The organism is Kitasatospora sp. NPDC018058, from assembly GCF_044327205.1.
GTDB lineage: Bacteria > Actinomycetota > Actinomycetes > Streptomycetales > Streptomycetaceae > Kitasatospora.
In genome coordinates this window covers 55,322-168,606 of sequence record NZ_JBIRFA010000013.1, presented here as the reverse complement: position 1 = coordinate 168,606, position 113,285 = coordinate 55,322, and the positions used below count along the sequence as shown (strand labels likewise).

The window sequence follows — 113,285 nt, the reverse complement described above, 5'->3', positions numbered from 1 at the left end:
CCCACTCCGCAACGGTCGTGGGCGGCATGCCCAAGCGGCTACGGCACTCGCTTTTGAGTCATGCCTGGTAGCTCTCAGCTACCGTCGATGAGTGATGGATGGGCGGCGGCCGACTCGGACGGGCTCTCCAGCGATGGCTGGGCCATCTCTGGTTACGCCTCATCGGCGGGCCCGTAGACGTTGTGGAGCACGCCGGTGGTGAAGGCCTCGGAGCTGATCAGCTTCAGCGGGGTCGGTTCGGCGGCGTCGTCGAAAAGGCGCTGACCGCGGCCGACCGCGATCGGGTGGACGAACAGGTGGAGTTCGTCGATCAGCCTCGCGGCCAGCAGCCGACGGACGACGGAGACCGAGCCGGACATCCCGATGGGGCCGCCCGGCTGGGCCTTGAGCTTGGTGACGGCGTCGATCAGGTCGCCGTGGAGCTGCTCGGAGTTGCGCCAGGTGAACTCCAGGCGGGAACGGGAGACGACGATCTTGCGGGCGTCGCCGAGAGTCCTGGCCATGCGGGCCAGCTGGGCCATCTCGGCGACTGCGGCGGCGGAGTCGTTCTCGTTGGCCGCGCCGGTCTCCCGGGCGGGCCAGGCGGAGGCGAAGTTCTCGTAGGTGGCCCGGCCGAAGAGGAGGGTGTCGGCCGAGCCGAGCTGGGCGTTGACGGCCGCACCCATCTCGTCGTTGTAGTAGGGGAAGTGCCACTTGTCCGGGCTCTCCACGACGCCGTCGGCGGCGATGAACAGACCGGCGGTGATCTTCCTCATGGGGTGCTCCCTGCAGGCGCGGGTGGTTGGTTCACAAGGTCAGACCGAGAACTGCGCCGAAACTCATCGCCGTCCGACGGAGATTTCCGAGATTTTCATGCCTAGCAGCGTGTGGCCGGGACCGGCCTTGGCGAGCTGCCTCGGCCGGGAGGCGCGGCTGCGCCAACTGTCTTTCATAGAAAGTGACTTGGTCTGTATTGGCGAGATGCCGGACCTGAACCGCTGGCTGGAGCGGATCCGCGCCACCGGCGGCTGCGCCGAACCCGTCCACCTCACCGGGCGCATGTTCGAGCCCTCATCGCCACCGCATGGCGACTCGACGGTCCCACGAAGAGCTGTACGACTCCGCCGAGCGCTGATCGCCACAGCCCCCGCGACGATGAAGGGGGCTGTTCTCGTCGCAGCTTGCGAGCGTTCCGGGCGGGGCCGAGGGGGCGGAGGGGTGCTGCTGACCAGGGGCGGAGCGAGGGGTACGGCGGGGCGCGTACCCTTTGAGGTGACAGAGTCCGGGCAGTGGCGGGTTTGCGCCGCGCCGGACGAGGACAATTGACTAAAGGACTGAGCGACCCTGGCACGCCGTACGCCCGACGGTCCGCCGCCCGCGCCGACGGTGCAGCGGATTCGTCTCCGCTACACCAAGCGCGGCCGGCTCCGCTTCACCAGCCACCGCGACTTCCAGCGCGCCTTCGAGCGCGCCCTGCGCCGGTCCGCCGTTCCGATGGCCTACTCGGCCGGCTTCACCCCGCACCCGAAGGTGTCCTACGCCAACGCCGCCCCGACCGGGGTGGCGAGCGAGGCGGAGTACCTGGAGATCGGTCTGGCCGCCCTCCGGGACCCCGAGCAGCTGCGGGCGCAGCTGGACGAGTCGCTGCCGACGGGCCTGGACGTGATCGACGCGGTCGAGGTCCGGACGTCGAACTTCGTGGAGCGCCTGGAGGCCTCCGAGTGGCTGGTCAGCCTCGACGGCGTCGAGCCGGACGAGGCCGCCCAGGCGGTCGGGAAGTTCCTCGCCGAGGAACGCGTCGAGGTCGAGCGCCGGACCAAGAACGGCGTGCGGGTCTTTGACGCGCGCGGTGCGGTGGCCGCACTCGGACTCGTCGAGCCGCAGGTCGACGGCGGTACGGACACGGCCCCCGAAACCGACCGCGATGTTCGGACCGGCCGTCCCTGTGCGATACTGCGCCTGGTAGTACGACACGCCACACCCGCCGTACGACCCGACGACGTATTGTCCGGTCTCCGTGCGACGGCCGACCTGGCGCCGCCGGTCCCCGCAGAGGTGACCAGGCTGGCGCAGGGGCCGCTCGACGAGGAGTCCGGCACGGTGACCGACCCGCTGGCGCTCGACCGCGCCGCGGCCCCGGCTGGCTGAGAAACGGCCGCCGGGCCGCGCGCTACCGCGTCCGCCTAGTGGGCGGAGGCCGGGTTCAGTGCCTCACTGAGCCCGACGGTCCTCCAGGGTTCCCGCGGCTCCCCAGGGGAGCGAGCGTCGTCGCAGCACAGGCCGGCCACTCGGGGCTCGCCGACCAGGACGGTCGGTGGGCCCGGGGCCCCGTCCGGGAGCCACCCGGGGTTGGGGGACGGCTCAGCTTGGGAAAACCTCAGAAGACTGGTCAGACCAGAAGACTTTCGACACCCCGCCGAGCGTGGGGCGCCGAGCGAGACTACGAGCCCCTGTGCGGCCTCGCGTCCGCGCGGCGGCACCGTCAAAGGGTCCGGCCCGAGCATCGTCGCGATGCCGGCCGCCCACTGGTGCCGCGCCGTGCCCGGATGTGGAGCCCGGGGGCCTGACGGGAGATCCACCCGCATGCTCGATAACACCGATCCGCAGCAGGCTGCGGCCACGGAAAAGAACGAAACCGCCGCGACCGGCGGCGAGGGCGCGTCCGTCGCGCCGCCGCGCCGTCGTCGCCGGGCGGTGTCCCGCCCGGCGGGCACCCCGCAGGGTGCGGCCGTCGAGGTGGCCGAGACGGTCCTGCCGGCCGAGGCGCACGAGACGCCCGCCGCGGCGGTTCCGGCGGCCGAACCGGCCCCGGTAGCCGAGAAGCCGGTCCGGGCCCGCCGGACCCGCAAGCGTGCCGAGGCTCCGGCCGGTGCGCCGGAGGCGGCCGCGATCGTGGTCACCGCGCCGGACGCCGCTGCGGCTCCGGCCGCCGGGGCTCCCGTGGAGGAGCCCGCCGCCGCGAAGGCCGTCAAGGCCGAGAAGAAGGACGAGAAGGCGGAGAAGCCCGCTCGGGCCCGCCGCACCCGCAAGCGCGCCGAGGCCCCGGCCGGTGCGCCCGCCGCCGAGGCACCGGCCGTCGAAGCCCCCGCCGAGGAGCCCGTCCCCGCCGCCGAGCCGGTGGCCGAGGAGGCCCCCGCCGCCCCGGCCCGCCGTGCCCGTCGCCGTCGTGTGGTCGAGGCCGCGCCGGTGGTCGAGGCCCCGGTCGAGGAGCCGGTGGCCGAGGAGCCCGCCGTCGAGGAGGAGCCCGCCGAGGAGGAGGGCGTCGAGGCCGCCGCCGAGGCCCCCGCCGCCGCGGAGCCGGCCGTCGAGGCCGAGCCGCACCACCGGGTGCGCCGCCGCGCGGTCCGCCCGGCCACCGCGGTCTTCCAGGCCCCGGTCTTCCAGGAGCCGGCCCCCTACGTCGCGCCGGCCGCACCGCAGCAGCCCGCCGCCGCCCCGGCGCAGGTCGAGGCCCCGGCCGCCGCCGAGCGCGGCGAGGAGGACGAGTACGAGTACAGCGGCGTCGGCCGCCGTCGTCGGGTCCGTACCCGGGTGGAGCCGGGCCGCCGCAAGCCGGTCGTCCAGGCGCCGGTCCAGGCGCCGGTCGAGGCTCCGGCCGTCGAGGCGCCCGCCGCGGAGGCCCCCGCCGCCGGTCCGGAGACCGAGGGCGAGTGGGAGGAGGACGGTCGTCCGTCCCGCCGTCGACGTCGGGGTGGCCGCCGCCGTCGTCGTGGCGAGGCCGAGGAGTTCGAGGCCGCCGAGGCCGTCGAGACCGAGCAGCCCGCCGCCGAGGAGCCGGCCGAGGCCGTCGCCGAGGAGGAGGGCGACGAGGACGACGAGCTGGCCGCCGGCCTGTCCTCGTCCCGTCGCCGTCGTCGCCGTCGCCGCCGCAGCGGTGAGGCCGGCGCCGTCGAGACCGCCGAGACCACCGAGGACGGCGTCCGCACGGTGGTGAAGGTGCGCGAGCCGCGCCGCCGCTCCACTGAGCCGTCCTTCGACCCGGACGAGGTGCAGTCCATCAAGGGCTCGACCCGTCTGGAGGCGAAGAAGCAGCGCCGCCGCGAGGGCCGCGAGCTGGGTCGCCGCCGGGTGCCGATCATCACCGAGGCCGAGTTCCTGGCCCGCCGGGAGTCGGTCGAGCGCGTCATGGTGGTGCGCCAGAACGGCCAGCGGACCCAGATCGGCGTCCTCGAGGACGGCGTGCTGGTCGAGCACTACGTCAACAAGGAGCAGGCCACCTCGTACGTCGGCAACGTCTACCTGGGCAAGGTCCAGAACGTGCTGCCGTCGATGGAGGCCGCCTTCGTCGACATCGGCAAGGGCCGCAACGCGGTGCTGTATGCCGGTGAGGTCAACTTCGGCGCGCTGGGCGGCCACGGCGGCCCGCGCCGGATCGAGTCGGTGCTGAAGTCCGGCCAGTCGGTGCTGGTGCAGGTCTCCAAGGACCCGATCGGCCACAAGGGCGCCCGCCTGACCAGCCAGATCTCGCTGCCCGGCCGCTACCTGGTGTACGTGCCCGAGGGCTCGATGACCGGCATCTCGCGCAAGCTGCCCGAGAACGAGCGCGCCCGTCTGAAGCAGATCCTGAAGAAGATCGTTCCGGACGACGCGGGCGTCATCGTGCGCACCGCCGCCGAGGGCGCCTCCGAGGATGAGCTCACGCGTGACGTCCAGCGCCTCCAGCAGCAGTGGGAGGACATCCGGAAGAAGGCCGCGACCGGCAACGCCCCGGCGCTGCTGTACGGCGAGCCGGACATGACCGTCCGGGTCGTCCGCGACATCTTCAACGAGGACTTCACCAAGGTCATCGTCTCCGGCGACGAGGCGTGGAAGACCATCCACGAGTACGTCTCCAACGTGGCCCCGGACCTCGCCGAGCGGCTCCAGCGGTGGACCTCCGAGGTGGACGTGTTCGCCACCTACCGGATCGACGAGCAGCTGATGAAGGCGCTGGACCGCAAGGTCTGGCTGCCCAGCGGCGGTTCGCTGGTGATCGACCGCACCGAGGCGATGGTCGTCATCGACGTCAACACCGGGAAGTTCGTCGGCCAGGGCGGCAACCTGGAGGAGACGGTCACCCGGAACAACATCGAGGCGGCCGAGGAGATCGTGCGCCAGCTGCGGCTGCGCGACCTCGGCGGCATCATCGTGATCGACTTCATCGACATGGTCCTGGAGTCCAACCGCGACCTGGTGCTGCGCCGCCTGCTGGAGTGCCTGGGCCGGGACCGGACCAAGCACCAGGTGGCCGAGGTCACCTCGCTGGGCCTGGTCCAGATGACCCGCAAGCGGGTCGGCCAGGGCCTGCTGGAGTCCTTCTCCGAGGCCTGCGTGCACTGCAACGGCCGCGGTGTGATCGTGCACATGGAGCAGCCGAGCACCCACGTCCACGCCCCGGCCGCGGCCGCGGGCGAGCCCTCGGGCGGCGGCAAGCGCCGTCGCCGGGGCAAGGGCGGGGTCGGCCAGGAGGAGCCGCAGGCCGTCGAGGCCGCGGTGGCCGAGGCGGTCGTGGAGGCTGCCGAGGCCCTGGTGGAGGCCGCCGAGCCGGTGCGCGAGGAGATCGAGGGCCAGCTGGCCCTGGAGGTCCCGGGCGTCGAGCTCCCGGCTGCCGAGGCCCCGGCAACCGAGATCGCCGTGGTCGAGGCTCCGAAGGCCGAGGCTCCGGCCGCCGCTCCGGCGGGCCGTGCCCGCCGCCGCGCGGTGCGCAAGGCGACGGCTCCGGCCGGCTCGCCGCAGGCCGCCGAGATCGTGGTGCTGCAGGCGAAGGCCGACGCGGCGCTGGAGGCGGCCCTGGCCGCCGCCGCCCCGGGAGCCGGGGCCGCAGCGGAGGCCGCTGCCGAGACGGTCGCGGAGGCCGTCGCGGAGGCGAAGCCCGAGGCCGCCGAGGAGGCCGTCGTCGAGGCGGAGGCCGTGGTCGTCGAGACCCCGGCCGGCGAGCCCGCCGAGGCCCCGGCCGCGGAGGAGGCGCCCGCCGAGGAGGCCCCGGCGCCGAAGAAGCGGGCCGCCCGCAAGACCGCCGCGAAGAAGACCGCCGCCAAGAAGACCACCACGGCGGCCAAGAAGACCACCGCCCGCAAGACCGCGACCAAGCGGACGAGCGCGGCGGCCAAGAAGGCCGCGGCCGCCGAGGGTGATACGGCGGCCGAGTAGTGCCCACGCCCGGGGCGGGATTCTCTCCCGCCCCGGGCCGTACGGGCCGGTTTGCCCCTCGGGCGGCCGGTCCGTATTCTTGACCATCGGCGTGTCTACGCCACGCTCCCGAGCACATCACCTTCCCGAGGTCCCCGCGTCCGCGCGGGGCGAACGGGAGGAGGCCCCTGTGTCCGTACCCAGGCGGCTGGCGTCGGGAGGTCCGACCGAGTTAGGAAAGTAGGTACCGCATGTACGCGATCGTTCGCGCAGGCGGCCGCCAGCACAAGGTCGCCGTCGGCGACGTGCTGGAGATCGACCGTATCGAGGCCAAGCCGGGTGACTCGGTGGAGCTCTCGACCATCCTGGTCGTCGACGGTGACGCCGTCACCTCCGACCCGTGGGTCCTGGCCGGCGTGAAGGCTCACGCCGAGGTGGTCGACCAGACCAAGGGTGACAAGATCGTCATCCTGCGCTACAAGAACAAGACCGGCTACCGCCGTCGTCAGGGTCACCGTCAGAAGCACACCGCGGTGCGCATCACCAGCATCGACTCGGTCAGCAAGTAAGGGGATAGCGAGATATGGCACACAAGAAGGGCGCAAGCTCTACCCGTAACGGCCGTGACTCGAACGCCCAGCGCCTCGGCGTGAAGCGCTTCGGCGGCCAGGTCGTCTCCGCCGGCGAGATCCTCGTCCGCCAGCGCGGCACCCACTTCCACCCGGGTGCCGGCGTCGGCCGCGGTGGCGACGACACCCTGTTCGCGCTGACCGCCGGTGCGGTCCAGTTCGGCAACCGTCGCGGCCGCAAGGTCGTCAACATCGTGGCCGTCGAGGCCTGAGTCCCAGCGGACTCGCGAGTCGCACCAGACTCACACTGAAGGGTGGGCCGGAATTCCGGTCCACCCTTCGCGCTTTACGTAGAAGCAAGCAGACTCATCCGTACTGGAGGCACACCCATGACCACCTTCGTGGACCGCGTCGAACTTCACGTCGCCGCGGGTAACGGAGGCCACGGCTGCGCCTCCGTGCACCGCGAGAAGTTCAAGCCGCTCGGCGGGCCGGACGGCGGCAACGGCGGCGAGGGCGGCAGCGTCATCCTCACCGTGGACTCGCAGGTCACCACGCTGCTCGAGTACCACCACTCGCCCAAGCGCAAGGCCACCAACGGCAAGCCCGGCGCGGGCGGGAACCGCACCGGCGCGGACGGCGAGGACCTCGTCCTGCTGGTGCCGGACGGCACCGTGGTGCTGGACCGCCAGGGCAACGTGCTGGCCGACCTGGTCGGGCACGGCACCAGCTTCGTCGCCGCCCAGGGCGGCCGCGGCGGCCTCGGCAACGCCGCGCTCGCCTCGGCCCGCCGCAAGGCCCCGGGCTTCGCGCTGCTCGGCGAGCCCGGCGAGGCCCGCGACATCGTCATGGAGCTCAAGTCCGTCGCCGACGTGGCCCTGGTCGGCTACCCGAGCGCCGGCAAGTCCTCGCTGATCTCGGTGCTCTCCGCCGCCAAGCCGAAGATCGCGGACTACCCGTTCACCACCCTGATCCCCAACCTCGGCGTGGTCACCGCGGGTGACACCGTCTACACCATCGCCGACGTGCCCGGCCTGATTCCGGGCGCCAGCCAGGGCCGCGGCCTCGGCCTGGAGTTCCTGCGGCACGTCGAGCGCTGCTCGGTGCTGGTGCACGTGCTGGACTGCGCCACCCTGGAGCCCGGCCGCGACCCGCTGAGCGACCTGGAGACCATCGAGGCCGAGCTCGCCGAGTACGGCGGCCTGGACGACCGCCCGCGCCTGGTCGCGCTCAACAAGGTCGACGTGCCGGACGGCCAGGACATCGCCGACCTGACCCGCGCCTCCCTGGAGGAGCGCGGCTACCAGGTGTTCGAGGTCTCGGCGGCCTCCCGCAAGGGCCTGCGCGAGCTGAGCTTCGCGGTGGCGAAGATCGTCGCCGAGGCGCGCGCCGCCAAGCCGGCCGAGGAGTCCACCCGGATCGTGCTGCGGCCCAAGGCCGTCGACGACGCGGGCTTCACGATCACCGAGGAGGACGGCGCCTACCGCATCCGCGGCGTCAAGCCGGAGCGCTGGGTCCGCCAGACCGACTTCGCCAACGACGAGGCGGTCGGCTACCTCGCCGACCGGCTGGCCCGCCTCGGTGTCGAGGACCAGCTGTGGAAGGTCGGGGCGCACGAGGGCGACACCGTCATCATCGGCCCGGACGAGAACGCCGTCGTCTTCGACTGGGAGCCGACCATGGCCGCCGGCGCCGAGATGCTCGGCCGCCGCGGTGAGGACCACCGCCTCGAGAGCCCGCGCCCGGCGGTCGACCGCCGCCGCGAGAAGCAGAAGGGCCGGGACGCGGCCGAGGCCGAGTTCCTCGCTTTCGAGGCGCTCTCCAGCGGCCGCCAGGCCGCCATCGAGGGCGACGACGAGGACTACTGAGCCGGTTGACGTGAACGGCCCCCGCCACCTCGGAAGGTGGCGGGGGCCGTCCGCTTGTTCAGTGGTGACGGGACGTCACTTCGTCCAGGCGGCCTGGACCTTGGTGATGTCCGTCGAGTCGCCGTAGCCGACCATGACCGGGGTGGAGCCGGCCGGGAAGCTGACGATGTCGCAGCCCTTGAAGGCCACGCCCTTGGTGGCGCCCGAGAAGCTCGGGGCGGGGGGGCACTTGGCGATCGGGGTCGAGCTCACCGGGTTGGCGAACGAGGCGGTGTTGCCGTTGGCGTCGTAGACCTTGAGCTTGGAGTTCGGAGCGGTGAAGCTCAGCTTGGTGTCGCTCTGGTTGGTCATGGTCCAGCTGACGTAGAACAGCGCGCGGCCGTCCAGGCCGGCGGTGTTGGCCTTGGCGTCCTGGAAGTCCTTGATCGAGCCCGGCTCGATCCCGGTGACGGTCCACTGCAGCTTGGCGGCGACGTTCGACGTCTTGTCGGTGAAGTCGATGCTGGCCGGCTGGCCGAACTTCACCGAGGTGCCGGCCTGCGGGAGCTTCCCGCCGCCCGCGCCGCCGCCAGCCGCACCGGCCGTACCGGCACCGCCCGCGGCCGCACCGCCGCCCGCGGCACCGCCCGTGGCGGCACCACCGGTGGCCGCACCGCCCGCGGCGGCACCGCCCGTGGCCGCGCCTGACGGGGCGGCGGTCGAACCGCCGGCAGCCGCGCCGCCGGTGGCCGCGCCGGTCTGGGACGGGGCCGCGCCGGTGGCGCCGCCGTTGGCGGCCGGGTCGTTGTCCGGGCCGCAGGCCGCGAGCGACAGGGCGGTGGCCGCCGCCAGGGCGGCGACGGTGAGCTTCGTGGTGTACGAACGCATGGTGCGCTTTTCTCCTGGGCGCGCGGCCGCGAACCGTTGCCGGCATGCCCAGTGCGGCGCCGCCCGATGACAGGAAGGTCGAAGACGAGTGGGTCCAGCGGGCAAGAAGCCGTCCCCCGATCTGGCTTTCGGTCAGGGACCATACCAGCCATCCGGATTGACGGCCGGGCTGTGGCGAGGCCGTGACCAGGCCGGGTCCAGCCGGTGAAACACCTCGCGGGGGAGCTGCGCGGATCGCGTAGATTTCGGGGTTGACGGCCGGGCCCGGCCCGCCGTACCCGCACCACACCGGAAGGGCGTACAGCGAGATGAGCGAGGACTCACTGCGGGAGGAGGTGCTGACCGCACGACGGATCGTGGTCAAGGTCGGCTCCTCCTCACTCACCACGGCGGCCGGCGGCCTGGACGCCGACCGGGTCGACGCCCTGGTGGACGCGCTCGCCAAGGTGCGCGCCCGCCCGGACGCGCCCGAGGTCGTCCTCGTCTCCTCCGGCGCCATCGCCGCCGGCCTCGCCCCGCTCGGCCTGGACAAGCGCCCCAAGGACCTGGCCCGCCAGCAGGCCGCCGCCAGCGTCGGCCAAGGGCTGCTGGTCGCTCGCTACACCGCCTCCTTCGCCCGGTACGGCATCCGGGTCGGTCAGGTGCTGCTGACCGCCGAGGACGCCAGCCGGCGCGCTCACTACCGCAACGCCTACCGGACGCTGGACCAGCTGCTGGCGATGGGCGCGATGCCGATCGTCAACGAGAACGACACCGTCGCCACCGCCGAAATCAAGTTCGGTGACAACGACCGGCTGGCCGCCCTGGTCGCCCACCTGGTCCGGGCCGACCTGCTGGTCCTGCTCTCCGACGTGGACGGCCTCTACGACGGCGACCCGTCCAAGCCCGGCACCAGCCGGATCGCCGAGGTGCGCGGCCCGCACGACCTGGACGGCATCGAGATCGGCAGCGCGGGCAAGGCCGGCGTGGGCACCGGCGGCATGGTCACCAAGGTCGAGGCGGCCCGGATCGCCACCGGCGCGGGCATCCCCGTGGTGCTCACGGCGGCCAGCCAGGCCGCCGACGCGCTGGCCGGACGGTCCACCGGAACGCTCTTCCTGCGCACCGGCAGCCGCACCTCCGACCGGATGCTCTGGCTGGCCCACGCGAGCAGCCCGCGCGGCGCCCTGCACCTGGACGCGGGCGCGGTGGAGGCGGTGGTCTCCGGTGGCGCCTCGCTGCTGCCGGCCGGGGTCACCAAGGTCGACGGGGAGTTCGCCGCGGGTGATCCGGTGGACCTTCTTGCGGAAAACGGCCACATCGTGGCTCGCGGACTGGTCAACTTTGATGCGAGGGAGTTGCCCCGCCTGCTCGGCCGGTCCACCCGCGACCTGGCCCAGCAGTTCGGCGCCGCGTACGAGCGCGAGGTCGTCCACCGCGACGACCTGGTCGTTCTGCGCGGCTGACCGGCCGTTCGGCCGGCACCGGCCGATCGGCGGAGCGCGGCCGGCGGGCCGCTCCGTACCGGGAGCGGCCCGGCCGCGGCGAGGAGGGGCGCAGCCGTACCGGTCGGCCGAGGGCCGACGGGGCCGGTGGGGACGACACGACATCGCCGAACAGGAGGCCGCCGGTGGAACGCAGGCGCGAGGCAGCGCTGACCGGAGGGACGGCGGGCCGGCGGCTGACCAGTATCGACGGCGGACGCGGGGACGGCCCCGCCGAGCCGGCCGGTCCGCCGCCGCAGAGGCCCGGCGGGGTGCGCAGGCCGCGGCCGCAGCGCGCCGAGGAGGTGGACCCGCCCAGCGTGCCCGAGCAGGCGCGGCTGTGGCACGTGGTGCTGAGCGTGGCCGGGCAGGTCACCCCGCTGTCCTCGCTACGCGCCTCGCTGGAACGGCTGGCGCACGACCACTCGTTCTTCCTGACCGCCCGCTACGCGGCCGACCACGCCGAGATCCGGTACTGGGAGCAGGCCCGGGACCTGCACGACGCGGCGGCGATCGCGCTGCGGTTGTGGGGCGAGCACAAGGTGACCGCCAACCTGCCGCCCTGGGAGATCGTCGGCCTGGAGGTGGTCGACCGGGCGACGTACCACAAGCGGGTGGCGGAGGGCTTCGGTGATCCGTCGCCGCACCTGGGCGGAGTGCACCCCTACTGACCGGCCCTGTTCGCATGGCGAAACGGCGGCGGGCGGGGTCGGTGCAGTCGCTACCCTTGGCCGCATGACCAGCGACCTCGCCACCGCCGACAGCCCCGTCCTCGCCGTAGCGCGCCGAGCCCGGGAGGCGGCCGCCGCGCTCGCCCCGCTGCCGCGCAGCGCCAAGGACGCCGCACTGCTGTCGATCGCGGACGCGCTGGTCGCCCGCAGCGCCGAGATCGTCGCGGCCAACGCCGAGGACGTGGCCCGGGCCCGTGCGGCGGGCACCGCGGAGTCGGTGATCGACCGGCTGACGCTGACCGAGGAGCGGATCGCCGCGATCGCCTCCGACGTGCGCGACGTGGTCGGCCTGCCCGACCCGGTCGGTGAGGTGGTGCGGGGCTACACCCTGCCGAACGGCCTGGACGTGCGCCAGGTGCGGGTGCCGCTGGGCGTGGTCGGCATCATCTACGAGGCCCGGCCGAACGTCACGGCGGACGCCGCCGCGCTCTGCCTGAAGTCCGGCAACGCGGTGCTGCTGCGCGGCTCCGCCTCGGCCTACCGCTCCAACACCGCGCTGGTGGCCGTGCTGCGGGACGCCGTCGCCGCGGCCGGGCTGCCGGCCGACGTGATCCAGCTGGTGCCGGGGGAGAGCCGGGACTCCGTGCAGGAGCTGATGCGCGCCCGCGGCCTCGTCGACGTGCTGATCCCGCGCGGCGGTGCCTCGCTGATCCGCACCGTGGTCGAGGGCTCGACCGTCCCGGTGATCGAGACCGGTACCGGCAACTGCCACGTGTACGTGGACGCCCGGACCGACCTGGCGATGGCCGTCGGCATCCTGCTGAACTCCAAGGCGCAGCGGGTCAGCGTCTGCAACGCGGCCGAGACGCTGCTGGTGCACCAGGACGTCGCGGACGCCTTCCTGCCGTTGGCGCTGGCCGCGCTGGCCGAGGCCGGGGTGACCGTGCACGGCGACGAGGCGGTGCTCAAGGCCGCCGAGGGCAGCGCCGCCACCGTGGTGCCGGCCACCGACGAGGACTGGGGCGCCGAGTACCTCTCGTACGACCTGGCCGCGGCCGTGGTGCCGTCGCTGGACGCCGCCGTGGAGCACATCCGCCGCTGGTCCTCCGGCCACACCGAGGCGATCGTCACCACCTCGCAGGCCGCCGCCCGCCGGTTCACCCAGCTGGTGGACTCGACCACGGTGGCCGTCAACGCCTCCACCCGGTTCACCGACGGCGGTGAGTTCGGCTTCGGCGCGGAGATCGGCATCTCCACCCAGAAGCTGCACGCCCGCGGCCCGATGGGCCTGCCCGAGCTGACCAGCACCAAGTACATCGTCACTGGTGACGGGCACGTCCGCGGCGAGGCGACGCAGACCGTGGGTGGCGAGGCGGACGCCCGCTGAACGCGGTGTGAGGGGCGTCCGTCACACGTGTGACGGACCAACTGCCGGGAGCCACAGACAAATCGCCCGGCCGGTAATACGCTGAATCCGTGGCTGAGGATGTGGGGGGCTTGCCGTACCCCGACGGCGCCGACCACGGTGGTGCGGACGACGAGTTCGCCACCGTGGTCTTCGATGAGGCCTTCGTCCGGTCCGCCGCCGTGCACGAGCCGACGGCCAAGGAGCGGCGGCTCGCCGCGGCCGAGGCACGGTTCGAGCCGGACACCGCGGGACCGGGTTGGGGCTATGAGGTCTCGGTCGGGGACGGGCTGCCGCTGGAGCTGCGCCCGTACCCGAGCGGACTGGACGAGGACCACCTGTACCCCGACCCCTGGTCGGGCCCGGGCCGGGCGACCGGCCGCCAGGCCCGGCGGCGGTGGCGACGCTACGATCCGGTGCGCGCCCGCGGGCGGTACGTGGCCCAGCAGCGCTGGCACCGGCCGGTGGCCTGGGTGCTCGCCGTGATCATGGGCGTGAGCCTGGTGGCGGTGGCGGTCGCGGCGATCTACCAGGGCGTGGGCGGTTCCTCCGGTGCGCCCCGGCGCCCGGAGTCCGGCAGCAGCAGTGCCGGGGTGGACCCGAGGCCCGTACCGGTCGAGGCGTCGCCGGTGGTCACGGCCCCGGCGGGCTAGCCGCGGCCGGGGGCGTGCGCCCCCGGGCGGGTGGTCACGGAGCGTTCCCGGCAATCTGCGCAGGGGCCCTCGTAGCGGGGCGGGTGTACGCCTACCCTGGTGTCATGGGTGACCCGCGAGAGCCTCCTGAGGGTACGCCCGAGGGCGGTTCCGGAAACGAGGACGAGTTCCGGTCCGTCGTGTTCGACGAATCGTTCGTGCGGGCTGCCCGGATCCAGGAGCTGTCGGCCCGGGAGCGGCTCGCGGGCTCCTTCGGCAAGGCCACCCGGGCACGGGTGCGGCTCGGGCCGCTGGGCACCGTCCCGCGCCAGGCGCTCGCCCTGCTGCTGCTCATCCTGCTGGCCTTCGGGGCGGCGGTGTACTTCGGGCTGAACTCGCCGAAGGGCATCCCGGCGCGGCCCGAGGGCAGCCAACTGACCGTCAGCCTGGTCGCGTTGAGCCCGGCTTCGGCCGTCCACCCGGTGGCCGACCCGGCGCATCCGTTCGCCGCGCTGCCGACCGGGTACAGCGACGGGACGATCGGGCTGAACACCCCGACCGGGGTCGCCACCGAGCACTTCAGCCGGGTCGAGGTGACCAAGGCGCTGGACACCGTGCAGCGCTACCTGGTCGCCTCCTCGCTGGCCCCGGCGGCGCTGGTCCAGGGCGCCACGACGGACGTACGGGCCTTCGTCACACCCGGTGAGCAGGCCGGGTTCGACGCGAGCGTCGCCCAGCCGGTGGACGACCGGCACCACGCGCTGACCGGCTGGGTGGTCCGCTTCGACCCGGCGCAGGTCGCGTTGGCCTCCGACACCGTGAAGGTGGTCGGCGCGATGCGGATCGACGAGGCGGACAGCGGCACGCTGCAGATCACCACCGACCACACCTTCGTCTACGCGCTGAAGCCGGCCGGGGCGCCCGCCGGAGCGCCGGTCACCCTGGAGACGGTGCGGCGCGAGCTGACCTTCCAGTTCGACCGGGTGGACCTGGCCTCGGCGCAGCTGCGGCTGGTGGACTCGGTGGTGCAGGCCGGGCCGGCGCCGTGCACGGCCTCGATGGCGGGCTTCCTGCAGCCGGTGCTGGCCACCGCCCAGGGCACCGCGGTGGCGCCGCCGACGGCGGTCGACCCGGGCAACCACGCCCGCCCGGCCTGGCAGGTGTGCGGGGTGCTGGCGGGGAGCTGAGCGCCCCCGGAGCGAGCCGAGGCCCCTGCGACCGCGCGACGGCCGGTGACCCTGCCCGGGTCACCGGCCGCCGTGGTCCACCCGGTGGTTCAGCTGCCGTCGCGGTCGGAGGAGGAGCCGCGGTTGCCGCCGGCGAAGGTGTCGCGCAGCTTGCCGCCGACCGTGGCGGCGCCGCCGGCCACGTCCCGCAGCAGGCCCATCAGCGGGTCCTTGCTCTCCTTCACCGAGGTCGCGTAGTGGTCGGCGGCGGCCTTCCACTGCTCGCCGACCGAGGCGTCCCGGTCGTCCGAGCGGCGCGGGTAGGCGCCGGCCAGGATCGAGCGGTACTCGTCGCTCTCCGCCCACTTCTTCAGCTGGGCGACCCGGACCACCGCGAACGGGTGGGTCTGCGGCAGCAGCTGGAGCAGCTTGAGCACGCCGTCGCGCAGGTCGCCGGCCTTCTCGTACTCCTCGGCCTGCTCCAGGAAGGCGTCGACGTTCATCTCGGCCAGGTTGTGCCCGCCGGCCAGCTTCATCAGGGCCCGCATGGACGCCTGGAGGTCCTGCCCGGCCAGCAGGCCGGCCCGGTCGCTGGACAGCTCGGCCTTGCGGAACCACTCCTTGAGGGCGGTGACGAGGGCCATGATGGCCAGGTTGCCGAGCGGCACCCAGGCGATCCGGGTGGCGATGTTGGTGAGGATCATCAGCATCGTCCGGTAGACGGCGTGGCCGGACATCGCGTGGCCGACCTCGTGGCCGATGACCGAACGCAGCTCCTCCTCGTCCAGCAGCTCGACCAGGCCGCTGGTGATCACGATGATCGGGGTGTCGATGCCGATGGTGTACGCGTTGACCGTCGGGTCCTGGGTCACGTACAGGTCCGGCACCTGCTCCAGATCCAGCGCGTAGGCGGCGTCGCGCACCATGTCGTACAGCTCGGGGAACTGACGCTCGGAGGTCTTCACGGCGGTGGCCAGGAACATCAGCCGGATCGCGCGCTCGGAGACCAGCCCGGCGAGCTTCTTCAGGACGTCGTCGAAGCCGGAGAGCTTGCGCAGGGCGACCAGGGCCGAGCGGTCGGCGGGGTGCTCCCAGGCCCGGGTGGAGATCTCGGGGAAGCGCTGCCGGCGCCGGCTCGGGGTCTTCTCGAACGTGTCGGTCATGGTCTGAGTACCTCCTGGTCGACGGCGGTCCCGGCGCACGGCCGGCCCCCCGCTGGTCTTCGCCTGCAACGACTGTCTGTGCAACGTCCGTGGTTGCGTACTCGTCCCCGGGGTAGCGTACGCGCGGGCCCGGCCGCGCGGTCCCGCCCCGAGCCGAAGGGGCGCGCCGGTGTCGAAAGGGAGAAGCGACCAGCGGGATCGGGGTCCCCCCGGTCGAAGGCCGGGGGAGAGCGCCGGAGCATCGACCGTCGGCACCGGGTCGGAGCGCCCCGGGGGCGAGCGGGTGAGCCACAGGGGCCGGTGGGTGGTGCCGGTGTGAGGCGGGTTTACCCTGAATGCCCTGGAGAACCGAGACCGGACCCGGCCGCGGTACCGAGCAGTTCGAGGAGCCCCTCAGATGTCCACCGACACGCTGGTCAGCCTGGCCGCCCCCATCTCCGACGATCCCGGCCCGGGCCTGTTCCTGCGGATCATCGTGATCGCGTCCTTCGTCGGGATCGGCCTGCTGGTCTGGATCATGGCCCGCGCCTTCCGCGGCCAGTAGAGCGCCGCCTCCCGTCCACGGGCTCACGCGCCCCCTCCCGACGGTTCGTCCGGCCCGCTCGCTCACGCCCGGTCAGTGGCGGTGGGCCGCCGAGCGGTTGCCGTGTAACCCCCCGTACGATGACGGGTGGGCCCTCACCGGCCCGGAACAACCCCCAGGTCCGTTCACCGAGCCGAGAAGGTCCCGCCGACCATGAGCACTGCTGCCGCACTCCCCGTCCTGAACCTGCTCGCCGAGGGCGAGGGGGGCAACCACGACAGCCTGAACCCGGCCCTGACGGGTGGCGCCGCGCTGTTCATCCTGCTGCTCCTGCTCTTCATCACCACCCGCTTCAACCGGGACCGCTGAGCCGCGTCCACGGACCGCTCGGGGAGCGTCCGGCCAGCGGGCCGGCCGCTCCCTCACGCATCTGCGGGCAACCCCCACACGAGCGTTCCCGCACCGTGATGGGCGTCGCGTAAGGTGTGGCGGCATGGGAGAGCAGGCCGGGATTCCCGGCGGACCGGAACCGGTGAAGAAGCGCCTCGGCGTGATGGGCGGCACCTTCGACCCGATCCACCACGGACACCTGGTCGCCGCCAGTGAGGTGGCGAGCGCGTTCCACCTGGACGAGGTGATCTTCGTCCCGACCGGGCAGCCCTGGCAGAAGAGCGACCGGCAGGTCACCCCGGCCGAGGACCGCTACCTGATGACGGTCATCGCCACCGCCGAGAACCCGCAGTTCTCGGTCAGCCGGATCGACATCGACCGCGAGGGCCCGACCTACACCGTCGACACCCTGCGCGACCTGCACGCCCTGCACCCGGACGCCGACCTCTTCTTCATCACCGGCGCTGACGCGCTCGCCCAGATCCTGTCCTGGCGCGACTCCGACGAACTCTTCTCGCTGGCCCACTTCATCGGATGCACCCGGCCGGGCCACACTCTGTCGGACGCCGGACTTCCGGTGGGCGGGGTCTCCCTGGTGGAGGTCCCGGCGCTGGCCATCTCCTCCACGGACTGCCGCAACCGGGTCGCCAAGGGCGAGCCGGTCTGGTACCTCGTCCCGGACGGCGTGGTGCGGTACATCGACAAGCGGGCGCTGTACGCGCCGCACGGGACCTGAGCCAGGAGCGTCAGTGAGCGAGCGCAGCGAGCGAATCATCGAAGGGCGCGCGTTTCGCGAAGCGGCCGCCGAGCGCAGCGAGGTGGGGCGCATGAGCGAGCGCAGTGAGCGAATCATCAAGGGGCGCGCGTTTCGCGAAGCGGCCGCCGAGCGCAGCGAGGTGGGCGCATGAGCGAGCGCAATGGCAACGGGCAGCAGCCGGAGGAGTGGTCCACCGGGCAGTACCAGCAGCCGTACCAGGGGTACCAGCAGCAGGGGTACGAGCAGCCGCAGTACGACCAGTACGGGCAGCCGGTGTACGGCCAGGGCGCTTTCACCGGCCACCAGCAGCAGGGCTACCAGCAGCAGGGCTACCAGCAGGGGTACCAGGGGTACCAGCAGCAGGGGTACGAGCAGCCGCAGTACGACCAGTACGGGCAGCCCGTGTACACCCAGGACCCGTACGGCGGCTACCAGCAGCAGGCGTACCACCAGGGGTACCAGCAGCCGTACCAGGCCGCGCCGGTCGTCGCCGAGCCGCAGCCCGAGGCCGTCGCCCCCGCCGCGCCCGCTGAGCCCGCGGCTCCGGCCGCCGTGCCGCTGCCGCGTCCGCGCACGCCCCGGCCGGCCGCCGAGGCGGCCCCGGCCAAGCCCGGGGCGCCGTCCGAGCAGGTCGCCGGGGTCCGGTCCGGCAAGGCCGGCTCCCGCGCGCCCAAGGACAGCTACACCACGGGCGAGTTCACCTTCGTCGACGAGGAGGCGGAGGAGACCGAGGACGTCATCGACTGGCTGAAGTTCGCCGAGTCCCGCAGCGAGGTGCGCGCCGAGCGGCGCCGCAAGCTGCGCAGCCGGCTGGTCGGCCTCGGTGTGGTGGTGGCGCTGGTGGCGGGCGGCGTCGGCGGCTACCTGTGGTTCACCGGCGACAAGCCGACCGCGGCCGCCGCGGCTGGCGGGCGCCAGGTCAACGTCGTCCACCTGCGCGACCTGCAGGGAAAGGTGTCCAGCGCGCTGCTGGTCAACGACGCCTCCGGGCACAAGGGCACGGTGCTGCTGCTGCCCGACAACCTGCGGCTGCCCGGACCGGGCGAGCCGCCGGTGACCACCGTCGGCCAGTCGATGGACGCGATCGGCGCCTCGGCGACCCGCGACGGGCTGTCCACGGTGCTGGGCGCCCCGGTGGCGGGCACCTGGCGGCTGGACACCCCCTACCTGGAGTTGCTGGTCTCCCAGCTCGGCGGTGTCCGGGTGGACACCAACGCCGAGACCCACGAGGGCGGCAAGCCGGACGGCAAGCTGCTGTCCGCGGCGGGCAAGAACGTCCTGCTCAGCGGCAAGGCCGCGGTCGCGTACGCCACCCTGCAGGGGCCCGGCGAGAACCGGGACGCCCAGCTGGCCCGGTTCGGGCAGGTGATGGACGCGGTGGTGCGCACCATGCCGACCGAGTTCAAGGACGCCAAGGACGACGTGCACCGGATGAACGCGGTGCTCGACCCCTCGCTGCCCGAGGACGCCCTGGCCGGGGTGCTCGCCCAGCTCGCCCAGCAGGCGAAGGACGGCCATTTCGGCACCACCGCGCTGACCGTCAAGCCGGACGGCAGCCTGGACGAGGCGACCGCCGGCAAGCAGGTCAAGGATGTGCTCGGCGGCACCGTGAAGTCCGCGGCGGCCGGCGACGCTCCGGCCCGGGTCTCGCTGCAGGACGCCTCCGGCAACGACGCGGCCGCCGCCGCCGCCCAGGTGCAGATCGTCAACTCGGGCCTGACCTTCATCCCGGGCGGCGCCAAGACCGCCGCGCAGGCCACCAGTGAGATCCGCTACACCGACGACGCCCGGCAGGCCGCGGCGAAGTCGCTGGCGACCAGCCTGGGGCTGCCGGACTCGGCGGTGAAGAAGGTGGGCGACGCCCAGAACGCGGACCTGGTGGTCGTGCTGGGCAAGGACTACCAGCCGCCCAAGCAGTAGGCCGGCGGCCCGGTTCGGCCCCGATCGGCCTCGCCCGGCCCGAGCGGCCCCGGAAAACGGTTCCGGGGCCGCCGGGGCGGCGTGAGATCCTGGAAGGCGACCCCCGGCCGCTCGCCGGGGCCGCCCCAAGCCGCCGAGCCGGAAGAACACCGTGACCGTCACCGACCACAGCCAGCAGCTCATCACCGTCGCCGCGCAGGCGGCGGCCGACAAGCTCGCGCACAACATCATCGCCTTCGACGTCAGCGAGGTGCTGTCGATCACCGACGCCTTCCTGATCGCCTCCGCGAACAACGACCGCCAGGTCCGCTCGATCGCCGAGGAGATCGAGGACCAGCTGCGCGAGCAGCTGGACATCAAGCCGGTGCGCCGCGAGGGCGAGCGCGAGGGCCGCTGGATCCTGCTCGACTACCTGGACATCGTCGTGCACGTCCAGCACTCCGAGGAGCGCTCCTTCTACTCGCTGGACCGGCTCTGGAAGGACTGCCCCGAGCTGCCGCTGCCCGAGGACGCCATGGCCTCGCGCAACCGCCCCGACGCCATCACCGACGGGGCCGGCAACGCCGTCGCCCCGGCCGACGACTTCGGCAAGCCCGAGGACCTGCACTGAGCCGGGAGACGCGCGGTCCGCGCATCGTCTTCTGGCGGCACGGCCAGACCTCCTGGAACCTGGAATCGCGTTTCCAGGGCACGACGGACATCGAGCTGACCGGCCAGGGCGTCCTGCAGGCCCAGCGGGCGGCCCGGCTGCTCTCCGGCCTGCGCCCGGACCTGCTGATCTCCTCGGACCTCAAGCGCGCCCGGCGCACCGCCGAGGAGCTGGCCCGCATCACGGGGCTCGACGTGCAGCACCACGAGGGCCTGCGGGAGACCTACGCGGGCTCCTGGCAGGGGCTGACCAACGCCGAGATCCGTGAGCGCTACCCGGAGGAGTACGTGGCCTGGGCGGCCGGGGAACTGGTGCGACGCGGTGGCGGCGAGCTGTCCACCGAGGTCGCCGACCGCTCGGTGCCGGTGGTGCTGGAAGCCGCCGCCAAGCTGCCGGAGAGCGGCACACTGGTCGTGGTCAGCCACGGCGGCACCATCCGCACCATGCTGGGGCGGCTGCTGGGCCTGGAGCCGCCGCTGTGGGAGTGCTTCGGCGGGCTGTCCAACTGCTGCTGGTCGGTGCTCGGCAAGGGGGCGCGCGGCTGGCGGCTGCTGGAGCACAACGCGGGTACGCTCCCGCAGCCGGTCATCGGCGACGACACCTGACGGTTCCGGCCGGGGTCGGCACCCGGGCGACGAGGGCCCTCGGGGGCTTCGGGGACTCCCCGGAGGCTTCCGGGGGCCTTCTCCGTGCTGCTTCCCCGGGGCTTCCCCGGGGCTTCTCCGGGGGCCTCGGGGGGATCCCCCGGTTGGCCTCGGGGGAGCGGTCGCGGGGGCCCGGAAGACGCGGATTTCGCAGTTCCGGGCCTGACCGGCTAGAGTCTTCCTCGTTCGCACGGAGGGAACGCGGCCCGGAAGGGAAGCGGGAGATCCGGTGAGTGCGGGGCTATAGCTCAGTTGGTAGAGCGCTTGCATGGCATGCAAGAGGTCTGGGGTTCAATTCCCCATAGCTCCACTCCGCATCGGCGGTCGTGGCCAGTTGGAATTCAGGGGCCGGGGTCGTCCGTGTCGCGGGGCTATAGCTCAGTTGGTAGAGCGCTTGCATGGCATGCAAGAGGTCTGGGGTTCAATTCCCCATAGCTCCACAGTGGTTCGAGAGGCCGTCACCCACCGGGTGGCGGCCTCTCGCGTTCCGCCCGGAGGCGGTCAGGACACGCAGGTGTGCTGCCAGCCGCCCGGCGGCAGCGAGTTGAGCGCCTCGACCCGCTCCCGGTCCTGGTCGGCCACCGGGACGTAGACCACGATGTAGCACTCCGGCACGCCCGGCATCGTCAGATAGGTGGCGTCCAGCCGCATCACACCGAGCACCGGGTGGCGGAAGATCCGCAGCAGGGTCTTCGGCGGTGCCACCTCCTGGCGCTCCCACAGCTCCCGGAACAGCTCGCTGCGCGCCGACAGCCGTTGCACATGGGCCTCCCAGACCGGCTCGCCGACGTGCTTGCCGTACGCCGAGCGCAGCACCGCCACCATCCGCGGCAGGGTCTCCTCCGGGTTCTGGCACGGGTTGCAGCACGACGGCGCGGTCAGCATGCACCAGAGGCTGTTGAAGAAGACCCCCTGGGACGGGCGCATCCGCTCGGTGCCGAACAGCGAGCGGTACGGCTGGTTGAAGCTCAGCACGTCGAACCGGGTGTTGGAGACGGCAGCCGGCAGCGGGGCGAGCGAGTCCAGGATCACCCGGATCGACGGGCTCAGCTCCGGCGGGGCCGGCTGCGCGAGCGGCGAGGGGGCCGCCCCGGCCAGCCGGAACAGGTGCGCGCGCTCGGTGCCGTCCAGCCGCAGCGCCCGGGCCACCGCCAGCAGCACCTGCTCGCTGGCGTTGATCGGACGCCCCTGTTCGAGCCAGGTGTACCAGGTGACCCCGACCCCGGCGAGCTGTGCGACCTCCTCGCGGCGCAGCCCCGGCGTGCGGCGGCGCAGTCCCGGCGGCAGGCCGACGTCCTCGGGGGTGACCCGTGCCCGGCAGGCCTTCAGGAAACGGGCCAGCTCGGTTCGACGGCGGTCGCGGCCGCCCGCCGCGGTGGGCAGTTCCTCCAGCACGGTCATGCCGTCCATCGTGCCGCAGCGCGCCCGGGCGATACAGGTGCTGCCAGTACCAGGATCGGCAAGCTCTAACCACCAGTACCGGGACGGCCCCAAGATGGCCGCCATGACGGACCTTCAGATCCGACCCGGCGTGGTCGGAGGCACCGGCGAGGCCCCGGCCGTACGGCCCGGGCTCCTCCTCGCGCTCGTCCTGTGCGGGCAGTTCATGGCCGTGCTCGATGTTTCCATCGTCAATGTCGCGGTGCCCACCATCCGCACCGACCTCGGCGCCTCCGGCGCCGCGCTGCAACTGGTGATCGCCGGCTACACCATCGCCTACGCGGTCCTGCTGATCACCGGCGCCCGGCTCGGCGCCCGCTACGGCTACAGCCGGCTGTTCCAACTCGGCCTGGCCGCCTTCACCGCCACCTCGCTGGCCTGCGGCCTCGCCCCGGGCACCGGCTGGCTGATCGCCTTCCGGCTGCTCCAGGGCGCGGGCTCGGCGCTGATGGTGCCGCAGGCGATGAGCCTGCTGCAGCGCACCTTCACCGGCGCCGCCCGCGCCCGGGCGCTCGGCCTCTACTCGGCGGTGCTGGCCGGCGGCATGGCGCTCGGGCAGGTGCTCGGCGGGGTGCTGGTCAGCGCCGACCTGTTCGGCACCGGGTGGCGGCCGGTGTTCCTGGTCAACGTGCCGCTCGGGCTGGTGCTGCTGGCCGCCGGCGCCCGGCTGCTGCCGCGGCTGCCCGGCGACGCCTCGCGCGGCTTCGACCTCCCGGGCCTGGTGGTGCTGGGCGCGGCGCTCGGCCTGCTGGTGGTGCCGTTGGTGCTCGGCCACGAACTCGGCTGGCCGACCTGGGGCTGGGTGATGATCGCGGGCAGCGTGCTGCTGTTCGGCCTGTTCGTGGTGGTCGAACGCGGCATAGCCCGGCGCGGTGGGCAGCCGCTGATCTCCGGGCGGGTGCTGCGCGCCCCCGGGCTGCGCCCGGCGGCGGCCGGACTGTTCGCGATCATGGCGGCCTTCTCGGGCTTCATGTTCTCCTTCGCCCTGCACCAGCAGGCCGCGCTCGGTCACAGCGCGCTGCGGGCCGGGCTCTGCTCGGCGCCCGTCGCGGTCGGCTTCGGGCTGGCCAGCCTGCACTGGCACCGGTTGCCGGGCCGCCTGCACGGGCTGCTGCCGGTGCTCTCCGCGGTGCTGCTCGGGGGCGGCTACCTGCTGCTGGGGGTGCTGCTCGGCGGCGGCTCGGAGATCGGGGCGGTGCCGCTGGCGGAGATGGCCGCGCTCGGCCTGACCGCCGGCTGCGCGTACGCGCCGCTGTTCGCCCGGGCGCTCGCGGGGGTGGCGCCCGAGGACGCGGCCGATGCCAGCGGGGTGATGGTGACGGTCATCCAGCTCGGACAGGTGATCGGGGTCGCGGTGCTCGGTTCGGTGTTCCTCGGGCAGGTGGACCTGCCGGCGCCGGCCGCCGAGTCGGGGCACGCGCTGGAGGTCACCCTGGCGGTCAATGCCGTCGGGGTGCTGCTGGCCTCGGGCTTCGCCGCGCGCAGCCGGCGGGCGGTGCGCCGGGGGCCCTGATCCTCCCCGTGGCCCGCACCTCGGGAAACGGATTTCTGGAGCACGCCCCGGACCGTGTAAAGTAGTCGATGTCGCCGAGGGAAACGGACGGAAACGGCCGAGAAACCCGGTGACATCGCAGGTCAAGGGGCTATAGCTCAGTTGGTAGAGCGCTTGCATGGCATGCAAGAGGTCTGGGGTTCAATTCCCCATAGCTCCACAGTGATCAAGAGCCGCCTCCCGTCACGGGGGGCGGCTCTTCGCCGTTGTGTCCATGCCATCGGCGGACGGGCGGGAAAGACCGCTACCGTCGTGCCATGGCCGATCTGCAGCGAAGGCGGAACGAGGAGCTGGCCCGGATACTGCACCAGCTCGGCTGGAGTCCGGAACGGCTGGCCCGCGAGGTCAGCCTCGCCCTGCCGCCGGGCCTGGCCATCAGCTCCACCGCCCCCTACAAGTGGCGCGACCGCGGCATGGTGCCGCGCAGCCCGCACGACCAGACCGTCTGCGAGGTGCTCAGTCGCACCCTGGGCATCGCCGTCACCTACGAGCAGCTCTGGGGCCGGATGGGTGGCCACCGTGGCGCCAAGATCCTTTCGCCCCGGCTGCTCACCGACCCGTGGACCGCCGACACCGCCCAGACCGCCCTGCGCGAGGCCGCCACCGACGCCGGGCCCGTCCGCCTCACCGACCTCTTCCGCAGCGCCGACCTCGACCACGCCGCCGAACGGCTCGCCTCGCCGCCCCCGCCGGTCGGCGGCGGCGAGGGCGCGCTGCGCATCGACGCCGGACTGGTCGGCGAACTGGGCCTGTCCTTCCGTAGCAAGCAGCGACTCGAACGCTCCTGCGGCGGCGGCCTCGTCCTCGGCCCCACCCGGGCCGAACTCGCGATGCTCGCCAAGCTGTTGGAGCTCGGCGCGTACGACGAACGGCTGGGCCGTGAGCTGTACGGGACGGCCAGCAGGCTCGCCCGGCTGGCCGGCTGGGCCGCCTACGACCTCGGCCACGACGCGGCCGCCCAACGGGCCTTCGTCGCCGCGCTGCGGGCCGCCCATGTCAGCGGCGACCCCCGGCTCGGCGTCGCCGGGCTCGGCGCACTGGTGGTGCTCGCCACCCAGGGCGCCGGCGGGCGGGGCCTGGACGCCGTCTCCGCGCTGCGCACCGCCCTGGAGACCCACGGCCCCGCGCTCAGCCCCACCTCCCGGGCCCGTCAGCTCGGCCGGATCTCCCGCGCCCACGGCCGCCGCGGCGAGGCCGAGCAGGCCGAGGCGGCTGCCGTCCGGGCCTTCGCCGAACTGGACGGCGTGCCCGGCACCGAGGAGGCCCGGGCCGACCTCGCCGGGATGGTGGGGGAGGGGCGGTTGGCGCTCGGCCGGTGCCGGATGGCCAAGCCGCTGCTCGCCGAGGCCGTCGCCGGGCTCGGGCCGGGGCGGGCGCGGTCCAAGGCGCTGCTGATGGTCCGCCTCGCCGAGGCCCACCGGAGGCTCGGCGACCAGCGCGAGGCCGCCCGTACCGTGGCGCAGGCGCGCTCGCTGGCGGCGGGGATGCAGTCGGAGCGGCTGGCGAAGGCGTTGCGGGACTTCGACGCGGCGGGGCGGGCGGCGGCGCGGTGATCCCGGTCCGGCACGGCGCGGCGCGGTCCGGCGCGGGGATCCGGGCTCGGCACGGTGTGGTGGGCCGGGCCCGGCGCGGGGCGCCCGCCGTGCGGTACGGCCGGGAGTGCCCTGACCTGCTTGCGGTACCCTGAGCCCATGCGAACCGTGCGCCTGCTCCTTAGCCGGCCGCGCTGACCAGGACTGGCCGCGCCTTCGGGCGGTGCCGGAGTCGGCGTGGCATCCCCTCCTGCGAGGGGATTTTTTGTTTTCCGCCCCCGCCCGCGTCGTGGGACGGGTCCACGGGCCGGCCGCGTCGCGGTTCGCCAACTGACACCGATGGAGCTTGAAGGACCATGAGCGAGACGACCCCTGCGTCCGGCGCGGCCGAGACCGCGACCGAGACGTTCCGGTACAGCGCCGCGCTGGCGGCGGACATCGAGTCCCGCTGGCAGGACCTCTGGGAGAAGGAGGGCACCTTCCACGCCCCCAACCCCACCGGTGCGCTGGCCGACCCGGCCGCGGGGGACGTCGCCGCGAAGCCGCACAGCTTCATCATGGACATGTTCCCGTACCCCTCGGGCGCGGGCCTGCACGTCGGCCACCCGCTGGGCTACATCGCCACCGACGTGTTCGCCCGCTACCAGCGGATGACCGGCCACAACGTGCTGCACACGCTGGGCTACGACGCCTTCGGCCTGCCCGCCGAGCAGTACGCGGTGCAGACCGGCACCCACCCGCGGGTCTCCACCGAGGCCAACATCGCCAACATGCGCCAGCAGCTGCGCCGGCTGGGCCTGGGCCACGACCCGCGCCGCTCGATCTCCACGATCGACCCGGACTACTACCGCTGGACCCAGTGGATCTTCCTGCAGATCTTCAACTCCTGGTACGACGAGGACGCGCGCAAGGCCCGTCCGATCGCCGAGCTGGTCGGCCGGTTCGAGTCCGGCTCGCGTGAGGTGCCGGGCGGGCGCGCCTGGGCGGAGCTGTCGGCCGCGGAGCGCGACGAGGTCCTGGGCGAGTACCGGCTGGCCTACGCCAAGGAGGTGCCGGTCAACTGGTGCCCGGGCCTGGGCACCGTGCTGGCCAACGAGGAGGTCACCGCGGACGGCCGCTCCGAGCGCGGCAACTTCCCGGTGTTCAAGTCCAACCTGCGCCAGTGGATGATGCGCATCACCGCGTACTCCGACCGCCTGATCGCCGACCTGGACCTGCTGGACTGGCCCGAGGCCATCAAGCTGCAGCAGCGCAACTGGATCGGCCGCTCCGAGGGCGCCCGGGTCGACTTCGCCGTCGACGCCGGCAAGATCACCGTCTTCACCACCCGGCCCGACACCCTGTTCGGCGCCACCTACATGGTGCTGGCGCCCGAGCACGGCCTGGTCGACTCCATCGTCCCCGCCGCCTGGCCGGAGGGTGTGCCCGCCGAGTGGACCGGCGGCGCCGCCACCCCCGCCGAGGCCGTCGCCGCCTACCGCGCCGCGGCCGCCGCCAAGTCGGACGTCGAGCGGCAGGTCGAGGCCAAGGTCAAGACCGGCGTCTTCACCGGCGCCTACGCCGTCAACCCGGTCAGCGGCGAGTCCGTCCCGGTGTTCATCGCCGACTACGTGCTGATGGGCTACGGCACCGGCGCCATCATGGCCGTCCCCGCCCACGACCACCGCGACTTCGCGTTCGCCCGCGCCTTCGCCCTGCCGATGCGCTGCGTCGTCGAGCCGACCGACGGGCGCGGCCAGGACCCGGCCGCCTGGGACGACGCGTTCGACACCTACGACTCCGTCATCGTCAACTCCGCCCGCTCCGAAGGCGATCTGTCGCTGGACGGGCTGAGCGTGGTCGACGCCAAGGCCGCCGTCACCGCCTGGCTGGCCGAGCGCGGCATCGGCGAGGGCACCGTCAACTACCGCCTGCGCGACTGGCTGTTCAGCCGTCAGCGGTACTGGGGCGAGCCCTTCCCGATCGTCTACGACGAGGACGGCGTGATGCACGCGCTGCCCGAGTCGATGCTGCCGGTCGAGGTCCCCGAGGTCGACGACTACTCGCCGCGCACCTACGACCCGTACGACGCGGACTCCTCGCCGGAGACCCCGCTGTCGCGCAACGAGGCCTGGGTCGACGTCGAGCTGGACCTGGGCGACGGCGTCAAGAAGTACCGCCGCGAGACCAACACCATGCCCAACTGGGCGGGTTCGTGCTGGTACGACCTGCGCTACGTCGACCCGACCGACACCGAGGCCGTCGTCGACCCGGCCAACGAGCGGTACTGGCTGGGCCCCACCGCGGCCAAGCCGGCCGGCGGCGCCGACCTGTACGTCGGCGGCGCCGAGCACGCCGTGCTGCACCTGCTGTACGCGCGCTTCTGGCACAAGGTGCTGCACGACCTGGGCCACGTCTCCTCGGTCGAGCCGTTCCACAAGCTGTTCAACCAGGGCATGATCACCGCGGACGTCTACCGCGACGAGCGCGGTTTCCCGGTGCCCGCCGCCGAGGTCGAGGAGCGCGACGGCAAGTACTTCTGGCAGGGCGAGCCGGTCAAGCGCGAGGCCGGCAAGATGGGCAAGTCCCTGAAGAACGCCGTCGCCCCGGACGACATCGCCGACGAGTACGGCGCGGACACCCTGCGCCTGTACGAGATGTCCATGGGCCCGCTGGACGTCTCCCGCCCCTGGGACACCCGGGCCGTCGTCGGCTCGTACCGCTTCCTGCAGCGGCTGTGGCGCAACGTCGTCTCGGAGACCACCGGTGAACTGGTCGTCACCGAGGAGCAGCCGGACGAGGCGACCCTGCGCGCCCTGCACAAGGCGATCGACGGCATCCGCGGCGACATGGCCGGGCTGCGCTTCAACACGGCCGTCGCCAAGGCGATCGAGCTGAACAACTACCTGGTCAAGCGCGGCTCCACGCCGCGGGCGGTGGCCGAGCAGCTGGTCCTGATGGTCGCGCCGCTGGCCCCGCACATCGCCGAGGAGCTGTGGCGCCGCCTGGGCCACGGCGAGTCGCTGGCGCACGCCGACTACCCGGTCGCCGACCCGGCGTACGTGGTCGACGAGACGGTGACCTGCGTGGTGCAGATCAAGGGCAAGGTGAAGGCCCGGCTGGAGGTCGCGCCGAGCATCTCGGACGCCGAGCTGGAGGCGCTGGCGCTGGCCGACCCGGCGGTGGTCGCGGCGATCGGCGACGCGGCGGTGCGGAAGGTGATCGCGCGGGCGCCGAAGCTGGTGAACATCGTCACCGGCTGAGGGTCCGGGTGAGGCCGGCCGGGCCGGTGTGATCGGGCGGGTGTCCTTCGGGGCACCCGCCCGGTGCTTTTGCCGCGGGCTTCCCGGTGGCTCGCGGGGCCTTGGTCCCGGGCCCTCGGGGAGATCCCGGATCTGTCCCTGATCTCCGCCCGTCGGGCCTGTTCGGACCGGCCCCGGGCCGGGTGCGGGGGCTACGGTGGAACCCTCGGCAGTGCGGCCCGCGTTGGGCCCGGTGGGGGCCGACCCGGTGGCGGAAGGTGGCGCGCGATGGACGTGTTCGGCGTGATGATCGGCTTGGTCCTGCTCTTCGGGATCGCGGTGCTGGTCCTGGCCGTGGCCGGCACGGTCAAGGCGGCCAAGACGGTCGCCGAGAAGGTCGGGAGGCACGAGGCCAACGCCCGGCGCGCCGTCGAGACCGCCACCCTCAAGGCGAAGACGTACACCAAGGTCGGCCCGCCCGCGCAGATCGCCACCGTCCGGCTCAAGCTGCGGACCGCCCTGGACGGCACCCGGCAGGTGCTGGAGAGCGGGCTGGCGCAGGACGGCCAGCTCGGCGAGGCCCTCGCGCTGCTGACCCGGCTCGACGCCCACGCGGCGGAGCTGGACGGCGAGCTGCGGATGCTGGAGCGCGAGCCGGACACCGCGCGGATCGCGGCCAAGCTGCCGGAGCTGCGGGAGCGGGCGGAGCGGATCACCCACTCGGCGGAGACCATGCGGTGGGCGGCGCAGGACCGGATGCGCCGGTTCGCGGACGACGAGCTGGGCCGGCTGAGCCAGGAGTGCGAGAGCGAGGCGGGGGCGCTGCGGCACTGGGACACCGCCGGGGCGGGTTCTGCGGGGCCCTCGTCCGGTGCGGGGTCCTCGTCCGGCGTCGGTTCGTCGGCGGGTGCGCGTGCGGGTGCGGGTGCGGGTGCGGGTGCCGGCGTCGGTTCGTCGGCGGGTGCGGCTCGGGCCGGGCTGACGGACGGGAAGGGGCGGCCGAGCGCGGAGGAGTTGCTCGGGCTGGCCGAACCGCTGGCGAAGCTGGCGCAGCGGCTGCGCAAGCCGTCGACGGGGCCCTCGGCGGGCTGAGTCACCGCGTCCTCCCGGTGCGCCGGGAAGAGCGCTGTCCTCCCGGACGAACGGGGAGTAACCTCCGCCTCATGCCCTCCGACCTCGCACTTGTCACCGATTCGACGGCCTATCTGCCGCAGGCGGCTCTCGATCGGCACGGGATCACGGTGGTCCCGCTGAGCGTCGCGGTCGGGGACTCGGTCCTCTGCGAGGGCGTCGAGATCTCCCCGAAGGACGTCGCCGAGGCACTGCGCGCCAAGCAGCGGGTGACCACCTCCCGACCCAACCCGGAGACCTTCGCCGCCACCTACCGCGCGGCCGCCGAGGCCGGGGCGAAGGGGATCGTCTCGGTGCACATCTCCGGCGAACTGTCCGGCACGGTCGAGGCCGCCCGTCTGGCGGCCGCCGAGGCGCCCGTACCCGTGCGGGTGGTGGACAGCCGACTGGTCGGCATGGCCCTCGGATACGGGGTGCTGGCGGCGGCCGAGGCGATCGAGGCCGGTCAGGGCCTGGCCGGGGCGGCCGGGGCGGCGGAGCGACGGGCGGCCGGGACCAGCGGGTTCTTCTACGTGGACACCCTGGAGCACCTGCGCCGGGGCGGACGGATCGGGTCGGCGCGGGCGCTGCTCGGGTCGGCGCTGGCGGTCAAGCCGCTGCTGCACCTGGACGGCGGGCGGATCGAGCCGCTGGAGAAGGTGCGGACGGCCTCGCGGGCGATCGCGCGGCTGGAGGAGCTCGCGGTCGAGCGGTCGGGGGAGGGCGAGGTGGACATCACCGTTCACCACCTGGCGGCCGAGGACCGGGCCGAGCCGCTCGCGGAGCGGCTGCGGGCGCGGGTACCGGGGCTGCGGGAACTGTACGTGGGCGAGGTGGGGGCGGTGATCGGCGCGCACGTCGGGCCGGGCCTGCTCGCGGTGGTGGTCGCGCCGCGCTGAGGCGGCCGTCCGGTCAATTTCCGCGGGTGCCCCTCACGCGTGTGAGTGACGTTTTTTATCCACAACCCCCAAGTTATCCACAGGGTTCCGGTGATTTCCGCGGGCGGCCCTCCGGGCTCCTAGCGTCCTCGCCATGACGACTTTGGGCCTGGGCGCGGCGAAGCGCCAAGCGATCAACGAGACGGTGCGGCTGCGAATGGCGGCGCTGCTGCCGACGGCGGACGACGAGCCGGTGGGCGGCTCCTCCTCGGGGACTTCTCCGCCCTCGGGGACTTCTCCGCCGCCGCCCGTCGAGACGGCGCCGTCGGCGGCGGTGGACCTCGCCGATCCGCCCCCGGGTGGCGGGCGGCTGCGGTTCGCCACGGCACTGGCGCTCGACCGGCGGGCGGTGGCCGGGCTGGTGATCCTGCTGCTGTTCGCGGTGGGCTACGCCGTGCAGCACTTCTGGCTGGCCAGGCCGGAGTCGGTGGCGGTTCCGGCGTTGGCCTCGGCGCCGGCGGAGCCGGGCACGCCCTCGGGCGATGTCTCGGCCGGCTCCGGGACCGGTTCCGGAGCCGGTCCGCCCGAGGCCGCTGCGGGCCCGGGGGCCGATGCCGCCGTCGTGATCGACGTCGGCGGGCGGGTCCACCTGCCCGGCCTGCACACCCTGCCGGGCGGCTCCCGGGTGGCGGACGCCCTACGGGCGGCGGGCGGTCCGCTGCCGGAGACGGACACCAGGGGCCTCAACCTGGCCCGGGTCCTGACGGATGGTGAGCAGATCCTGGTCGGCGAGCAGGCCCCGGCTCCCGTCCAGGTCTCCGGTGGCGCCAACGGGCCTCCCGGGGGCGGCACGCCCCGACCACCCGTCAGCCTCAACCGCGCCACCCTCGAACAGCTCGACACCCTCCCGGGCGTCGGTCCGACTCTCGCCCAGCGCATCCTCGCCTACCGCACCTCGCACGGCTCCTTCCGTACGGTCGACCAGCTCCGACAGGTCAGCGGCATCGGTGCCCGGACCTTCGCGGAACTCCGTCCGCTGCTGACGCTCTGACGTTCTTCCCCGTCCCTCTTGCCGTTCTTCCCCGTCCCTCTTGCTTTTCCTCGCCGACCCTTGAAGGGAGGTACCGCCGTGTCCGCCGTCACCGCACCGCTCCCGCGCCCCCGGTCCTCGGGTGCCGACTTCCGGCTGCTACTCCCCGCGGTCTCGGCCTGGGTGGTCGCGGCGGCGCTGCTGACCCTGGAACCGGGGTCCGAGGTCCTGCTCCTCTCACTGGCGGGCGTCGCCGCCCTCGCGGCCGTCCTGCTGCTCGTCCGGCCGGGCCTCCTACGTCGGCGCGGGGCCGCGGTGTCGCTGGCCGCGGTCCTGCTCACCGGAGCGGCGGCCGCGCTCGCGACCCCGCTGCACACCGCCGACCTGCACCGGGGGCCGCTGCCGGAGCTCGCCCGCGCGGCCGAGCACGCCCCGCCGCGATCCCCGGGCGCGCCTGCGCCCGTGGTGGAGGTGGAGCTGACCGTCGCGGGGGACCCGAAGGTCCACGCCTCCCGGGGCGGCACCACGGGCGGGCAGAGCCTCCTCACCGTGGAGACGGTGGCCGACCGCGTCACCGTCCTTCCGGACGGGCGGGCCACCCGCACCCACACCCCCGTGACCGTCATGGTCCGAGGACCGGAGAGCAAGCCCTGGCTGGGGCTGCTCCCGTCCGAGCGGCTGGCCGTGGAGGCCGAGGTGCGGCCGGCGGGGGAGGGTTACGACACCGAGTCCGCGGCGCTGCTGGTCGTCCACGGCCCGCCCCGGCAGCTCGCCCCGCCGAGCCTGCCGCAGCGGATCGCCGGACGGTTGCGCGAAGGCCTGCGCACGGCATCCGCCGGGCTCCCCGCCGACGCGCGCGGGCTGCTCCCGGGGCTGGTGGTCGGCGACACCTCGCGGCTGCCCGACGACCTCGTGGACGCCTTCCGGGCCACCGACCTGGTGCACCTGGTGGCCGTCAGCGGGGCCAACCTGGCCATCGTCCTCGGCGTACTGCTCGGCGCACCCGGCCAGGCCGGTACGGCGGAACGGCGGGGACTGGCCCCGGTGTTGGGGCTGTCGCTGCGCACCACCGCCCTGCTCGGCACGGCGCTGACGCTGGCCTTCGTCACCGTCTGCCGGCCCGAGCCGAGCGTGCTGCGGGCGGCGGGAACAGGGCTGATCGGCATGCTGGCCCTGGCCACCGGCCGTCCCCGCCAGGCCGTACCCGCGCTCGCCGGAGCCGTGCTGGTCCTCGTCCTGCTGGACCCGTTCCTGGCCCGATCCTTCGGCTTCCTCCTCTCGGTGCTGGCCACCGTCGGGCTGCTCGTCCTCGGGCCGCACTGGGCCGAGGCCCTGCGGGCCCGGCGCTGGCCGCACCACCTGGCGGGCGCGCTGGCGGCGACGGCGGCGGCGCAGGCGCTGTGCGCGCCGGTGACGGTGGTGCTGTCCGGGCACATCAGCCTGGTCGCGATCCCCTGCAACCTGCTGGCCGAACTGGCGGTGGCCCCGGCGACGTTGCTCGGCTTCGGGGTGCTCGTCCTGCAACCCTTCTTCCCGGCCGTGGCCCGTCTGCTCGCCGAGCCGGCCGGAGTGCCGGCCAGCTGGCTCGCCTTCGTGGCGCGGCGCGGGGCCGAACTGCCGGGTGGCCAACTGGCCTGGCCGGGCGGTTGGTTCGGGACGGTGACGGTCGCCCTCGCCACCCTGGCCGCCTGCTGGGCGGCGCCCCTGCTGCTGCCCCGACGGACGGAGCCCGGCCGGCGGGCCTGTACCCGGCGCCGCAGGGCCCGGGCGCTGGTGACAGGGGCCCTGCTGGTGGTGCTGCTGGCCGTTCTGCTGCGCCCCCCACAGCTCGCCCGGATCGCCACCGGCTGGCCGCCGCCCGGGTGGCGGCTCGTGATGTGCGATGTCGGGCAGGGAGACATGTTGGCCCTTCGGACCGATGTGCCGGACAGCGCGGTGGTGATCGACACGGGGCCGGACCCGAACGCCGCCGACCGGTGTCTGCGCGACCTCGGCATCACGACGGTTCCGCTCCTGCTGTTGACGCACTTCCACGCCGACCATGTCGAGGGCGTGCCAGGGGTGCTGCGGGGCCGCGATGTCGGTGCGGTCGAGGGCACCGCACTGGACGATCCGCCGGGTGAGGCGGCCCGGGTGGTCGGCTGGGCGGCCGCGGCCGGTGTGCCGCTGCTGCGTGCGGGTCGTGGTGAACGACGGTCGGCGGGTGCGGAGTTGGCCTGGGATGTGGTGTGGCCGGATCCGCGGGCAGCCGTCGAGGCGCCCGGCGCGAACAACGCGAGTGTGGCGTTGCTGGTGTCCTTGGCCGGTGGGCTGCGGATGGCGCTGCTCGGTGATCTCGAACCACCCGCCCAGTCCGCCCTGTTGGGCCGACTGGGCCGGGTCGACGTCCTGAAGGTGGCGCACCACGGCTCGGCGCACCAGGACTGGGACTTGACCGCAGCCCTGCGGCCCCGGCTCGCCCTGATCTCCTGCGGTGAGGGCAACGCGTACGGTCACCCGTCCCCGCGTACGGTCGACCGGCTGCGCGCGCTCGGTGCCACCGTCCTGCGCACGGACCGTGCGGGCGACATCGCCGTCACCGGCGACTCCCCGGCCACCCTCGCCGTCTCCGCCCACCCCCAGCCCGACCACGGCACCCACGCCGCCCCCTCCGCCCGCCAGGGCCACTCGACCGCCGAGCCCCGAGCCCCACCCCTGTGACCCCGGCTCTCATTCTCCCTCCACAACGTGGGGCAGGGCAGGGGGCGGGTGGTGGAGGGAGGGGCGGGGGGCGGTGGCGGGGCCCGGGGAAAGCGATCGCGGCGCGCTCCAGACCTGCCCGGAGCGCGCCGCGAACCAGCGTGGCCCGCCCGGGCCGAGGCAACGGGCAGCGGACGATTGCGGGCCCGGAACGGTCAGCGGACCGGCAGCACCCGGGTGTGCTCCTTGCGGACGGCCTGCAGCGCGTTCGGCTTGAGGCCGAGCAGCTTCAGGATGGTCGGCGCGATCTGCTTGGTCTCGACCTTCTCGTCCTCGCGGACACCGTCCGGGGTGGCGGCGCCGGAGACGACCAGCGGCACGTCCAGGTCGTCGGCGTGGGCACCGCCGTGCTCGGCGATCTTGCTGCCGCCGGTGTAGACGACGCCGTACTGCGCGACGCCGAAGACGTCCGGCACGCGGGGGTCGCCCGGCGTGACGTGGAAGTACTCGGCGGCCTCCTCGCCGGCGTAGACCTTCTCGACGCCGCTCCGGGTGAACGGGCGGGCCTTGCCGTCGATGTCGACGCCGTTGCCGCTCTGCGCCAGCAGGTGGTTCTCGGCGAACTCGGTGGCGGCCGCGGAGCGGTCGTTCAGCCACAGCAGCACGCCGTCGTCGTCGACCGCGTGGGCGACCAGGTCGCCGGCGCCCGGGTGGGCTGCCTTCCAGGCGGCGTTGAGGCCGTCCAGCAGCGGGCCGTCGTCGATCCGGTTGAGCGCGGTCGGGTCGATCGGGGACTGGCCGTGCTTGGCCGAGAGGACGACGGTGGTGGAGCCGTCCAGGTGCTGCTTGCGCAGCTCCTCGGTCAGCGCGCCGATCTGCCGGTCGACGAATTCCAGGTTCTTCTCGACCAGCGGGCCGGGCACGCCCTTGGTGACGTAGCCGCCCTGGAGGCCGTCGGAGCTCTTCAGCTTCTGCGCGGTGGAGACCGACTGGAGGTTCAGGCCGAAGACCGCCGGGGTGCCGACCTTCTCCGAACGGCTGTGGTCGTAGCCGTCGATCTCGTTGAGGACGGCCTGCACCTTGTAGGAGTCGTACTGTTCGGTGGCCTGGTTGTCCTTGGTCCAGTCGCCGCTGTACCCGGCCGCCTTGCTGTTGATCTCCGGGGTGAAGAGGTCCTGGATGCCCTCGCCCGAGGGGCCGTTGAGGATGTCGTAGGCGGCGTGCTTGTCCGACCACGCGGTGCGCAGACCGGCCTCGCGGGCCACCTCGAAGACGGTGTTCACCTGGAGGTAGGAGTGCGGGTAGACCGGCTTGCAGGTCTGCGGGTCGACCGGCAGCTTGGCCGGGTCGAGCAGGGTCTGCGGCCGGCCGGTCATCCGCAGGATGGAGCCGGGCAGGCCGGCGAGGCCCTGGCCGGCGTCGAGCGCGTCCTGGTTCTTGTCGAGGTCCTCGGTGAGGTCCACCTCGACGCCGGGCTTGGCGCCCTTGCAGTCGGTGGTGCCGGCCGGGAGCAGCGCCGCGTTGTAGGTGTCGTCGTAGTAGACGCCGGTGGTGCCCGGGCCGCCGCCGGTCAGCTGGGCGACCATGCCGGGGAAGGAGTCCGAGGGGTTGGTGGTGCTCGCGTGGGTGTACTCGACACCGCCGCGGACCAGCCGGGCGAGCGCCGACTGCGGGTGCTCGGCCACGAACCGGGCCAGGTCCGACTGGTGCAGGCCGTCGACCGAGACCAGCAGCACGTGCTTGGCGTGGGCGCCGCGGCCCTCCTCGGCGGCGGCCGCCTGGGCGACGGTGGATCCGGCCAGCACACCGGCTGCGCCGAGGGTGGCGGCCAGCCGGACATAACGACGGGTCACGGAAGACTCCTGGAGGGGGAATTGGCTGCGGCGGTGCGCTCCTAGGGTCAGAGGCCTCGGTATATCGGCGGCAGCCAAGACATGAACAGTTCCGAACCCCTCTGCGGAGAAATCCGGGAATTCGCCGGATCTCGCCAACTGGACGCCCCGTCAAGGGAATTGGTGAACGTGCACCGTCAATGCGCCGGAATTCTCGGAAGGTCCTGGCCTTTTCCTCCGCCGGGCGGCGCCGGGGCCGGCACTGGCACCGGCGCTGAACACCGATCGGCCGGGCCGGCCTCGCGCAGCCCCCGAGGCGGTGGGAGGTCGTCGGTCGGGAGACGTCGAAGGGCCTGGTCGGGCCCGGTCGGGTCGGGTCGTGGACGCGGGCCTCGCCGACCTCGAAGGCTCGACCGCGTTCCACTCGCGACTCTTCGGCACCGAGCCCGCCGAGCGGTGGCCCGGCGACGCGGACTTCGTCGTCGCCGAGCCGCCGCTCAAGCCGGGTCCTGATCGCGGGCCGGGCCGACGCCGACCCCCTCTACGCGGGCGAGGGCGCCCCCCCTGGCGGCTGCTGTGTCGGTCAGGCCTCCTCGCGCCAGCCCTCGTAGGAGGTGGCGACGGTGTCGAGGGCGTGCAGGAGGGTGGGGGTCCAGCCGTCGGCAGGGGGGTCGAGGACGATCAGCCACTGGGCGTCCTCGGCGTCGTCCTCGCCGGCCAGGGCGTCGCGGACGATCTCCAGCTCGCCGAGGTCCGGGTGGCCGGCGCTGAGCTCCTCGGCGGCCTCGTCGGCGGCGTCGCGGTCGGGCAGGACGAGCAGCTGGCGGACGAAGGGGTCGTCGACGTCCGGCAGGTCGGTGGTGTGGTTCTCGGTCACCGGGCCATTCTCCAGGTCGGGCCGGGTGACCGGTCGGGCGGGAGTGTCCGCGGCGCGTGGGATGCTGGTAGGCGATGGCCAGGAAGAGTGCACCCGACGACCTGCTCGCCCCGCTGACCCTCGCGGTCGGCCAGGAGGAGCTGCTGCTGGACCGCGCGGTCGCCCAGGTGGTGGCCGCGGCGAAGGCGGCGGACCCGGACACCGACGTACGGGACCTGCCGCCCGGCGGGCTGCAGCCCGGCAGCCTGGCCGAGCTGACCACGCCCTCGCTGTTCGCCGAGCGCAAGGTGATCGTCGTCCGGGCCGCCCAGGACCTCTCCGCCGACTCGGTGAAGGAGGTCAAGGCGTACATCGAGGCCCCGGCCGAAGAAGTGATCATGGTGTTGGTGCACGCCGGCGGCGCCAAGGGCAAGGGCCTGCTGGACGCCGGGCGCAAGGCGGGCGGCCGCGAGGTGGCCTGCGCCAAGCTGACCAAGGCGAGCGAGCGGCTGGCCTTCGTCAAGGGCGAGTTCCGCACCCTGGGCCGCTCCGCGACCCCCGAGGCCTGCCAGGCGCTGCTGGACGCGCTCGGCAGCGACCTGCGCGAGCTGTCGGCCGCGTGCAGCCAGCTGACCTCGGACGTCGAGGGCACGATCGACGAGACGGTGGTGGCCCGCTACTACAGCGGCCGGGCCGAGGCGACCGGCTTCGAGGTGGCCGACCTGGCCGTCACCGGCCGGGCCGCGGAGGCGCTGGAGCGGCTGCGCTGGGCGCTGGCCGTCGGCCAGCCTCCGACCGGCATCACCTACGCGCTGGCCTCCGGCGTGCGCAGCATCGGGCGGCTGGCGACCGCCGGCCGGAACATGCGGCCGGCCGATCTGGCCCGCGAGTTGGGCATGCCGCCGTGGAAGGTCGACCGGGTCCGCCAGCAGATGCGCGGCTGGACCGGCGACGGGGTGGCCGCCGCGCTGACCGCGATCGCCCGGGCCGACGCCGCCGTCAAGGGCGGCTCGGACGATCCGGCCTTCGCCCTGGAGCGCGCGGTGGTCGCCGTCGCCCGGGCCGCCCGGGCCGGCTCCCGCCCCGCCTACTGACGGTCCGGGGCGGGGTGGGGCCGCTCACCCGCGCGTCACTTGCGCATCGAGCGGACGGCCTCCCAGGTGTCGGCCTGCAGCGCCGTGCGGAGGTCCTCCTTGGACGGCACCTTGCTCTTGCCGTCGGTGTAACTGCCGTTCCAGGAGATGTAGTACGTCATCCCGCCGTCGCGGACGTCCACCTCGGCGCTGACGGTGTGCCAGGTCTTGTCCGAGGTTCCCGGGTCGTCCTTGTAGATGAAGTACGCCTCTTCGCCGAGGCCCGGGATGTCGCTGATCTGGTAGCCCCGCGCGCGGTAGACCTCCTTGGCGGCCGAGAACTCCGGTGCCGGGTTCACCGCCTTGTGCAGGTCGCCGCGCATGTAGGCCGAGGCGTACTCGCCGCTGGAGGTGGTGTCGCCGATGCGCTTGAGCGACATCGAGCAGGTCATGCTGTCCAGGGCCGGGTTCTGGTCGGTGTGGTGGGTCGGCGAGCTGGTGTCCGAGGTGTTGTAGGTCTTGAGGAGGTTCTCCGGCTTCGCGGTGACGCAGAAGTTGTCCGAGGTGTGGTACGAACCGAGGCTGCGCGGTGCGGACTTGCCGCCGCCGCTGCTGACCAGGCCCGGGATGACCAGTACGGCGGTGGTCCAGCCGGCCGAGGCGAGCACCGCGCCGACGAAGGCCCAGACGGCGTTGCGGCGCAGGTTGCCCCCGGAGCGGCCCCCGGCCGCCCCGCCCGGGTGAACACCTGCGGGAACACCCGGCGGAACGGCCCCGGAGACAGCCGTGGGTGCGGCCCCGGGAACGGCCGCCCCCGGCGAGGCGGGCAGCCCGGGCGGCGGGCCGAACCCGGCCGGCCCCGGCGAACCCGGTACGGGCGTACCGGTGGGCACACCCCCCGGCGTCTGCTGCGGGAACCCGTACCCCGGCCTGTTCGGCCCATGTCCGGGTGTCGGCGGCGGTGGCGTCGTCATGGAAGTCCCCCTCGTGACTGGCGTCGCGGCGCTCCCCGCGCCTCGAACGCAGCTCGGTCGCGCGTGACCGACCGACCATAGCGGCCGGGGCGCGGAACGCGACAGGCGCCGCAGTCGGCCTCTGGGGAAGAGGCCGGCTGCGGCGCCTGTTCGTACGGCTGTGTGCACCGCACCCGCGTGGCGAACGCAGGCCGCGTGCGGTGCGAGTTCTCGCACGCCTCAGGGCTCCGGGTAGAGGGCCGGGTCGTCCCGAGGCGGTGGGGGTCGGAGCCCCCGGAGGCGTCAGGCCTGGGCGGCGGTGTTGACGCGCTTGGTGATGGCCGACTTCTTGTTGGCGGCCTGGTTGGCGTGGATGACGCCCTTGCTCACGGCCTTGTCCAGCGCCTTGGAGGCGGCGCGGGCCAGCACGACGGCCTTCTCGGTCTCGCCGGCGGCAGCGGCCTCGCGGGCCTTGCGCAGAGCGGTCTTCAGCGAGGACTTGACGGCCTTGTTGCGCAGGCGCGCCTTCTCGTTGGTCTTGTTGCGCTTGATCTGGGACTTGATGTTCGCCACGAAGGAGCCTCAGTCTTGTCTAAAAGGTATTGAACGGGCTGCACCCGACAACCGTCGGTCTAGCTGAGAGGGCATGCCGAGGCCAGGTGCAGCAGCCCACGCTACCAGGGGCCCGCCGCGCGCCCCAAACCGGACCGGCCGGGTCAGGCGCTCAGCACCGGCTCCCCGTAGTGCTCGACCTCCGGGAACGGCCGGTAGAACCGGTGCAGCAGCTCCCGCCACCGCTGGTACTCGGCCGAGCCGCGGAACCCCTCGGTGTGGTCGGCGAGCGTCTCCCACCGCACCTGGAGCAGGAAGCGTGAGCCGCGCCCCTCGTCGAGGCAGCGGCGCAGTTCCAGGGAGTGGAAGCCGCGCTGGACGGCGATCAACGGACGGGCCTCGGCGAAGGCGGCGAGGAACTCGTCCTCCCGGCCGGGCAGGACGTCGAGCAGTGCGCTTTCCAGGATCATGGCCGCCCATCCTGCCGTCGTACCGCAAGGGACGGAAGGCTCCGAGGTGCCCGAACGGCGTCCGGTGCCGCGGTCGTGGGAAGATGGAGGGGACTATTTCGATCGGACGAGACTGTCCGGTCCCCGGGATAGCCGGTCAGCGATGATCCGGACACCCCCGGCCCCGGACCAACGGAGAATCGGACCAAGGTGCCCGCGACCCCCAGCAATGTGCCAGAGCCCAGCCGTACCGACCCGGCGCTGATCCGCAACTTCTGCATCATCGCCCACATCGACCACGGCAAGTCGACGCTCGCAGACCGGATGCTGCAGATCACCGGCGTCGTCGACCCGCGGCAGATGCGTGCCCAGTACCTCGACCGCATGGACATCGAGCGAGAGCGCGGCATCACCATCAAGTCGCAGGCGGTCCGCCTTCCGTGGGCCCCCAAGACCGGGCCGGACGCCGGGACGACGCACATCCTCAACATGATCGACACCCCGGGCCACGTGGACTTCACGTACGAGGTGTCCCGCTCCCTGGCGGCCTGCGAGGGCACCATCCTGGTGGTCGACGCCGCCCAGGGCATCGAGGCGCAGACCCTCGCCAACCTGTACCTGGCGCTGGAGAACGACCTCACGATCGTCCCGGTGCTCAACAAGATCGACCTGCCGGCCGCCCAGCCGGAGAAGTACGCCGCCGAGATCGCCCACATCATCGGCTGCGACCCCTCCGACGTGCTCCAGGTCAGCGCCAAGACCGGCCTCGGCGTCGAGGGCCTGCTGGACCACATCGTCAACACCGTCCCGGCCCCGGTCGGCGTCAAGGACGCCCCGGCCCGCGCGATGATCTTCGACTCGGTGTACGACTCCTACCGCGGCGTGGTCACCTACGTCCGTGTCGTGGACGGCCAGCTGACCAAGCGCGAGCGCATCGCGATGATGTCGACCGGCGCGACCCACGAGCTGCTGGAGATCGGTGTCATCTCGCCCGAGCCGAAGGTCGCCGACGGCCTCGGCGTCGGCGAGGTGGGCTACATCATCACCGGGGTGAAGGACGTCCGGCAGTCCAAGGTCGGTGACACGATCACCTCGATGCACAAGGGGGCGACCGAGCCGCTCGGCGGCTACAAGGACCCGCGCCCGATGGTGTTCTCCGGCCTCTACCCGCTGGACGGTTCGGACTACCCGCTGCTGCGCGACGCGCTGGACAAGCTGCGCCTCAACGATGCCGCCCTGGTGTACGAGCCGGAGACCTCGGTCGCGCTCGGCTTCGGCTACCGCTGCGGCTTCCTCGGCCTGCTGCACCTGGAGATCATCCGGGAGCGCCTGGAGCGGGAGTTCAACCTCGACCTGATCTCCACCGCCCCGAACGTGATCTACCGGGTGGTGATGGAGGACGGCAGCGAGCACACCGTCACCAACCCGAGCGAGTTCCCGTCCGGCAAGATCGCCGACGTCTTCGAGCCGGTCGTGCGCGGCACCATCCTGGCGCCGAACGAGTTCGTCGGCGCGATCATGGAGCTGTGCCAGTCCCGCCGCGGCAGCCTGCAGGGCATGGACTACCTGTCCGAGGACCGGGTCGAGCTGCGCTACACCCTGCCGCTCGCGGAGATCGTCTTCGACTTCTTCGACCAGCTGAAGTCCAAGACCCGCGGCTACGCCTCGCTCGACTACGAGCCCATCGGCGAGCAGAGCGCCAACCTGGTGAAGGTCGACATCCTGCTGCACGGCGACGCGGTGGACGCGTTCTCCGCGATCGTGCACAAGGACAAGGCCTACGGCTACGGCGTGATGATGGCGGGCAAGCTGCAGAAGCTCATCCCCCGCCAGCAGTTCGAGGTGCCGATCCAGGCCGCCATCGGCTCCCGGGTGATCGCCCGTGAGACGGTCCGCGCGATCCGCAAGGACGTCCTCGCCAAGTGCTACGGCGGTGACATCTCCCGTAAGCGGAAGCTGCTGGAGAAGCAGAAGGAAGGCAAGAAGCGGATGAAGATGGTCGGCAGCGTGGAGGTCCCGCAGGAGGCCTTCATCGCCGCGCTGTCCACCGACGCCGAGACGCCGAAGGACAAGAAGTAGCACCGAGCGGTACCAGGAGGGCCCGGGCACCCGCCCGGGCCCTTCCGCGTTCCCCGTTCCCCGGGGACGCGCCGTTCCCGCAGGACGTCCCGCCGGCTACTTGAGCGCACCGAGGACGACGGTGACGATCCCGGCCTTGGCCAGCCGCCCAGCGGTGCCGGTGAGGACGGTGGGCTTCATCGAGTCGTCCGGGTGGACCAGCTGCAGCAGCCCGTCCCGCCGGCCGAGGCTCAGGCACTGCACGACGTACTGGAACGAGAACGGCTTCGAGGTGCGCCCGTCGAGCAGCTTGCCGACGTACTGGCCCTGCGGCAGGGCGGTGGCGCAGCCCATCCGCAGGGTGCCGACGCCGGGGACGGTGACCGCGGCGGCGTCGCCGACCACGTGGACGTCCGGGTGCGAGACCGACCGCAGGTGGTCGTCGACCAGGGCCCGGCCGTGCTCGTCCACGGCCAGTCCGGCCTCGGCGGCCAGCGGGTGCGGCTCCATCGAGGCGGCCCACACGGTGAGGTCGGCCTCGATCGGGCCGGCGGTGGTGCGCAGCCCGTCCGGGGTGACCTCGGTGACGGTGGCGTTCTCGTGGACGGCGACGCCGAGCCGGTCGAGGACGCGCCGGACGTGGGCGCGGCCCTTGGGCGAGTAGATGCCGCCGACCTGCCCGGCCGCGACGATCCGCACCCGCCAGCCGGGGTGGGCCTCGGCGAGTTCGGTGGCCAGTTCGATGCCGGTGGCGCCGCCGCCGACGACGGCCAGGGTGCCGGGGCGGTCGGCCTCGCGGATCAGGCGCCGCACCTCGGTGGCGCGCTCCACGGGGTGGGCGTGCTCGGCGGCGCCGGGGACACCGTGCCAGGCGGTGCGGCTGCCGAGAGCGTAGACCAGGGTGTCGTAGCCGAGGGTGGTGCCGTCGTCCAGGACGACCTTGTGCCCGGCCGGGTCGAGTTCGACGGCCCGGGCCCGGTGGTGCTGGATCCGGCGGCCGCGGGCCAGGTCGCCGATGGCGGGCCAGTCGCGGCCGCGGCCGGCCGCGGTCTCGTGCTGGCGGATGCGGTGCAGGAGCCGCTCCTCGGGGGCGACCAGGGTGACGGTGTGGTGCCGTCCTGCGCCCTTGGCCGCGGTGAGTCCGGCGTACCCGGCGCCCAGTACGACGATCCGCTTGCCGGTGCTGGTGGTGCTGCTCATCTCGTCCGCCTCCTCGCGAGGTCGCTCCGGTGGAGCGCTGTTCGGGAGGGGGACGACGCGGCCGGTCAGGATGTGACGGTGACCTGTGTCACGTGCTCGCGCAGGCCTGTCACGTCGCCGTGACCGGGCTGATCCGGGCGAGCTTCTCGGGGTTGACCACGGTGTACGCCTCGGTGATCCGCCCGTCGGCCAGGGCGAAGGCCACCACGCCGGTGACGGCGCCGGTGGCCTTCTCGTACCAGACCAGGCCCGGCTCGCCGTTGACCATCGCGTAGCCGAGTCCGAACTCGGGGGTGAACCACTTGTCCACCAGGCCGGCCACCAGCCGGGCCACCTTGTCGGCGCCGTGGACCGGGCGGGCGGCGGCGCGGACGATGCCGCCGCCGTCGGCGTGCCAGACCACGTCCGGGTCGAGGATCTCCATCAGGCCCAGGATGTCGCCCTTGGTGCTGGCGGCGGCGAAGGCCTCCACGGCCCGGCGGTGCTCGGCCGGGTCGGCGCCCGTGTGCGGGCCGCCGTCCTTGACCCGGCGGCGGGCCCGGGAGGCGAGCTGGCGGGTGGCGTCGGGGGTGCGGTCCAGGGAGGCGGCGATGTCCTCGAAGCCGACCGCGAAGACGTCGTGCAGGACGAAGGCGGCCCGCTCGGCCGGGGTGAGCTGCTCCAGCACGGCGAGCAGGGCGAGCGAGACGGACTCGCCGCGTTCGGCCAGCTCGGCGGGGGAGTCGGGGACGCCCGCGTAGGAGACGGAGGGCTCGGGCAGCCACTCGCCGTAGTAGGCCTCGCGGCGGGCCCGGGCGGAGCCGAGCTGGTCGTAACAGAGCCGGGTGACCACGGTGGTGAGGAAGGCGCGCGGGTCGGTGACGGCGGCCCGGTCGGCGGCCTGCCAGCGCAGCCAGGCGTCCTGAAGGACGTCCTCGGCGTCGGTGAAGGAGCCGAGCAGCCGGTAGGCGACCGAGCCCAGGTAGCGGCGGTTCGTCTCGAACGCGTCCGGGGCCTGTTCGGGGGCGGTGGGCTGGGCGGTCACGGGGCCACGGTAGCGAAGAGCGCCGCCCGTTGAGAAGATCCGCGGCGCGCGAAGGGCCGGGCGGGTGAGTCCCGTCCCGGCCCGTCACATGAGGAGGCGTCAGTCGACCTCGGCCACGGCCTCCGCGAACTGCGCCTGGTACAGCCGGGCGTACGCGCCGCCGGCGGCGATCAGCTCGTCGTGGGTGCCTTGCTCCACGATCGAGCCGTTCTCCATCACCAGGATCACGTCGGCGTCGCGGATGGTGGAGAGCCGGTGGGCGATCACGAAGCTGGTGCGGCCGGTGCGCAGCCGCGCCATGGCCCGCTGGATCAGCACCTCGGTACGGGTGTCGACCGAGCTGGTGGCCTCGTCCAGGACCAGGATGGACGGCTGGGCGAGGAACGCCCGGGCGATGGTGATCAGCTGCTTCTCGCCGGTGCTGACGCTGGCGCCCTCGTCGTCGACGACGGTGTCGTAGCCGTCCGGCAGGGTGCGGACGAAGCGGTCGACGTGGGCGGCCTTGGCGGCCTCGACGACCTGCTCGCGGGTGGCGCCCTGGGCGCCGTAGGCGATGTTGTCGGCGATGGTGCCGCCGAACAGCCAGGTGTCCTGGAGCACCATGCCGATGCCCGAGCGCAGCTCCTCGCGGGACATCGCGGCGATGTCCACCCCGTCCAGGGTGATCCGGCCGCCGCTGACCTCGTAGAACCGCATCAGCAGGTTGACCATGGTGGTCTTGCCGGCGCCGGTGGGGCCGACGATGGCCACGGTCTGGCCGGGCTCGACCTTGAGCGAGAGGTCCTCGATGAGCGGCTTGTCCGGGTCGTAGCGGAAGGACACGTCCTGGAAGGCGACCCGGCCGCGGACCGCGTCCGGCTTCTCCGGCATGGCCGGCTCGGGGCTCTGCTCGGTGGCGTCCAGCAGCTCGAAGACGCGCTCGGCGGAGGCGACGCCGGACTGCACCAGGTTGGCCATGCTGGCGACCTGGGTGAGCGGCTGGCTGAACTGCCGGGAGTACTGGATGAAGGCCTGCACGTCGCCGATGGACAGCGTGCCGCTGGCCACCCGCAGTCCGCCGACCACGGCGACCAGCACGTACTGCAGGTTGCCGATCAGCATCATCGCGGGCTGGATGATCCCGGAGATGAACTGGGCCCGGAAGCTGGACTGGAAGAGCGCCTCGTTGTGCTCACGGAAGGTCTCGGCGGACTCGCGCTGCCGGCCGAACACCTTGACCAGGGTGTGGCCGGTGTACATCTCCTCGATGTGGGCGTTGAGTTGGCCGGTGGACTTCCACTGCTGGACGAACTGCGGCTGCGCCCGCTTGCCGACCTTGGCGGCGACGACCACCGACAGCGGCACCGAGGCCAGCGCGATCAGGGCGAGCAGCGGGGAGATCCAGAACATCATCGCCAGCACACCGACCACGGTGAGCAGCGAGTTGATGACCTGTCCCATGGTCTGCTGCATGGACTGGCCGATGTTGTCGATGTCGTTGGTGACCCGGCTGAGCACCTCGCCGCGCGGCTGCTTGTCGAAGTAACTCAGCGGCAGCCGGGCCAGTTTGGCCTCGACGTCCTGGCGCAGCCGGTAGCTGGCCGACTGGATCGCCTTGGTGGCCAGGCGGCCCTGGAAGATGCCGAAGACGGCGGAGGCGACGTAGATGCCGAGCACCCAGAGCAGCACGGAGCCGATGGCGCCGAAGTCCATGCCGTGGCCGGGGGTGAAGTCGACCGCGGAGAGCAGGTCGGCGATGCCGCCCTCGCCGTGGGCGCGCAGCCCGTCGATGACCTCGGCCTTGGAGGTGCCGGGCTGGAAGCGGGCGCCGACGACGCCGGCGAAGATCAGGTCGGTGGCGTCACCGAGGATCTTGGGGCCGGTGACGGCGCAGCTGATGCCGAGCACGCCGAGCACCAGGACACCGATCAGCACGTTGCGCTCGGGGCGCAGCAGGCCGAGCACGCGCTTGCCGGAGCCCTTGAAGTCCATGGACTTCTCGGCGCCCTGGCCGCCCATGAAGCGGCCCGGTCCGGCGGAGCCGCGGCGGGCGGCGGCGGCCTGGGAGTCGCTGGGGAGTCCGTCCACCGGGCCCGAGGGCTTCCCGGCGGGTTTCCCGGCCGTGCCGGCGGGCTTTCCGGGGCTGGTCATGCCGCCTCCTGCTCGGTGAGCTGGGAGAGCACGATCTCCCGGTACGTCGGGTTGTCGGCCATCAGTTCACGGTGGGTGCCGGTGCCGACGACGGCTCCCTCGTCGAGGACGATGATCCGGTCGGCGTCGCGGATGGTGGAGACGCGCTGGGCGACGATCAGGACGGTGGCGTCGGCGGTCTCGTGGGCGAGGGCCTTGCGCAGCTTGGCGTCGGTGGCGTAGTCGAGCGCGGAGAAGGAGTCGTCGAAGAGGTAGACGTCGGGCTTACGCACCAGCGCCCGGGCGATGGCCAGGCGCTGGCGCTGGCCGCCGGAGACGTTGCCGCCCCCCTGGGCGATCGGGGCGTCCAGGCCCTCGGGCAGCTTCTCGACGAACTCCTTGGCCTGGGCGATCTCCAGGGCGTGCCAGAGTTCCTCGTCGGTGGCGTCGGGACGGCCGTAGCGGAGGTTGCTGGCGACGGTGCCGGAGAACAGGTACGGCTTCTGCGGGACGATGCCGACGCTCTCGGCGATCGCGTCGGCGGAGAGTTCGCGCACGTCCACGCCGTCCAGCAGGACCTGCCCGCCGGTGGCGTCGAAGAGCCGGGGGACCAGGCCGAGCAGGGTGGACTTGCCGCTGCCGGTGGAGCCGATGATGGCGGTGGTCTCGCCGGGGCTGGCGGTGAGGTCGATGCCGCGCAGCACCGAGGCCTCGGCGCCGGGGTAGCGGAAGTCGACGTCGCGCAGCTCCAGGTTGCCGCGGCGCAGCACCTCGGTGATCGGTGCGGCCGGCGGGACGACGCTGGAGCTGGTGCCGAGGACCTCGTCGATGCGCTCGGCGCAGACCTCGGCGCGCGGCACCATCATGAACATGAAGGTGGCCATCATGACGCTCAGCAGGATCTGCATCAGGTAGGAGAGGAAGGCGGTGAGCGCGCCGATCTCCATGTCGCCGCTGTCGATGCGGTGGGCGCCGAACCAGAGCACCGCGACGCTGGAGACGTTCACGACCAGCATCACGGCCGGGAACATCATGGACATCAGCCGGCCGACCCGCCCGGCGACCTGGGTGAGGTCCTCGTTGGCGTCGGCGAAGCGGTTCTGCTCGTGGTCGTCCTTGACGAAGGCGCGGATCACCCGGATGCCGGTGATCTGCTCGCGCAGCACCCGGTTCACGGTGTCGATCTTCGTCTGCATGCTGCGGAACTTGGGTCGCAGCGCCCGCACCAGCAGGGTGACGACGACGCCGAGCGCGGGGATGACGGCGAGCAGCAGGCCGGACAGCGGGACGTCCTGGTTGAGCGCCATGATGATGCCGCCGACGCACATGATCGGCGCGGCCACCATCAGGGTGAAGCTCATCAGGGCCAGCATCTGGACCTGCTGGACGTCGTTGGTGGTGCGGGTGATCAGGGAGGGCGCGCCGAACTGGCCGACCTCGCGGGAGGAGAAGGTCTGCACCCGGTCGAAGACGGCGGCCCGGAGGTCCCGGCCGAAGGCCATCGCCGTGCGGGCGCCGTAGTAGACGGCGCCGATCGAGCAGAGCGCCTGGACCAGGGTGACGCCGATCATCACCGCGCCCAGGCGCAGGATGTAGCCGGTGTCGCCCTTGACCACGCCTTTGTCGATGATGTCGGCGTTGAGTGTCGGCAGGTAGAGCGCCGCGAGGGTGGACACCAGCTGGAGTACCACCAGCAAGGTGATCGGTCGGGAGTATGGGCGCAGGTACGCCCGGAGCAGTCTGATCAGCACTGGCACACTCTTGTCGTCGCCGGTCGGGTTCGCACCCCAATTCTCGTTGTTCTGTGGCGTCGTACAGACGATTCGAGGGCTGTCCGACTGAGGTTTGCCGGGCCTTTGCCAAAGTGCCCCGCGACGCGGGTGCGGACGGGCCGTCCGTGCGCCCCCCTTCCGGGGCACCGGCGCCGCGAAGCCGTGCCAGCCGGCCTCGCCCTCTTACGGAATGACCGGTTTCCCCCTAGGCTGCTGACTACGCCCTTGTTACTGGCCGGTACCGCTCAGGTTAACCGGGGCCCGGCGGCCGCCCCCACGGACGCCGCAATCCCCCAGACGGCCACCCGCCCCCGGAGGTCCTCGTTGAGTTCCGCGCAGTCCCTGATCGACTCCGGCAGTGCCGACCTGGTCGCCGGGCGTCCGGCCTCCGTCGCCCACCTGTTCCTTGAGCGCGTCGCCGCCACCCCGAACGCCGAGGCGTACCGCTACCCGGCCCCGGTGGACGAGCACGCCGCGGACGGCGCCCCGGGCGCCGAGCAGTGGCGCTCGCTCACCTGGGCGCAGACCGCCGTCCGGGTGAAGGCGGTGGCGGCCGGCCTGATGGCGCTCGGCATCCAGGCCGAGGACCGGGTCGCGCTGGCCTCCTCCACCCGGCTGGAATGGATCATCGCCGACCTCGGGGCCATGTGCGCGGGCGCCGCCATCACCACGGTCTACCCCAGCACCAACGCCGACGAGACCGCCTTCATCCTCTCCGACTCCGGCTCCAAGGCGCTGTTCGCCGAGAACGCCGCCCAGCTGGCCAAGGCCGTCGGCCAGATCGAGCAGCTGCCCGAGCTGCGCACCGTCATCCTCTTCGACGAGCCCGCCGAGACCCCCGAGACGGCCGGGCTGGAGCTGCTCACCCTCGCCGAGCTGGAGCGGCGCGGCGCGGAGTACCTGGAGCAGCACCCGGACGCGATCGAGAAGGCCGTGGCCGCGCTCGACAAGGAGCAGCTGGCCACCCTCATCTACACCTCCGGCACCACCGGCCGCCCCAAGGGCGTGCGCCTGGTGCACGACTGCTGGGCGTACGAGGGTCGGGCGCAGGAGGCCAGCGGCCTGCTGGGCCCCGACGACGTCCAGTTCATGTGGCTGCCGCTGTCGCACGTCTTCGGCAAGACGCTGATCTCGGGCCAGATCGCCACCGGCCACGTGATGGCGGTGGACGGCCGGGTCGACCGGATCATCCACAACCTGCCGGCCATCCGGCCGACCGTCATGGCCTCCGCGCCGCGCATCTTCGAGAAGGTCTACAACGGCATCGCCGGCCGGGCCCGGGCCGAGGGCGGCGCCAAGTACAAGATCTTCATGTGGGCCGCCAAGGTCGCCCGCGAGCACGCCCGGGCCGTCCAGGAGAGCCGGGTCGCCACCGGCGCCGAGACCGCCCCGCTGGGCCTGCGGCTCCAGCACTCGCTGGCCGACAAGCTGGTGTACGCCAAGATCCGGGCGGCCTTCGGCGGCCGACTGCGCGGCGCCGTCTCGGGCAGCGCGGCGCTCGCCCCCGAGATCGGCTACTTCTTCCTCGGCGCCGGGGTGCCGATCCTGGAGGGCTACGGCCTCTCCGAGACCAGCGCCGGCTCCTGCGTCAACCGCAAGGAGGACGTGCGGATCGGCACGGTGGGCCGCCCGCTGCCCGGCACCGAGGTGCGGATCGCCGAGGACGGCGAGATCCTGCTGCGCGGCCCCGGCGTCATGCGCGGCTACCACAACCTGCCGGACAAGACCGCCGAGGTGCTGGAGCCGGACGGCTGGTTCCACACCGAGGACATCGGCGAGCTGAGCGCCGACGGCTTCCTGCGGATCACCGACCGCAAGAAGGACCTGTTCAAGACCTCCGGCGGCAAGTACGTGGCGCCCAGTGAGGTCGAGGGCAAGTTCAAGGCGCTCTGCCCGTTCGTCAGCAACATCCTGGTGATCGGCAACGGGCGCAACTTCTGCACCGCGCTGATCGGCCTGGACGAGTCGGTGCTGATGCCGTGGGCCGCCGACCACGGCCTGGCCGGCAGGAGCTACGCCGAACTGGCCGAGGAGCCGGCCGTGCGCGAGCTGATCGAGGGCTTCGTGAAGCGGGTCAACGCCGACCTGCAGCGCTGGCAGACGATCAAGAAGTTCCACCTGCTGCCGCGCGACCTCGACATCGAGCACGGCGAGCTGACCCCGAGCCTGAAGATCAAGCGCCCGGTGGTCGAGCGGACCTACGCGGACGCGGTGGCCGCGATGTACGCGGGCGCCAACGAGGCCTGATCCGCCCCGCTCCCGTACGGCCCGCGTGTTCGGTCGGGCCGTACGGGACAATGGGGTCATGCCCTCCGCACTCCCCGACGGCGAACCGGTGCCGTCCGACGGTTCCCTGCCCGCGCACGCCCTCACCGGGCTGGGGCGGCGGCCGTTCGGTTTCTACCTGCACGTGCCGTACTGCGCCAGCCGCTGCGGCTACTGCGACTTCAACACCTACACCGCCACCGAGCTGCGTTCCTCCGGTGCGGTCGCCTCGCAGGAGACCTACGCGGACAACGTGGTCGCCGAGATCAGGCTGGCCCGGAAGGTGCTGGGGGACGTGGACCTCCCGGTGCGGACCGTCTTCCTGGGCGGCGGCACCCCCACCCTGCTGCCCGCCCGCGACCTGGTGAAGATGCTCGCCGCGCTGCGCGAGGAGTTCGGGCTCGCCCCGGACGCCGAGGTCACCACCGAGGCCAACCCGGAGTCCGTCGACCCGGCGTACCTGGCCGAGCTGCGCGAGGGCGGCTACAACCGGATCTCCTTCGGCATGCAGAGCGCCCGCCCGCACGTCCTGCGGCTGCTCGACCGCCACCACACCCCGGGCCGCCCCGAGGCCTGCGTGGCCGAGGCCCGCGCGGCCGGCTTCGAGCACGTCAACCTCGACCTGATCTACGGCACCCCCGGCGAGTCCGACGACGACTGGCGGGCCTCCCTGGAGGCGGCGATCGGGGCCGGACCGGACCACGTCTCCGCGTACTCCCTGATCGTCGAGGAGGGCACCCGGCTGGCCGCCCGGGTCAAGCGCGGCGAACTGCCGATGATCGACGACGACGTGCACGCCGACCGCTACCTCATCGCCGAGCAGGCGCTCAGCGCGGCCGGCTACTCCTGGTACGAGGTCTCCAACTGGGCCACCACCCCCGAGGGCCGCTGCCGCCACAACGAGCTCTACTGGACCGGCGCCGACTGGTGGGGCGCCGGCCCCGGCGCCCACAGCCACATCGGCGGTGTCCGCTGGTGGAACGCCAAGCACCCCGCCGCCTACGCCCGGTCCCTCGCCGAGGGCCGCACCCCGGCGCTGGGCCGCGAGGTCCTGACGGACGAGGACCGCCGGGTCGAACGCATCCTGCTGGAACTGCGCCTGGTGGAGGGCGTCGCCCTGGACCTGCTGACCGACACCGGCCGCAAGGCCGCTTCCGTAGCCCTCGCCAACGGCCTCCTCGCCCCCGAGCCCTACGAGCAGGGCCGCGCCGCCCTCACCCTCCAGGGGCGGCTGCTGGCGGACGCGGTCGTACGTGACCTGGTGGACTGAGTGTCGTTAACGCGGGGTCAGCCGTCGGAGGGAGCGCGCAATGACCGCCATCGATGACCGGGTGACGGGGATCTTCGAGAACCTGGAGGTCCCGGAAGGCTTCAAGGTCGAGCTCATCAGGGGGGAAATCGTGATGACGGCCGGGCCGGACATGGTCCACAACATCATTGTCGAAGCCATTCGGGATCAGATCCCCCGGGCGGGGTGGCACCGTCTGACCACACAGGACATCGATCTTCCCGGATTGACGAGCGAGCCGCAGCCGGATCTGGTCGTGTTCGAGCGGGACGCCTTCGAGGGGCCGGGCCGCTTGATTCCCGCGCCCGTCCTCACTCTGGTGGTCGAGGTCGTCTCCAGGGCCAGCGTCCTCCGTGACTACCAGACCAAACGGGAGCTGTACGCCGAGGGCGCGATTCCCGTCTATCTGATCATCGACCCGATCAAGGCCGTCTGTGTGCTGCTGACCGAGCCGACCCGGTCGAGCGCCTCAGGGCTGCCGGACTACGTGTCCGCGCGGACCACCAAGTTCGGCGAGCCCATTCCGGTGGATCTGCTCGGCATCACCCTGGACACCTCGGAGTTCCAGACCTACTCCTGACCCGGCAGGGCCGTGAAGTCGATCAATTCCTCCACCTTGCCCAGCAGCTCGGGTTCCAGGTCCTTGTAACTGTTCACCTTCGACAGGATGTGCTTCCACGCCGCCGGGGTGTCCACCGGCCAGCCGAGACGGCGGCAGGTGCCCTCCTTCCAGTCCTCGCCGCGGGGGACGGCGGGCCAGGCGGGGATGCCGACGGAGGCGGGCTTCACGGCCTGCCAGACGTCGATGTAGGGGTGGCCGACGACCAGCACCGAGTCGCCGGTGACCTGGGCGGCGATGCGGTGTTCCTTGGTGCCGGGGAGCAGGTGGTCGACCAGGACGCCGAGGCGGCGCCCGGGGCCGGGGGCGAAGTCGGCGACGATGGCGGGGAGGTCGTCGATGCCGCGCAGGTACTCGACGACGACGCCCTCGATGCGCAGGTCGTCACCCCAGACCCGTTCGACCAGTTCGGCGTCGTGCCGGCCCTCGACGTAGATGCGGGACTCGCGGGCGACCCGGGCGCGGGCACCGGGGACGGCGATCGAGCCGGAGGCGGTGCGGCCGGGAGCACGGGAGGGGGCCGGGCCGGTGGGGCGCACCAGGGTGACGGCCTTGCCCTCCAGCAGGAAGCCGCGCGGGACCAGGGGGAAGACCCGGCGCTTGCCGAAGCGGTCCTCCAGGGTGACGGTGAACCCCTCGGCGGTCTTCTCGCAGCGCACCACCGCGCCGCAGAAGCCGGTGGTCACCTCCTCGACCACCAGGTCCCGTTCGGCGGGCACCTCCGGTGCGGGGGTCTGCTTCTTCCACGGCGGGGTCAGGTCTGGTCCGTACTGGCGGCTGCGCATACGGGTGATCATAGGGATGGCGGACGGACCGTCAGAGGCCCGGCGCGCCCCAGACCGGGAACCAGCGACTCAGGTCCTTCTCCAGCCGCAGGTCGTTCCCCAGCATCGCGTTGACCTGCAGCTCCAGCGGGCTGTTGCGCCGCTCGCCGCCGCCGGGCATCGGGGCGAAGGGGTAGAAGGTGCCGCGCTTGTAGAGGTAGACCAGGGCCAGCGACTGGCCCTCCGGGTTGCGGAAGCAGACCAGCGAGCAGAGCAGCTGCGGCCCGAAGCCGTTCGCCTCCAGCTCGCTGTTGACCGCGTGCAGGTCGTTCACCAGCTCCGGCAGTTCCTCGGGCCGGTGCCGGGTGAGCAGCCAGGAGTAGCCGTAGCCGTCCTTGGAGGCCTCCACCGGCACGCCGCCGCGCTCGGTGTCGGCGTCCAGCAGCGCCCGGACCTGCTGCTCGACCTGGACGAAGGCCGCGCCCTCCACGGCCGCGAAACAGACCGAACCGAGCCCGGTGGGGGTGAACCCGGCCCCGGCCTCCAGGGTGAGCGCGGCGGACGGCACACCGAACAGCTGGTCGAGGTCGGGCTTGACGGGCTTGGTGCGGCCGAACAGGGCGTCCAGGAATCCCACGGCGGTCCTTTCGGATCATTCGGATCAGGCGGTGATCAGCGGCCGAGCTGCTCGGAGATCTTCGCCAGCTGTGCCAGTCGCTTCTCCAGCGACGGGTGGGTGGAGAGCAGCTGCGAGGCGGTCTCCCGGGCGCTCAGCGCGGGGGCGAACCAGAAGGCGTTGTACGGCTGGGACTTGCGCAGGTCCTCGGTGGGGATGGCCGCGATCTGTCCGGTCACCTTGGTCAGGGCCGAGGCCAGGGCGCTGGGCCGGCCGGTGAGCTGGGCCGCGGCCCGGTCGGCGGCCAGCTCGCGGTAGCGGGAGAGCAGCCGGGTGAGCAGGAAGCTGATCGCGTAGACGACCATCGACACCAGCGGGACGATCAGCGCCACGATGGCCGCGTTCTGGTCGTTGTTGTTGCGCCCGCCGCCCATGAACCCGCCGTACACGGCGATCCGGGTCATCGCCCCGGCGAGCACGCCGAGGAAGCCGGCGATGGTCATCACGGCGACGTCCCGGTGGGCGACGTGCGACAGCTCGTGCGCCAGGACGCCTTCCAGTTCCTCCGGTTCGAGCCGGCGCAGCAGACCGGTGGTGACGCAGACCACCGCGTTCTGCGGGTTGCGGCCGGTGGCGAAGGCGTTGGGCATGTCGTTGTCGGCGACCGCCACGCGAGGCTTGGGCATGTCGGCCAGGGCGCAGAGCCGGTCGATGGTGCCGTGCAGCTGGGGGTACTGCTCCTCGGTCACCTGGTGGGCGCCCATCGCCCGCTCGGTGATCTTGTCGCTGAACCAGAACTGGGCCACGAACAGCCCGCCGGAGATCAGCACGATCAGCGGCCAGGCCCCGCGCAGCAGCGCGATCAGCAGGCCCGTGAAACCGACGTACAGCAGCCCGATCACGAACATCGTCGCGACCATGCGGCCGGTCAGGCCGCGGTCGGGCGCGAAACGGGTGTGCTGGCCCGAGCTCGACATCGCTTGCTCCTCCATTCGCCGTCGCTTTCGATGCTGCCACCCGGACGGTCCCCGAGCACCATCCCGTGCACGGGGAGTGTCGCGGCCCCGCCGCGAACTGCGGGCAGGATCACCCCGGGCGGGCCGTTCCTGCGAAAGGACCCGGGCCTTACACTGGCAGGTACGGTTCTGGCACTCGTGTGCGCAGAGTGCCAGGGTCGGGGTCCTTCCCGGGAGCGGCCCGCAGCATCACAGACGGACAACGTGCGAAGACGGAGGTGCGTGCCCCATGGCCGGTGAGGTCCGCCAGCTGGACGACCGCAAGCTCGCCGTTCTGCGTGCCATCGTCCAGGACTACGTGGGCACCGAGGAGCCGGTCGGCTCCAAGGCCCTGGTGGACCGGCACAACCTCGGGGTCTCCCCGGCCACCGTGCGCAACGACATGGCGGCGCTGGAGGAGGAGGGGTACATCCACCAGCCGCACACCAGCGCGGGGCGCATCCCCACCGACAAGGGCTACCGGTTGTTCGTCGACAAGCTGGCCGAGGTCAAGCCGATGAGCGCCCCGGAGCGGCGGGCGATCAGGCACTTCCTGGACGGCGCCGTCGACCTGGACGACGTGGTCGCCCGCACGGTGCGGCTGCTCGCCCAGCTGACCCGGCAGGTCGCCGTGGTCCAGTACCCTTCGCTGACCCGTTCCACCGTCCGGCACATCGAGCTGGTGGCGCTGGCTCCGGCCAAGGTGATGCTGGTCCTGATCACCAACACCGGCCGGGTCGAGCAGCGGATGGTCGACTGCCCGGGCACGGTCGGCGAGACGGTCCTGGCCGATCTGCGCGCGCGGATCAACGTGCGGGCGGCCGGCCAGCGGCTGCCGGACGTCCCGGGCCTGCTGGAGGAGCTGCCGGCCACCTTCGAGCAGATCGACCGGCCGACCGTCAGCACGGTCCTGGCGACCCTGTTCGAGGCGCTGGCCGAGCAGAACGAGGAGCGGATCATGCTGGCCGGCACGGCCAACCTGACCCGGTTGGGGCACGACTTCCCGCTCACCATCCAGCCGGTGCTGGAGGCCCTGGAGGAGCAGGTCGTCCTGCTTCGCCTCCTGGGTGAGACCACGGACGCCGCGATGACGGTCCGGATCGGGCGGGAGAACGCGTACGAAGGGCTGAATTCCACCTCGGTGGTGTCGGTCGGCTACGGTTCGGGCGACGAGAGCGTGGCCAAACTGGGTGTGATCGGTCCGACCCGGATGGACTACCCGGGCACAATGGGGGCGGTGCGAGCAGTGGCACGGTACGTGGGTCAGATCCTGGCCGAGTCGTAGCAAGCAGGCCGCTGTTACATAAGTAACGGCGGTGTCCAGTCGCACTACTACAGGCGGAACAAGCGGAGCATTTGGTGGCCACGGACTACTACGCGGTACTCGGCGTCCGACGGGATGCGGGGCAGGACGAGATCAAGAAGGCGTTCCGGCGCCTGGCACGCGAACTGCACCCGGACGTCAACCCGGACCCGAAGACGCAGGAGCGGTTCAAGGAGATCAACGCCGCCTACGAGGTGCTCTCCGACCCGCAGAAGCGTCAGGTCTACGACCTCGGCGGCGACCCGCTGTCGCCGGGCGGCGGTGGTGGCGCGGGCGGCTTCGGCGCCGGCGCGGCGGGCTTCGGCTTCTCCGACATCATGGACGCCTTCTTCGGCGCCGCGGCCGGCCAGCGTGGCCCGCGCTCGCGCACCCGCCGGGGCCAGGACGCCATGATCCGGCTGGAGATCACCCTGGAGGAGGCCGCCTTCGGCACCACCAAGGAACTCCAGGTCGACACCGCCGTCACCTGCACCACCTGCAACGGCGAGGGCGCGGCCCCCGGTACCTCCGCGCAGACCTGCGACATGTGCCGCGGCAAGGGCGAGGTCTCCCAGGTCACCCGCTCCTTCCTGGGGCAGGTCATGACCTCCCGCCCCTGCCCGCAGTGCCAGGGCTTCGGCACCGTCGTGCCGACCCCGTGCCCGGAGTGCGCCGGCGACGGCCGGGTCCGCGCCCGCCGCACCCTGACCGTCAAGATCCCGGCCGGTGTCGACAACGGCACCCGGATCCAGCTGGCCGGCGAGGGTGAGGTCGGCCCCGGCGGCGGCCCGGCCGGCGACCTGTACGTCGAGATCGCCGAGACCACCCACAGCGTCTTCCAGCGGCGCGGGGACGACCTGCACTGCACCGTCACCATCCCGATGACGGCCGCCGCGCTCGGCACCCAGGTGCCGCTGCAGACCCTGGACGGGCTGGAGGAGGTCGACATCCGGCCCGGCACCCAGTCCGGTCAGTCGATCCCGCTGCACGGCCGGGGCATCACCCACCTGCGCGGGGGCGGCCGGGGCGACCTGATAGTGCACGTCGAGGTGCAGACGCCCACCAAGCTCGACCCCGAGCAGGAGGAGCTGCTGCGCCGGCTCGCCGTACTGCGCGGTGAGGAGCGCCCGTCCGGTCAGTTCGCGCCGGGTCAGCAGGGCCTGTTCTCGCGCCTGAAGGACGCCTTCAACGGCCGGTAGACCGTCCGGGAGGGGGTGTCGGGGTCAGGGCCCCGACACCCCCTTCGCGTTCCTGTTCCGCCCACCCCCTCCGGAGGACCACCCCATGACCGCCCCCGTCTTCGTCGTCGCGACCGAGCGGATCGCCGCCGCCGTGCCCGGGGCGCTGGTGCGCCTGGACGGGGCGGAGGGGCGGCACGCGGCCGCGGTGAAGCGGCTGGAGGCCGGTGAGGCGGTGACCCTCGCGGACGGGTTGGGGCTCGGCGTGGACGGGACGGTCGCCGAGGTGCTCGGCAAGGACGCGATCGACGTCACGGTGGCCGCCGTGCGCCGGGAGCCGGAGCCGGCGCCGCGGATCGTCGTCGTCCAGGCGCTGCCCAAGGGCGACCGCGGCGAGCTGGCCGTGGAGACCATGACCGAGGTCGGCGTGGACGTGGTGATCCCCTGGGCCGCCTCGCGCTGCATCACCCAGTGGAAGGGCGACCGCGGCGCCAAGGCGCTCGCCAAGTGGCGGGCCACCGCCCGGGAGGCGGGCAAGCAGTCCCGCCGGCTGCGTTTCCCCGAGGTGCGCGAGCTGATGACCACCAGGCAGCTGGCCCCGCTGCTGGCCCAGGCCTCCCTCGCCGCGGTGCTGCACGAGGAGGGTGCCGAGCCGCTGGCGCACGCCGCGCTGCCCGCGGCCGGGGACATCGTGCTGGTGGTCGGCCCGGAGGGCGGGGTCTCCCCGGAGGAGCTGGCCGCCTTCGCCGAGGCGGGCGCGAAGCCCTACCGGCTGGGCCCCTCGGTGCTGCGCACCTCCACCGCCGGGGTGGCCGCCGGGGCGCTGCTGCTGGGGCGCACCGGCCGCTGGGCGTAGGGGCGCACCGGCCGCTGGGCGTAACCCCCGCACGCCGGGTCGGGAGTTGCGGAAAACGGGGCGGCTCGTACCCGCACCTGCCTACGCTGGCGGCGTGACGGACTCCCTGAGCACCTCTGCGGGCGCCTATCTGCGCCATCCCCATCTGCACGGTGACCTGGTCACCTTCGTCGCCGAGGACGACCTCTGGCTGGCCCCGCTGGGCGGTGGCCGGGCCTGGCGGCTGACGGCCGATCACCTGCCGGTGCACCACCCCCGGTTCTCCCCGGACGGGCGGCACATCGCCTTCTCCTCCACCCGGGACGGTGCCCCCGAGGTGCACGTGGTGTCGGTGGACGGCGGGCCGTCCCGGCGGCTCACCCACTGGGGCAGCGAGCAGACCCGGGTGCAGGGCTGGACGGCCGACGGCCGCCCGATCGCCACCACCGGCGCCGGCGAGGCCAGTGAGCGCCGCAGCTGGGCGCACGCGGTGCCGCTGGACGGCGGCGAGGCGGTGCGGCTGCCGTACGGGCCGGTCGGCGGGCTCGCCTTCGAGCCGGACGGGGAGAGGGTGCTGCTGGTCACCGTCAACAACCGCGAGCCGGCCTGGTGGAAGCGCTACCGGGGCGGCCGGGCGGGCAAGTTGTGGCTCGGCCGGGACGAATTCACCCGCGTGCACGAGGAGTTGGGCGGGCAGCTCGACTCCCCGCTGTGGGTGGCCGGTTCTCCCCAGGGCGGTCGGATCGCCTTCCTGTCCGACCACGAGGGCGTCGGCGAGCTGTGGTCCAGCCGCCCGGACGGCTCCGACCTGCGCCGCCACACCGGTGACCCGGACGGCTTCTACGCCCGCAACGCGAGCACCGACGGCACCCGGGTCGTCCTCCACCGTGCCGGCGACCTGTGGCTGCTGGACGACCTGGACAGCGCCGAGCCGCGCCGCCTGGACATCCGGCTGGCCGGCTCGCGCACCGGCCGCCGCCCCCGCCCGGTGCACGCCGCGCACTGGCTGGAGTCCGTCGCCCCCGACCGCACCGGCCGGGCCGGCGCCGTGGTGGTGCGCGGCAGCGTGCACTGGCTGACCCACCGCGAGGGCCCGGCCCGGGTGCTGGACGAGACCCCGGGCGTGCGCGCGCGGCTGGCCCGGGTGGTGCCGGGCGAGGACGGCGCCCAGGGCGTGCTCTGGGTGTCCGACGCCGAAGGCGAGGACGCGCTGGAGTATGCCCCGGCCGTGCACGGCGCCGAGCGGCGCCGGCTGGCCGCCGGGCGGCTCGGCCGGGTCAACTCGCTGGTGGTCTCCCCGGACGGCAAGCAGGCGGCGCTGGGCGTGCACGACGGACGGGTGCTGCTGGTGGCGCTGGCCGACGGCGCCGTGCACGAGCTGGAGCGCAGCACCGACGGCGAGGTGAGCGGGCTGGCGTTCAGCCCGGACTCGGCCTGGCTGGCCTGGTCCCGCCCGGTGCACGGGGTGGGCCCGTACTCGTTGCGCCAGATCGTGCTGGCCAACCTGGCCACCCGCACCGTCAGCGAGGTCACCCAGCAGCGCTTCATCGACACCTCGCCCGCCTTCACCGCGGACGGCCGCTACCTGGCCTTCCTGTCGGTGCGCAACTTCGACCCGGTCTACGACGCGCACGTCTTCGACCTGTCCTTCCCGAACGGCTGCCGCCCGTACCTGATCACGCTGGCCGCCGACACGCCGTCCCCGTTCGGACCGCAGCGGGCCGGGCGGCCGCTCGGCGGGGAGGAGGACGAGCCCAAGGCGCGGAAGGCGGACGGCGAGGAGGGCGGGGCCGAGGCCGCCCCGGCGACCAGGGTGGACCTGGACGGCATCGCCGACCGGATCGTCCCGTTCCCGGTCGAGGGCGGCCGGTTCCACACGCTGCGCGCCGCCAAGGACGGCGTGCTGTGGACCAGGGTGCCGCTGCTCGGCGAACTCGGCGACGAGGCGGCCTCGCTGGACGACGAGCGGCCGCGCCCGGTGCTGGAGCGCTTCGACCTCAGGAAGCGCCGCGCCGAGCAACTGGTGCACGGCGTCGACGGGTTCGCGGTCAGCGGGGACGGCACCCGGGTGGCCGTGCTGGACGAGGGCGAGCTGCGGATCGTCCCGGCCGACCACAAGGCGGGCGGCGAGGACGACGAGACCGCCGTCGACCTCGCCCGGCTGCGGGTGACCGTCGACCCGGCCGCCGAGTGGCGCCAGATGTACGCCGAGAACGGCCGGCTGATGCGGGACAACTTCTGGCGCCCGGACCTGGGCGGCGTGGACTGGGCCGCGGTACTGGAGCGTTACCGGCCGCTGGTCGAGCGGGTCGGCTCGCACGACGAACTGGTCGACCTGCTCTGGGAGGTGCACGGCGAACTCGGCACCTCGCACGCCTACGTGATCCCCCACGGCCGCTACACCGAGCCGGCCCGGCGCCAGGGCCTGCTGGGTGCGGACCTGGTCAAGGACGGTGGGCAGTGGCGGATCGCCCGGATCCTGCCCGGCGAGTCCTCCGACCCCCGGGCCCGGTCGCCGCTGGCCGCGCCGGGCGCCGCGATCCGCCCGGGCGACGCGGTGCTGGCCGTCAACGGCCGCCCGGTGGACCCGGTCACCGGCCCGGCGCCGCTGCTGGCCGGCACCGCCGGGCAGCCGGTCGAGCTGACCGTGGCCGGCAAGGACGGCACCGACCAGCGCAACCCGGTGGTCGTCCCGCTCGCCGACGAGGAGGCGCTGCGCTACCACGACTGGGTGGCCGGGCGGCGGGCCGCGGTGCGCGAGCTGTCCGGCGGCCGGCTCGGCTACCTGCACATCCCGGACATGCAGACGGCCGGCTGGGCCCAGCTGCACCGCGACCTGACCACCGAGATGGCCAAGGAGGGCGTGATCGTCGACGTCCGGGACAACCGGGGCGGCCACACCTCGCAGTTGGTGATCGAGAAGCTGGCCCGCCGGATCGTCGGCTGGGACGTCATCCGGGACACCGACCACCCGGTGCCCTACCCGATGGACGCCCCGCGCGGGCCGGTGGTCGCGCTCGCCAACGAGCTGTCCGGCTCGGACGGCGACATCGTCAACGCCGCCATCCAGGCGCTCGGGATCGGCCCGGTGGTCGGCACCCGCACCTGGGGCGGGGTGATCGGCATCGACAGCCGCTACCGGCTGGTCGACGGCACCCTGGTCACCCAGCCCAAGTATTCGTTCTGGCTGGAGAACTACGGCTGGGGCGTGGAGAACCACGGCGTCGACCCGGACGTCGAGGTGCCGTTCGCCCCGCACCACTGGGCGGCCGGCGAGGACCCGCAGCTGGCCGAGGGCGTGCGGATCGCCCTGGCGGCCCTGGCGCAGACCCCGGCCCGGACGGCGCCGCCGCTGCCCTGGGCGTGACGATGTGAAGGTGAGGAGCGGGAAGTCGGTGGGGCCGACTCCCCGCTCCGGGGCCTGGGTAGGATGCGGGGCTGTCCTTGATCGGGATCTTGATCGACAGCTCACGGGGGAGCACATGGCGCAGGGCTATCCGCCGCCGCAGTACCCGCAGAACGGCTACGGGCAGCAGCCGCCGCAGAACGGCTACGGGCCGAACCCGTACGCGCAGGGGCCGTACGCCCAGCCGCCGCAGCCCCAGCCGTACGCCCAGCCGCCGCAGCCGTACGGCCGGAACCCGTACCCGCCGCACGGCCAGAGCCCCTACCCACAGGCGCAGCCCGCGCTCCCGCCGTGTCCCAAGGAGGCGGGCGGCGGTCGGCGCTTCCTGGCGATCGTGCTCGACTTCGTCCTCGCGGTCGGCCTCGGCTTCGCCGCCGCCAACGCCGCTGACGCGGCGAGCCGCCCCAAGCCGGTCGCGCACGCGGCCGGCCACGCCGTCCACCACAGCAGCGGCCCGGCGGTGCCCTACTTCGTGACGCTGCTGGGGGTCGGCCTGCTCGCCTCGTTCCTCAACCAGGTGGTGCTCGCCCGGCTCACCGGCTTCAGCGTGGGCAAGGGGATCCTGGCCATGCGGGTGGTGCGCCGAAAGCGCGTCATGCGCCCCAACACGTGGCGGCTAACCCGGCGTTGGCTGCTCGGCTTCGTCTATCTGGCGGTCGTCTTCCTCTCCGAGGACTTCGAGGTGTCGGAAGGGGACATCGTCGGCATGCGCTCGGTGCGCTGGAAGCACCTGCAGGAGTATCAGCAAGCGGTCGGACGGCTCGGCTAGGCTGCGCCCGTACGGCCCACGAACCCACTGACGCGAGGAGAAGCCGATGGCCGGCGAGCCGCAGCCCGACTGCCTGTTCTGCAAGATCGTGGCGGGCGAGATCCCGGCGACCGTGGTGCGCAAGACCGAGCGCACCCTCGCCTTCCGCGACATCGCCCCCAAGGCCCCCATGCACGTCCTGGTCATCCCGCACGTCCACTACCCGAACGCCGCCGCGCTGGCCGCGGCCGAGCCGGAGATCGCCGGCGAACTGCTCGCCGAGGCGGGCGCGGTGGCCAGGGACGAGGGCATCGAGGACTACCGGCTGATCTTCAACACCGGTGCGGGCGCCGGGCAGACCGTCTTCCACGCCCACGTCCACCTGCTCGGCGGCACGCACATGACCGAGAGCATGGTCTGACCTACGTGTCCCAGCGCGAACTCGTCGTCCTCGGCACCGCCAGCCAGGTGCCCACCCGGCACCGCAACCACAACGGCTACCTGCTGCGCTGGGACGGCGAGGGCCTGCTCTTCGACCCCGGCGAGGGCACCCAGCGGCAGATGCTGCACGCCGGGGTCTCGGCCACCCAGATCACCCGGATCGCGGTGACCCACTTCCACGGCGACCACTGCCTGGGCCTCGCCGGGGTGATCCAGCGGATCAACCTCGACCGCGTCCCGCACCCGGTCGACGTCTACTTCCCGGCCTCCGGCGAGGTCTACTTCGAGCGGCTGCGGCACGCCACCGCGTACCACGAGACGGCCGTGCTGCGGCCCCGGCCGATCGACGAGCCGGGCCCGCTGCCCGCCCCCGGCGCCCGCTTCGCGCTGGACGCGATCCGGTTGGACCACCCCGTGGAGTCCTTCGGCTACCGGCTGTCCGAGCCGGACGGCCGCCGCCTGGTGCCCGAGCGGCTCGCCGGGTTCGGCGTCTTCGGCCCGGCGGTGGGCCGGCTGCAGCACGAGGGCGCGATCGAGGTGGACGGCCGGACGGTCACCCTGGACCAGGTCAGCGAGCCCAGGCTCGGCCAGAAGTTCGCCTTCGTGATGGACACCCGGCTCTGCGAGGGCGTGTACCGGCTCGCCGAGGGCGCCGACCTGCTGGTGGTCGAGGCGACCTTCACCGACGCCGACGCCCACCTCGCCGAGGACCACGGCCACCTCACCGCGGGCCAGGCCGCCAAGGCCGCCGCCGAGGCGGGCGTGCGCACCCTGGTGCTGACCCACTTCTCCCAGCGCTACCCGGACCTCGGCCAGCACCTGGCCGACGCCCGCAAGCACTTCGACGGGGAGCTGGTGCTCGCCGCCGACCTCGCCCGGGTGCCGGTTCCCGCCCGCCGCCATCCGTGAACGGCACCGAAAAACCCCGAGGCCGCATCCATCAAGAACGAAAAGGGCTCGCGTCGTCCTCCGATCTGCCGCAGCATCGTCGGGTGCGGCCCCGCCGCCCGCCGCAGCGATCACGCTCGCGGCGTACCCTGGTGCCCCGGAGAGACCGAGCGGCACACGACACCACGGATGGGATGAGGCAGGCCCCAGCGCCGACCTATGAGTGACACATCGCAGACCCGTACCGACGGACAGTCACGCCCCGAACCGGCCGACGACGGCCGCGTGAGCGCCCGGATCGTCATCCCCGAGAAGCACCCGATGGTCACCCTGCTCGGCACGGCGGACTCGCTGCTGCGCGTGATCGAGCAGGGCTTCCCCGCCGCCGACATCCACGTCCGCGGCAACGAGGTGACCGCCACCGGGGTCCGTGCCGAGGTCGCCCTCGTGCAGAAGCTCTTCAGCGAGATGATGCTGGTGCTGCGCACCGGCCAGCCCCTGACGGAGGACGCCGTGGAGCGCTCGATCGCCATGCTCCGCAGCCAGGAGGAGGACCCGGACTCCCCGGCCCCGTCGCAGGTGTTCACCGCGAACATCCTGTCCAACCGCGGCCGCACGATCCGCCCCAAGACCCTCAACCAGCAGCGCTACGTCGACGCGATCGACAAGCACACCATCACCTTCGGCCTCGGCCCGGCCGGCACCGGCAAGACCTACCTGGCGATGGCCAAGGCCGTCCAGGCCCTGCAGGCCAAGGAGGTCAACCGGATCATCCTGACCCGCCCGGCGGTCGAGGCGGGCGAGCGGCTGGGCTTCCTGCCCGGCACCCTCTACGAGAAGATCGACCCGTACCTGCGCCCGCTGTACGACGCGCTGCACGACATGATCGACCCGGACTCCATCCCGCGCCTGATGGCGTCCGGCACCATCGAGGTCGCGCCGCTCGCGTACATGCGCGGCCGCACCCTCAACGACGCCTTCATCATCCTCGACGAGGCCCAGAACACCTCGCCCGAGCAGATCAAGATGTTCCTCACCCGCCTCGGGTTCAACTCCCGGGTGGTGGTCACCGGCGACACCACCCAGATCGACCTCCCGAGCGGCACCCGTAGCGGTCTCAAGGTCGTCCAGGAGATCCTGGCCGACGTGCCGGACATCCACTTCTCCGTCCTCACCAGCAACGACGTGGTCCGCCACAAGCTGGTCGGGCGGATCGTGGACGCCTACGAGCGCTGGGACGCCCGGCAGGAGGTCGAGGACAACGCCCCGACCGCCCGCAAGCCGGCCCAGCGGCGCCCCGGTAAGACGACCGCGGCGCGCGCACCCCGACAGTCCCATCGCACCGAAAGCTGAGCACACAGCCCGTCATGTCGATCGACATCGCCAACGAGTCCGGCTGGGACGCCGATGAGGAAGCCATCCTCGACGTCGCCCGCTTCGCCCTGGACAAGATGCGGATCCACCCGCAGTCCGAACTGTCCGTGATCCTGGTGGACGGTGCGGCGATGGAGGAGCTGCACATCCAGTGGATGGACCTGCCCGGCCCGACCGACGTGATGTCGTTCCCGATGGACGAGCTGCGTCCCGGCAAGGAGGGCGAGGAACTGCCGCAGGGCCTGCTCGGCGACATCGTGCTCTGCCCCGAGGTCGCCGAGCAGCAGGGCAAGGCGGCCCCCTCCAAGCACTCGATGGACGAGGAGCTGCAGCTGCTCACCGTCCACGGCGTGCTGCACGTCCTCGGCTACGACCACGAGGAGCCGGAGGAAGAGGAGGAGATGTTCGCCCTCCAGAAGCGCATCCTGGACGACTGGCGGGCGGGCCGCGGCCTCGGCGGCATCTCCCCGGCCCCCACCACCCACTGAGCGCGGAGCCCGAACCCCTGTGAGTGGTGAGAGTACGAGCTTCATCCTCGGCGCCGTGGCCCTGGTCGTGCTCGGCTGGTTGGCCGCGTGCGCCGAGGCGGGCATCTCCCGGGTCTCCCGGTTCCGGGCGGAGGAGGCCGTACGGAACGGGCGGCGCGGCTCCGCGCGGCTGCTGACCGTCGCCTCCGACCCGATCCGCTACCTCAACCTGGCGACCCTGATCCGGGTGGCCAGCGAGATGGCGGCGGCCGTCCTGGTCACCGCGGTGTGCGTGCGCAACATCCACCCGACCTGGCAGGCCGTGCTGCTGGCCTTCGGCGTGATGGTGCTGGTGTCCTTCGTCGCGGTGGGCGTCTCGCCGCGCACGATCGGGCGTCAGCACCCGATCTCCACCACCACCGCGGCCTCCTTCGTGCTGCTGCCGCTGGCCGCGGTGCTCGGCCCGATCCCGCGGCTGCTGATCCTGCTCGGCAACGCGCTCACCCCGGGCAAGGGTTACCGGGAGGGGCCGTTCGCCTCCGAGGCGGAGCTGCGGGCCCTGGTCGACCTCGCCGAGAAGGACGACCTGATCGAGGACGAGGAGCGCCGGATGGTGCACTCGGTCTTCGAGCTGGGCGACACCATCGTGCGCGAGGTGATGGTGCCGCGCACCGACCTGGTGATGATCGAGCGGCACAAGACCGTCCGGCAGGCGCTCACCCTGGCGCTGCGCTCGGGCTTCTCGCGGATCCCGGTGGTCGGCGACAACGAGGACGACGTGGTCGGCATCGTCTACCTCAAGGACCTGGTGCGCCGCACCCACATCAACCGCGAGGCGGAGGCCGAGGAGGTCGGCGCGGTGATGCGCCCGGCCGTCTTCGTGCCGGACTCCAAGCCGGCCGGCGACCTGCTGCGCGAGATGCAGCAGCGCCGCTCGCACGTCGCGATCGTGATCGACGAGTACGGCGGCACGGCCGGCCTGGTCACCATCGAGGACATCCTGGAGGAGATCGTCGGCGAGATCACCGACGAGTACGACCGGGAGGTCGCGCCGATCGAGGACCTCGGCGACGGCTCGTACCGGGTCACCGCCCGTCTGCTGGTGGAGGACCTGGGCGAGCTGTTCGGCATCGAGCTGGAGGACGAGGACGTCGAGACCGTCGGCGGTCTGCTGGCCAAGCACCTCGGCCGGGTGCCGATCCCCGGTTCCTCCTGCGAGATCCCGCTGCCCGACTCCGACGACACCGGCCTGACCGGCATCCTGCTGACCGCCGAGTCCTCGGCCGGGCGGCGCAACCGGATCGGCTCGATGGTCGCCTCGCCCGTGCGCTGGACGGCCGAGGCGGCGGAGACCGCGGGCGAGTAGCGGGTCCGGGGCCGCCGCGCGACCATGGAGGGCATGACGCACAAACTTCGCGCGGAGTACGGCCCGCAGGGGACGGCCGGCGGGGTGAAGTCCTGGCACGTGGTGCGGGACGGCGACCTGTCGACGGCGCTCTGCGGACGGACCATGCCGGACGACGTCGAGACGCGGCCGGAGGAGGACTGGGGCACCGGGCTGCGCTGCTGCCAGCAGTGCGGCTCGCTCTACATGCACGAGGTACCCCACATGCAGGGGAGCCACCCGTACAGCTAGGCCGTGGTCGAGCCCAGGAGGTCGCCATGAAGCTGCAAGACGAACTGCCCGTCGACCACAAGCTCGTCACGGTCTGGCGGATCGGGGCGGGGCTCGGAGGGGTCTTCCTGATCGTGTTCGGGAGCCTGGGGCTTGCCGACCACCCGAGCTTCCTGGACACGAGGGGTGACGAGATCGGCGGGCTGTCGACCAACGGCGCGCTGGCCATCCTGTCCATCGTGGTGGGCGCGATCCTGGTGCTCGGGGCGGTCATCGGCGGGAACTTCGCATCCAACCTCAACATGGTGGTCGGTGTGCTGTTCGTGCTCTCCGGCTTCTACGGGCTGGCGGTGCTCGGGCGGTCGGACGCGAACATCCTGAACTTCCGGATGTCGAACGTGCTGTTCGCGTTCCTGTTCGGGATCGTCATCACCACCTTCGGGATGTACGGCCGGGTGAGCAGTCACCTGCCGCACGACAACCCGTTCTGGCGCGAGCGGATCAAGCGCGAGGAGCCGTTGCCCTCCGGGCCGAAGACCTTCGTCAAGATCATGAACCCCAACCCCGGGCGGACCCACCCGGTCGGCCACTGATCCGCAGCTACTCGCCCGCTCGCCTCCGGGCGCTCGGGATCCGGGGCCGACGGTCGGCGCTTGTGCCCCGCTTGTCGCTTCTCCCTTTCGGCACCGGCGCGTCCTTCGGCTCGGGGCGGCGGCCTATGCTCGGCGGCATGAGTGACATCGTCGAGCTCGACCCCGAAGACAAGAAGATCATCACCCTGGCCCGCTCGGCCCGCGCCCGCAACGGCGTGCCCGAGGGGGCCGCGGTGCGTGACGAGACCGGTCGCACCTACGTGGCCGGGACGGTCGCGCTGGAGTCGCTGAAGCTGAGCGCGCTGCAGACGGCGGTGGCGATGGCGGTGGCCAGCGGCGCGAAGTCGCTGGAGGCGGCCGCCGTGGTGAGCGAGGCCGAGCAGCCGGCCGAGGCCGACCTGGCCGCCGTACGGGACCTGGGCGGGGCCGGGACGCCGGTGCTGCTGGCCGGGCCGGACGGGACGCTGCGGGTGTCGGCCGAGGCCCGCTGAGAGGTCTCGGCGGGTCGTACCGCGGGCACTGCCCCCATGGCCGTGCCGCGCGGGCACCGCCCCCATGTGCTCAGCCGATAATCTCACCAGGGGAGTGGACTCGGTGAGGGGACTGGGGCATGGGGGCGTTGGCGTTCATCGCCGGGCTGCTGCTGTTCGTGATGGGGATGGGCAAATGGCAGGAGACCGACTCGCCGGCCTGGCTCTGGGGCTCGATCGGCTTCCTGGTGCTGCTGGTGGTGTTCTCGCTGATCGGGCGGGGCGACGACGAGGGCTGAGCGCCGCCTGAACCCGGGCCCGGACCGCGGGGCTCCGGTGATCAGGGAGAATGGAGCCCATGAATGCCCCTTCCTCCTCGTACCGCTCCGGGTTCGCGTGCTTCGTCGGCCGCCCCAACGCGGGCAAGTCGACCCTGACCAACGCCCTGGTGGGGACGAAGGTCGCGATCACCTCCGACCGCCCGCAGACCACCCGGCACACCGTGCGCGGCATCGTGCACCGCCCGGACGCCCAGCTCGTGCTGGTCGACACCCCCGGTCTGCACAAGCCGCGCACCCTGCTCGGCGAACGCCTCAACGACCTGGTCCGCACCACCTGGGCCGAGGTCGACGTGATCGGCTTCTGCCTCCCCGCCGACCAGAAGATCGGCCCCGGCGACAAGTTCATCGCCAAGGAGATCGCCGGGATCAAGAAGACCCCCAAGGTCGCCATCGTCACCAAGACCGACCTGGTCGACTCCAAGCGCCTGGCCGAGCAGCTCATCGCCATCCACCAGCTCGGGATCGAGCTGGGCTTCGAGTGGGCCGAGATCATCCCGGTCTCCGCGGTCGGCGACAAGCAGGTCGAGCTGGTCGCCGACCTGCTCACCAAGCTGCTGCCGGAGGGCGACCAGCTCTACCCGGACGGCGACCTCACCGACGAGCCCGAGCAGATCATGGTCGCCGAGCTGATCCGCGAGGCCGCGCTGGAGGGCGTGCGCGACGAACTGCCGCACTCGCTGGCCGTCGTGGTCGAGGAGATGCTGCCGCGCGAGGGCCGCCCCGCGGACCGCCCGCTGCTGGACATCCACGCCAACGTCTACGTCGAGCGGCAGAGCCAGAAGGCCATCGTCATCGGCGCCAAGGGCTCCCGCCTCAAGCACGTCGGCAGCACCGCCCGCAAGCACATCGAGGCGCTGCTCGGCACCCCGGTCTACCTGGACCTGCACGTCAAGGTGGCCAAGGACTGGCAGCGCGACCCCAAGCAGCTGCGCAAGCTCGGCTTCTGACGAGGGATCCGGCAACGCCGCGAGCGCACACCCGCGGGTGCCGCGCGGGGGTCACGCGCCCTCGCGCAGCACCAGCGACACCAGCTCGCGCTGCGAGTCGGTGAGCTTGGGGTCGGCGCAGTACACCGTCCGGCTGTCGACGGTGATCTCGTAGTGGAAGCCGTCCGGCACCCCGTACGAGGGCGCGCGCAGCCCGCCGGCGACGGCCTCGCGGGCGAGCGCGTGGACGTGCGGGGCGTCCACGCGCTCGGCGGTGTCGAGCTCCGCGTGGCGGACGATTCCGGCGAGGCCGCCGGTCCGGGTCACCTGGATACGCATGGTGTCCATGGTGCTACGCAGGGAAGGCCGGTGCGGCGCTTTTCCCGGACCGTGACCTTCGGGGCCCGCCCGGCGGGCCCTCGCCCGATCCGACGGAGCCCACCGGACGGGCCCGGGGCCCACCTCGAACAGGCATCGTTCAGCCCGGGCTGACCCCCACCTGCGCCCAGGCGGCCGTCACGGTGTCCGCGATCGAGGACTGGTCGGGGTAACGGGCCTTGGCGGCGGCCACGGTGGCCCGGGCGAAGGCGGTGAAGTCGGCGTCGGCGGGCAGCCGGCGGCCGGTCAGCGCGTCGTACCAGATCCGCCCGGCGTGGTCCCAGGCCTGGCCGCCGAGGGCGGAAGCCAGCAGGTAGAACGCGTGGTTGGGGATGCCGGAGTTGATGTGCACCCCGCCGTTGTCCTCCGAGGTCTGGACGTAGTCCCGCATGTGCGCGGGCTGCGGGTCCTTGCCGAGCTGCGGGTCGTCGTAGGCGGTGCCGGGGGCCTTCATCGAGCGCAGCGCCACGCCCTGGATCCCGGGGGCGAGCAGCCCGGCGCCGATCAACCAGTCGGCGTCGGCGGCGTTCTGGTGCAGCGCGTACTGCTTGACCAGCGAGCCGAAGACGTCGGAGATCGACTCGTTGAGCGCGCCGGGCTGGTCCTGGTACTCCAGCCCGGCGGTGAACTGGGTGACACCGTGGGTGAGTTCGTGGCCGATGACGTCGACGCAGGCGGTGAAGTCGCCGAAGATCTCGCCGTCGCCGTCGCCGAAGACCATCCGCTGGCCGTTCCAGAAGGCGTTGTCGTAGTTCTGGCCGTAGTGCACGCTGGCGTCCAGGCGCAGCCCCTGGCCGTCGATCGAGTCGCGGCCGAAGACGTCGGCGTACAGCGCGAAGGTGGCGCCGAGGCCGTCGTAGGCGTGGTTCACGGAGGCGTCGGCGGCCGGGGCCTGGCCCTCGGTGCGGACGGTGCGGCCGGGCAGCCGCTGGTTGTGGCCGGCGTCGGCGATCACCCGGTTGAGGCCCGGGTTCGCGGGGACCGGCGGGGGAGAGGCGAGGCGGGCCGCGCGGTGGGCGGCGTCGAGGGCGAGGGAGCGGACGGCGGGCTCGTGACCGGCCTCGGCGAGGCGGTCCAGGACGTACGGCGGGACGATCGCGCAGAGCGGGACTCCGGCAGTCATGGTCATGTGGCCCAGGGTGAGGCCTCGGTGACCGGTTGTCATCACTTTTGGCATGACCGGTCGGCGTCTCAAGGAGTGGAACGGAAGCCCGGATCACTTCGGGGGCGCGCGGCCCTGGGTTACGCTGGGGCATCATGCGCAACGGGCTGCTTCTTCTTAGCTGCCGCGTCGAGGGCCTGTAGTCCCCAGGGGCCGGCTCCCTCGCCGCGGGGAACGAGCTGTGCGCGGAAACGGCGATCCGATGGCGAATCGCGAGCGGCAGCAGAGGCCGGCCAGTCGGTGTTGATCCATCCCGACCCGCCCCGCACCACGCATCCACAGGAAGCCGAGAGTCACCTCCATGACCGAGCAGACCTCCGCCGCGTCCGTCCCCGCCGCTCGCGCCTTCGTCGACCGGCCCACCCCGATCACCGCCGCCTCCGTGCGCCAGCAGCCCTCGGGCATGCGGTACGGGCGTTACCTGCCGTTCGGCACCGTCGACCTGCCGGACCGCACCTGGCCGGACAAGGTGATCACCAAGGCGCCGCGCTGGCTCTCCACGGACCTGCGGGACGGCAACCAGGCGCTGATCGACCCGATGTCCCCGGCCCGCAAGCGCAAGATGTTCGACCTGCTGGTGCAGATGGGCTACAAGGAGATCGAGGTCGGCTTCCCGTCGTCCGGGGCCACCGACCACGCCTTCGTGCGGTCGCTGATCGAGGAGGGGGCGATCCCGGAGGACGTCACCATCTCGGTGCTGACCCAGGCCCGCGAGGAGCTGATCGAGAAGACCGTGGAGTCGCTGGTCGGCGCCCCGCGGGCGACCGTCCACCTGTACAACGCGACCGCGCCGCTGTTCCGCCGGGTGGTGTTCCGCAACGACAAGGCGGCCACCAAGGCGATCGCCGTCGACGGCACCCGGCTGGTGATGGAGTACGCCGAGAAGCTGCTGGGCGACGACACCGTCTTCGGCTACCAGTACTCGCCGGAGATCTTCGTGGACACCGAGCTGGACTTCGCGCTGGAGGTCTGCGAGGCGGTGATGGACGTCTGGCAGCCGGGCGAGGGCCGCGAGATCATCCTGAACCTGCCGGCCACCATCGAGCGGGCCACCCCGAACGTCCAGGCCGACCAGTTCGAGTGGATGTCGCGCCACCTGTCCCGCCGCGAGTCCGTCTGCCTGTCGGTGCACCCGCACAACGACCGCGGCACGGCCGTCGCCTCTGCCGAGCTGGCCTACATGGCGGGTGCGGACCGGATCGAGGGCTGCCTGTTCGGGCAGGGCGAGCGAACCGGCAACGTCGACCTGGTGACGCTGGGGATGAACCTGTTCTCGCAGGGCATCGACCCGCAGATCGACTTCTCCGACATCGACGAGGTGCGCCGCACCGCCGAGTACTGCAACCAGATGGAGGTGCACCCCCGCCACCCGTACGCCGGCGACCTGGTGTACACCTCCTTCTCCGGCTCGCACCAGGACGCCATCAAGAAGGGCTTCGACGTCCTGGAGGCGGACGCCAGGGCGGCCGGGGTGCCGGTGGACGAGCACACCTGGGGCGTGCCGTACCTGCCGATCGACCCGAAGGACGTCGGCCGCACCTACGAGGCGGTCATCCGGGTCAACAGCCAGTCCGGCAAGGGCGGTGTGGCGTACGTCCTGAAGAACGACCACAAGCTGGACCTGCCGCGCCGGATGCAGATCGAGTTCTCCCGGATCATCCAGGCCAAGACCGATGCCGAGGGCGGCGAGGTCACCCCGGCGGAGATCTGGCGGGTCTTCGAGGACGAGTACCTGCCGACCCCGGCCAACCCGTGGGGCCGGCTGTCGCTGACCGGGTCGCGCACCCTGACCACCGAGGACGGCCGGGACGCGCTGACCGCCGAGGCCGTGGTGGACGGCGCGACGGTGACCCTGAGCGGTGCCGGCAACGGCCCGGTCTCGGCCTTCGCGGACGCGCTGGCCCGGATCGGCGTGGACGTACGCGTGCTGGACTACGCCGAGCACGCGCTGAGCGAGGGCGGCGACGCCCAGGCGGCCGCGTACGTGGAGTGCGCGGTGGACGGCAAGGTGCTGTGGGGCGTGGGCATCGACGGCAACACCGTGCTGGCCTCGCTGAAGGCGATGATCAGCGCCGTCAACCGTTCGCAGCGCGCGTGATTCGTACGGGTGGTACGCGAAGGGTCGTTCGCAGGGGCGGCCCTTCGCCGCGTGTGGCATGCGCTGTGTTCTCCGCCACATTTTTTCGGGCCGGAAGCCGTTCGGGGTACTGACACGTGCCGGTAACCGTGGCAACATCGATCCACCGGAAAGCCGGGTCGGTGGGACGGCCTCGGTGTCCGGTCGCGTGACCTGCCCATAGTCGTGCAGGCCGCCTGCCATGTGTGGGGAGTGGCGCCGTGACCAGGTTGTGGGGTGTTCGCCCGCGGTGGCGGACTGACGTTCTCGGTGACTTCTTCTGCCCGGGCTGCGGCGGGGACCGCAACTACCGCCGGCAGCACGGTCGGCGGTGGCTGCGGCTCCTGGGGGCCCCGGTGGTCCCGCTCGGGCCGGTGATCGGCAGTGTGCAGTGCACCGGCTGCCACGGCCGGTACGGCGTCGAGGCCCTGGAGCAGCCCACCAGCGTGCGCCTCGGCGGGATGCTGCGGGACGGCCAGTACACCGTCGCGCTGGCCCTGCTGGCGGCCGGCGGCACCGCCCACCGGGCGGCCCGCGAGGCGGCCTGCGCGACGGTGCGCGAGGCCGGGTTCGAGGACTGCGGCGAGGCCCAGGTGCTGGCCGCGCTCGCCGCGTTGTCCGGGCTCGGCGGCGAACTGTACGACGCCCACGGGATGGCCGGCGGCCTCGCCGTGGAGCTGCACGCGGTGCTCGAACCGCTCGCCCCGCACCTGGCCCGGCAGGGCCGTGAGCGCCTGCTGCTGCAGGGCGCCGCGATCGCCCTGGCGGACGGGCGCTACCTGCCCGAGGAGCGCGAGGCGCTGGTCGCGGTCGGGCGCTGCCTGGACCTGCCGCAGCCCGCGGTCACGGAGCTGCTGGAGGCGGCGACCCGGGCGCCGTACGAGAACCTCTAGACCCCCCTCTGGACCCGTCCCGGCCGTAGACCTTTCGAATCCCCCACAAACGGGCCCGACCCCCCTCCGGGCCCGCCGTGACCCGCATCGCAGTGGTCCTCCCCCACGGCCCCGGTGCGGGCACCACGGCTGCCCGACGACGGGTGCCCCGGCCGCCCCCGCGGCTGGGGGAGAATGGACCGCATGAGTCTTTTCCGGGACGACGGCGTCGTGTTGCGGGCGCAGAAGCTCGGCGAGGCCGATCGGATCATCACCCTGCTGACCCGCCAGCACGGCAAGGTGCGGGCGGTGGCGCGCGGGGTGCGCAAGACCAAGTCCAAGTTCGGCGCCCGCCTGGAGCCGTTCTCGCACGTGGACGTGCAGTTCTTCAGCCGGGGGAGCGAACTGGTCGGGCGCGGGCTGCCGCTGTGCACCCAGGTGGAGACCATCGCCCCGTACGGCGGTTCGATCGTGACCGACTACGGCCGCTACACCGCCGGCACGGCGATGCTGGAGACGGCCGAGCGCTTCGCCGAGAACGAGGGCGAGCCGGCCGTCCAGCAGTACCTGCTGCTGGTGGGCGGGCTGCGCACGCTGGCGGCCGGGCTGCACGAGTCGCACCTGGTGCTGGATGCCTTCCTGCTGCGCTCGCTCGCGGTGAACGGGTACGGCGCGAGCTTCACGGACTGCGCCAAGTGCGGCCTGGACGGGCCGAACCGTTTCTTCTCGCTCCCGGCGGGCGGGGTGCTCTGCGCGGACTGCCGAGTGCCCGGATGTGCCGTACCCTCCCCTGAGACGCTGGTACTGCTCGGGGCACTGCTGTCAGGGGACTGGCAGACGGCCGACGCCTGCGAGCCGCGGTACTGGCGGGAGGGCAGCGGCCTGGTCGCGGCCTATCTGCAGTGGCACCTGGAGCGGGGCATCCGCTCGATGAGATACGTGGAGAAGTGAGCACATGGCAGCGCGACGGCTCTTCGGCGGCGGCAAGCAGCGGGCGTACGTTCCCCCGACCCCGCACCCCAGCGGCGCACGGCCCCCGAAGCTCCCCGGTGAGCTGGTCCCCAACCACGTCGCCATCGTGATGGACGGCAACGGCCGTTGGGCCAAGGAGCGTGGGCTGCCCCGCACCGAGGGCCACAAGGTCGGCGAGTCCGTCGTGCTGGACGTCCTCAGGGGCGCGATCGAGCTCGGGGTCAAGAACATCTCGCTGTACGCGTTCTCCACCGAGAACTGGAAGCGCTCGCCCGACGAGGTGAAGTTCCTGATGAACTTCAACCGCGACGTCATCCGCCGCCGCCGCGACGAGATGGACGCGATGGGCGTGCGGATCCGCTGGGCCGGCCGGATGCCCAAGCTGTGGAAGAGCGTCGTGCAGGAGCTGCAGGTCGCCGAGGAGCAGACCAAGGGCAATGACGCCGTGACGCTCTACATGTGCGTCAACTACGGTGGCCGGGCCGAGCTGGCCGACGCGGCGCAGGCGATCGCGCAGGAGGTCGCGGCCGGGCGGCTGGACCCGAAGAAGGTCAACGAGAAGACCCTCGCCAAGTACATGTACCACCCGGACATGCCGGACGTGGACCTCTTCCTGCGCCCCAGCGGCGAGCAGCGCACCTCCAACTTCCTGCTCTGGCAGTCCGCGTACGCCGAGTTCGTGTTCCAGGACGTGCTCTGGCCGGACTTCGACCGCCGCGACCTGTGGCGCGCCTGCGAGCAGTTCGCGATGCGCGACCGGCGCTTCGGCGGGGCGATCCCGAACGACGTCACCGGGTCGATGGGGCTGCCCGCCCAGCGCTGACGTCCGTGCTGACGCCGGTGTGCTGACGCCGGGTACGGCGAAGGGCCCGCGGGAGCGATCCCCGCGGGCCCTTCGCCGTTCGTCCGTACGGGCTGCCCCCGCACGGGCCGCCGCTAGGCCTTCTTCGCGCACTCCGCGCAGGTGCCGAAGATCTCCAGCGTGTGCGCGATGTCGCTGAACCCGTGCTCGGCGGCGACCGAGTTGGCCCAGCGCTCCACCGCGGGGCCCTCCACCTCGACGGTCGCGCCGCAGTGCCGGCAGACCAGGTGGTGGTGGTGCCCGCTGCTGCACCGGCGGTAGACGGCCTCGCCGTCGGAGGTGCGCAGCACGTCCACCTCGCCGGCGTCGGCGAGTGACTGGAGCGTTCGGTAGACCGTGGTCAAGCCGACGGAGTCCCCGCGGTGCTTGAGCAGGTCGTGGAGCTCCTGCGCGCTGCGGAAGTCCGCGATCTCGTCCAGGGCCGCCGAGACGGCGGCACGCTGCCGGGTCGATCGGGCGCGCGGCGACGGGCCTGCGGTGGTCACCGTGGGTCCTCCTGGGGTCGTGGGCGTCTCGCACCTCATTGTGCCAGCCCCGCCCGCCCCTCCGAGGTGGTCGTACCGGAGGAAGTCTTTTCCGCGATTTGGTCGGGGATTTGGACGTCGCAGACCTTCGGTCCCTGATCGGCGTCGCCGCCCCGGCGGTGGCGGCGCCGGGCGAGCGGCGCGGCGATCACGCTGAACACCGCGAAGACCGCGATGGCGAGCAGCACGATGGCCGGGCCGGACGGCACGTTGAGGTGGTAGGAGCCGGTGACGCCGGCCAGCGAGACCACCACGCCGAGCGCGATGGCGGCGGCCTGGGTGGCGGCGAAGGAGCGGGTGAGCTGCTGGGCGGCGACCACCGGGACCACCATCAGGGCGCTGACCAGCAGCAGCCCGACCACCCGCATGGCGACCGTGACGGTGACCGCGGCCATCACCGCGAGCAGCAGGTTGAGGGTGCGCACCGGTACGCCGGTGACCCGGGCGAAGTCCTCGTCCTGGCAGATCGCGAAGAGCTGGCGGCGCAGGCCGACGGTGACCGCGACGACCACCGCGCCGAGCGCCGCGATCGCGGCGAGGTCCTCGGGGGCGACGGTGAGGATCGAACCCCACAGGTAGCTCTCCAGCGAGCCGGCCCCGGCCTGGGCGGAGAGCGAGACGAGCAGCTTGCCGCAGGCCATGCCGCCGTAGAAGAGCATCGCGAGGGCGATGTCGCCGCGCTGGTTGCCGCGCGAGCGGACCAGCTCCATGGTGACCGCGCCGAGCACGCAGACCAGCACGGCCATCCAGACCGGGCTGGTCTGGAAGATGAAGCCGAGGCCGACGCCGGTCATCGCGACGTGGCCCATGCCGTCGCCCATCAGGGCCTGGCGGCGCTGCACCAGGTAGATGCCGACGGCGGGGGCGGTGATCCCGACCAGCACGGCGGCGAGCAGGGCGCGCTGCATGAAGTCGTAGGAGAGCATCTCGGTCATGCGAGCAGCCTCGGCGGGGTGAGGTCGGCGTGCGGGTGGACGTGGTCGTGGCCGGGCAGCGCGTGCAGGCCGGTGTTGGGCACGGGCGGGCCGTCGTGGGCGACGCAGCCGTCCCGCAGCACCACGGCGCGGTCGATCAGCGGCTCCAGCGGCCCGAGTTCGTGCAGGACCAGGAGGACGGAGGCGCCGCGGCCGACCTCGGCGCGCAGGGTGTCGGCGAGCACCTGCTGGCTGGCGGCGTCCACGCCGGCCATCGGCTCGTCCATGATCAGCAGGTCGGGGGTGGCGACCAGGGCGCGGGCGATCAGTACCCGCTGCTGCTGGCCCCCGGACAGGTCGGCCACGCCGTCCCCGGCCCGGTCCAGCATGCCGACGGCGGCCAGCGCGCGGTCCACCGCCTCGCGGTCCTTGCGGCGGAAGGGCAGTAGCCCGTGCTGCGCCAGCCGTCCGGTGGAGACCACCTCGCGCACCGTCGCCGGGACGCCGGAGGCGGCGGTGGTGCGCTGGGGGACGTACCCGATCCGGTGCCAGGCGCGGAAGGAGCCGTACGGGTTGCCGAACAGCTCCAGGGTGCCCTGCTCCAGCGGCACCGAGCCGATCACGGCCTTGACGGTGGTCGACTTGCCGGAGCCGTTGGCGCCGAGCAGGGCGACGACCTCGCCGGGTTCCACGGTGAGGTCGACGCCGCGCAGCACCGGCCGGCCGCCGCGCGAGGCGACGGCGTCACGGAGGCGGACGGCCGGGGGTATCGGGTGGGTCATGGTGCTGCGTCCTGTCAGCTGGTGGCGTTCGCGTTGAGGGCGGCCTGGAGGTTGGCCAGGTTCTGCTTCATGACGGAGAGGTAGTCGTCCTTGGAGGGGTCCTTGACGCCCTCCAGCGGGTCCAGGACGGCGGTCTTGAGGCCGAGGTCCTTGGCGACGGTGTCGGCGAGCTTGGGGCTGACCAGGGTCTCGAAGAAGATCGTGGTGACGCCGTTGTCCTTGGCGGCCTTCTGCACCTCGGCGAGACGGGCCGGGGTGGGATCGGACTCCGGGTCGACGCCGTTGATGGCGACCTGGGTGAGGCCGTAGTGGTCGGCGAGGTAGCCGAAGGCGGCGTGGCTGGTGACGAAGGTCTTGGTCTTGGTGTCCTTCAGCCCGTTGCGGAAGTCCTGGTCCAGGGCGGTGAGCTCGGTGACCAGCTCGTCGGTGTTCTTCTTGTAGTCGTCGGCGTGCGCCGGGTCGGCCTTGGCGAACCCGTCGCCGACGCTCTTGGCGATCGCGGCGTAGCGGGACGGGTCGAGCCAGATGTGCGGGTCGCCGGCCGGGCCCTCGTGCTTGTGGCCGTCGGCTTCCTCGGTGTCCCCGTCGAGGTGGTGGTCGACCAGCGGGCTGGCGGCGGTGGCGTCGATCTTGTGCTTGCTGCCGGACTGGTCGACGGCCTGGTCGACGGTGGGCTGCAGGCCCTTGAGGTAGACGATCGCGTCGGCCTTCTGGACGCCGGCGACCTGCTTGGCGGTGAGCTCCAGGTCGTGCGGCTCGACGCCGGGGGCGGTGAGGTCGGTGACCGAGACGTGGTCCCTGCCGATCTGCTGGGCCAGGAACTCCATCGGGTAGAAGGACGCGACGACGTTCAGCTTGCCGTCCGTGCCCTTGGCGCTGCTGCTGCCGCCGCAGGCCGTGAGGGCCAGGGAAGCGGTGAGGGCGGTGGCGGCCAGGGCTATGGAGGTGCGGGCAGGTCGTCCGATCATCATGACAATCATTCTCATCTCAAGTGGAAATGATTGTCAACTCACTCGGATGGGTGAACGGCAGGTGGCGATGGGTGGGGGAGGGCGGACGATACCGATTTGAACCCCGTACCCATCCGGCCGGTAACCTGAGGTATTCGGGTACGCGCAACCAGCCGTGCCCTGACCGTGCCGTACGTACTGAAGAGAGCACTGTGGCCGCCGACAAGATCGACACGATCGTCAGCCTGAGCAAGCGCCGTGGCTTCGTCTACCCCTGCAGCGAGATCTACGGCGGCACGCGTGCCGCCTGGGACTACGGACCGCTGGGTGTCGAGCTCAAGGAGAACATCAAGCGCCAGTGGTGGCGTGCGATGGTCCAGGCCCGTGAGGACGTCGTCGGACTCGACTCGTCGGTCATCCTGGCCCGCGAGGTCTGGGAGGCCTCCGGCCACGTCGCCACCTTCAACGACCCGCTGACCGAGTGCATGTCCTGCCACAAGCGCCACCGGGCCGACCACCTGGAGGAGAAGTACGAGGCCAAGCACGGCTTCCCGCCGCCGAACGGCCTCAAGGACGTCAACTGCCCCGACTGCGGCACCAAGGGCCAGTTCACCGAGCCCAAGGACTTCTCGGGCATGCTGAAGACCCACCTCGGCGTCACCGAGGAGGCGGCCGGCCTGGCGTACCTGCGCCCGGAGACCGCCCAGGGCATCTTCACCAACTTCAAGGCCGTCCAGACCACCGCGCGCAGGAAGCCGCCGTTCGGCATCGCCCAGACCGGCAAGAGCTTCCGGAACGAGATCACCCCCGGCAACTTCATCTTCCGCACCCGCGAGTTCGAGCAGATGGAGATGGAGTTCTTCGTCAAGCCGGGCGAGGACGAGCAGTGGCACGAGTACTGGCTCCAGCAGCGTTGGGACTGGTACGTCGACCTCGGCCTGCGCACCGAGAACATGCGCTTCTTCGAGCACCCGAAGGAGAAGCTGTCCCACTACGCCAAGCGCACGGTGGACATCGAGTACCGCTTCAACTTCGGCGGCTCCGAGTTCTCCGAGCTGGAGGGCGTCGCCAACCGCACCGACTACGACCTGCGGGTGCACAGCGAGGCGTCCGGTCAGGACCTGAAGTACTTCGACCAGGAGTCCGGCGAGAAGTACTTCCCGTACGTCATCGAGCCGGCGGCCGGCCTCAACCGCGCCATGCTGGCCTTCCTGCTCGACGCCTACTTCGAGGACGAGGCGCCCAACGCCAAGGGCGTCATGGAGAAGCGCGTCGGCATGCGGCTCGACCCGCGCCTGGCCCCGGTCAAGGTCGCCGTCCTGCCGCTGTCCCGCAACGCCGACCTCTCCCCGAAGGCCCGCGGCCTGGCCGCCGACCTGCGCACCGCCTGGAACGTCGAGTTCGACGACGCCGGCGCGATCGGCAAGCGCTACCGCCGCCAGGACGAGATCGGCACGCCGTTCTGCGTGACGGTCGACTTCGACACCCTTGAGGACAACGCGGTGACCGTCCGCGACCGCGACAGCATGTCGCAGGAGCGCGTGTCGCTCGACCAGGTGAAGGCGTACCTGGGCGCGCGCCTCATCGGCTGCTAGGTCGGTTCCTCCGGCTCCGGGAGCCCCCGTCCGCCCTGATCGCAGGGGCGGCGGGGGCTCCTTGCCGTTGCGGCGCCCGTCGGCCGGGAGGCTCCCCTTATCGCCGGCCCCAGCGGGAGCGCGGGGCGGCGGGCGGGGCGGTCGGCAGGCCGGCGATGCGGAGGGCGGCGAGGGTGGTGCGGTGGCGGGGCTCGTCGGCGAGGAGGGCCGCCAGTAACTGGCCGTAGAGTTCCGGGGTGCCGTCCAGGGCGGCGGCCAGGCGGACCAGTTCGACGGGTGGCCGCAGGGCGGCCAGCTCGTTCAGCAGGAGGGTGACGAGCGCGGGCGGGAGCTCGGCGGCGAGGTCGGCGAGGTCGGCGGTGGGGCGGCCGGCGGCCTGGCGGAGCAGGGTGCGGACGTCGGCGGGGCGGCCGTGCTGCTGGAGGCAGGCGGCGAGGGAGGTCAGCTCGGGCGTCGGGGCGGAGCCCCACTCCCAGAGCAGGGTCGCGCCGTCGGCGTGCTGGCCGGCCCGCTCCAGGGCCCCGAGGAGATCGGGGATCGCGGCCGCCGGGTAGGCCCAGAAGGCGTGGAACAGCTCCGCCGCCTCCTCCGCCAGCCCCAGTTCGCGCAGCTCGGCCAGCACCGCGACGGCGTGGTCGGGGGCGCCCCGGGCGGCCGTCCGGGCGAGGTGGAGTGAGACGCCGGTCGGGCCGCGCCGGGAGAGCATGCCGACCAGGAGGGCGGCGTCGGCGGGGGCGAGGAGGGCGGCGGCCTGGTCCAGCAGCTCTTCGGCCTCGGGGAGGGCGCCGGTGCGGTGGAGGGTGGTGATCCGCTCGGTGAGGCCGCCGAGGTCGGGCCGGCTGGGGGGTGGCGGTGGGGTCTGCCTCGGCTGGGGTTCCGGCTCCCCGTGGGGATGCTGCCGGTGTCTGAGCTTGATCTCCAACTCCTCTAGCTGGTCGCTCAGTTGGAGGCAGCGGGCGCCCAGGCCCGCGCGGAGGGTGCGGGCCTGGGCGAGCTGTCGCAGCAGGTCCCCGTCCGGGCGGTGGCGGCCCGGGGTCGCGCGTATCGCCTCGTTCAACCGCCGTTCGCGTTGACTCGCGTAGCGGCTCGCGCGGAGTAACTCGTCCAGTTCCGCCCGGAGTTCGGCGGCATGGTGCTCGCCCTCCGGCTGCTGGCCTGTGGATTGTGCCGTCGGCCGCATGCGCATGATCGCCCCAACCTGTCCATCCAGACCCTGACTGTGGGACATCCTGGCGTCGTTATGTGGCTGGGGAGTTAAGAGCGCACGACCAGTCGTGTGCGAGTGGTGTCAAGGAGCGCGCAGAGGGCGGCCGTTGCGAGAAGTGCGCCGGTCGCGCTCCGCAGGAGGGTCGCCTCGTAGTACGGGCCGGGGGCGATCCGCGCCACGGCGTAGCCGACGACCGCACCCGCCAGGGCCGCCGGGAGCAGCCGCGGGGTGTCGCGCCGAACCGCCGCCCCGAGCACGACCAGGCCTGCGACACCGGCGAGTCGGGGCGTGCCGAAGGTGCCGGCGTAGCGGATCGCCAGGGCCGGGACGAGGAAGAGCGCGAGCGCCCGTCCGATCGTCCCGGTGAGCGCGGCGACCCGGGGGCCGGTCGGCGACGGTACCCGGCGCTCGACGAGTCGGGTGGCCGCGAGAACGGTCAACGCCGCTACGGCGGACGGCAGATGCCCGCCGATCCGGGCCAGGTCGTAGAGCAGCACGGTGTCGTACAGCACCAGCATCAACTGCCCGTACGCCCACAGGTCGAGCGCGAACAGCAGCGGGCTGCGCGGGGGCCGGTGCTCGGCGGGTTCGCGCCTCGCCAGCGAGGAGATCAGCACCGGTGTGACGGCTCCGGAGAGCACCCGTAGGAGGATGTCGTCCACCGTGTACGGATTCCGCAGGTCCCACTCCACCGCGCAGAACGCCACCGTGTACGAGGCGGCCGCGAGTGGGATCAGCGGCGAGCGGGCCACCCGGACGTACAGCCGCCGGTCCAGCCGCCGCAGTACGGCGACGAACGTCAGCAGCACGAGCGGGAGTTCGAGGAAGGCCTGCACCCGGAGCACGGACGGAGCCAGCAGCTCCGGTGCCGGGAAGTGCGCGGCGAGGCGGTCCAGGCGCGGTACGTCGAACCACCCGGGCGGCAGGTAGCGGGTGATGAACGCGGTGCTCCCGCCCTTCACCCGCTGGACGTAGACCGCGACGAGCGCCTGGTTCAGGAAGATGAGTGCCACGACGAGCGCGAGCGCCCCCTCCGGCCCGAAGCGCCCTTCGCGTCCGGGGCGTGGCTCCCGGCGCAGCGCGCCGGGCGCCAGTAGCAGGGCGGCGACGGTCGAGACCACCACCGTCCCGTCCAGCAGGGGGATGACCGGCCTCACTGCGCCAGCCGAGTCCGAGCCTCCATCAGCGCGAAGCCGAGCAGGTTCAACCCCCGCCACTCCAGCGGGCGTTCGGCGCGGATGTCGTCCGAGGCGAGCCCGATGCCCCAGACCCGGTCCAGCGGGCTGGCCTCCACCAGCACCCGGCCGCCCGTGCCCAGCAGGTACTCGCGCAGTGCCTCGTCCTGGCCGAACTTGGCGACATTGCCCTCGACGACCAGCTCGAACCGGCCGGCCGTCCAGGTCTGCTCGTCGAAGTCCTCGACCAGCCGGCCGAGCTTCTTGGCCTCGGCGGGCGTACGGGCCTCCAGGACGCGCTGCTCGATGGCCTCGTCCCCGAACATCCGGGCCTTGCCGGCCATCATCCAGTGTTCGGCGGACGCGTACGTCACCCCGTCGACGGTGAACCGCCCGGGCCACCACTGGCTCAGGCACTCCTGCCGGATTCCGCCGCCCTTGCGCGGGGTGTGGCCCCAGAACATCACCCACTTCGGCCGGGCCCCGGTGGCCATCAGGGCGGCCAGGTCCTCGCGGTTGCGGACGTCGGCAAGGTCCCCCACATGCTGCTCGCTCATATCGTCATTCTGACACAAAGCCCCTGGGGTGGCCCACCGGGTTTCTGGAACGGGTCGTCGATGGGCTGGTGCGATGATCGGACGGACGGAATGATCGGCGGCGTGAGGGGTGCGATGGAGGGCCGGTTCACCGACCCCGGGGTCCAGGTGTACGACCTCGCCGAGGAGGTGCTGGTCCGCTGCCCGCGCTGCGGTGGCTGCGCCGTCGTGCTGGCACGGCTGGGCGGCGTGAGCGAGCAGCGCACGCACGCCGGGTGGGTGCGCTCTCGTCGGCGGTTGCGGTGCGGCGGCTGCGGGCACGCCCGGGACGAGTTCCAGGGCGGCCGGGGCTACGGCGCGCCCGTCGACCCGTACTTCGGGCTATCGCTGTGGCTGGTCGCCGACTGCTGCGGCGGGCGGCGGCTGTGGGCGTACAACCACGCCCACCTCGATCTGCTGGAGGGCTACATCGCGGCCGGGCTGCGCGAGCGGGACACCACGCGGGGCCTTCCGACGAGCCTGTTGGAGAAGCTGCCGGCCTGGGTGAAGTCCGCGAAGCACCGGACGGAGCTGCTGCGGGCGATCCGCCGGCTGCGGGCCTCGGTTCCCCGGCGGCGGAGCCGGATCCGACACCGAACAGAGGAGAGACCGTGATGGCGGACCAGCACTACCGGGTACGGGCGATCGGCCGGGTGGAGTCGCCGCTGACGGACCGGGCGGGCGCCCCCAAACAGGGGGACGAGGGCGGGCCGGACGCCTGGCTGGTGTTCGGCCCCTCGGTCGAGCGGGGGCTGCGGGACCTGGCGGCCGGGCAGGAGGTGTTGCTGCTGACCTGGCTCGACCGGGCCGACCGTGAGGTGCTCGCCGTCCACCCGCGCGGCGACCGCGCCCGGCCGGAGACCGGCGTCTTCGCCACCCGCTCGCCCGACCGCCCCAACCCGATCGGCCTGCACCGGGTCACCGTCCTCGCCGTGGACGGCCCGCGGATCCGGGTCAGTGGCCTGGAGGCCATCGACGGCACGCCGATCCTGGACGTGAAGCCCGTCCTGCCCCGGAGCGGCGAGCGTTAGTGATCCGCATCGCGGTGCAGTGCAGCTCGCCGGCGATGGCGGCCAGCTCCTGTCGCATCGTCACCACCGCGAGATCCGGTCGAGTGACCGAGCCGTCGACGGTCGGAGTGCCCACGTCATAGGTAACACCCTTGATCTTCACGTCCACTTTCTACCGGACCGCGATCGTTTTCGGGCGGGGTGCCGGTGGTCGTGGTCAAGGGCCGGACCGCGGCGCCCGGGTCGTCGAGCCGGGCGCCGGGATGCCGGCCTTCAGTCGGTGAGGGTTCCGTTCTCGGCGGCGGCGACCAACTCCAGGAAGCGCAGGCCGAGTTCGGTGACCTCCTCGGCCGTCCAGTCCTGCGCCGGGCCGTCGAGGCTCACCTCGGCCATGGCGAGGCCGGGGGCGGCGTCGGTCCACTCTGGGACGAACCAGATCCTCTCTCCCTCGGCGAGGGCGAGGACGGCCTTGTTCAGGGCCTGCGCGGAGTGCGGCAGCCAGAGCTGGAACTCGTGGGTGGGTGGCACCTCCGGGTGGAGGCGGGCGCCGGGGAGGGCGGCCAGGGCCGGGATGAGGGTCCTGGCGTGGGCGAGGTGACCGGGCAGCCGGGGGAGCACGGTGTCCAGGCCGGAGAGTGCGGCGAGGGCGGCGGGCCACTGCTGGTAGAGCTGGCCGCCGTAGCGGTGGCGCCAGGTGCGGGCGTAGGCGGTGAACGCCTTGTCCCCGGCGAGAGCGGCGCCGCTGATGCCGCCCAAGTCCTTGTAGAAGGACACGTAGACGGTGTCTGCGAGGGCGGCGATCTCGTCGAGCCGCTTGCCGAAGTGGGCGGTGGTGTTCCAGAGCCGGGCGCCGTCGAAGTGCACCCGGGCGCCGGTTTCGCGGGCGGCTGCGGTGAGTTCGGCCAGTTCCTCCCAGGTGGGGAGGAGGAAGCCGGGGTCGCGCAGCGGGAGTTCGACCACCAGGGTGCCGAAGGGCTCACCGAGGGCACGGAGCTCCTCGGGGGTCGGCTGGCGCTGCTCGGTGGTGGGCCAGAGGCCGCGCAGACCGGTGAGCTGGGTGTGGGCGTGGCGCTCGTGCCGCTCGATGTGGCTGAGCGGGTGAAGGGCGACAGCCCGGTTGTTGGTCTGCTCCGCGTGGTAGCGGAGGGCCACCTGCTGGGCCATGGTGCCGGTGGGGAAGAAGACCGCGTCCTCCTTGCCGAGAAGCGCGGCGGTGCGTTCTTCGAGTTCCCCGACGGGGCCGCCGTTGCCGTAGACGTCGGGGTAGAGGTCCGGGTCGACTGCGGCGGCGAGGGTGGTGAGGCGCTCGTGGACGGTGGCCGGGCGGGCTCCGGAGAAGAAGCGCTCGCTGGCTCGCCGGGCCGCGCGGAGGCGATCCCGGTCGATCTGTGCATCGGTCATCCGGCGATTGTCGGACTCGGCCTGGAAGTCGGACCAACGGATTTTAGAAGCGGCGGACAGGTTCCACCCGACAGATGACACTCCGGAAAGGGCGTTCCCAGGGAATTCCCAGGAGGAGGCAACCGAACGGCAGTTCTCGGAAGTCTCCCCTGTGACCGGGTATGCGGGCCCGGCTGGCACAGAAACCGGCTCCGAGCGCAATGAATCTGACGGGCACTCCCTTCCTCATCCTCACGATAGTTCTGTTCGTGGCCTCCATCGGGTTGGCCATGGCGCAGTGGCTGGGCGGAGGCACCTTCTTCGGGCGGTCGCGGACCGCGGAACAGCGGCGCACGCCGCTGCGCGCGCTCTCGTACCTCGGCACGGTGCTGCTCTGCCAGTTCACCGCCGTGGCCATGGTCTTCGTGATCGTCAACAACGAGAACCAGCTCTACGACAACTGGGGCGACCTGCTGGGCACCTCCAGCCACGTCCGGGCCGTGCCCGTACCTCCGAAGGACGAGGGCCTGGCCGGGGACCAGGCCGCCGCCACGGGCCCCTCCGGCAGCCCCGCGCCCAAGGTGCCGCAGGCCTTCCACGCGCCCGACTCGGACGCCGTGCCCAGGAATGTGAAGCAGGCCGACCTCAAGGGTCGGTTCTCCGGCGTCGACGGCGAGGTCCTGGTGTGGACTCCGCCGCAGTACGACGATCCCGCCTACAAGGACAAGACCTTCCCGGTGGTCGAACTGCTCGCCGGGTTCCCCGGATCCTCCAGCGCCTGGTTCGGCCAGACCATGGACGTGACCGGGCAGCTCGAACCGCTGATGAAGTCCGGGCAGGTCACGCCGTTCATCCTGGTCTCGCCGCGCGTCACCCTCCTCGGCAACACCGACACCGGGTGCGCCGACGTGCCGGGCAAGGTCAACGCCGAGACCTGGCTCTCGCGGGACGTCCCGCAGATGATCGTGGACAACTTCCGGGCGGACGCCACCCCGGACCGCTGGGCCCTGTCCGGCTACTCGGCCGGCGCCCACTGCGCCCTGCGCCTCGCGCTCGCCCACCCGAACCGTTACCGCGCCGCGATCAGCATGTCCGGCTACAACAACCCGGCCGGCGAACCGAGTTCGTTGACCGCCAAGGACCCGAAGCTGCGCGAGACCTCCAACCCGCTCTACATCCTCACCCACGCCCCGACGCCGCCGAACGTCGCGCTCTACGTGACCGGCAAGCGGGGCGACGGGCTGGAGGACGCGACCGCCCTCCAGCAGGCGGCGAAGAGCCCGACCACCGTCACGCCGTTCGAGACCACCGGTGCGCACCTGACGTCGACCTGGAAGCCGCTGGTCGTCCCGACCTTCAAGTGGCTGACCGGGATCATCCCGCCCCGCTGACCCCGGCGCCCCACCTCGCGGCCGTCCTCATTCGGCTCCGCAGGCGGCCGAGGGGATCGGCCCAGGCCGAAGGCTCCTCGGGGATGTCGTAGGCGCGGAAGAGGGAGAGGTCCGGCGCCTGCCTCCGGATCGCCGTCCACCGCTCCTGGAACTCGTGCCGGAGCTGCGACGGTGGCCACGGGGCGGGCCTCAACTCCGGTGGCAGCAGCGGGTCGTCCTCCATCGCCTGGCTGAAGGCCTCGGCCAGGCTCAGCGCGGTGGCGACGAGTTCGACGGAACTGCCGTCAGTTCCGAGCGATTCGTCGTCGAGCGCGGCGGTGAGCGGCTGGTAGGCCTCGATCGTCTCGGCTGCGGGCCAGAGCCGCTCCGCGATGGAGACCGCATCGGTGAACCCCGGGCCGGTCAGCCGGGTGGCCTCCGCCGCGATCAGGTACGAACCGACCGTCGTCTCCGAGGTCTCACCGACCAGCTCCTCCAGCAGGTCGTGCGGGCTGACATACGCACCGGGCGCGAGCGCGACGGCGCCCAATCGGGTCAACGCCGTACGGAGGGCGTCGCGTTCCGGTCGGCGCTGCTCGGGGACGGAGAAGGTGTAGAGCCGCCAGAGCCCGTCCCAGGGGGCGAGGCCGGCGTCCTGCGCATAGGCGAGCGCGATGAACCGGACGTCCGTGTCGGCCCGGAGTCTGCCCGCATCGGTCAGCAGCAGGCGGCCCTTCCGGCCCCGCCCCTCCTGCCGCAGGACGCCCGCCGCCTCCAGCCTGCGGATCGCGAGCCGTACCGGCTGGTCCGACAGTCCGGCTGCGGCGGCGACGTCGTAGACGTAGTCGAGGGAGGCGGTGCCCTGCGGATCGAAGCAGGCCTCGACGACCGTCCGCGGCGCGGCTTTGTATTCGGACAACGGGAGACCTCGGTTCTCGATCACGCACGCCCGGGTGCGGCGCAGGCGCCTTCCCAAGGGTAGCCGTGGCGGCGGAAGGCCTCGGCGATGACGGCCTTCCCGCCTTCGACGTCGTCGTCGAACAGCACACGGCCGACCGGCGATTCGATCCGCACCTTGCCGCCCTTGCGGAACACGCCGCCGACCTGGTCACGCGCGATGACACGGATGTCGTCGCCTTCGATGACGGTGATGCTCTCGTCCGTGATCCGCAGCGTGGCGCTGTGGTACGTGAGGAAGAGCCCGATCACCAGGCCGATGACGGCCAGCACCGCAGGTCGGCCGATCACCATGGCCGGGGAGTCGAAGGACCCGAGGAACTTCACGGTGTCGGCGTACGGGACCGGGTGCTCGGCGGCGAACTGCAGCAGCCAGGGGACGGCGAAGCCGAGGCCGGCGCCGGCCGCACCGCAGAAGGCCCAGATGACCACTTTGGTGTCGAGGGGCATACGCGGCTCGGTCGCGGCGACCCGGGCATCGCTTTCTCTCTCCATGGATGCGACCGTAGTAGATTCGATAGTTTTCATGGATTCTGTGACGCAGGTCACCGAAAAAGGGTGACAGGCCGTTGTCGCGAACGGTCGCGATGATCGACTCATGACGATCACAGACGAGGACTGCCTCGCCGAGACCCTGGCCTTCAACGAGCAGTTCGAGGCCGCCGCCGCCCTCCGTCCCCCGCGCGGACAGGCGCCCGACGCGGCCCTGATAGCGCACCTGCGACGCAACCGGCTCGGCGGCGACACGCCCCCGGTGCGACTGCCCCAGGGCCAGGACCGCGTCCTCCCGTCCGGGGTGAAGGTCCGGGTGTTCCGGCCGGAGCACGTCGACGGCGTGTACCTGCACATCCACGGCGGCGGCTGGACGTTCGGCTCGGCCGACGGGCAGGACGAGACGCTCTGGAGCCTGGCCGTCGAAGCCCGACTGGCCGTGGTGACCGTGGACTACCGCCTGGCCCCGGAGCACCCCTTCCCCGCCGGGCCCGACGACTGCGAGGCCGTCGCCCGCTGGCTGGTGGAACATGCCGAGGCCGAGTTCGGCACCCGGCGGCTGCTGATCGGCGGCGAGTCGGCGGGCGCCCACCTGAGCGTCCTGACCCTGCTGCGACTGCGCGACCGGCACGGCATCACCGGCGCGTTCCGGGCGGCCCACCTGGCCTTCGGCCCGTACGACCTGTCGATGACGCCGAGCCAGCGGCTGTTCGGCTCCCGGCAGCTGCTGAGCAACTCCGACGCGCTGCAGGGGAGTTACGGGCTCTTCACGCCGGGCATGAGCCCGGAGGAGCGCCGCGACCCGGAGATCTCGCCGCTGTACGCCGACCTGGCCGGACTGCCGCCCGCCCGCATCGTCGTCGGCACCGAGGACCCGCTGCTGGACGACTCCCTCTTCCTGGCCCAGCGCTGGCAGGCGGCCGGGGCGCCCGTCCAACTCGGCGTCGTCGCCGGGGCGATGCACGGCTTCACCCTGTTCCCGCTGACCGTCACCGCGCGGGAACAGTGGCGGCAGCGGGACTTCCTGGCCGGCGCGTAGCGGTAGCGTCGGCCGCATGAACCGCACCCCTCGGCTCTACGCACTGGTGGAAGAGTTGCGCGCGGCGGCGCCGCGATCGTTGACGGTCGGCGCGCTCGCCGCGCGGTTCGAGGTGAGCGCGCGTACCGTCCAGCGCGACCTCCAGGCGCTGATGGAGTCGGGCGTTCCGGTGCGCGCCACCACCGGGCGGGGCGGGGGCTGGTCGATCGACCCGGCGATGACCCTCCCGCCGATCCGCTTCACCCCCGACGAGGCCTCGGCCCTGGTCGCCGCGCTCGCCGCCGCCGACGCCTCGGCCCCGTACGCCGGTGCGGCCCGGACGGCCGCGCAGAAGATCGCCGCCTCGATGAGCGGCCCCGCCGCGACGGCGGCCCAAGGGCTCGCCGCCCGGATCGTCGCGCTGCCGACGCGGACCGCGGAATCGGTCCGCACCGCGGTGGAGCAGGCCCTCACCGACGGCACGGTGCTGCGGTTGTCCTACGCCGACGCGGCCGGGCGGGAGAGCGACCGCGCCGTGGAACCGGCCGGACTGCTCACCGCCGACGGCAAGTGGTACCTCATCGCCTGGTGCCGCACCCGCCGGGCCGGCCGGGGCTTCCGGCTGGACCGCATCACCGCGGCGACCCCGACCGGCGAGCCTGCGCCGCCCCACGACCTGGCCGCCCTGCTGCACGGATCGGCCGCCGCCGGCGCGGTACGGCCCACCGCGCTCGCCTCGCTCACGCCCGGAGGACGCAGGTGATCCGGCCGTCAGGAGCAGTACGTGTGCAGGTCGTCGGTGATCAGCCCGTTGCCGTGGGGCACATGGAGGCGCCGGAGCAGGCGGCGTGCATCCGGGCGGCCTGGGCGGTGCGCGGCTGCTCGACCAGTGGTCCCTCCGCCTCGATGTGATGAAGTAGCTTGAGGGGTATGGCAGATGAGGGTGTGGAAACCGTCCCCGCGGCTGCTCCTCCTGCCCCCTGCCGGAGAGCCGTGCCCGCCCTGATGTTCTCGCAGGGCGTCAGCGTGGCCGGTACGCAGGTCACGGCGCTGGCTCTGCCGACGCTGGCGATCCTCCTCCTGGACGCCGGGCCGCTGGCCGCCTCCCTGCTCTTCGCCCTGGAGTACGGGGTGCAGGGCCTGACCGGGCCGTTCTCCGGGGTGCTGGTCGACCGGGTCGCCTCCCGTCGGCGGCTGCTGGTCACCGTGGACGTCATCCAGCTCCTGCTGATCGCCACCGTGCCGCTGGCGCACGCCGCCGGCGCGCTGACCTTGGTCCACCTCTACGGGGTGGCGGCTGTCTCCGGTGCGCTCGGCGGGCTCTCCGCCATCGCGGTGCCGACCGCGGTGTCCGACTTCGTGCCCAAGGACGGCCTGGTCGCCGCCAACGCCAAGCTGGCCGGGGCCCGTTCGGTCGGCCAGATCGCCGGGCCCGGGCTGGCCGCCGGGCTGGTCCAGGCCGTCGGGGCGGCCACCGCGATGGTCGCGGACGCGGTCAGCTACGGGCTGTCCGCCCTGGCCCTGAGCCTGCCCAGGCTCCAACGGGATGCCGCACCGGAGGCCGTGGCCGGGCGGCCGGGGATCGCCGAGTCCCTGCGGGAGGGCCTCGGGGTGCTCCGCGACCAGCCGGTCCTGGCCCGGCTCGCGGTGGCCGCCGCCGCCCTCAACTTCGGCGGGGCCGGGCTGGGCGGCCTCTTCGCCTACTTCGCCTACCAGGTCGCCGACCTGGGCCCCGGTGAGGTCGGCCTGACCACGGCCGCCTTCAGCGTGGCGGCCGTGTCCGCCGTCCTCACCGCCAAGAAGGTCATCGCCCGCGTCGGCCTGACCAGGGTGATCCCGGTCTTCGGCCCGCTCGCCGCGGCTGCTCTGTTCCTGATCCCGGCGGCCTCGCTGGGCTTCGCCTTGCCGGTGCTGATCACCTACCAGCTGGTGTTCGGCTTCTGCGCGACCGTCTGGGCGGTCAGCTCGGTGACCCTGCAGCAGCTGCTCTCCCCGCCGGAGCAACTCGGCCGGGTGCTCGGGCTTTCGCGCTCGATGGGCCAGCTCGTCATCCCGGTCGGCGCACTGCTGGGCGGCACCCTGGCCGGGGTGGTCGGCACCGTCGGCGCTCTGACCGTCTTCGCCGCGATCGCCCTGACCGGCACCCTCGTGGTCGTGACGACCCGCCCCCGGACCGTGCTGCCCGAGGCGATCCGGACCTGATCGCGCACAGGGGTCAACCTCGTTAGCACCCAAGGGGTTTCGCGGCCCGCCGGGTCGAGCACACCCGCTGGAGGACACCACAGTCCGAGCGAGGCCGAGGTGAAGGAGCGCCCATGAGCAGCCCCACCCGTCGCGAGGTCCTGCGCTGGGGGGCCGCCGCCCTCCCGGCCGTCGGCGGGCTGCTCATGCCCGCAACAGCCATGGCCGCCATCCCTGTTGACCCCTCCGCCTGGATGGGCGCGCTGGCCGACGCCACCCCGCTGACCGCCCTGACCATCCCGGGCACCCACGACTCCTGTTGCACCGACCCCTGGCACGGCACCGAGTGGTCGCACACCCAGAACTGGGGCCTGCCCGAACAACTCCGGCGCGGCATCCGCTTCCTGGACATCCGCTGCAACGGCCTGGCCGGCACCGCCGACGAACTCGGCATCTACCACAGCGACGCCTACCAGTACCTGCGCCTCCAGGACGTCCTCGACCAGTGCCGCGCCTTCCTCGCCACCCGCCCCGGCGAGGCCGTCGTCATGCGGATCAGGAACGAGTACGCGGGCGGGAACCGGCTCGAAGCCCCCGAGTTCCAGCGCCGGATCAACCACTACCTGGACGGCCTCGGCTACCGCCCGCTGTTCTGGACCAACCCCTGGTGGCCCACCCTTGGCCAGGCCCGCGGCCGCATCGTCCTCGCCGCCGACTTCGCCAACCCCTGGTCGGTCATCCAGTGGTCCAGCGGAACCAACCCCTGGTTCGCCACCCAGGACACCTTCCAGGGCATCAGCCTCGCCGCCAAGTCCCAAGCCGTCATCGACTGGTTCGACCGCGCCTACAACGACCAGGGTTCCCCGCGGATGTACGTCGACTTCACCAGCTACGCCAACGGCGGCTGGCCCAAGGTCAACGCCGACGCCATCCTCCCGCCCGTACGCGACTACCTCGACGCCCGCCGCCGGCAGCCCGCCCACTTCGGCATCGTCCCGATGGACTTCCCGGACTTCCACACCGACGTGCTGCAACTGCTCATCGACAGGAACTTCATCTCCCACTGACCGCCCGGGCGGTAGCCTCCGGCCATGGCCGCATCCGCTCCGCTGCCCCTGCCCACCCGCTACGACGGCGATCCCGACCGGGTCGCGCTCGTCATCCCCGGCACCGGCTACTCGCCCGCCCGACCACTGCTGCACTTCGCCCGCGCCGTCCTGCTCCGGCACGGCTGGACGGTCCAGGAACTGTGGTGGCAACTCCCCGACGGATTCGCCGACTCGGCGATGGACGAGCGGATCGCCTGGGTGGAGCGGAAGGTCGCCGAGGCCGTCGACGCCGAGCGCGGCGCCTGCCGGCTGCTGGTCGGCAAGTCCCTCGGCTCCTTCGCCGGCGGCCTCGCCGCCGACCACGGGCTCGCGGCGGCCTGGTTGACGCCCATCCTCACCCTCGACCACGTGGTCCGCGCGCTCGGACGGGCCCAGGCGCCGACCCTGCTGGTCGGCGGGAGCGCCGACCGGCAGTGGGACCGCCGGATCGCCGACTCGACCGGACACGAGGTGCTGGAACTGTCGGGCGCCGACCACGGCTTGGAATTCGACGGCGACCCGCTCGGCTCGGTCGACATCCTGCGGCAGGTCGTCGAGCGACTGGACCGGTTCGTCGGCTCGCTCGCCGCCCGCTGACCCTCAGGCCTCCCGGGGAGCCCGGCGGCAAGAACGGCGAGAGCAGGGACGACGGCCGGTTCGTGATGTCGTACGCGGCGTACGCACCTTTCCCGTTGGACCGGCACCCGGAGGCCGTCCGCAAGGTCCGGGCGGAGCTGGAGAAGCAGGGCTTCGAGATCGCCGGGTATCGGGAGAAGCTGGACGACGGCAGCATCGACGCCGTGCTCGACGCCTACCAGCGGTCGAGCCACTATCTTGCGACGGTGGAGACCATGAAGTCGGGGGATCTCATGTTCGCGGTCACCACCCCTTGCCTGATGCCCCCGAGCACGCCGTCAGGCTGACCTGGCGGCCGGGGTGCCCGCCCAGGAGCCCCTCCCGGCGCAGCCCAGCCACCTATGGCGTGTCAGACACGCCATGACGCCGGCCGGGGGCCTCGGGTACGCGACGACTGCTGGAGGGCTCGACGCCCTCGGTCGGTGGCAGCACACAGAACGGCCTCGCGATCGGTGGACTACCGATCGCGAGGCCGTGAGCCGTCGCCCGGGGCCCCGCGGGGCCCGCCGGGCTCAGCCGATGGTGCGGGGCAGGCGGGTGGTCAGGTACAGGATGGTGAAGGACCCCAGCAGCTGGATGCCCAGGCACAGGGCGAGCGCCCGGTCCATGCCGAGGGTGGGGGAGAGGGACAGGTAGAGGGTGCCGAGGGTGGCGACGCCGAGGGCGAGGCTGGACTGCTGGCTGGTGGCGAGGACGCCGCTACCGACGCCGGCCCGGGCGGCGGGCACCTTGGAGAGGACGACCCGGAACAGCGGGGTGCCGATCAGGCCCTGCCCGATGCCCGCGAGGGCGACGCCGGGGGCCATCCTCAGCGGTGAGAAGTGCGACCAGTCGGCGAGGATGGTCAGCGCGAGGGTGGCGAGGCCGGCGGCCTGGACGACGGCGCCGGCGCTGAGCACCCGGCTGCCCCAGCGGCCGATCAGGCGCGGGCCGGCCAGCGAGGCGGAGAAGTAGCCGACGGCCATCGGGACGAGCGCCCAGCCGGCCGCGATCACACCGAGGTGGAGGCCCTGCTGGATGGCGACGGCGATGTTGAACATGAAGCCGCCGAAGCCCGCGAAGTAGGGGAGCGCGATGCCGAGGCCGTGCCGCATCTCGGGGATGCGCAGCAGGCTCGGCGGCACCAGCGGGGTGGCCCCGCGCTGTTCGGCCCGGCGCTCGACCAGGGCGAAGGTGACGGCCAGCACCGGGAACAGGGCGAGCATCAGCCAGGACCAGAGCGGCCAGCCGGCCGCGCGGCCCTCCATCAGCGGGATGAGCAGGGCCAGCAGGGTGGCGGTGAGCAGGACGGTGCCGGGCACGTCGACCCGGGCGGCCTGGATGGCCTTGCTCTCCGGCACGTACCGGACGGCCAGCACCACGGCGAGCAGGGCGAACGGCACGTTCAGCAGGAAGACCGAGCGCCAGCCGGTGCCGAACAGGTCGGCGGCGACCAGCATCCCGCCGAGCACCTGGCCGATCACCACGGAGATCCCGCCGACCGCGCCGTAGACGCTGAGCGCGCGGCCACGCCGGGCGCCGTCGGTGGCGGCGGTGATGGTGCCGAGCACCTGGGGGATCAGCAGCGCGGACGAGGCGCCCTGGGCGGCCCGGGCGGCGACCAGCGACCACGCGTCGGGCGCGAGGCCGCAGGCCAGCGAGGTGAGCGCGAAGGCGGCGGCGCCGGCGACGAAGAGCCGGCGGCGGCCGAAGATGTCGCCGAGCCGCCCGCCGAGGACGAGCAGGACGGCGAAGGCGATGCCGTAGCCGGCCGCGACCAGCTCCAGGACGGCGGGTCCGGCGGCCAGGTCCTTGTCGATGGTGGGCAGGGCGACGTTGACGATGAAGAAGTCGAGCATCGGCAGGAAGGCCCCGAGCAGGACGGTGACCAGCCCGGCGGTGCCGAGGGAGAGGGTGCGGGGAGCGGCTGCGGTGGTGCTCCGGGTCGGTGCCGGGGCGACGGCGAGTCGTTGAGTCACGGGTCATACGATCCGCCTCGCCGTACCCTGGTACCAGAGTGTAGTTATCCAGGTATGAGAAGTACCTGGCAACAGGCTGCGGACTGCCGCATGCTGGGACCATGAGCCTGATGACCCCGGTTGCGCAAGCCCGTCCCGGCTCGGCCGCGCCGCACCGCAGCAACTCCGACGACGCCCGCCGACACGACCTGGCGGCATTCCTGCGCAGCCGCCGGGAGCGCATCGCGCCCGAGCAGGTGGGCCTGCCGATGACCGGCCGCCGCCGCACTCCGGGGCTGCGCCGCGAGGAGGTCGCGCAGCTCGCCGCCGTGGGGGTGACCTGGTACACGTGGCTGGAGCAGGGCCGGGACATCCAGGTGTCCACCCAGGTGCTGGACGCGGTGGCCCGGGCGCTGCTGCTGGACCCGAGCGAGCGGGCGCACCTGTTCACCCTGGCCGGCGCGGAGGACCCTGCGCCGATCCAGGACTGCCCCTCGGTGACCCCGGGCGTTCGGCTGGTGCTGGACCAGCTGGCGCCGTACCCGGCCGTGGTGCTCAACGCCCGCTACGACGTGCTGGCGTACAACGCGCAGTACACCGGCTTCGTCGGCACGTTGGACGAGCTGCCGCCCGAGGACCGCAACGTGATGTGGCTGGCGTTCACCGACTCGCACTTCCGTGACGTGCTGATCGACTACCGGACCGAGCGCCTCGGCATGGTGGCCCGGTTCCGCGCCGCGATGGCCGACCACACCGCCGAACCGGCCTGGAAGGCGCTGCTGGCCCGGGTGCGCAAGGCGTCGCCGGACTTCGAGGAGGAGTGGCAGCGGCACGAGGTGATGCGGCCGAGCAACGGGATCAAATGCTTCCAGGTGCCGGGCGTGGGCCTGCTGCGCTGCGAGTACACCAACTTCTGGCTCAGCCCCCGGCTCGGGACCCGCATCGTCAGCTACACCCCGCTGGACGAGGAGACCCGGGCGCTGATGGACAAGCTGCCGACGAGCCTCTAGACCGCCAGACCGCCAGACCGCCAGACCGCCAGACCGCCAGACCTCTGGGCCGTCGCCCGCTAGCCGCGTATCGCCTCCCGCCCGAGCAGCAGACACACCACCGCCAGCGGCAGTTCGACGCAGAACGCCATCACCAGCGCGGCCAGCACCGCGTGCCCCGGCCCGGCGAAGGCGATGTCGACCAGCGCGTCCCCGGCGAGCAGCAGGGCCACCGCCGCGCCCGCCCACAGCGCGGCGGCGCTGCGCTGGAGCAGCAGCGCGTCCAGCGAGAGCAGGCCGGCGAACTCCAGCAGGTCGAGCACCACCCACGGGGTCTCGTGGTTGACGGCCAGGACCATCAGCCAGGGCAGCAGCGCCACGGCCGCCATCCGCGGCAGCCGCCGGAAGCGCTCCGGCAGCACGTACGCCGGAGCACCGGAGACGACCGCGATGCTCATGCCGCACCCCCGACCGGAACGACCTGACGCTCCCGCACCCGCTGCAGCGGCAGCCGCTCGACCGGCCCGCCCGCCGGGTGCTCGACCAGCACCGCGTCGAACGGCCCCTCGGCCCAGGCGAGCCAGAAGCTCCCGGCCACCGTGACCACCTCGGCCGCCGCAGCCGCGCGGACCGTACGGAACAGCCGCCGCCCGCCGGTGAACACCACCGACGGCGTCGCGCCGTCCGCCGGCAGCCGACCCCAGGCGAGCACGTGCGAGCGGTTCCCGGCGGCCGGGCTGCGCCGGGCACCGCGCACCAGCTGCGGCGTGAGCCGGGCGGCGACCAGGACGTCGGCCAACTCGCCGTGCTGGTACAGCTCCAGCGCGGCCCGGCCGCGGCCGGATCCGACGCTGCGGACGGACCAGGGCCCGGCCCCGGCCGGCAGCGCCCCTTCCGGCCCCGACGCCGGGTGGAGCGCGCCCCCGGGAACACCCCCGTGGTTCCCGGGGACGGGCCGCCCGTGCGGCGGGGTGGCGGAGTGCGATGCGGTGCTCGTCATGCCTCCAAGCCTTTCGTGCGCAGGGGCCTCCTGTCGGTGGTGCCCCACACCGAATCGGGGGTGTAGCTAGCTACACCCCCATTGGGCACCCCCCTTCATGGCAGTCCTTGATCACCGGGCCCTACGCTGTCGGCCATGCCCTCCACCACGTTGCGCCGAGCGCTCGTCAGGAGCCTTCGCCGCCCGCCGTGGTCGGCCGAGGTCTGGCGGGACACCCGCTTCATAGCGGCCGGAATACCCATGGCCCTGCCGGTCTGGCTGGCCGTCACCGAGTCCAAGCTGCTCTTCCCGGTGCTCTCGATCGTGCTGCTGTGCGCACGTCCGCTGACCGCCGCCCAGCGCGGCCGGCTGCGCGCCCTGTACGGGGTGGAGGTGCCGCCGCCACGCCCCGGCGACGCGCCGACCTGGCTGCTGGGCCGGCTGCGCCTGGTGCTGACCTGGCGCCAGACCGTCCACCACCTGGCGGTCGGCCCGGTGCTCGCGCTGGGTTCGGTCGTGGTGCTGTACGCCTGGGGCGCCGGCCTGGTGCTGGCCACCGTGTACGCCTGGATCTGGCTGATGCCGGTCGGCACCGCGCTGCGCTTGGACCTGACCGGGTACGACGTCCTGCTCACCCTCGCCGGGGTGCTGCTGCTGGCCGCGGCCCCCTGGCTGGCGGCGCTGACGGCCTGGCTGGAGGTCCGCGCGGCGCAGCTGCTGCTCGGCCCCAACCGGGCGGAGCAGCTGGAGCAGCGGGTCGAGGAGATCGCGGAGAGCCGGGCCGGGCTGGTCGACGCGGTGGACGCCGAGCGCCGCCGGATCGAGCGCGACCTGCACGACGGCGCCCAGCAGCGCCTCACCTCCCTGGCGATGAACCTGGGCCTGGCCCGGCGCACCCTCAAGGACGTCGCGCCCGAGGTGATGCAGGTGATCGTGGACGCGCACGAGGAGGCCCAGGCCGCCATCGACGAGCTGCGCGACCTGGTCCGCGGTCTGCACCCGGCCGTCCTGGAGGACCGCGGCCTGGACGCGGCGCTGTCCGGCATCGCCGCCCGCGCCCCGCTCCCGGTGCGCCTGGACGTCGACCTGTCCGCCCCGATCGCCCCGACCGTCGAGGCGGTCGCCTACTTCACCGTCTCCGAGGCGCTCACCAACGTGGCCAAGCACGCCCGCGCCAAGCAGGTCGAGGTGTCGGTGCGGACGGCCGGCGGCCGGCTGCGCCTGATCATCAGCGACGACGGCGTCGGCGGCGCGGACCCCTCGCGCGGCACCGGGCTCACCGGTCTGCGCAAGCGCGCCGCCTCGGTCGACGGCACGCTGTCCGTTCTCAGCCCCCTCGGGGGTCCCACCACCATCACCGTGGAGTTGCCGTGCGCGCTGTGATCGCCGAGGACTCGGTCCTGCTCAGGGTCGGCCTGGTCAAGGTCCTGGAGGCGGTGGGCTTCGAGGTCGTGGCCGCCGTCGGGGACGCCGTCGAACTGCTGGCCGCCGTCGAGGAGCACCGCCCCGAGGTGGTGGTCGCGGACGTCCGGATGCCCCCGGGCTTCACCGACGAGGGCGTCAAGGCCGCGATGGTGATCCGGCAGCAGTGGCCGGAGGTCGCCGTGCTGCTGCTCTCCCAGTTCGTGGAGGAGCGCTACGCCGCCGACCTGCTGGCGACCAACACCAGTGGTGTCGGTTACCTGCTCAAGCAGCGGGTGGCCAATGTGGACGACTTCGTGGACGCGCTGCAGCGGGTCGCCGAGGGCGGTACCGCGCTGGACCCGGAGGTGGTGGCCCAGCTGCTGGTGCGCCGCCACCGGGACCCGCTGGAGAAGCTGACCCCGCGCGAGCGGGACGTGCTCTCCCTGATGGCGGAGGGCCGCTCCAACGCGGCCATCGCGTCCTCCCTGGTGGTCAGCGACAGCGCGGTGGCCAAGCACATCAACTCGATCTTCACCAAGCTCGAACTCCCGCCGGCCGACGACAGTCACCGCCGGGTGATGGCGGTGCTGCGGTTCCTGGAGGTCGGGTAGCGGTGGGCGGGGGAAAGGCCTGGCGGGTCACCGGGACGCTCACGATCGTCCTGGTCATGCTCGGGGTGGGGCTGCAGACCTGGTCGGTGGTGGCGCAGCAGCGGACCAGCACGTCCTGGCCGTACGACATCGCGGTCCACCAGGTCCGGCTGGAGACCGGCAGCGCCCAGGTCCGGGTGCACCCGGGCCGGGAGGGGCATGTGGTGATCCACCAGCGGCTGGACTGGATGGTGCGCAAGCCGGTGGTCTCCACCACCTTCGCCGACGGCGTGCTCACCGTCGGGATGCACTGCCGGCGGGTGCTGCCGTTCGCCGACTTCGGCTGCGGCGCCGAGATCGAGCTGGAGGTGCCGGCCGAGACCGAGGTGACCGGGTCGGTCGGCTCCGGCTCGGTCTTTGTGGAGGGGTTGAGCGGCGGTGTGCGGATGGAGCTGACCTCCGGCGAGCTGCTGCTGGTCGACACCTCCGGCGAGGTGTACGCGCGCGCCACCTCCGGGCTGGTGCAGGGCAACAACCTGAGCGCGCAGAAGGTGGACGCCCGGACCACCTCGGGCTCGGTGGAGCTGACCTTCACCAACGCACCGCACGAGGTGGACGCCCGGGCCGTCTCCGGCTCGGTGAACATGGTGGTGCCGAAGAACAGCCGCTACGTCTTCTCCACCGACATCGGCAGTGGCAGCGGTCAGATCGATCCGGTCCTCAAGGACTCCAACAGCCCGAACAGCGTCCACGCCCAGGTCGCCTCCGGCTCGGTCACGATCAGTCCGGCGCAGTAGGGGGCGCCTGCCGTAGGCGCTCCCCTCTCTAGGGAAGAGGTACAGGGAAGAGGCCGCTCACCCGGGTGGGGGACAATGAAGAGTCCCGTCCCCCTACCCGAGGTCAGCCGCGCATGACAGCCACGCCCGCACCCACCGCGCCCGAGACCGAGTTCGCGCCGCTGGACATCGGCCCGATCCAGGTGTGGCCGCCCGTCGTGCTGGCGCCGATGGCCGGCATCACCAACGCGCCGTTCCGCACCCTCTGCCGCGAGCAGAGCGGGGGCAAGGGCCTGTACGTCTCGGAGATGATCACCACCCGGGCGCTGGTCGAGCGCAACGCCAAGACCATGCAGCTGATCAAGTTCGACCCGAGCGAGAAGCCGCGATCGATCCAGCTGTACGGGGTGGACCCGGTGACCGTCGGCAAGGCCGCCCGGATGATCTCGGACGAGGGCCTGGCCGACCACATCGACCTCAACTTCGGCTGTCCCGTCCCCAAGGTCACCCGCAAGGGCGGGGGCTCGGCGCTGCCGTACAAGCGCAACCTGCTGCGCGAGATCCTGCGCGAGGCGGTGGCCAACGCGGGCGACCTGCCGGTGACCATGAAGATGCGCAAGGGCATCGACGACGACCACCTCACCTACCTGGACGCCGGCCGGATCGGCGCCGAGGAGGGCGTGGCCGCGATCGCCCTGCACGGGCGCACCGCCGCCCAGCACTACGGCGGGACGGCCGACTGGTCGGCGATCGCCCGGCTACGCGAGTCCGTCCCGGCGCACATCCCGGTGCTGGGCAACGGGGACATCTGGTCGGCCGACGACGCGCTGCGGATGATGCGCGAGACCGGCTGCGACGGCGTCGTGGTCGGCCGCGGCTGCCTGGGCCGGCCGTGGCTGTTCAGGGACCTGGTCTCGATCTTCGAGGGCGACGTGGACTACGCCCGCCCCGACTTCGGCTATGTCGCCCGGGCGATGGTGCGCCACGCGCAGCTGCTCGGCGAGTGGCTGGGGGACGAGGCGCGCGGTGTGATCGACTTCCGTAAGCACGTCGCCTGGTACACCAAGGGCTTCTCGGTCGGCTCGGAGCTGCGGGTGAAGCTCGCGGGCGCCTCCTCGTTGGCCGATCTGGCCGAAACCCTGGCCCAGGTGGAACAGGCCCAGTCCTGGCCGATCGGCGCGGACGGCCCGCGTGGGCGCACCAGCGGCAACAACCGGGTGGTCCTGCCGGAGGGCTGGTTGGACGATCCGTACGACTGCGCCCGGCCGGGCGTGGATGCCGAATCGGACACCTCCGGCGGATGATCTGTCCGTAGCGGCGAAATAGGCCTCCTCGGCCCGGTTGCCAGTCGGTCCCGGCCCTCTTGTCCATTCTGGACAGGAGGGCTCCTTTTCGGCGTCCGGATGTCACGGAGTGAGCACGTTTCTGGACGGAGTGCGACGATCGGCGGAGGCGTTCTACGTTCGGCCCGTGAGATGTGCTGGTGACGCTTGCCACATGCGGTGGCGACTGACGGTAGGTCAGTGGACGAAATGGACAGGTCGACTGTGAATCGCTTCCCGAAGCCGGTCGAGCGTCGATCGGGCGATCCGGGTGCAGGAAATCAAGCCGGGGCAACGCGACGGACGCACGACCGCTACCCAGCGTCCGAATCGGGCGATCTTCGGGTTTCGTTGTGTTCAAGACTTGAAGGCTGGCTAGCGTCAGGCGGACGATTTCACCAACAGAGGTGAACGCCTTTACGTGCATTCGATCTAGCGGGTTACCCCTGGGTACCGGCCTCGTGTGGCCTATTCAGGGCAGAGAAGTGCCTTCGAAATGGGTATGTTCTCCGGCGTCAGGGCAACCGCGTACGAGGAGACCGACCCGTGCCGTCCCAGCAGAAGTTTGTTTACTCCTTCACCGAAGGAAACAAGGACCTCAAGGATCTTCTTGGCGGCAAGGGCGCGAACCTGGCCGAGATGACCAACCTGGGCCTCCCCGTCCCTCCGGGGTTCACCATCACCACCGAGGCCTGCAAGGTCTTCCTGGAGACCGGTAGCGAGCCGGCCTCGCTGCACGAGGAGATCAGCGCCCACCTGGACGCCCTCGAGCAGGAGATGGGCAAGAAGCTCGGCCAGGCCGACAACCCGCTCCTCGTCTCGGTGCGCTCCGGTGCGAAGTTCTCCATGCCCGGCATGATGGACACCGTCCTGAACATCGGCCTCTCGGACGCCTCGGTGGTCGGCCTCACCGCCCAGTCCGGCAACGAGCGCTTCGCCTGGGACTCCTACCGCCGCCTGGTCCAGATGTTCGGCAAGACCGTGCTGGGCGTCGACGGCGAGCTGTTCGAGGAGGCCCTGGACGAGGCCAAGCACGCCAAGGGCACCGTCAACGACCTGGACCTGGACGCTTCCGACCTCCGGGAACTGGTCGAGGTGTTCAAGGGCATCGTCGAGCGCGAGACCGGCCGGGCCTTCCCGCAGGACCCGCGCGAGCAGATGGACCTCGCCGTCCACGCCGTCTTCCACTCCTGGAACGGCGACCGCGCCCGGCTGTACCGCCGCCAGGAGCGCATCCCGAACGACCTCGGTACCGCGGTCAACGTCTGCACCATGGTCTTCGGCAACCTCGGCGAGGACTCCGGCACCGGCGTCGCCTTCACCCGCGACCCCTCCACCGGCGCCCAGGGCGTCTACGGCGACTACCTGTCCAACGCCCAGGGCGAGGACGTCGTCGCCGGCATCCGCAACACGCTGCAGCTGTCCGAGCTGGAGAAGCTCGACAAGAAGTCGTACGACGAGCTGATGGCGATCATGCAGAAGCTCGAGAACCACTACCGCGACCTCTGCGACATCGAGTTCACCATCGAGCGCGGCAAGCTCTGGATGCTGCAGACCCGCGTCGGCAAGCGCACCGCCGCGGCCGCCTTCCGGATCGCCGTCCAGCTGGTCGACCAGGGCCTGATCGACCTGGACGAGGCCCTGATGCGGGTCACCGGCGGCCAGCTGGCCCAGCTGATGTTCCCGCGCTTCGCCCCGACCGCCGAGTCCAAGCAGATCGCCTGGGGCCTCGCCGCCTCGCCGGGCGCCGCGATCGGCAAGGTCGTCTTTGACTCCTACACCGCCGTCAAGTGGTCCCGCTCCGGCGAGAAGGTCATCCTGGTCCGCCGTGAGACCAACCCGGACGACCTGGACGGCATGATCGCCGCCGAGGGCATCCTCACCTCGCGCGGCGGTAAGACCTCGCACGCGGCCGTCGTCGCCCGTGGTATGGGCAAGACCTGTGTCTGCGGCGCCGAGGAGCTCGAGGTCGACACCAAGGCCCGCAAGTTCACCACCTCCGACGGCCTGGTGGTCCACGAGGGCGACGTCGTCTCGATCGACGGCGCCACCGGCAAGGTCTACATCGGCGAGGTACCGGTCCTGCCGTCCCCCGTGGTCGAGTACTTCGAGGGCACTCTGCACGCCGGCGCCGACGTCCAGGGCGGGCTGGTCCAGGCCGTCCACCGGCTGATGTCGCACGCCGACGGCCGCCGCCGCCTGGCCGTGCGCGCCAACGCCGACAACGCCGAGGACGGCTCGCGCGCCCGCCGCTACGGCGCCCAGGGCATCGGCCTGTGCCGCACCGAGCACATGTTCCTCGGTGAGGAGCGCCGCAAGGAGGTCGAGCACCTGATCCTCGCGGACAACGACAAGGACCGCGAGCTCGCCCTCTCGACCCTGCTGCCGCTGCAGAAGGGCGACTTCCTGGAGCTCTTCCAGGCGATGGACGGGCTGCCGGTCACCGTCCGCCTGCTCGACCCGCCGCTGCACGAGTTCCTGCCGGACATCACCGAGCTGTCGGTGCGCGTCGCCCTCGCCGAGGCCCGCAAGGACCCGAACGAGAACGACCTGCGCCTGCTCCAGGCGGTGCACAAGCTGCACGAGCAGAACCCGATGCTCGGCCTGCGCGGTGTGCGCCTCGGTCTGGTCATCCCCGGCCTGTTCGGCATGCAGGTCCGCGCCATCGCCGAGGCCGCCGCCGAGCGCAAGCTGGCCGGCGGGGACCCGCGTCCCGAGGTGATGATCCCGCTGGTCGGCACCGTCCAGGAGCTGGAGCTGGTCCGCGACGAGTGCGAGCGGGTGCTCGCCGAGGTCGCCCAGTCCACCGGCGTCCACCTGGACATCAAGCTCGGCACCATGATCGAGCTGCCGCGCGCCGCGGTGACCGCCGGTCAGATCGCCGAGGCCGCCGAGTTCTTCTCCTTCGGCACCAACGACCTGACCCAGACCGTCTGGGGCTTCTCCCGGGACGACGTGGAGGCCTCGTTCTTCACCGCCTACCTGGAGAAGGGCATCTTCGGGGTCTCCCCGTTCGAGACCATCGACCGCGACGGCGTCGGCTCGCTGGTCAAGCACGCCGTCGAGGCCGGCCGGGCCACCCGCCCCGACCTCAAGCTCGGCGTCTGCGGCGAGCACGGCGGCGACCCGGACTCGGTCCACTTCTTCCACGAGGTGGGGCTGGACTACGTCTCCTGCTCCCCCTTCCGGATCCCGGTGGCGCGCCTGGAGGCAGGCCGCGCCGCCATCGAGTCGGCGGGCAGCGACTCGCGCTGAGAGGGTAGGCATCCCCTACTCAAGCGCGGGTACGACTGACCGCTCACCCTCCCGTCGGGAGGGCGTACACCGGAGCTCGGCGCAGGAGAACCGGCGTACGTAACACGGCCGGGGGGGGGGGGGGGGGGGGGGGCGGGCCCCCCCCCCCCCCCGCCCGGGGGGCGCCGCGGGGGGGGGCCGGGGGGGGGGGGGCGCCCCGGGGGGGGGGGGGGGGCGGGCCCCCCCCCCGCCCCCCCCCGGGGGGGGGGGCCCCCCCGGGGGGGGGGGCCCGGCCCCCCCCCCCCCCCCCCCCCCGGGGGGGGGGGCCCCCCCGGGCCCCCCCCCCCCCCCCGGCCGTACGGCTGCGCACGGTCGCGCGAGGCGCCCGGTGTGGCCTCGGCCACGTGTGTAGCGGGCAGAGCCGGCCACCGTCGCCTGCCAAGCTGGACCGCATGACCAGAAGCAAGAGCCCGCTCGTCGTCGTGGCCGTCCTGATCCTGGCGGTCCTCGCCGGAGCCGGCTACCTGCTCGCCGGCAGGGGTGGCAGCAGCCACCCCAAGGCCGCCGCGAGCGCCGCCACCACCGCGGCGAAGCCCTCGGCCCCCAAGCCCTCCCCGCCGTCCGGCGGCGGCACCCCCGCGTCCGGCGGCAGCTGGGTCCCCGCCGACCCGGCGCTGGCCGACGTGTGCCGCACCAAGCTCCCCAGCCAGGCCCAGGACACCCTCACCCTGATCGCCAAGAACGGCCCCTACCCGTACAACCGCGACGGCATCGTCTTCGAGAACCGCGAGAGCCGCCTGCCGAAGAAGGCCGACGGCTACTACCACGAGTTCACCGTGGTCACCCCCGGCTCCAACGACCGCGGCACCCGTCGGGTCGTCACCGGCGGTTCGGGCGAGCAGTACTGGTCCCCGGACCACTACGCGACCTTCCAGGAGATCGACCCGCGCTGCTGAAAGTACTTCCGATTCGGAAAGTAGACGCCGCAATGGAATGACTTTCGCTGTCTTCCGCGAGGCCGACTTCGGCACCCAACACGCCTGAACTGCCGACGAGTTCACCGCGCCCGCCGCCAGGTGATCCGGCCGTGCGGGCCGTTCGGGCCGGTGGTGACCAGGGCGGTCAGCTCGTGCAGTACCGGGGCCGGGTCGCGACGCAGCTGGACCGGGGTGGTGCGGACCACCGGCAGGCCGGCGACGGTGAGGCGGTTGGCGCGGGCGAGGCCGCGTTCGTGGCCGGCCGGGCGCAGGTGGTAGGCGCGGGAGTCGACCTCGAGGGCCACGCAGGCGTGTGGCCAGTAGGCGTCCGGGACGGCGAGGAAGCGGCCGTCCAGGAAGAGCACCGGGTTCCACAGCGGCTCGGGCAGGCCCGCGTGCGCGAGCACTTTGCGGGCCTCGCCCTCCACCACCGAGCGCACCCCGGCGGTCAGGTCCGCCACCACCCGGGCCACCTGCGGCATCGTCAGCGCACCCGGCCGGGCCAGCAACTGGTCAAGTAGCTCCCCGAGTTCGCAGTGCCGTCGCTGGACGGCCTCGGCGCACAGCGCCCGGAACCGGCGCGGCCCGGTCCCCTCCGGCGCGAGGTCCGCCAGCGCCCGCGCGACCGTGGCGCTCCACAGCCCGTCGTCCCGCTCGTAGCCGCCCGGCATCGCCCCCGACGCGCGATGGACCCGGACGAACTCACGGTTGCCGACCCGACGTTGACCCGGGATCAGGACGTCGACCTCGGCCAGGTCGGCCGGGTGCCCGGCGCTCGGCAGTCCGGCGTCCGCCAGCACCGCGAACCCGGTCAGCAGCACCTCCCCGGGCTGCGGTTGCCGCCCCTTCGGGCCCGCGTACGCCAGGGCCGCCCGCAACCTCTGATGGGTCGTCAATCGCCCGCTCTGCAAACAGATCACCCGCGGCAGCACCTGTTGCCAGGGTCCGCCCGGCCGCAGCCGGTGGGCGATGGTGCCGGAGGGCACGCCGAGTCGGCGCAGCTGCGCCCGGGTGGCGATGTGCTGCTGGTCGGCGCCGAGCAGGACGACGGGGTCGAGGGGGTTCGCGCGGGTCATACCCCGGGTGCTGCCCGCCCGGATCGGAGGCATGCGAAGAATCCCTCGTCGGGGGAGTCCGGACACGGAGGTTGACGAAAGGGCGGCTGAGCGGCTGAGCTTGGCGGCACATGATGACCGAACCCAACGGCCCGGCGCTCGACGCGCTCAACGGGCTCTCCGTAGGCGACGCCCTCGGCGCGCAATTCTTCGTCCCGGACACCGCCCGGGCCCACTTCGCCTCCCGCACCGAACCGCCCGGCCCCTGGCCGTGGACCGACGACACCGAGATGGCCTGCTCGGTGTACGCCGCCCACCGCGAACGCGGCGCGATCGACACCTTCGACCTCACCCACGCCTTCGCCCGCCGCCACGACTTCGACCGCGGCTACGGCCCGGCCGCCAACCGGATGCTCCGGCTGATCCGCGAGGGCGGCGACGCCGAGACGCTGGCCGCCGAACTCTTCGACGGCCAGGGCTCGTACGGCAACGGCGCCGCGATGCGGGTCGCCCCGCTGGGGGCGGCGTACGCCGAGGACCCGTCCGCCGTGGTCCGGCCCGCCGCCGACACCGCCGTGATCACCCACACCCACCCCCAGGCCGTGGACGGCGCGATCGCCGTCGCGGTGGCGGCCGCGTACGCGGTGCGGGCGCGGACCGAGGCCATGACGCCGAACACCTTCCTGGCGGCCGTCGCCGAGCTGACCCCGCGCGGGGCGGTGCACGACGGACTGACCGAAGCGATCGGCCTGCTCGCCGAACCGGACCCGCTGGTCGCAGCCAAGGCCCTCGGCAACGGCAGCCGGACCTCCGCCGCCGACACCGTCCCGTACGCGCTCTGGTGCGCCACCCGGCGGCTGACCGACTACCGGGCCGCGATCTGGGAGGCGATCGCGGCCGGCGGCGACATGGACACCGTGGCCGCGATCACCGGGGGAGTGGTCGCCGCCTATACCGGCACCCAGGGCATCCCGGCCGCGTGGATGGCCGCCCGCGAGCCGCTGCCCGACTGGCTGTCCTATGCGTCGGGCACCGTCCGGCCCGCCCGGTCGAAGGACTACCTGAGGCCGATGCTGCTGCCCCGCCCCTGTCCGGTGCCGGACCTGGTCTGGACCGAGGAGCAGTGGCGGCGGATCCGCTCCGGGCTCCGCTCCGAGGTGATGGAACACAAATGGGAGTCGCACACGTCCGAGGGCGTGCTGCACCTGTACCGCAGCTGGACCGGCTTCGAGGTCTGGAGCGTCCGGGTCGCCCCGGTGAAGGACGGTGGCTGGCGACCGGTTTCGGCCCTCATCGAGCAGCATCCCGACCGGTACAAGGGCGCTCCCGACCCGGAGCGCCTCGCGACCGTCCTCTGCCTGGCCGCGGAGGGTTACGGCCGGCCGTAACCCTCTCAGGCCGTGATCATCAGCTGCCCGGCGCCGCTGCCGCCTTGTCTAAGGCACTCCTGGTTGATCGCCGGATCCGGGGCGCTCGGCGAGGTGGCGGCGGCGATCCGCAGCTCGATGATGTCCCGGACGGCCGGCCACTCGGAGTCCAGGATCGAGTAGAACGCGGTGGAGCGCACCACCCCGTCCAGCCCGCGCGAGTGCGCCCGGCGGACGCCCTCGGAGGTCGCGCCGAGCCGCTCGATCGCGGCCCGCGAGCGCAGGTTGCGGGCGTCCGCGCGCAGCGAGATCCGCTGCACGCCCCAGGTCTCGAAGGCGTGCCGCAGCATCAGCAGCTTGGCCTCGGTGTTGATGCCGGTGCCCTGGGCGCGCGGCGAGAGCCAGGTGTTGCCGATCTCGGCCGCGTCCGGGACGGCCGTCTCCGGATCGCCGAACGGCACGCCGGGCACCGGCGGCCACACCATCGGGCCCTGCCAGTAGTCGAGTTCCAGGAACCGGGTGGAGCCGACCACCCGGCCGTCGGCGACGTTCACCGTCGCGAACGGCAGCGACCGGCCCGCTGCCTGGTCGGCGAGCGCCCGCGCGATGTAGTCGCGGGCGGCTTCCAGGCCGTGCGGGACGGGGGTGAAGGCGTAGGTCGTACGGTCCTCGGCGCCGGCCGTGGCGATGGCCTCGGCATGGTGCGCGGCGAGGGGCTCCAGCCGCACGGTGCGGCCGGTGAGGATGACAGGTACGGGCACGGAACCTTCGGTCCTTCATCGGTCGTAGGGTGCCTCCCGCGCCGGGGTGCGGCACGGGGTGCGGTGGACTGACTTCGCCCCGCTCCGGTCACCGCCCTCCGGGTACCCGTGTACGCCGGAGGATTCCGGTCGGGCGGGGCGGGGGGTGGCGGCCCGGAACGGGCGGCGCAGGGTGCCGGAACGGACACGGGTCCTCGGACCGGTCCGGCGGGAAGTGCGAGGGGACAGTGTGCGTCCGCGAAATGGCCGAGAAGGAAACGAGTGCGCGAAGGGAAGCAGGCGGCCAGGTGAAGGCAAGATGCGTCGTGGGTGACTACCAGAGTACCGATCCGGGTCGTGATCGACGGCGTTACGGACGACGTGACGACGACGCGACGATGCGAGGCAGCGAGAGGACGATACCCGCCAGAAGGCGGTGCGTCACTTCGCGGCACGCGAATGGCGGTGCGGGCCGACCCGACGTGCCCCGGAACGGCCCTCTGCACACCCGTGACCAGGGGCTTTTCCTTCGGGTGCGATCATGGTCCGGAGTGGTCGGCGGCGGCCCCCGGGCGAGCCGCCCGCCGGACGGTCCGCCCGGTCGTCCGACGGGCCGTTCGCCGCGGCGGGAATTCCGGCGCGGTCCGGCACGCTGGAGAGGACGAGAAGCCGGACGGACCGGGACGAGCAGAGAACGGGGATGGGTGCGCGGTGCGTGACTTCCAGGCGCTGTACGAGCTGGATCAGCAAGGCGTGGCCGCGGTGGCCGCGGCCACCGCGGAGCTGCGCGACACCGGAGCCGGCCTGGTGCTGCTCCACCACTTCGAGGGCTTCATGGACGCGGGGGAGGCCGGCGGCCAGGTGGTGGCCCACCTGCTGGAGACGGGATCGCCGCAGGTGGTGGCCCGCTTCGACCACGACCGCCTGGTCGACTACCGGGCCCGCCGCCCCGCGATGGTCTTCGACCGCGACCAGTGGACGTCCTACGACCCGCCGGAGATCCTGCTCCAACTGGTCCGCGACGCCGCCGGCGCACCGTTCCTGCTGCTCAGCGGCCCCGAGCCGGACGTCGAGTGGGAGCGTTTCGCGCGCGCCGTCCGCGAGCTGGTCGACCGCTTCGAGGTCCGTCTCGCCCTGGACTTCCACGGCATTCCGATGGGCGTGCCGCACACCCGCCCGGTCGGCCTGACGCCGCACGGCAACCGGCTCGACCTCGCCCCGGGCTACCCGCAGTGGTTCGAGCAGGCGCAGGTCCCCGGCAGCGCCCAGGCGCTGTTGGAGTACCGCCTCGCCGAGGCCGGGCACGACGTGCTGGGCTTCGCCGTGCACGTCCCGCACTACGTGGCCCGCTCGGCCTACCCGGCCGCCGCCGTGCTGATCCTGGAGGCGGTGCAGTCCGCCACCGGCCTGGTGCTGCCCGGCCAGCAGCTGCGCGAGCGGGTCGGCGAGGTCTACGCCGACATCGAGGAGCAGCTGGCCCAGGGCGACGGCGAGTTGCGCTCGGCGATCCGCGGCATGGAGGGCCAGTACGACGCGGTCGCGGGCGCGGAGGGCCGGGAGAGCCTGCTCGCCGAGCCGGTCGACCTGCCCTCGGCGGACGAGCTGGGGCGGCGCTTCGAGGAGTTCCTCGCCGAGCACGAGCGCGGCGCGGAGTAACGGCGGCGCGGAGTAGCGGCGCGGAGAAACGGCGGGGAGTAGGTCCTCCCGGCCGGGAGTCATCGCCGCCGCCGGTACGTTGGACCCTGAGGTGCCCGGGGGACGGGCCGCCGTACGGAGCTGCCGGTGACTCGTACGTCCGGGGGGAAGCCATGCCGAGGACCACACGCCCGACCGTCGCCGTGACGGCCGGGTTGGCCGCCCTGCTGCTGGCCGGCTGCAGCGGTGGGGGCGGTTCGGACGGTTCGGGGTCGGGCTTCGCGGGCGCGCCGCCCGGCCGGGCGGCCCCCGAGGCGACCCCGACGCCCACCCCGACCCCCACCCCGACGCCCACCGGCCCGTACGTGGCGCTCGGCGACTCGTACACAGCCGGGATGAAGATCGCCCCGCAGGTCGGCGAGCCGAGCGGCTGCTTCCGCTCCGGGGTCGACTACCCCGCCCTGGTGGCGAAGGCGCTCGACCTGGCGCCCGCGCAGTTCCGCGACGTCAGCTGCAGCGGCGCCCGCACCGGGGACCTGCGGGCCCCGCAGAAGACCGACGGCGGGCCCAACCCGGCCCAGCTGGACGCGCTGACCCCGGCCACCCGGCTGGTCACCGTCGGGATCGGCGGCAACGACGCGGGCTTCATGCAGGTCGTCACCGAGTGCGCCAAGGACAACCTGGTGGACGCGGTGAAGGGCCTGGTCGGCGACGACCGCGCGGACGCGCCCTGCCGGGAGCACTACTCCTCCGGCGGCAACGACCAGCTCCAGGCCCGGGTGGACGCGACCGGAGTGCAGGTCTCCCAGATCCTCCAGGAGATCAAGCGGCGCTCCCCGCAGGCCCGGGTCTACGTGGTCGGCTACCCGGCGCTGCTCCCGGCCGACCCGACACGCTGCGCGCCGGTGCTCGGCCAGGCGGTCGCGCCGTCGGACCTCGGCTTCCTGGTGGAGAAGGAACAGCAGCTCAACGGGATGCTCAAGAAGCGGGCGGAGGCCGCCGGGGCGGTGTTCGTGGACACCGCGGGCCCCTCGGCCGGGCACGACATGTGCGCGGGGGAGGACGCCCGCTGGGTCGAGCCGCCCTTCCCGACCAGGGGGCTGGCGCCGGTGCACCCCAATGCCAGGGGGCAGGAGGCGCTGGCCGCCGCGGTGCTGAAGGCCGTCCGGGGCTGAGCACACCTGTGGGCGGCCCTGGAACCGGGCCGTCCGGGTGCGAGCGAATCGCGAGGCGGACACCGGCGCGCCGCCCACCATTCACGCCCCGGCCCGCGCCCCTTCGTGCGCGGCACACCCCGCGTGTCGGGGGTGCGGCGTACCGTGAGGCTCATATGGACGACACCGCGCACCGCCTCGCCGCCCCGCTCCCGTACGACCACACCGCCGAGGCCCGCTGGGTCCCCGAACCGGACAAGCGCCCCGGCCGTACGGCGTTCCAGCGCGACCGCGCCCGGGTGCTGCACTCGGCGGCGCTGCGCCGACTGGCCGGTACCACCCAGGTGGTCGCCCCGATGCGCAGCGACTTCCCGCGCACCCGGCTCACCCACTCGCTCGAATGCGCCCAGGTCGGGCGGGAGTTGGGCGCCGCCCTGGGCTGTGACCCGGACTTGGTGGAGACCGGCTGCCTGGCCCACGACATCGGCCACCCGCCCTTCGGCCACACCGGCGAGGAGGCCCTCGACCAGGCCGCCGAGGCCTGCGGCGGCTTCGAGGGCAACGCCCAGTCGCTGCGCATCCTCACCCGGCTCGAACCCAAGCGCTTCGCGCCGTCGGAGGACCAGCCCGCCGCCCGGCTCGCCCCCTGGCCCGGCCGCAGCGTGGGCCTCAACCTGACCAGGGCTGCCTTGGACGCCGCCACCAAGTACCCGTGGACCAAGGGCGCCCACCCCACCGACCCGGCCTCGCCCAAGTACGGCGTCTACGCCGACGACCTGCCGGTCTTCCGCTGGCTGCGGGCCGGCTCCCCGGGCGGGCGCAAGTGCTTCGAGGCCACCGTGATGGACTGGTCCGACGACGTGGCCTACTCCACCCACGACGTCGAGGACGGCCTCCAGGCCGGCCACATCGACCCGGCCGCGCTACGCGCCCCGAGCGAGCGCGCCGAGGTGTTCAAGGTCGCCGCGCGCTACGCCCCGGACGCCGAGCCGGAGGAGCTGGCCGCCGCCCTCGACCGGCTGCTCGCCCAGGACTGGTGGCCGAACGGCTACGACGGCACGGCGCGCGCCCGGGCCGGGCTCAAGGACCTCACCAGCCAGCTGATCGGCCGCTTCTGCCTGGCCGCCGAGCAGGCCACCCGCGCCCGCTACGGCCCGGGCCGGCTCACCCGCTACACCGCCGAGCTGGTGGTGCCGAGGGGCGTCCGGCTGGAGTGTGCGGTGCTCAAGGCGCTCGCCGTGCGCTTCGTCATGCAGCGCGACGAGCAGACTCAGCTGCGGGCCCGCCAGCGGATCGTGATCGCCGAGCTGGCGCACGTGCTGACCCAGCGCGCTCCCGAGGGGCTGGACCCGGTGTTCGCGGCGATGTACCACGAGGCCGAGGACGACCGCGCCGCCCTGCGTACGGTCATCGACCAGATCGCCACCCTGACGGACGCCTCGGCCCTGGCCCTGCACGCCAAACTCGTCGGCGCCGCCTGGGCGTGAGCGCGGAGGTGGCACCGGCCGCGCACCACGGCTCGAAAGCCCCGCTGCCCCGGTGGGCCCGCTCTGCCCGTCCCTCCTCCGCACACCTCGCCGGAGGCGCCCCGCACCACGGCTCGAAAGCCCCGCTGCCCCGGTGGGCCCGCTCTGCCCGTCCCTCCTCCGCACACCTCGCCGGAGGCGCCCCGCACCACGGCTCG

General features: G+C 72.7%; 103 protein-coding genes and 3 tRNA genes (1 of these 106 cut by a window edge). 72 read left to right on the top strand and 34 right to left on the bottom strand.

All coding sequences use genetic code 11. From position 1 onward, the window contains the following. Positions 1-28, bottom strand: partial view of a hypothetical protein gene (locus tag ACH4E7_RS20330; protein ID WP_396250399.1) — the start only. Its footprint begins 545 nt before the window's first position; 28 of the gene's 573 nt are visible here — the first part of the coding sequence; its start codon is at positions 26-28; its stop codon lies off the left edge, out of view. Between the two features lie 124 nt (positions 29-152). Further along, entirely contained in the window at positions 153-755 is a 603-nt protein-coding gene (locus tag ACH4E7_RS20325; protein WP_396250398.1) for a dihydrofolate reductase family protein, read from the bottom strand. A gap of 610 nt (positions 756-1,365) precedes the next feature. Here ACH4E7_RS20325 and ACH4E7_RS20320 point away from each other — a divergent pair. The 5 genes from ACH4E7_RS20320 to obgE all read left to right on the top strand — a co-directional run bounded on the left by ACH4E7_RS20320 (position 1,366) and on the right by obgE (position 8,524). Further along, positions 1,366-2,127, top strand: a complete 762-nt coding sequence (locus ACH4E7_RS20320) for a TIGR03936 family radical SAM-associated protein (RefSeq protein ID WP_396250397.1) — start codon at positions 1,366-1,368, stop codon at positions 2,125-2,127. 435 nt (positions 2,128-2,562) lie between these two features. Beyond that, complete coding sequence (locus ACH4E7_RS20315) at positions 2,563-6,108, top strand: ribonuclease E/G (protein WP_396250396.1); 3,546 nt, start codon at positions 2,563-2,565, stop codon at positions 6,106-6,108. A 230-nt stretch (positions 6,109-6,338) separates the two neighbouring features. Next, positions 6,339-6,656, top strand: coding sequence for a 50S ribosomal protein L21 (gene rplU / locus ACH4E7_RS20310; RefSeq protein WP_030233759.1), 318 nt, complete (start codon positions 6,339-6,341; stop codon positions 6,654-6,656). Positions 6,657-6,670: 14 nt separating this feature from the next. Beyond that, positions 6,671-6,928, top strand: a complete 258-nt coding sequence (gene rpmA, locus ACH4E7_RS20305) for a 50S ribosomal protein L27 (protein WP_030058248.1) — start codon at positions 6,671-6,673, stop codon at positions 6,926-6,928. A gap of 117 nt (positions 6,929-7,045) precedes the next feature. Next, the gene (gene obgE, locus ACH4E7_RS20300) at positions 7,046-8,524 is read left to right on the top strand and encodes a GTPase ObgE (RefSeq protein WP_355669518.1); all 1,479 of its coding nucleotides are present in this window, start codon (positions 7,046-7,048) and stop codon (positions 8,522-8,524) included. Positions 8,525-8,599: 75 nt separating this feature from the next. Here the strand turns inward: obgE and ACH4E7_RS20295 are convergent, their stop codons facing one another. Continuing rightward, positions 8,600-9,391 carry a hypothetical protein gene (locus ACH4E7_RS20295; protein ID WP_396250395.1) on the bottom strand — a complete coding sequence of 264 codons (792 nt, stop codon included), beginning with the start codon at positions 9,389-9,391 and terminating at the stop codon, positions 8,600-8,602. A gap of 308 nt (positions 9,392-9,699) precedes the next feature. On the opposite strand from ACH4E7_RS20295, the gene proB reads away from it, so the two are divergent. The 5 genes from proB to ACH4E7_RS20270 all read left to right on the top strand — a co-directional run bounded on the left by proB (position 9,700) and on the right by ACH4E7_RS20270 (position 14,749). Then, positions 9,700-10,836 (top strand): glutamate 5-kinase, encoded by a 1,137-nt coding sequence (gene proB / locus ACH4E7_RS20290; protein ID WP_396250394.1) that lies wholly within the window; start codon positions 9,700-9,702, stop codon positions 10,834-10,836. 164 nt (positions 10,837-11,000) lie between these two features. Beyond that, positions 11,001-11,525 carry a hypothetical protein gene (locus ACH4E7_RS20285; protein WP_396250393.1) on the top strand — a complete coding sequence of 175 codons (525 nt, stop codon included), beginning with the start codon at positions 11,001-11,003 and terminating at the stop codon, positions 11,523-11,525. A gap of 64 nt (positions 11,526-11,589) precedes the next feature. After that, a complete protein-coding gene (locus ACH4E7_RS20280) occupies positions 11,590-12,912 on the top strand; it encodes a glutamate-5-semialdehyde dehydrogenase (protein ID WP_396250392.1) in 1,323 nt (440 codons plus the stop codon). A gap of 89 nt (positions 12,913-13,001) precedes the next feature. Then, positions 13,002-13,583 (top strand): hypothetical protein, encoded by a 582-nt coding sequence (locus ACH4E7_RS20275; RefSeq protein ID WP_396250391.1) that lies wholly within the window; start codon positions 13,002-13,004, stop codon positions 13,581-13,583. Positions 13,584-13,687: 104 nt separating this feature from the next. Next, positions 13,688-14,749: a hypothetical protein gene (locus tag ACH4E7_RS20270; RefSeq protein ID WP_396250390.1), complete on the top strand. Its 1,062-nt coding sequence runs from the start codon at positions 13,688-13,690 to the stop codon at positions 14,747-14,749. Between the two features lie 89 nt (positions 14,750-14,838). On the opposite strand, the gene ACH4E7_RS20265 is transcribed toward ACH4E7_RS20270, so the two are convergent. Beyond that, a complete protein-coding gene (locus ACH4E7_RS20265) occupies positions 14,839-15,891 on the bottom strand; it encodes a M48 family metallopeptidase (RefSeq protein ID WP_396250389.1) in 1,053 nt (350 codons plus the stop codon). A 397-nt stretch (positions 15,892-16,288) separates the two neighbouring features. Here ACH4E7_RS20265 and ACH4E7_RS20260 point away from each other — a divergent pair, with 397 nt between their 5' ends. The 9 genes from ACH4E7_RS20260 to ACH4E7_RS20220 all read left to right on the top strand — a co-directional run bounded on the left by ACH4E7_RS20260 (position 16,289) and on the right by ACH4E7_RS20220 (position 21,214). Further along, positions 16,289-16,435, top strand: a complete 147-nt coding sequence (locus ACH4E7_RS20260) for a hypothetical protein (RefSeq protein ID WP_396250388.1) — start codon at positions 16,289-16,291, stop codon at positions 16,433-16,435. 192 nt (positions 16,436-16,627) lie between these two features. Continuing rightward, entirely contained in the window at positions 16,628-16,783 is a 156-nt protein-coding gene (locus tag ACH4E7_RS20255) for a hypothetical protein (protein ID WP_355669510.1), read from the top strand. 124 nt (positions 16,784-16,907) lie between these two features. After that, entirely contained in the window at positions 16,908-17,540 is a 633-nt protein-coding gene (gene nadD, locus ACH4E7_RS20250; protein WP_355669509.1) for a nicotinate-nucleotide adenylyltransferase, read from the top strand. Positions 17,541-17,553: 13 nt separating this feature from the next. Then, positions 17,554-17,712 carry a hypothetical protein gene (locus tag ACH4E7_RS20245; RefSeq protein WP_396250387.1) on the top strand — a complete coding sequence of 53 codons (159 nt, stop codon included), beginning with the start codon at positions 17,554-17,556 and terminating at the stop codon, positions 17,710-17,712. After that, on the top strand, positions 17,709-19,481 hold the full coding sequence (locus tag ACH4E7_RS20240; protein ID WP_396250386.1) for an LCP family protein: 1,773 nt from the start codon (positions 17,709-17,711) through the stop codon (positions 19,479-19,481). Before ACH4E7_RS20245 ends, ACH4E7_RS20240 begins: the two co-directional genes overlap by 4 nt. 151 nt (positions 19,482-19,632) lie before the next feature. Further along, positions 19,633-20,091 (top strand): ribosome silencing factor, encoded by a 459-nt coding sequence (gene rsfS, locus ACH4E7_RS20235; RefSeq protein WP_396250385.1) that lies wholly within the window; start codon positions 19,633-19,635, stop codon positions 20,089-20,091. Continuing rightward, complete coding sequence (locus ACH4E7_RS20230) at positions 20,088-20,735, top strand: histidine phosphatase family protein (RefSeq protein WP_396250453.1); 648 nt, start codon at positions 20,088-20,090, stop codon at positions 20,733-20,735. The genes rsfS and ACH4E7_RS20230 overlap by 4 nt, the downstream gene beginning before the upstream one ends. Before the next feature lie 276 nt (positions 20,736-21,011). Beyond that, positions 21,012-21,084 (top strand) — tRNA-Ala (locus ACH4E7_RS20225). Positions 21,085-21,141: 57 nt separating this feature from the next. After that, positions 21,142-21,214, top strand: a tRNA-Ala gene (locus tag ACH4E7_RS20220). Between the two features lie 61 nt (positions 21,215-21,275). Here ACH4E7_RS20220 and ACH4E7_RS20215 read toward each other — a convergent pair. Continuing rightward, a complete protein-coding gene (locus ACH4E7_RS20215) occupies positions 21,276-22,175 on the bottom strand; it encodes a helix-turn-helix transcriptional regulator (RefSeq protein ID WP_396250384.1) in 900 nt (299 codons plus the stop codon). Positions 22,176-22,278: 103 nt separating this feature from the next. Between ACH4E7_RS20215 and ACH4E7_RS20210 the strand changes: the two genes are divergently transcribed. The 8 genes from ACH4E7_RS20210 (at position 22,279) to ACH4E7_RS20175 (ending at position 34,237) form a co-directional block, all read left to right on the top strand. Continuing rightward, a complete protein-coding gene (locus tag ACH4E7_RS20210) occupies positions 22,279-23,727 on the top strand; it encodes an MFS transporter (RefSeq protein WP_396250383.1) in 1,449 nt (482 codons plus the stop codon). Between the two features lie 126 nt (positions 23,728-23,853). After that, positions 23,854-23,926: transfer RNA gene (locus tag ACH4E7_RS20205), tRNA-Ala, on the top strand. 97 nt (positions 23,927-24,023) lie between these two features. Then, on the top strand, positions 24,024-25,319 hold the full coding sequence (locus ACH4E7_RS20200) for a hypothetical protein (RefSeq protein ID WP_396250382.1): 1,296 nt from the start codon (positions 24,024-24,026) through the stop codon (positions 25,317-25,319). A 335-nt stretch (positions 25,320-25,654) separates the two neighbouring features. Then, positions 25,655-28,540 (top strand): leucine--tRNA ligase, encoded by a 2,886-nt coding sequence (leuS, locus tag ACH4E7_RS20195; RefSeq protein WP_396250381.1) that lies wholly within the window; start codon positions 25,655-25,657, stop codon positions 28,538-28,540. A 267-nt stretch (positions 28,541-28,807) separates the two neighbouring features. After that, positions 28,808-29,611, top strand: coding sequence for a hypothetical protein (locus tag ACH4E7_RS20190; RefSeq protein ID WP_396250380.1), 804 nt, complete (start codon positions 28,808-28,810; stop codon positions 29,609-29,611). A 71-nt stretch (positions 29,612-29,682) separates the two neighbouring features. Continuing rightward, entirely contained in the window at positions 29,683-30,528 is an 846-nt protein-coding gene (locus ACH4E7_RS20185) for a DegV family protein (protein WP_396250379.1), read from the top strand. Positions 30,529-30,661: 133 nt separating this feature from the next. After that, the gene (locus ACH4E7_RS20180; protein ID WP_396250378.1) at positions 30,662-31,558 is read left to right on the top strand and encodes a helix-hairpin-helix domain-containing protein; all 897 of its coding nucleotides are present in this window, start codon (positions 30,662-30,664) and stop codon (positions 31,556-31,558) included. 78 nt (positions 31,559-31,636) lie between these two features. Beyond that, on the top strand, positions 31,637-34,237 hold the full coding sequence (locus tag ACH4E7_RS20175) for a ComEC/Rec2 family competence protein (RefSeq protein WP_396250377.1): 2,601 nt from the start codon (positions 31,637-31,639) through the stop codon (positions 34,235-34,237). Between the two features lie 194 nt (positions 34,238-34,431). Here ACH4E7_RS20175 and ACH4E7_RS20170 read toward each other — a convergent pair whose 3' ends face one another. Continuing rightward, a complete protein-coding gene (locus ACH4E7_RS20170; protein WP_396250376.1) occupies positions 34,432-36,069 on the bottom strand; it encodes an alkaline phosphatase family protein in 1,638 nt (545 codons plus the stop codon). Positions 36,070-36,631: 562 nt separating this feature from the next. After that, a complete protein-coding gene (locus ACH4E7_RS20165; protein WP_396250375.1) occupies positions 36,632-36,925 on the bottom strand; it encodes a hypothetical protein in 294 nt (97 codons plus the stop codon). 74 nt (positions 36,926-36,999) lie between these two features. Between ACH4E7_RS20165 and holA the strand changes: the two genes are divergently transcribed. Next, positions 37,000-37,998 carry a DNA polymerase III subunit delta gene (holA, locus tag ACH4E7_RS20160; protein ID WP_396250374.1) on the top strand — a complete coding sequence of 333 codons (999 nt, stop codon included), beginning with the start codon at positions 37,000-37,002 and terminating at the stop codon, positions 37,996-37,998. 35 nt (positions 37,999-38,033) lie between these two features. On the opposite strand, the gene ACH4E7_RS20155 is transcribed toward holA, so the two are convergent. The 3 genes from ACH4E7_RS20155 to ACH4E7_RS20145 form a co-directional block, all read right to left on the bottom strand. Further along, entirely contained in the window at positions 38,034-38,870 is an 837-nt protein-coding gene (locus ACH4E7_RS20155; protein WP_396250373.1) for a hypothetical protein, read from the bottom strand. Between the two features lie 363 nt (positions 38,871-39,233). Next, entirely contained in the window at positions 39,234-39,503 is a 270-nt protein-coding gene (gene rpsT, locus ACH4E7_RS20150; protein ID WP_329931122.1) for a 30S ribosomal protein S20, read from the bottom strand. Between the two features lie 143 nt (positions 39,504-39,646). Then, positions 39,647-39,952: an antibiotic biosynthesis monooxygenase family protein gene (locus tag ACH4E7_RS20145; RefSeq protein WP_396250372.1), complete on the bottom strand. Its 306-nt coding sequence runs from the start codon at positions 39,950-39,952 to the stop codon at positions 39,647-39,649. Between the two features lie 189 nt (positions 39,953-40,141). On the opposite strand from ACH4E7_RS20145, the gene lepA reads away from it, so the two are divergent. Further along, complete coding sequence (gene lepA / locus ACH4E7_RS20140; RefSeq protein WP_396250371.1) at positions 40,142-42,010, top strand: translation elongation factor 4; 1,869 nt, start codon at positions 40,142-40,144, stop codon at positions 42,008-42,010. 96 nt (positions 42,011-42,106) lie between these two features. On the opposite strand, the gene ACH4E7_RS20135 is transcribed toward lepA, so the two are convergent. The 4 genes from ACH4E7_RS20135 to ACH4E7_RS20120 form a co-directional block, all read right to left on the bottom strand. Then, positions 42,107-43,189: an NAD(P)/FAD-dependent oxidoreductase gene (locus ACH4E7_RS20135; RefSeq protein WP_396250370.1), complete on the bottom strand. Its 1,083-nt coding sequence runs from the start codon at positions 43,187-43,189 to the stop codon at positions 42,107-42,109. 109 nt (positions 43,190-43,298) lie between these two features. After that, the gene (sigJ, locus tag ACH4E7_RS20130) at positions 43,299-44,213 is read right to left on the bottom strand and encodes an RNA polymerase sigma factor SigJ (RefSeq protein ID WP_396250369.1); all 915 of its coding nucleotides are present in this window, start codon (positions 44,211-44,213) and stop codon (positions 43,299-43,301) included. Positions 44,214-44,312: 99 nt separating this feature from the next. Then, positions 44,313-46,343 carry an ABC transporter ATP-binding protein gene (locus tag ACH4E7_RS20125; RefSeq protein WP_396250368.1) on the bottom strand — a complete coding sequence of 677 codons (2,031 nt, stop codon included), beginning with the start codon at positions 46,341-46,343 and terminating at the stop codon, positions 44,313-44,315. Continuing rightward, positions 46,340-48,073: an ABC transporter ATP-binding protein gene (locus tag ACH4E7_RS20120; RefSeq protein ID WP_396250367.1), complete on the bottom strand. Its 1,734-nt coding sequence runs from the start codon at positions 48,071-48,073 to the stop codon at positions 46,340-46,342. Before ACH4E7_RS20120 ends, ACH4E7_RS20125 begins: the two co-directional genes overlap by 4 nt. A gap of 345 nt (positions 48,074-48,418) precedes the next feature. Between ACH4E7_RS20120 and ACH4E7_RS20115 the strand changes: the two genes are divergently transcribed. Genes ACH4E7_RS20115 through ACH4E7_RS20105 form a run of 3 tightly spaced genes read left to right on the top strand, consistent with a single transcriptional unit; the run spans position 48,419 to position 52,227 of the window. Next, positions 48,419-50,341, top strand: a complete 1,923-nt coding sequence (locus tag ACH4E7_RS20115) for an AMP-dependent synthetase/ligase (protein ID WP_396250366.1) — start codon at positions 48,419-48,421, stop codon at positions 50,339-50,341. Positions 50,342-50,399: 58 nt separating this feature from the next. Beyond that, positions 50,400-51,629: a radical SAM family heme chaperone HemW gene (gene hemW / locus ACH4E7_RS20110; protein WP_396250365.1), complete on the top strand. Its 1,230-nt coding sequence runs from the start codon at positions 50,400-50,402 to the stop codon at positions 51,627-51,629. A 40-nt stretch (positions 51,630-51,669) separates the two neighbouring features. Then, the gene (locus ACH4E7_RS20105) at positions 51,670-52,227 is read left to right on the top strand and encodes a Uma2 family endonuclease (RefSeq protein ID WP_396250364.1); all 558 of its coding nucleotides are present in this window, start codon (positions 51,670-51,672) and stop codon (positions 52,225-52,227) included. Here the strand turns inward: ACH4E7_RS20105 and ACH4E7_RS20100 are convergent. From ACH4E7_RS20100 to htpX, 3 genes are read right to left on the bottom strand one after another with little or no spacing between them, the layout of a single operon-like run. Beyond that, positions 52,218-53,051, bottom strand: coding sequence for a DUF3097 domain-containing protein (locus ACH4E7_RS20100; protein ID WP_396250363.1), 834 nt, complete (start codon positions 53,049-53,051; stop codon positions 52,218-52,220). The two genes, ACH4E7_RS20105 and ACH4E7_RS20100, sit on opposite strands and share 10 nt — an antisense overlap. Positions 53,052-53,082: 31 nt before the next feature. After that, on the bottom strand, positions 53,083-53,667 hold the full coding sequence (locus ACH4E7_RS20095) for a hypothetical protein (protein WP_396250362.1): 585 nt from the start codon (positions 53,665-53,667) through the stop codon (positions 53,083-53,085). A gap of 35 nt (positions 53,668-53,702) precedes the next feature. Further along, positions 53,703-54,623, bottom strand: a complete 921-nt coding sequence (gene htpX, locus ACH4E7_RS20090; protein WP_396250361.1) for a zinc metalloprotease HtpX — start codon at positions 54,621-54,623, stop codon at positions 53,703-53,705. Positions 54,624-54,891: 268 nt separating this feature from the next. On the opposite strand from htpX, the gene hrcA reads away from it, so the two are divergent. The 15 genes from hrcA (at position 54,892) to era (ending at position 69,247) form a co-directional block, all read left to right on the top strand. After that, a complete protein-coding gene (gene hrcA, locus ACH4E7_RS20085; protein WP_396250360.1) occupies positions 54,892-55,926 on the top strand; it encodes a heat-inducible transcriptional repressor HrcA in 1,035 nt (344 codons plus the stop codon). A 74-nt stretch (positions 55,927-56,000) separates the two neighbouring features. Beyond that, on the top strand, positions 56,001-57,143 hold the full coding sequence (gene dnaJ / locus ACH4E7_RS20080) for a molecular chaperone DnaJ (RefSeq protein WP_396250359.1): 1,143 nt from the start codon (positions 56,001-56,003) through the stop codon (positions 57,141-57,143). Positions 57,144-57,228: 85 nt separating this feature from the next. Then, the gene (locus ACH4E7_RS20075; protein WP_396250358.1) at positions 57,229-57,978 is read left to right on the top strand and encodes a 16S rRNA (uracil(1498)-N(3))-methyltransferase; all 750 of its coding nucleotides are present in this window, start codon (positions 57,229-57,231) and stop codon (positions 57,976-57,978) included. 94 nt (positions 57,979-58,072) lie between these two features. After that, positions 58,073-61,324, top strand: a complete 3,252-nt coding sequence (locus tag ACH4E7_RS20070) for a S41 family peptidase (protein WP_396250357.1) — start codon at positions 58,073-58,075, stop codon at positions 61,322-61,324. A gap of 115 nt (positions 61,325-61,439) precedes the next feature. After that, positions 61,440-62,132 carry an RDD family protein gene (locus ACH4E7_RS20065; protein ID WP_396250356.1) on the top strand — a complete coding sequence of 231 codons (693 nt, stop codon included), beginning with the start codon at positions 61,440-61,442 and terminating at the stop codon, positions 62,130-62,132. Between the two features lie 46 nt (positions 62,133-62,178). Further along, positions 62,179-62,532: a histidine triad nucleotide-binding protein gene (locus tag ACH4E7_RS20060; protein ID WP_396250355.1), complete on the top strand. Its 354-nt coding sequence runs from the start codon at positions 62,179-62,181 to the stop codon at positions 62,530-62,532. A 5-nt stretch (positions 62,533-62,537) separates the two neighbouring features. After that, entirely contained in the window at positions 62,538-63,461 is a 924-nt protein-coding gene (locus ACH4E7_RS20055; protein ID WP_396250354.1) for a ribonuclease Z, read from the top strand. Between the two features lie 198 nt (positions 63,462-63,659). Further along, positions 63,660-64,793: a PhoH family protein gene (locus ACH4E7_RS20050; protein WP_396250353.1), complete on the top strand. Its 1,134-nt coding sequence runs from the start codon at positions 63,660-63,662 to the stop codon at positions 64,791-64,793. Positions 64,794-64,807: 14 nt separating this feature from the next. Further along, positions 64,808-65,302 carry an rRNA maturation RNase YbeY gene (gene ybeY / locus ACH4E7_RS20045; RefSeq protein WP_030061268.1) on the top strand — a complete coding sequence of 165 codons (495 nt, stop codon included), beginning with the start codon at positions 64,808-64,810 and terminating at the stop codon, positions 65,300-65,302. 19 nt (positions 65,303-65,321) lie between these two features. Then, positions 65,322-66,647, top strand: coding sequence for a hemolysin family protein (locus ACH4E7_RS20040; RefSeq protein WP_396250352.1), 1,326 nt, complete (start codon positions 65,322-65,324; stop codon positions 66,645-66,647). Between the two features lie 33 nt (positions 66,648-66,680). Continuing rightward, positions 66,681-66,917, top strand: a complete 237-nt coding sequence (locus ACH4E7_RS20035; protein WP_396250351.1) for a hypothetical protein — start codon at positions 66,681-66,683, stop codon at positions 66,915-66,917. A 26-nt stretch (positions 66,918-66,943) separates the two neighbouring features. Then, positions 66,944-67,489, top strand: a complete 546-nt coding sequence (locus ACH4E7_RS20030) for a DUF4383 domain-containing protein (RefSeq protein WP_396250350.1) — start codon at positions 66,944-66,946, stop codon at positions 67,487-67,489. Between the two features lie 137 nt (positions 67,490-67,626). After that, positions 67,627-67,980: a cytidine deaminase gene (locus ACH4E7_RS20025; protein WP_355669472.1), complete on the top strand. Its 354-nt coding sequence runs from the start codon at positions 67,627-67,629 to the stop codon at positions 67,978-67,980. A 119-nt stretch (positions 67,981-68,099) separates the two neighbouring features. Continuing rightward, the gene (locus ACH4E7_RS20020) at positions 68,100-68,258 is read left to right on the top strand and encodes a hypothetical protein (RefSeq protein ID WP_396250349.1); all 159 of its coding nucleotides are present in this window, start codon (positions 68,100-68,102) and stop codon (positions 68,256-68,258) included. Positions 68,259-68,317: 59 nt separating this feature from the next. Further along, on the top strand, positions 68,318-69,247 hold the full coding sequence (era, locus tag ACH4E7_RS20015; RefSeq protein WP_396250348.1) for a GTPase Era: 930 nt from the start codon (positions 68,318-68,320) through the stop codon (positions 69,245-69,247). Positions 69,248-69,298: 51 nt separating this feature from the next. Here the strand turns inward: era and ACH4E7_RS20010 are convergent, their stop codons facing one another. Continuing rightward, positions 69,299-69,565, bottom strand: a complete 267-nt coding sequence (locus ACH4E7_RS20010; protein WP_380613745.1) for a protealysin inhibitor emfourin — start codon at positions 69,563-69,565, stop codon at positions 69,299-69,301. Between the two features lie 139 nt (positions 69,566-69,704). Continuing rightward, the gene (locus ACH4E7_RS20005) at positions 69,705-70,727 is read right to left on the bottom strand and encodes a M4 family metallopeptidase (protein WP_396250452.1); all 1,023 of its coding nucleotides are present in this window, start codon (positions 70,725-70,727) and stop codon (positions 69,705-69,707) included. 340 nt (positions 70,728-71,067) lie between these two features. Here ACH4E7_RS20005 and leuA point away from each other — a divergent pair, with 340 nt between their 5' ends. The 4 genes from leuA to ACH4E7_RS19985 all read left to right on the top strand — a co-directional run bounded on the left by leuA (position 71,068) and on the right by ACH4E7_RS19985 (position 75,549). Beyond that, the gene (gene leuA / locus ACH4E7_RS20000) at positions 71,068-72,864 is read left to right on the top strand and encodes a 2-isopropylmalate synthase (RefSeq protein WP_396250347.1); all 1,797 of its coding nucleotides are present in this window, start codon (positions 71,068-71,070) and stop codon (positions 72,862-72,864) included. A 239-nt stretch (positions 72,865-73,103) separates the two neighbouring features. After that, positions 73,104-73,775: a TerB family tellurite resistance protein gene (locus ACH4E7_RS19995; RefSeq protein ID WP_396250346.1), complete on the top strand. Its 672-nt coding sequence runs from the start codon at positions 73,104-73,106 to the stop codon at positions 73,773-73,775. A 183-nt stretch (positions 73,776-73,958) separates the two neighbouring features. Continuing rightward, entirely contained in the window at positions 73,959-74,705 is a 747-nt protein-coding gene (gene recO / locus ACH4E7_RS19990) for a DNA repair protein RecO (protein WP_355669466.1), read from the top strand. A 4-nt stretch (positions 74,706-74,709) separates the two neighbouring features. Continuing rightward, positions 74,710-75,549, top strand: coding sequence for an isoprenyl transferase (locus tag ACH4E7_RS19985; protein WP_396250345.1), 840 nt, complete (start codon positions 74,710-74,712; stop codon positions 75,547-75,549). A gap of 113 nt (positions 75,550-75,662) precedes the next feature. On the opposite strand, the gene ACH4E7_RS19980 is transcribed toward ACH4E7_RS19985, so the two are convergent. From ACH4E7_RS19980 to ACH4E7_RS19965, 4 genes are read right to left on the bottom strand one after another with little or no spacing between them, the layout of a single operon-like run. Beyond that, the gene (locus ACH4E7_RS19980) at positions 75,663-76,073 is read right to left on the bottom strand and encodes a Fur family transcriptional regulator (protein WP_396250344.1); all 411 of its coding nucleotides are present in this window, start codon (positions 76,071-76,073) and stop codon (positions 75,663-75,665) included. A gap of 35 nt (positions 76,074-76,108) precedes the next feature. After that, positions 76,109-77,047, bottom strand: a complete 939-nt coding sequence (locus ACH4E7_RS19975) for a metal ABC transporter permease (protein ID WP_396250343.1) — start codon at positions 77,045-77,047, stop codon at positions 76,109-76,111. Further along, positions 77,044-77,808, bottom strand: a complete 765-nt coding sequence (locus ACH4E7_RS19970; RefSeq protein WP_396250342.1) for a metal ABC transporter ATP-binding protein — start codon at positions 77,806-77,808, stop codon at positions 77,044-77,046. The genes ACH4E7_RS19975 and ACH4E7_RS19970 overlap by 4 nt, the downstream gene beginning before the upstream one ends. A 14-nt stretch (positions 77,809-77,822) precedes the next feature. Further along, positions 77,823-78,788 (bottom strand): metal ABC transporter substrate-binding protein, encoded by a 966-nt coding sequence (locus ACH4E7_RS19965; RefSeq protein ID WP_396250451.1) that lies wholly within the window; start codon positions 78,786-78,788, stop codon positions 77,823-77,825. Positions 78,789-78,970: 182 nt separating this feature from the next. Here ACH4E7_RS19965 and ACH4E7_RS19960 point away from each other — a divergent pair, with 182 nt between their 5' ends. After that, a complete protein-coding gene (locus ACH4E7_RS19960; RefSeq protein WP_396250341.1) occupies positions 78,971-80,353 on the top strand; it encodes a glycine--tRNA ligase in 1,383 nt (460 codons plus the stop codon). A 97-nt stretch (positions 80,354-80,450) separates the two neighbouring features. On the opposite strand, the gene ACH4E7_RS19955 is transcribed toward ACH4E7_RS19960, so the two are convergent. From ACH4E7_RS19955 to ACH4E7_RS19945, 3 genes are all read right to left on the bottom strand, one after another. Then, on the bottom strand, positions 80,451-81,539 hold the full coding sequence (locus tag ACH4E7_RS19955; protein ID WP_396250340.1) for a hypothetical protein: 1,089 nt from the start codon (positions 81,537-81,539) through the stop codon (positions 80,451-80,453). Positions 81,540-81,607: 68 nt separating this feature from the next. After that, a complete protein-coding gene (locus tag ACH4E7_RS19950; protein WP_396250339.1) occupies positions 81,608-82,717 on the bottom strand; it encodes a hypothetical protein in 1,110 nt (369 codons plus the stop codon). After that, positions 82,714-83,292: an NADAR family protein gene (locus tag ACH4E7_RS19945; RefSeq protein WP_396250338.1), complete on the bottom strand. Its 579-nt coding sequence runs from the start codon at positions 83,290-83,292 to the stop codon at positions 82,714-82,716. Before ACH4E7_RS19945 ends, ACH4E7_RS19950 begins: the two co-directional genes overlap by 4 nt. A gap of 102 nt (positions 83,293-83,394) precedes the next feature. Between ACH4E7_RS19945 and ACH4E7_RS19940 the strand changes: the two genes are divergently transcribed. Beyond that, the gene (locus ACH4E7_RS19940; protein WP_396250337.1) at positions 83,395-83,925 is read left to right on the top strand and encodes a hypothetical protein; all 531 of its coding nucleotides are present in this window, start codon (positions 83,395-83,397) and stop codon (positions 83,923-83,925) included. Then, a complete protein-coding gene (gene tsaA, locus ACH4E7_RS19935; RefSeq protein ID WP_396250336.1) occupies positions 83,925-84,341 on the top strand; it encodes a tRNA (N6-threonylcarbamoyladenosine(37)-N6)-methyltransferase TrmO in 417 nt (138 codons plus the stop codon). Before ACH4E7_RS19940 ends, tsaA begins: the two co-directional genes overlap by 1 nt. A gap of 252 nt (positions 84,342-84,593) precedes the next feature. Here tsaA and ACH4E7_RS19930 read toward each other — a convergent pair whose 3' ends face one another. Next, positions 84,594-85,721, bottom strand: a complete 1,128-nt coding sequence (locus ACH4E7_RS19930) for a threonine aldolase family protein (protein ID WP_396250335.1) — start codon at positions 85,719-85,721, stop codon at positions 84,594-84,596. Between the two features lie 248 nt (positions 85,722-85,969). Here ACH4E7_RS19930 and ACH4E7_RS19925 point away from each other — a divergent pair, with 248 nt between their 5' ends. After that, positions 85,970-87,091: an alpha/beta hydrolase gene (locus tag ACH4E7_RS19925; protein ID WP_396250334.1), complete on the top strand. Its 1,122-nt coding sequence runs from the start codon at positions 85,970-85,972 to the stop codon at positions 87,089-87,091. Here ACH4E7_RS19925 and ACH4E7_RS19920 read toward each other — a convergent pair. Then, on the bottom strand, positions 87,075-87,989 hold the full coding sequence (locus ACH4E7_RS19920) for a transcriptional regulator (RefSeq protein WP_396250333.1): 915 nt from the start codon (positions 87,987-87,989) through the stop codon (positions 87,075-87,077). The genes ACH4E7_RS19925 and ACH4E7_RS19920 overlap by 17 nt on opposite strands. A gap of 20 nt (positions 87,990-88,009) precedes the next feature. Beyond that, positions 88,010-88,522 carry a hypothetical protein gene (locus ACH4E7_RS19915; RefSeq protein ID WP_396250332.1) on the bottom strand — a complete coding sequence of 171 codons (513 nt, stop codon included), beginning with the start codon at positions 88,520-88,522 and terminating at the stop codon, positions 88,010-88,012. A 103-nt stretch (positions 88,523-88,625) separates the two neighbouring features. On the opposite strand from ACH4E7_RS19915, the gene ACH4E7_RS19910 reads away from it, so the two are divergent. The 6 genes from ACH4E7_RS19910 (at position 88,626) to ACH4E7_RS19885 (ending at position 93,729) form a co-directional block, all read left to right on the top strand. Further along, positions 88,626-89,558, top strand: coding sequence for an alpha/beta hydrolase (locus ACH4E7_RS19910; protein WP_396250331.1), 933 nt, complete (start codon positions 88,626-88,628; stop codon positions 89,556-89,558). A 16-nt stretch (positions 89,559-89,574) separates the two neighbouring features. Further along, entirely contained in the window at positions 89,575-90,300 is a 726-nt protein-coding gene (locus tag ACH4E7_RS19905) for a helix-turn-helix transcriptional regulator (RefSeq protein WP_396250330.1), read from the top strand. Positions 90,301-90,530: 230 nt separating this feature from the next. Next, positions 90,531-91,739 (top strand): MFS transporter, encoded by a 1,209-nt coding sequence (locus tag ACH4E7_RS19900; RefSeq protein WP_396250329.1) that lies wholly within the window; start codon positions 90,531-90,533, stop codon positions 91,737-91,739. A 113-nt stretch (positions 91,740-91,852) separates the two neighbouring features. After that, positions 91,853-92,785 (top strand): phosphatidylinositol-specific phospholipase C, encoded by a 933-nt coding sequence (locus tag ACH4E7_RS19895; protein WP_396250328.1) that lies wholly within the window; start codon positions 91,853-91,855, stop codon positions 92,783-92,785. Between the two features lie 24 nt (positions 92,786-92,809). Then, positions 92,810-93,403 (top strand): alpha/beta hydrolase, encoded by a 594-nt coding sequence (locus ACH4E7_RS19890; RefSeq protein WP_396250327.1) that lies wholly within the window; start codon positions 92,810-92,812, stop codon positions 93,401-93,403. A gap of 62 nt (positions 93,404-93,465) precedes the next feature. Beyond that, complete coding sequence (locus ACH4E7_RS19885) at positions 93,466-93,729, top strand: hypothetical protein (RefSeq protein ID WP_396250326.1); 264 nt, start codon at positions 93,466-93,468, stop codon at positions 93,727-93,729. 225 nt (positions 93,730-93,954) lie between these two features. Here the strand turns inward: ACH4E7_RS19885 and ACH4E7_RS19880 are convergent, their stop codons facing one another. Further along, positions 93,955-95,400 (bottom strand): MFS transporter, encoded by a 1,446-nt coding sequence (locus ACH4E7_RS19880; RefSeq protein WP_396250325.1) that lies wholly within the window; start codon positions 95,398-95,400, stop codon positions 93,955-93,957. 110 nt (positions 95,401-95,510) lie between these two features. Here ACH4E7_RS19880 and ACH4E7_RS19875 point away from each other — a divergent pair, with 110 nt between their 5' ends. Continuing rightward, the gene (locus ACH4E7_RS19875; protein ID WP_396250450.1) at positions 95,511-96,389 is read left to right on the top strand and encodes a helix-turn-helix transcriptional regulator; all 879 of its coding nucleotides are present in this window, start codon (positions 95,511-95,513) and stop codon (positions 96,387-96,389) included. 59 nt (positions 96,390-96,448) lie between these two features. Here ACH4E7_RS19875 and ACH4E7_RS19870 read toward each other — a convergent pair whose 3' ends face one another. Together ACH4E7_RS19870 and ACH4E7_RS19865 are read right to left on the bottom strand one after the other, a co-directional pair. Then, on the bottom strand, positions 96,449-96,826 hold the full coding sequence (locus ACH4E7_RS19870) for a hypothetical protein (RefSeq protein WP_396250324.1): 378 nt from the start codon (positions 96,824-96,826) through the stop codon (positions 96,449-96,451). Next, complete coding sequence (locus tag ACH4E7_RS19865; RefSeq protein ID WP_396250323.1) at positions 96,823-97,368, bottom strand: hypothetical protein; 546 nt, start codon at positions 97,366-97,368, stop codon at positions 96,823-96,825. The genes ACH4E7_RS19870 and ACH4E7_RS19865 overlap by 4 nt, the downstream gene beginning before the upstream one ends. A 135-nt stretch (positions 97,369-97,503) precedes the next feature. Between ACH4E7_RS19865 and ACH4E7_RS19860 the strand changes: the two genes are divergently transcribed. From ACH4E7_RS19860 to ACH4E7_RS19835, 6 genes are all read left to right on the top strand, one after another. Next, entirely contained in the window at positions 97,504-98,730 is a 1,227-nt protein-coding gene (locus tag ACH4E7_RS19860) for a histidine kinase (protein WP_396250322.1), read from the top strand. Then, complete coding sequence (locus ACH4E7_RS19855; RefSeq protein WP_396250321.1) at positions 98,718-99,362, top strand: response regulator; 645 nt, start codon at positions 98,718-98,720, stop codon at positions 99,360-99,362. Before ACH4E7_RS19860 ends, ACH4E7_RS19855 begins: the two co-directional genes overlap by 13 nt. 2 nt (positions 99,363-99,364) lie before the next feature. Beyond that, positions 99,365-100,138: a DUF4097 family beta strand repeat-containing protein gene (locus tag ACH4E7_RS19850; protein WP_396250320.1), complete on the top strand. Its 774-nt coding sequence runs from the start codon at positions 99,365-99,367 to the stop codon at positions 100,136-100,138. A 113-nt stretch (positions 100,139-100,251) separates the two neighbouring features. Further along, on the top strand, positions 100,252-101,421 hold the full coding sequence (dusB, locus tag ACH4E7_RS19845) for a tRNA dihydrouridine synthase DusB (protein ID WP_396250319.1): 1,170 nt from the start codon (positions 100,252-100,254) through the stop codon (positions 101,419-101,421). A 564-nt stretch (positions 101,422-101,985) separates the two neighbouring features. Further along, the gene (gene ppdK, locus ACH4E7_RS19840) at positions 101,986-104,694 is read left to right on the top strand and encodes a pyruvate, phosphate dikinase (RefSeq protein ID WP_396250318.1); all 2,709 of its coding nucleotides are present in this window, start codon (positions 101,986-101,988) and stop codon (positions 104,692-104,694) included. 431 nt (positions 104,695-105,125) lie between these two features. Then, complete coding sequence (locus ACH4E7_RS19835) at positions 105,126-105,629, top strand: ribonuclease (RefSeq protein ID WP_396250317.1); 504 nt, start codon at positions 105,126-105,128, stop codon at positions 105,627-105,629. Positions 105,630-105,730: 101 nt separating this feature from the next. Here the strand turns inward: ACH4E7_RS19835 and ACH4E7_RS19830 are convergent, their stop codons facing one another. Beyond that, positions 105,731-106,726, bottom strand: coding sequence for a hypothetical protein (locus ACH4E7_RS19830; RefSeq protein ID WP_396250316.1), 996 nt, complete (start codon positions 106,724-106,726; stop codon positions 105,731-105,733). A gap of 110 nt (positions 106,727-106,836) precedes the next feature. Between ACH4E7_RS19830 and ACH4E7_RS19825 the strand changes: the two genes are divergently transcribed. Then, positions 106,837-108,093: an ADP-ribosylglycohydrolase family protein gene (locus ACH4E7_RS19825; RefSeq protein ID WP_396250315.1), complete on the top strand. Its 1,257-nt coding sequence runs from the start codon at positions 106,837-106,839 to the stop codon at positions 108,091-108,093. Positions 108,094-108,098: 5 nt separating this feature from the next. Here the strand turns inward: ACH4E7_RS19825 and ACH4E7_RS19820 are convergent, their stop codons facing one another. Continuing rightward, positions 108,099-108,833 (bottom strand): GNAT family protein, encoded by a 735-nt coding sequence (locus ACH4E7_RS19820; protein WP_355669436.1) that lies wholly within the window; start codon positions 108,831-108,833, stop codon positions 108,099-108,101. A gap of 690 nt (positions 108,834-109,523) precedes the next feature. Between ACH4E7_RS19820 and ACH4E7_RS19815 the strand changes: the two genes are divergently transcribed. The 3 genes from ACH4E7_RS19815 to ACH4E7_RS19805 all read left to right on the top strand — a co-directional run bounded on the left by ACH4E7_RS19815 (position 109,524) and on the right by ACH4E7_RS19805 (position 113,088). Continuing rightward, positions 109,524-110,468 carry a PAC2 family protein gene (locus tag ACH4E7_RS19815; protein WP_396250314.1) on the top strand — a complete coding sequence of 315 codons (945 nt, stop codon included), beginning with the start codon at positions 109,524-109,526 and terminating at the stop codon, positions 110,466-110,468. A 152-nt stretch (positions 110,469-110,620) separates the two neighbouring features. Beyond that, complete coding sequence (locus tag ACH4E7_RS19810) at positions 110,621-111,622, top strand: SGNH/GDSL hydrolase family protein (protein ID WP_396250313.1); 1,002 nt, start codon at positions 110,621-110,623, stop codon at positions 111,620-111,622. Positions 111,623-111,777: 155 nt separating this feature from the next. Next, on the top strand, positions 111,778-113,088 hold the full coding sequence (locus tag ACH4E7_RS19805) for a deoxyguanosinetriphosphate triphosphohydrolase (RefSeq protein WP_396250312.1): 1,311 nt from the start codon (positions 111,778-111,780) through the stop codon (positions 113,086-113,088). Positions 113,089-113,285: the final 197 nt, after the last annotated feature.

Bases quoted from the DNA above. Each gene is read 5' to 3' on its own strand.
- ACH4E7_RS20325 (WP_396250398.1), bottom strand. From the start codon at position 755: ATGAGGAAGATCACCGCCGGTCTGTTCATCGCCGCCGACGGCGTCGTG.
- ACH4E7_RS20315 (WP_396250396.1), top strand. From the start codon at position 2,563: ATGCTCGATAACACCGATCCGCAGCAGGCTGCGGCCACGGAAAAGAAC.
- rplU (WP_030233759.1), top strand. From the start codon at position 6,339: ATGTACGCGATCGTTCGCGCAGGCGGCCGCCAGCACAAGGTCGCCGTC.
- rpmA (WP_030058248.1), top strand. From the start codon at position 6,671: ATGGCACACAAGAAGGGCGCAAGCTCTACCCGTAACGGCCGTGACTCG.
- obgE (WP_355669518.1), top strand. From the start codon at position 7,046: ATGACCACCTTCGTGGACCGCGTCGAACTTCACGTCGCCGCGGGTAAC.
- ACH4E7_RS20295 (WP_396250395.1), bottom strand. From the start codon at position 9,391: ATGCGTTCGTACACCACGAAGCTCACCGTCGCCGCCCTGGCGGCGGCC.
- proB (WP_396250394.1), top strand. From the start codon at position 9,700: ATGAGCGAGGACTCACTGCGGGAGGAGGTGCTGACCGCACGACGGATC.
- ACH4E7_RS20280 (WP_396250392.1), top strand. From the start codon at position 11,590: ATGACCAGCGACCTCGCCACCGCCGACAGCCCCGTCCTCGCCGTAGCG.
- ACH4E7_RS20270 (WP_396250390.1), top strand. From the start codon at position 13,688: ATGGGTGACCCGCGAGAGCCTCCTGAGGGTACGCCCGAGGGCGGTTCC.
- ACH4E7_RS20265 (WP_396250389.1), bottom strand. From the start codon at position 15,891: ATGACCGACACGTTCGAGAAGACCCCGAGCCGGCGCCGGCAGCGCTTC.
- ACH4E7_RS20260 (WP_396250388.1), top strand. From the start codon at position 16,289: ATGTCCACCGACACGCTGGTCAGCCTGGCCGCCCCCATCTCCGACGAT.
- ACH4E7_RS20255 (WP_355669510.1), top strand. From the start codon at position 16,628: ATGAGCACTGCTGCCGCACTCCCCGTCCTGAACCTGCTCGCCGAGGGC.
- nadD (WP_355669509.1), top strand. From the start codon at position 16,908: ATGGGAGAGCAGGCCGGGATTCCCGGCGGACCGGAACCGGTGAAGAAG.
- ACH4E7_RS20240 (WP_396250386.1), top strand. From the start codon at position 17,709: ATGAGCGAGCGCAATGGCAACGGGCAGCAGCCGGAGGAGTGGTCCACC.
- ACH4E7_RS20215 (WP_396250384.1), bottom strand. From the start codon at position 22,175: ATGACCGTGCTGGAGGAACTGCCCACCGCGGCGGGCGGCCGCGACCGC.
- ACH4E7_RS20210 (WP_396250383.1), top strand. From the start codon at position 22,279: ATGACGGACCTTCAGATCCGACCCGGCGTGGTCGGAGGCACCGGCGAG.
- ACH4E7_RS20200 (WP_396250382.1), top strand. From the start codon at position 24,024: ATGGCCGATCTGCAGCGAAGGCGGAACGAGGAGCTGGCCCGGATACTG.
- leuS (WP_396250381.1), top strand. From the start codon at position 25,655: ATGAGCGAGACGACCCCTGCGTCCGGCGCGGCCGAGACCGCGACCGAG.
- ACH4E7_RS20190 (WP_396250380.1), top strand. From the start codon at position 28,808: ATGGACGTGTTCGGCGTGATGATCGGCTTGGTCCTGCTCTTCGGGATC.
- ACH4E7_RS20185 (WP_396250379.1), top strand. From the start codon at position 29,683: ATGCCCTCCGACCTCGCACTTGTCACCGATTCGACGGCCTATCTGCCG.
- ACH4E7_RS20180 (WP_396250378.1), top strand. From the start codon at position 30,662: ATGACGACTTTGGGCCTGGGCGCGGCGAAGCGCCAAGCGATCAACGAG.
- holA (WP_396250374.1), top strand. From the start codon at position 37,000: ATGGCCAGGAAGAGTGCACCCGACGACCTGCTCGCCCCGCTGACCCTC.
- ACH4E7_RS20145 (WP_396250372.1), bottom strand. From the start codon at position 39,952: ATGATCCTGGAAAGCGCACTGCTCGACGTCCTGCCCGGCCGGGAGGAC.
- ACH4E7_RS20135 (WP_396250370.1), bottom strand. From the start codon at position 43,189: ATGAGCAGCACCACCAGCACCGGCAAGCGGATCGTCGTACTGGGCGCC.
- ACH4E7_RS20125 (WP_396250368.1), bottom strand. From the start codon at position 46,343: ATGACCAGCCCCGGAAAGCCCGCCGGCACGGCCGGGAAACCCGCCGGG.
- hemW (WP_396250365.1), top strand. From the start codon at position 50,400: ATGCCCTCCGCACTCCCCGACGGCGAACCGGTGCCGTCCGACGGTTCC.
- ACH4E7_RS20105 (WP_396250364.1), top strand. From the start codon at position 51,670: ATGACCGCCATCGATGACCGGGTGACGGGGATCTTCGAGAACCTGGAG.
- ACH4E7_RS20100 (WP_396250363.1), bottom strand. From the start codon at position 53,051: ATGCGCAGCCGCCAGTACGGACCAGACCTGACCCCGCCGTGGAAGAAG.
- htpX (WP_396250361.1), bottom strand. From the start codon at position 54,623: ATGTCGAGCTCGGGCCAGCACACCCGTTTCGCGCCCGACCGCGGCCTG.
- hrcA (WP_396250360.1), top strand. From the start codon at position 54,892: ATGGCCGGTGAGGTCCGCCAGCTGGACGACCGCAAGCTCGCCGTTCTG.
- ACH4E7_RS20075 (WP_396250358.1), top strand. From the start codon at position 57,229: ATGACCGCCCCCGTCTTCGTCGTCGCGACCGAGCGGATCGCCGCCGCC.
- ACH4E7_RS20065 (WP_396250356.1), top strand. From the start codon at position 61,440: ATGGCGCAGGGCTATCCGCCGCCGCAGTACCCGCAGAACGGCTACGGG.
- ACH4E7_RS20060 (WP_396250355.1), top strand. From the start codon at position 62,179: ATGGCCGGCGAGCCGCAGCCCGACTGCCTGTTCTGCAAGATCGTGGCG.
- ACH4E7_RS20050 (WP_396250353.1), top strand. From the start codon at position 63,660: ATGAGTGACACATCGCAGACCCGTACCGACGGACAGTCACGCCCCGAA.
- ybeY (WP_030061268.1), top strand. From the start codon at position 64,808: ATGTCGATCGACATCGCCAACGAGTCCGGCTGGGACGCCGATGAGGAA.
- ACH4E7_RS20035 (WP_396250351.1), top strand. From the start codon at position 66,681: ATGACGCACAAACTTCGCGCGGAGTACGGCCCGCAGGGGACGGCCGGC.
- ACH4E7_RS20030 (WP_396250350.1), top strand. From the start codon at position 66,944: ATGAAGCTGCAAGACGAACTGCCCGTCGACCACAAGCTCGTCACGGTC.
- ACH4E7_RS20025 (WP_355669472.1), top strand. From the start codon at position 67,627: ATGAGTGACATCGTCGAGCTCGACCCCGAAGACAAGAAGATCATCACC.
- ACH4E7_RS20020 (WP_396250349.1), top strand. From the start codon at position 68,100: ATGGGGGCGTTGGCGTTCATCGCCGGGCTGCTGCTGTTCGTGATGGGG.
- era (WP_396250348.1), top strand. From the start codon at position 68,318: ATGAATGCCCCTTCCTCCTCGTACCGCTCCGGGTTCGCGTGCTTCGTC.
- ACH4E7_RS20010 (WP_380613745.1), bottom strand. From the start codon at position 69,565: ATGCGTATCCAGGTGACCCGGACCGGCGGCCTCGCCGGAATCGTCCGC.
- ACH4E7_RS20005 (WP_396250452.1), bottom strand. From the start codon at position 70,727: ATGACTGCCGGAGTCCCGCTCTGCGCGATCGTCCCGCCGTACGTCCTG.
- leuA (WP_396250347.1), top strand. From the start codon at position 71,068: ATGACCGAGCAGACCTCCGCCGCGTCCGTCCCCGCCGCTCGCGCCTTC.
- recO (WP_355669466.1), top strand. From the start codon at position 73,959: ATGAGTCTTTTCCGGGACGACGGCGTCGTGTTGCGGGCGCAGAAGCTC.
- ACH4E7_RS19985 (WP_396250345.1), top strand. From the start codon at position 74,710: ATGGCAGCGCGACGGCTCTTCGGCGGCGGCAAGCAGCGGGCGTACGTT.
- ACH4E7_RS19975 (WP_396250343.1), bottom strand. From the start codon at position 77,047: ATGACCGAGATGCTCTCCTACGACTTCATGCAGCGCGCCCTGCTCGCC.
- ACH4E7_RS19970 (WP_396250342.1), bottom strand. From the start codon at position 77,808: ATGACCCACCCGATACCCCCGGCCGTCCGCCTCCGTGACGCCGTCGCC.
- ACH4E7_RS19965 (WP_396250451.1), bottom strand. From the start codon at position 78,788: ATGATTGTCATGATGATCGGACGACCTGCCCGCACCTCCATAGCCCTG.
- ACH4E7_RS19955 (WP_396250340.1), bottom strand. From the start codon at position 81,539: ATGCGCATGCGGCCGACGGCACAATCCACAGGCCAGCAGCCGGAGGGC.
- ACH4E7_RS19945 (WP_396250338.1), bottom strand. From the start codon at position 83,292: ATGAGCGAGCAGCATGTGGGGGACCTTGCCGACGTCCGCAACCGCGAG.
- tsaA (WP_396250336.1), top strand. From the start codon at position 83,925: ATGGCGGACCAGCACTACCGGGTACGGGCGATCGGCCGGGTGGAGTCG.
- ACH4E7_RS19930 (WP_396250335.1), bottom strand. From the start codon at position 85,721: ATGACCGATGCACAGATCGACCGGGATCGCCTCCGCGCGGCCCGGCGA.
- ACH4E7_RS19915 (WP_396250332.1), bottom strand. From the start codon at position 88,522: ATGGAGAGAGAAAGCGATGCCCGGGTCGCCGCGACCGAGCCGCGTATG.
- ACH4E7_RS19910 (WP_396250331.1), top strand. From the start codon at position 88,626: ATGACGATCACAGACGAGGACTGCCTCGCCGAGACCCTGGCCTTCAAC.
- ACH4E7_RS19905 (WP_396250330.1), top strand. From the start codon at position 89,575: ATGAACCGCACCCCTCGGCTCTACGCACTGGTGGAAGAGTTGCGCGCG.
- ACH4E7_RS19895 (WP_396250328.1), top strand. From the start codon at position 91,853: ATGAGCAGCCCCACCCGTCGCGAGGTCCTGCGCTGGGGGGCCGCCGCC.
- ACH4E7_RS19890 (WP_396250327.1), top strand. From the start codon at position 92,810: ATGGCCGCATCCGCTCCGCTGCCCCTGCCCACCCGCTACGACGGCGAT.
- ACH4E7_RS19875 (WP_396250450.1), top strand. From the start codon at position 95,511: ATGACCCCGGTTGCGCAAGCCCGTCCCGGCTCGGCCGCGCCGCACCGC.
- ACH4E7_RS19870 (WP_396250324.1), bottom strand. From the start codon at position 96,826: ATGAGCATCGCGGTCGTCTCCGGTGCTCCGGCGTACGTGCTGCCGGAG.
- ACH4E7_RS19865 (WP_396250323.1), bottom strand. From the start codon at position 97,368: ATGACGAGCACCGCATCGCACTCCGCCACCCCGCCGCACGGGCGGCCC.
- ACH4E7_RS19860 (WP_396250322.1), top strand. From the start codon at position 97,504: ATGCCCTCCACCACGTTGCGCCGAGCGCTCGTCAGGAGCCTTCGCCGC.
- dusB (WP_396250319.1), top strand. From the start codon at position 100,252: ATGACAGCCACGCCCGCACCCACCGCGCCCGAGACCGAGTTCGCGCCG.
- ACH4E7_RS19835 (WP_396250317.1), top strand. From the start codon at position 105,126: ATGACCAGAAGCAAGAGCCCGCTCGTCGTCGTGGCCGTCCTGATCCTG.
- ACH4E7_RS19830 (WP_396250316.1), bottom strand. From the start codon at position 106,726: ATGACCCGCGCGAACCCCCTCGACCCCGTCGTCCTGCTCGGCGCCGAC.
- ACH4E7_RS19825 (WP_396250315.1), top strand. From the start codon at position 106,837: ATGATGACCGAACCCAACGGCCCGGCGCTCGACGCGCTCAACGGGCTC.
- ACH4E7_RS19810 (WP_396250313.1), top strand. From the start codon at position 110,621: ATGCCGAGGACCACACGCCCGACCGTCGCCGTGACGGCCGGGTTGGCC.
- ACH4E7_RS19805 (WP_396250312.1), top strand. From the start codon at position 111,778: ATGGACGACACCGCGCACCGCCTCGCCGCCCCGCTCCCGTACGACCAC.